A 115,343-nucleotide genomic window follows, 5' to 3' on the forward strand; every position below is an offset into this window, starting at 1 on the left:
GTGGTGAAGTGGAAGTAGGACAAACTGTAAAAGTTGCTTATTATACGCAAGAAAATGAAGAGATGAATTTAAATCAGCGTATGATTGAATACATTAAAGAGATTGCAGAAGTTATTCATACGACAGATGGAAAAGTAATTGGTGCATCTCAAATGTTAGAACGTTTCTTATTCCCGACGCATTCACATGGTACACCACTTGGTAAACTATCTGGTGGTGAAAGAAGACGTTTATATTTATTACGTATTTTAATGGGAGAACCAAACGTACTTTTACTTGATGAACCTACGAACGATCTAGATACACAAACATTAACAGTACTAGAAGATTATTTAGAAGATTTCCCAGGTGTCGTTTTAACTGTATCGCATGACCGTTACTTCTTAGATAAAGTAGTAGATGAACTGTTCATCTTTACTGGCGGAGGCGAAGTGCGTGAGTTTCTAGGTAGTTATACAGATTATTTAGAAATGGAAAAAACGAGAGAACTTATGGAGAAAGCGGAAGTTCAAAAAGAGAAAAAAGTTGTAGAAGAAGCTCCAAAACAACAACGTAAACGTAAACTTTCATACAATGAACAGCGTGAATGGGAAACGATTGAAGATACAATTGCCGAACTTGAAGAGAAAATTGAGTCAATTGGAGAAGAACTTGCGAAAGTTGGATCTGACTTCACAAAGGCACAAGAATTATCTGAAGCACAGCAGAAAACAGAAGAAGAGCTAGAAAAAAAGATGGAAAGATGGAGTGAACTATCAGACATCGTTGAAGGATTAAAATAAAAACAAGCTGCATATATTGAAAAGTAAAGAGAAAAACTTTACACTATTGGTAGAACCTATTTTAGGAGGGAAAAAATGAGAACATCTAATCCAATGTTGAAAAAAGAGGCATTCCGTAAAGAGGGAGCAAGTGCTTCTGCGATGACGATTGGCGGAACAGTAGGCAAAACGTTCATTATGCTTATCTTGCTACTTGCAACGTCTGTCTATTCATACATACAGATGATGCAGGGGACGATGAAGATGCCAGTATTAATTGGTGCTTTAATCGTTGCGGCAATCATCGCATTTGCGTCTATGTTCTTCCCGCGTATTTCACCTTTTGGTGCACCAATCTATGCAGCGGTAGAAGGGGTTGTGTTAGGAAGTATTTCAGCAGTTTATACAATGAAATTTGGCGATTCTATCGTTTTAAATGCTGTATTACTAACAATCTCAATTCTATTTGCAATGTTAGTGTTATATGCAACACGCGTAGTAAAAGTAACGGATAAATTCCGTACAGGCGTGATGGCAGCAACACTTGGAATTATGGTTATGTATTTAGTCGTATTTCTACTAAATATGTTTGGTGTAACTGTTCCATACATTCACCAAGGTGGTACAATCGGTATTATTATTAGTGCAGTTGTTATTGTAGTTGCTGCATTAAACTTATTACTAGATTTCGATTTAATCGAAAATGGTGTACGTAGTCAAGCTCCGAAATATATGGAGTGGTATACTGCGATGGGATTAATGCTTACATTAGTATGGTTATACTTAGAAATTCTTCGTTTCGTTTCGTACTTTACGAAAAATGACTAATAAAAAAATCCTGCATGAAAAATGCAGGATTTTTTTATTTTCAAAGATATATTGAATGTATGGTATAATATGGATGATAGCAACTTGAAGTGAAGGAGATGGAATATGATGAAAGAGAAGAAGGGGATTATGAAAAAACTATTTTCTAAAAGTTTTTTCATAGAACTAGATGAAGCTTTAACGTATCCATCATCAAAAGTTATTACTTCAGCGATTGAAGGATATGCAACTGAATGCAATGAAAGACTAAAATTTGAGAGTAAAGTTAAACCGATTACTTTCTACTTAGAAAATGCAATGTACCGTGCTGAAATAAAGATGGCTCGCGGAGGATATTACATATCTTGTACTGAAGTGTAATAAATTTTGAAACCATACATGTTTGAACTATGTATGGTTTCTTTTTTTGTTTTGTAAGGTCTAAAATAATACTTTTTACTTACGGATATATCATTTTGTGCTTTTTACCATTCAAACATTTCTCCTTACAATGAAGAAAAACATGTGAGGTGGTATAACTTATGATGAATCGAGTTGTATTAATCGGTAGATTGACAAAGGAGCCAGAATTATACTACACAAAACAAGGTGTCGCTTATGCACGAATATGTGTTGCGGTGAATAGAGGATTTCGAAATAGTTTAGGTGAACAACAAGTCGATTTTATTAATTGTGTCGTTTGGCGCAAATCGGCTGAGAATGTAACTGAATATTGTAAGAAGGGATCACTAGTTGGGATTACAGGGCGTATTCAGACTAGTAATTACGATGATGGACAAGGCAAGAGAATATATAGAACTGAAGTTGTGATTGAGAGTATTACCTTTTTGGAGAGAAGGCGGGAGGGGGCATCGTAATAAAAGGTGATTTGAAGTAATAGCTACGGAAAAAATTGTGGAAAGTATTTTAATAAACTTAAAGAAGGAGTACCGCCAGCTTTTTTGAAAAAACAAGTGAAGAGTATACAAAATTTTATAACGTTTTTTGGCTAATCCAGTAACAATCGAGAATCGTAAAACCCATGCCAGGATAGGAATGTATAAAAAGAAGAATCGAGTGATAGAAAATAAAAAAGGGATTCCTTTTGAGAGTAAGGAATCCTCCTTTTTGTTGCTACCAATAACGAAAATTATGTAAATAAGCTATCCATATGGATAGCTTATTATATTTTTTTGCTTAGCGTGTTTTTTTCAAAAATACTGGCGGTACCTTAAGAAATGGATAAAAAATAAAAATCATCGGAAACGAAAGCTTTTAAAATCCCGTTCCTAATTTAAAATGTAAAAACAATGAAATAGTATGGTAGCGGGAAGAAAGTAGTAAAATTAAGCATCCGAGTAGGAGTATAGAGTGATAACATGTTACAATACAGCTAAGAACATGCAATAAAGGAGAGTTTTTTACGTGAAGATTAAAGCAATTGAACCGACGCCAAGTCCAAATACAATGAAAGTTATTTTGAATGAAGTATTACCATCAGGAGCACGTAATAATTATACAAATGAAAATAAAGAACAAGCACCAATGCAAGTGCAAGAAATTTTGAAAATTGAAGGCATTAAAGGTGTATATCATGTAGCCGACTTTTTAGCAGTCGAGCGAAATGCAAAGTATGACTGGAAAGTATTATTACAACAAGTTCGTGCTGTTTTCGGCGAAGAAGTATTGGAAGAAAGTGAAGAACAACAACTTGCTCATTTTGGAGAAGTGAAAGTGTTTGTTCAAATGTTCTTTACAATTCCAATGCAAGTAAAGTTAACAGATGGAACGACGGAAGAACGTGTTGGCTTACCAGATCGTTTCAAAGAATCAATTATGAAAGTACAAATGTCTGCACCAAACGTTGTAAAAGAGCGTAAATGGGTAGAACAAAGTACACGTTACGGTAATTTTGAAGAAATTGGGAAAGAAGTAGTGGAAGAGATTGTTGCTGCTTATTCAGAAGAACGTGTAAATGAAACGGTTAAAGAATTATTAAATCAAGCGGGTGCTGTTGAAGTAACGATTCAAAAGCGTGAGCCATATAAAGTAACAGAAGAGATGATGAAAGATTCTGAATGGAAAAACCGTTTTGCAGCATTAGAACAAATGGATCCTACTGAAGAAGATATTCCAGTGTTGAAGATGGCGTTAGATGATGAAAAAGTTTCAATACGCCGCTTAGCAACAGCGTATTTAGGTATGGTAAAAGGTGATGAAGTATTACCGTTATTATATAAAGCGTTGTTAGATCGTTCTGTAAGTGTTCGCCGTACTGCAGGAGATTGTTTATCAGATGTAGGTGATCCGGCAGCGATGTTCGTTATGATTAAATCTCTGAAAGATCCAAGTAAATTAGTACGCTGGCGTGCAGCGATGTTCTTATTTGAACTTGGAGATGAAAGTGCGATTCCAGCATTAAAAGCAGCGCAAGATGATCCAGAGTTTGAAGTAGCGATGCAAGCACGTCTAGCATTAGAGCGTATTGAAGGCGGAGAAGAAGCAAAAGGTTCTGTATGGAAACAAATGACGGAGTCACGTAAAGGGGAATAATGTATGATTGTTTTCTATGATAGTTGGTGTCCGATGTGTACGGCCGTTGCAGAACGTACGAAAAAATTAGATAAAAAGGGTAAGATGAAATTTGTTTCATTTCGAAATGAAGATGTAGTTGAGAAGTATGAGCTTTCTCAAGAACTACAAAGTAAGATGGAACAAAGACTGTATATTTTTAAAAATAATAAGTGGTATGACGGTATTCAGAGCATAGATGTATTAGCAAAGGCCGTTCCATCTTATTGGTTTGCAGTTCCTTTTATAAAGCTATCTATCGTACTTGGTTTTGGAAGTAAAGTATACGATTATATCGCTAATAATAGAAAACTTGTTCCAGTGGGACATTGCCGCGGTGGGGTTTGTGAAATCCCTACAAAAAAATGAAATCATCGTTATCTTTCTTTTGCACCTATTAATAGAGCGTGATATGATGAATTTGGAATGAAAGTTGAAGGAGAGATTACAAGATGTCAAATGCTTATGAAGAATACATGCGCCAAATGGTAATCCCAATGCGCCAAGAGTTAGTGCGTTCTGGGTTTGAAGAGTTAACTACAGAAGAAGCTGTAACAGAATTTATGGAAAATACATCAGGTACAACTTTAGTAGTTGTAAACTCTGTTTGTGGTTGTGCAGCTGGTTTAGCACGTCCATCAGCAGGTCAAGCGGTTGTTCGTGCTGAAAAACAGCCTGATCATCTTGTAACTGTATTCGCAGGTCAAGATAAAGATGCTACTGCAAAAATGCGTGAATACTTCGGAGAAATTCCTCCATCTTCACCATCTATGGCATTATTAAAAGGAAAAGAAGTTGTTCACTTCATTCACCGTCATGAAATTGAAGGTGCAACTATGGACGAAATTATTACGAACTTAGAACAAGCTTTCGAAAAGAATTGCTAAAGAAGGGGGAGAGTAAATCTCCCTCTTTTCTTTATATAGAGGTGAAACAATGATCGTAACAACAGCAGGAAGAACGAACAAAGAAATGACAGATTATGCAAACGAGGTAGCAGCAGAATTAAATGCTTCTTTCGTTCAACGTAATGACATACCAGTACATAAGCTACATGAGCAGTATGAACAAGATGTGCTTGTCGTAGGGAAGAACCGATTAGCTATTTATCCAAAAGGTACGGAAGAATCGTTTTTCTTTCATCCGAACTCAGCGATGTTTCGTGTGAAAAGGTTAATGCGTGGAGAACACGATCCGTTTGTACAAGCCACGCAATTAGAGAGAGGAATGACAGTGTTAGATTGTACGCTCGGGATGGCATCAGATAGTATTGTAGCTAGTTATGTTGTTGGGGAAAGCGGAAAAGTAACAGGACTTGAAGGCAATGAGTATATGGCTTATATTATGGAAAATGGTTTGAAAACATGGTCTTCATCCGTTTCTGAAATTGATGAAGCAATGCAAAGAATCCAAGTAAAGCAAACGGAGCATTTTTCATTTTTAGCGCAATGTGAAGACAATAGTTACGATGTCGTTTACCTTGATCCGATGTTTGAAGAAACTGTCATAGAATCCGATGGAATTAAAGGATTAAAACACTTCGCTTTGTATCATGATATTACTGACGAAACAATTGCGGAGGCAAAACGAGTGGCGAGAAAACGTGTCGTTTTAAAAGATCATTTTCGTAGTTCTAGATTTGAAAAACACAATTTTTATGTATACAAAAGAAAAAGTGCTAAGTTTCACTTTGGTGTAATTGACCCTTGCTAATTGTTTGAAAAGATGTATAATAAGCAATAATTAATTAAATATACTGTCTGTGATGAAGAGAGTAGTCTTTTTTAGAAGGAAAGCGAGCTAGGGATGGTGTGAGCCTAGTACGGAAGAAAAAGATGAAGCGCACTTCGGAGATGCTTCTTGAATGAATAGTAGAGAAAGCCGAGGCCCCCTGTCCTCGTTATAAACGGGAAAGTGGTTCGTAACGAACAACAAGGGTGGTACCACGGGTTAAAACTCGTCTCTTTTTTAGAGACGAGTTTTTTGTGTTTTAAAAAATAAGGAGGTTGTATCATGGATTATAAAATGCAGTTTGCGGAAAGTTTATCTAATATTTTCACGAATGAATTAACGCAAAAACAAATTTTAGATTTAATTGAAACACCGAAACAAGATGAATTTGGAGATGCAGCGTTCCCATGCTTTTCATTAGCGAAGCAATATAAAAAAGCACCAGCTCTTATCGCAAAGGAAGTTGCTGAGAAATTCAATGATCCGTTTTTTACGAAAATAGAAGCCGTTGGTCCTTATGTAAATGTATTTTTTAATCGTGAAACTGTAAGTGATGATGTATTAAAAACGATTTTAGCAGAGAAAGAAGAGTACGGTCATAATAGCTTTGGATGTGAAAAAACGGTAGTTATCGATTATTCCTCTCCTAATATCGCGAAACCTTTTTCAATGGGGCATTTACGTTCTACAATGATTGGAAATTCATTGAAGCATATCGCCGAAAAATGTGGCTATGAAGTTGTCGGAATCAATTATATTGGAGATTGGGGAACACAGTTTGGAAAGTTAATTACCGCATATAGAAAATGGGGAAATGAAGAAGTAGTGAAAGAGGACCCAATACGTGAGTTATTTAAGTTATATGTTCAGTTTCATGCAGAAGTAAAAGAGAATGAAGAATTAGAAGAAGAAGGACGTGCTTGGTTTAAAAAGCTAGAAGAAGGCGATGAAGAAGCTGTTGAACTTTGGAATTGGTTCCGTCACGAATCATTAAAAGAATTTTCTCGTATTTATGAACTTCTCGGTGTGGAATTTACTAATTTTCAAGGCGAAGCTTTCTATAATGATAAAATGGAAGACTTTATTGGGATTTTAGAAGAGCACGACTTACTGGAAGAATCAGAAGGCGCATTAGTCGTTAATTTAGAAGAAGAAGGTATGCCGCCATGTTTAATTAGAAAGTCAGATGGTGCGACGATTTATGCAACGCGTGACTTAACGGCAGCTTTATATCGTCAAAACACTTATGGGTTTGATAAAGCGCTATATGTTGTTGGTCCAGAACAAAGCTTACATTTCAATCAATTTTTCACCGTATTAAAAAAACTTGGCCATACTTGGGTTGATGGTATGGAACACGTACCGTTTGGCTTCATTTTAAAAGATGGTAAGAAAATGTCGACACGTAAAGGAAGAGTTATTTTACTTGAAGAAGTACTCGAAGAAGCAATCGAACTTGCAAAACAAAATATTGAAGAGAAAAATCCAAACTTAAAACAAAAAGAAGTAGTAGCAAAGCAAGTCGGTGTTGGTGCAGTCATCTTCCACGATTTAAAAAATGAGCGTATGCATAATATCGAATTCTCATTAGAAAATATGCTGAAATTTGAAGGAGAAACAGGACCTTACGTACAGTACACACATGCACGTGCTTGTTCTATTTTAAGAAAAGAAAGTGTAGAATTTGAAACATGTACATTTGCTTTAAAAGACGATCATAGCTGGAGTGTCGTAAAATTACTAAATAAATTCCCGCAAATAATTGGAGCAGCTTTCAATAAAAATGAGCCATCGATTATTTCGAAATATATATTAGATGTAGCACAATCATTCAATAAATATTACGGTAATGTTCGTATATTAGAAGAGAGCAAAGAAAAAGACAGCAGACTCGCATTGGTTTATGCTGTGACGGTTGTATTAAAAGAAGGATTACGTTTACTTGGGGTGGAGGCACCTGAGGAGATGTAACATAGTAGTAAACTGACAAACTGGGTCTAGTATAAACCTGGTTTGTTTTTTTATTGGATATATATTTTTTTTGCAAAATCAATTAAAATCTTTTTAGAGAGGGTGATTCATATTGATTCGAACTTTTATTTTACAAGTTCCTTGTCATAGAAGATTAGATAGGAGTTTTTTTAAACTACAAAAGTACATACCTTTATGTGCGCGTTGTACAGGCATGCTTATTGGTATTTTAATGTTTCCAATTTATTTTTATATGACACCTTCATTTCTTTCGGCAATCATACTATCATTTTTCGCTCAAATTCCGTTACTTATCGATGGGTTCACCCAAAAGTGGAAATGGAGAAGTAGCTCAAATTTGCTAAGAATAACTACTGGTGTATTAAGCGGTAATGGTATGGGATTATTCATTTCCTCTAGTGTTATATGGATATTATCTTAAGATATATAGTAATGGAGGTATTTACATAGATGTTCTGGATTTACTTAATTCTAATTTTTATTTCAGGCGGAAGTGGAATTGGTTTTATGACTCAAAATAACTATACAGAAGCAATAATAGCTTTTGTTATTTGTATACTATTGTTTGGGCTACTGTATTATTATCTTAAAAGAAACAAAAGAAAGAGAAAAGCAGATTGTGACGATTTAGACTGTACGGATTGTTTTGATTGTGATTGTACTTGTTAAATTTTTCTTCCAAATAAAAAGCTAGTGTATTATTAAAAATACACTAGCTTTTTTGCTTTGAAATTTTAAGAAAAGTGTAGGAATACGACTATTCTATAGAGAACTTTAGTTTTGTATATAAAAGGAGGCGTTAGATGTTGGAAACATATGATTGGAACAATAAACTAACATATTTAAAAAACACGAGAGATTTATATTACAACGACGATTATGTAAGCTTTTTAGTAAATACAGTTTGGAAGATTACTAAGCCTGTACATATCGTTGATTACGGTTGTGGATATGGTTATTTAGGGTTAGTATTAATGCCATTACTCCCAGAAGGTTCAAAGTATACAGGTATTGATAGTGGAGAAACATTATTAGCTGAAGCCAGAGAGTTGTTTCGTTTACTTCCGTATGATTCAGAATTTCTTGAAGGAGATGCTACAGAAATTGAACTGAACGATAAATACGATATAGCAATCTGTCATGCTTTCTTATTACATATGACTACTCCAGAAACAATGCTACAAAAAATGATACATTCAGTTAAAAAGGGTGGGAAAATAATCTGTTTTGAACCACATTGGATTTCTAATATGGCTTCTTATTTACTAGATGGGGAGAAACAATCGGAATTTATTCAGCTAGGTGTTTTGCAGAAATTATTTGAAAGTGATACGCAAAGAAATGGTAAAGATGGCAATATAGGCATGAAAATACCGATATATTTAAGTGAATTAGGTGTGAAAAATATTGAATGTAGAGTAAGCGATAAAGTGAACTTTTTAGATTCAAATATGCATCACAATGATAAAAACGATTTGTATCAATCATTAAAAGAAGAGGGGATTGCAGGTGATCCGGGTGATAAGCAACAATTTGTAGAACGTTTAATAGCCAGAGGATTAACATATGATAATGCGCTAGCTCAATATGAAGCTGAACTACGATTTTTAAAAATATTTCATGTGTATTCTTCTTTTGTATACGCTCCCAATATGAAAATTACATTTGGTGACATAGTTTGTTAAAAGGTATGATGTATAAGGATTGTCGTTTAATGTCGATAAGTCGATATTCGACATATAATCGCTGATAAATGTTAAGAATCGGTCGATATAATTTGAAAATCGCCGATAAAATGAAAGAATCGCTGATATATTTGAATTATCGCCGATATAATTTTATGTACTAATTTCAGCTTCTACAAGATTAAAACCGCATGTTACGTTATTCCATATAATTAAACAAAATACAGAGAAAAACAATCATTTTTACTATATTTTGTTATAAATTTGAATAATATTAATTAATACCATCCATTATAAGAGATTTTAGTTGAATACATACTATATGGTGTGTAAAATCTAAGCAAGTAGCAGTTTAAATATAAATTCGAGGTGAATGCATGCTAGATTTTAAGCAATTAGAAACTTGTTTAAAAGACAAGAGGTTTGTAGATGGATTACAAGAAATAAATAATGAAATTGCATATATAAAAGAAACGAATACTTTATCCTATGTGAAGAATTGGCTTGTCAATATTCCTTCGCATAAGGAGTTCGATATATTAATTCGCCTTACTGATGAAGGGCTTATGCACCAATATAGTTCATTCCTCATTCGTTACGCTTATAAAAAATTCCCAAATATGAGAACGCTCTCTTTATATTGTGATGAGTTAATTGATGAGCAGAAAATTCTTGAAGCAGAGCAGTTGTTAAAATCTTCTTTAGAAGAGTTAAGTAAAGAAGAAATAGATGCAGATTTTTTAGCGAAAACATATTTTACGTTAGTACGATGTCTTTTAGAAATGAAACGAAACGAAGAAGCGTTAATGTATATGCAAAAAGCAGAGGAGTACAGTGCGCGCGCAGTGTTTGATAAATGGGGCTACGTTTATATGCATACAGGTGAATGGGAGAAAGCGGAAGAACAATTTATTGCTGGCATGCAGCATGAAGATTGTGAAGAGTTATCTACCTATTTATTATCACAATTGTATGCGAATAAAGGAGAACAAAAACGCGCGATACAGTTAATCGATGATGCAATTGTAAAATTCCCACAAGTACCATATTTTCATTTTGAGAAGATAAAGTATTTATTAGATTTAGAGCAATATGAAGAGATGTTAGCGGTAATAGATAACATAAATACTCAGCTGCCGTATCATGCCTATAATACTTACTTTGTACATTTACGTGCAGAAGCACTGTACAAAATGAATAAATTTGCAGATTTACAAAAACTATTAAAAGAAGAAAAGAGTTTAAAAGAATCTTTATATCATAATTTAGAAAAAAATCCGGATGGAAAAAAGGTTCACTTGCCGATAGTTCCTATTGTACAAAAGGATAATTATTGTGTTCCGACAAGTTTAGAGATGATGTTGCGTATATGGGGAGAGAAACGTACACAAGATGAAATAGCAGAGTTTATTTTTGATATGACAGGTTCGAAGTTTTCAGATACTGTTTCTTATTTAGAAGAATTAGGTTATGAATATCGTTATTTTAAAGGGAATGAAGAGAATTATAAGAGACTGATTGACGAAGGAATTCCTGTTTTATTAAGTATAGATATTGAGCATGCTTCACACGTACAAGTTCTATCTGGATATGATGATACATTGCAAGCTTTCTATGTTCAAGATCCAAACTTTATAGAACCAGTTCTTGTGGAATATAGTAAATTACAAGAAAAATATCGTTATACAGGCTGTTTAGCAATCACGTTTGTTCCGAAAGAAAAGAAGGAGCAACTAGCGTTTCTAAGTGAGGAAGAAAATCGTTACTTTAAATCTATTTTTTCTCTTACGGATCATTTAGATGAACATGACAAAGAGGGGATTAGTAACTTAGTACAATTTTTAAAAGAAACGAGTGATAATCCAAATACGTGGTTATATACGATAAAGCACTTAGATGTTGAAGTAGATAAAGAATTTATTTTATATTGTATCGATAAGTTAATGGAAAAGTTTCCGAACTCGGACTTTGTTAAATTGCATGGTGCACAGTGTTTTATTCGTCTTCAAGAAGTAGAGAAAGCGGAGCAAATGCTGACAAGCGTTGAGAAGAAAAATAATCGTGCTTTATATCATTTAATAAATGGAAGATATGCTTTTGAGCAGGAAAGTTATATAGAAGCGATTTCAAGCTTTCGTTCATCGTTACAATTAGACGCAGATCAGCCTATTGCTTGGAGTTTTCTCGCTTTATCCTATATGTATATTGATCAATCTGAAAAAGCATTGCAATACTCTCAAGTTGCGTTAGAGCGTAGTCCTGAAAGGTTCACTTTAACAAATCACGGTTTAATATTAATAGATTTAGAAAGATATGAAGAAGCATATGAAATCTTTAATGACTTGTTAAAAGAGTATAAATATGAAGCGCATGTATGGTATGAACGAGCGAGATGTGCACATCAACTAGGGAAATTATATTTAGCAATAAAAGGGCTTAAAGTAGCGATTCGTTTGGATAGTAATGCACCTTACATTTATACGAAACTTTCGGAAATATACGAATCTGATTTGAAGGATGAGGAAAGTGCGAAAGAAATTTTATTAAACGGTATTGAGAATTGTGATGATAAAGCACCTCTTTACGTAAAATTAGGTGATTATCATTTTCAAAATGATAGCTTGGAAGAAGCAGAAGTATTGTATAAGCGTGCTTTAGAAGAAAATGATGAGGATGTTTATTCTCACTTCGGACTTACACAAGTTTATATGGCAAGAGAACAATATAAGGAAGCAAAAGAATATATACTTGGTCTTGAGAAGCAAATTGAAAAGAGCCAAGATTTCCTCATGAATGCAGGAATGGTTTTATGGGATGCTGAAATTGAACTTGGTGGAAATGAAGAAGGGTTTAAAGTAGCACTATCTAAGTTAGAAAATGGTATAAAGAAAAGTGATTATAATGTAGCAAGTGCGTTAGATGAATATGTGAATCGAATTAAAGGAACGGAATTTGTACAACGAGGTATAGCATTTTTAAGAACGTTACACAAAGAAAGAAATGAAGTAAGTGAGTACGGTTGTTATGCAGGTATTTTATATGAATCTATTGGACAGTACGGCCAAGCGATGAAAAGATATAATAAGGCGATAGAACAAATGGAAACGGCATTACCGTATTACCGAATTGGTGAAACACTTATGGCATTAGGGCAATTGACGGAAGCAAAACAAGCGTATGAAACATGTTTAGAGCTTGATGGGAATTTCGTAGGTGTACATTTACAGCTTGCGGAAATATACGAAAAAGAAGAAAACCGTTCTAAAGAACAAAGTCATATGGTTCAGGCGATGAAAGAAGAGCCGTTGCATATTAATATGGAATATTTAGCACAGCTTTCAGTAGATATGAATCTTCAGGAAGAATTGCTGACTGAACTAGAACAATTAGTGGACGAAGTACCTGAAATATGGCGTTTAGATGCGATTGCATATGTGTACGGAGCGATGAATGAAATAGATAAAGAACAAGCACAGGTTGAATACGCACTACAATTAGATGGTGAGCATATAGAAGTTCTATATCATTATGCAAAAGTATTAGTGAAAAAAAGAAATGTAAAAGCAATTGAAGTTGCAATGAAAGTAATACAAAAAGATTTTGATAATGAACGTATATTTGATGTTTATGTAAAAGCAGTAGAGCAACATAAAAAATTGTCTAACATACGAGATTTTCTTCATACGTTAAAGGTGAAAAAAGCAGAAAGGAGTACAGCATTCATGTATGCTGCAGCTGCGGTTACGGAAATATGGATTGAACGCCAGCTGCATGAACAGCCAAAACGATCTATCATTACGAGAGCTTTTTATCGTATGAAAAATCGTGCGAAAGAAATTTCAATGGTTACTATGATAATTGATTTATATGAAATCTCTTTAAAGTTAAATCCGAAAAATAGTATGGCAGCACAGCGATTTGCGCTATTTTATGAGAATGTAGAGATGAATAAAGAAGCAATAGAGATTCTGCACACGTCACTAGAAAATAAATGGGATTATGACGTAGCGAAGCAACTTGTAAATCTTTTCGTTGAGTGCGAGGAAGAAGATATGTTAAGAGATGCTTTGGAATTAACGAAACAAATGGTTCGAGAACTACCAGATGATTATGATACTCTTCTTCTGCAAGCACAAGTATTCTTTAAAGCAGGGGAAGAAAGAAAAGCAGAAAAGATTATCTTGCAATTAACAGAGCAAACACCGTTTGTAAGTAGAGCATTTCTTGCTTTAGGAGAAATATATCAAAGTCAAGAAAGGTTTGAAGAGGCAATTCATGTATTAGAAAATGCTTCTATACATCATCCAAATGAAACAGCAATTCTTCTTTCTTTAGCATCTTCATATCATGGTGCCGGCCAAACGATAAAGGCAGAAAAAATAACAAATGAAGTATTAATAATTGACGCGAGTGATTTGTTAGCAAGATATGATCGAGCTTGTTATTTAGCACAGTTAAATAGAAATGAAGAGGCGAAGGAAGAGCTTGAATTTGTCCTTCGTGAGGATGAATCGGGATTCTTTGCTGAACTTATTGAGGATGATGAAAATTTAGCAGCATTGCGAGAATTTGAAAAGTAATTGTATAAGAATAGGGAAAAAAGATAAGGATATATTTTGAATTAGTTGACAATTAGTTGCTAAATGGCATAAAATAACTTTTAACAAAGTATACAAATCTGAAGACGAGAAAGAGTAAAATAGTGAGCTGTTCTCCAGAGAGCCGGTATATTGCTGAAAGCCGGTGTGCAGACGTTATTTGAAAATCATCTCCGAGGAGCCGAGGCTGAAAGTAAGTAAGCCCGGACGGATGTCTACCGTTACAAAGAACACGTATGATAGTACGTTGCTAAGTGCTATTAGTGAAAAAGCTAATAGAATTAGGGTGGTATCGCGGGTAAACCCGTCCCTACTTTATAGGGACGGGTTTTTTGTGTGCTTTAAAATATTCAAAGGAGTGATTGTATATGGAAAAAGTAGATGTAAAAGAATCAGCTGTAGGAAGAGAAATGCGAATTCGCAAACAGTGGAACGAACAAAATATTTTCGAACAATCAATTCAGAATCGAGAAGGCGCACAGTCTTTCGTATTTTATGAAGGACCACCAACGGCGAACGGACTACCGCATGTAGGTCATGCACTTGGACGAACAATTAAAGACTTAGTAGCAAGATATAAAACGATGGCTGGTTATAAAGTGTTAAGAAAAGCAGGATGGGATACACATGGTTTACCTGTAGAATTAGGCGTTGAGAAGCAACTTGGTATTTCTGGTAAACATGAGATCGAAGAATATGGCATTGAACCATTTATTCAAAAGTGTAAAGAGAGTGTTTTCACATATGAGAAGCAGTGGCGCGAATTCACTGAAAGTATTGGTTATTGGGTAGATATGGATGATCCATATGTAACTTTAAAGAATCCATATATCGAAAGTGTATGGCATATTTTGGGGACAATCCATGAAAAAGGATTGTTATATAAAGGACATAGAGTTTCACCATACTGCCCAAGCTGCCAAACCTCATTGAGCTCACATGAGGTTGCACAAGGGTATAAAACAGTAAAAGATTTAAGTGCAACTGTGAAGTTTAAAGTGAAAGATAGTGAAAATGAGTATTTCTTAGGTTGGACAACGACACCTTGGACACTTCCAGCAAACGTTGCGCTTGCTGTCCATCCAAATATGGAATACGTTAAAGCAAAACAAGAAAGTCATGTATACATTGTTGCAAAAGAACGTGTACAAGAAGTATTAAAAGAGAACTATGAAGTATTATCTGTTCATAAAGGCGAAGAATTATTAAACACATCTTATACAGCGCCATTTCCGATGAAAGAAGTTACAAATGGTTACCGCGTTATTGCAGCAGATTTTGTAACGGGAGATAGTGGTACAGGACTTGTTCATATTGCTCCAGCATATGGAGAGGACGATTATAGAGTTGTTCAAAGTGAAGGATTGTCATTCTTGCACGTTGTAGATGAAAAAGGTGAGTATACAGAGGCAGTACCATTTTTGAAAGGGAAATTTGTAAAAGATTGTGACGTGGATATCGTTCGTTATTTAGCGAAGGAAGGTTTACTGTATCATAAAGAAAAATATGAACATAGCTATCCGCATTGCTGGCGTTGTGATTCACCACTACTTTATTATGCAGGAGAAAGTTGGTTAATCCGAACAACTGCAATTAAAGATACATTTTTACAAAATAATGATTCTGTTACTTGGTATCCGGATCATATGAAACATGGACGTTTTGGTAAGTTTTTAGAAAATATGGTAGATTGGAATATTAGCCGAAATAGATATTGGGGAACGCCATTGAATGTATGGGAATGTGAAAGTTGTGATCATCAGTTCGCACCGAAAAGCATTGCCGAATTAAGAAAGCATAGTACGAAAGAAACACCAGAAGATTTGGAATTGCATAAGCCTTATGTAGATGAAGTGCAAGTCTGCTGCGGGAAATGCGGAGGCACAATGAATCGTACACCAGAAGTGATTGATGTTTGGTTTGATAGTGGTTCTATGCCATTTGCACAATATCATTACCCATTTGAAAATAAAGAGTTATTTGAAGAGCAGTTTCCAGCGGATGTTATTGCAGAAGGAATTGATCAAACACGCGGCTGGTTTTATAGTTTATTAGCAGTATCAGCACTATATACAGGAAAAGTACCGTATAAACGAGTGTTATCATTAGGGCATGTTTTAGATGAAGAAGGGCAGAAAATGTCTAAAAGCAAAGGAAATGCACTAGATCCAGTTGATTTAGTAGATAAATTTGGTGCAGATGCGCTAAGATGGGCTTTACTTGTTGATAGTGCCCCGTGGAATGCGAAGCGTTTTTCTGAAAGAACAGTACTGGAAGCGAAATCTAAATTTGTAGATACATTAGTCAATGTGTATAGCTTCTACGTTTTATATGCAAATTTAGATGAGTATAATCCGAAAGAAACGTATGATGTAAAGCTTACGAAATTAGACGAATGGGTATTAACAAGATTGCATAGTACAACGAAAAAAGTGAGAACTGCACTTGATGATTATCAATTTACGAATGCAGCTCGTGAAATTGCAGCACTTGTAGATGAAGTGAGTAACTGGTATGTAAGACGCTCACGTAATCGTTTCTGGGAATCTGGTATGAACGCTGAGAAAGCAGCTGCGTATGAGACACTTCATGAAGTGCTTGTAACAATTAGTAAATTAATTGCACCATTTACACCGTTTGTCGCGGAAGACATTCATCTAAATTTAGAAGGAAGCAGCGTTCATTTAGCCGATTATCCAGTTGTAAATGAATCACTACTTCAACCAAAATTAGAAGCGGAAATGGATGCTGTTTTACAAGTTGTTGAACTTGGAAGAAGTAACCGTAATCAGCATTCTTTAAAAGTAAAACAGCCGCTAGCAGAACTTGTATTACTTGAGCATAACGAGAATGATATGGATTGGGAATCTTATCGTGATATCGTTATGGATGAGTTAAATGTAAAAGCGTTCCATGTTGAACTCGATGAAACAAAATACACATCATATCAATTGAAGCTTAATTTTAAAACAGCGGGGCCAAAATTCGGTAAAAATGTGAATGCAGTGAATGGTTGGCTAAAACAATTATCACAAGAAGAAGTACAAAACTTTGTATCAACAGGAAGAGCAGTTTACGAAGCAACACCAGAAGGAGAAGTAGTTGTAACTGCTGAAGATGTGTTAGTTGAGAAAGTTGCAAAATCAGGATTCTCTAATACGACTAACGGACAATATACAGTTATGTTAGATACGAATGTAACGGAAGAATTGTTACAAGAAGGAGTAGCGCGTGAATTCATTCGTGCGGTTCAAGAATACCGTAAACAGTTGAATTTACCAGTTAATTTACGAGTCGATATTATTCTTGATACAGAAGAAGAACTACAGCGAACGTTAACGAACCATAAAGATTTATTGGAAGAAAACTTACTCGTTAAACAATTTACATTTGGTCACTTAACGAACGAAGATGATGAACTTTCTTTAGGTGAAACAAAACTTAGAATTAAATTAAGTGCAGCTAATTAAAGAAAAAAGGAAGTTGGAATGATTCCAACTTCCTTTTTTGTATGGAGGTAAATTAACTAGCTAATTTCCTCATAATCCATTCGATAGGTCCTCTAGAAAATTTCTTTCTCCATAATACGCTAAACAAAATACTGAAAATGAAAAATACAGTAGCAAATAATAAAACGAAAAGTAGTGTTTGATGTTCCATTCTATTGAATAGAATTAATGTCCCAATCCCGATAAATACATGACTTACATAATGAGTTAATGTTAATTGACCTGTTTGTATAATGGAAGTAACAAACCAATTATTTTCATATTTTTCAGTAATATAGAGGCAAAGTATTAATATAGCAATAGCAGATCCTGTTGCAGATAAAATGTACAATACATTTGGTAAAACGGGTCCTGTATTAAACAAAAATGTAGCAGCTGCTTTGCCAATGTGTGGAATGAAGTAGTACGTGAGCCCTTTTGATAAAAGTTCTATCAGTATGGTGAATGTAATACCGAGCAAGAGCAACCTATCTCTAATCTTTTTATTATGAAGATCTAATCTGCCAATTATCATACCGATTAAGAAGAATGAAAACCATGGGAAAAAAGGGTGATAACCATTAAAGAATAAATTGCGAAGAAAACCGTTAACTGTCCAGAAGTCTACATAGTTTATAAATGGAGTAGGGCCTCCCCAACCTTCGAAAGCATTGAAAGTAAGCTGAAGAGATTGTGCCAAGAGTAGGATAATAATAGATAAGAAGAGTAATGCTTTTTTTCGGACTGTAATGAGTAAGGCAGCAACGAAAAGGTAAACACCATAGTAGTGTAATATATCCCCAGTCCACTCCATTACGTATAAAAGTAATCCTAAAATAAATAAGAATAGTGCCCGTTTCCATATGATCTTTCGGCTATTAGAAATTTTTATTTTTTCATTTCTAGCAACAGAGGATCTAGTCATTAAAGATATTCCAATTCCAGCAAGTATAACAAACAAGGCAGAAGCTCTACCTTCAAAAAGTGACATTAAAGTTATTAAAAATGGGGGACCATTTCCTTCTGCACCTGTTATCACCATAAAATTAACAAGCAGCATACCAAACATCGCCAAGGCCCTAGCAAAGTCTAAGCCGATAATTCGTTTTTTAGTATTCAATTCAATCCCTTCTTTCAAAAATACTGTTTACAGCTTCCATCCATATTTGTCTATAATCTATATCCACATGTAACATCATAAAATTCCCGACATTATCAAGCACTAATGCTAACATATGAGCTTTTGAAACTAGATTTTTATTTTCAATTAATTGCAGCTCATTTGCTTTTGTAAGGAGTGATTCAAACCCTTGTAAATATTCTGTTTGCACAGTTAGTAATCGATCTTTGTACATATCATTTCTTGAAGATAGTAATACATATTCTTGCAACACACGATTAAAATAAGGATCGTTCTGCTGTTCATCAATTATTTTGAATCCAATTTCAATGCATTTCTCAATAAAATTTTCTTTCGTAAACTCTTCTGTATGGAAGAAGGAAGAAAACTGCATCGCAGCACATAATTCTGTGAAAATACATTCGATTAATGCATCTTTAGATTTAAAGTAATAATAAATGGACGGTTTAGCAATTCCGACTTCTTCAGCAATCATAGAATAGGTCGTTTTAGTAATGCCATGTCCGGCAAACAGTCGATAGCTTGCTTCCATAATTGAAGAGAGTGTTTCTTCACTTTTGCTCATAATAAAGCCTCCTACAAAAAGGTTATATAAATCGTATCATTCATAAATATTTTTTTCAACCTACCGTTAGGTAAAAAATATCCTGTTTTTTACAAAGTAATTTAAAAAGGTTAAGAGTTATGGAAATACTTTAGAAATATATTTCTAAAGTATTGTGTTCACTTTACACATAAATATTGAGAAAATTTCACTTACCCTAAATGGAAAGGTAATAGAAGTGTTCATAGAGAATTACTCGTAGATTCAATTTTTATCCATCCGTTTTGCGGGGAATGATTGCCTAGTGGTAATGGGATAAGGTTGAGCTACTTTATTAGGGGGAGTGGTTCTATGTTTAATAAAAAAATGGTGGCAATGGCAATGACCGTGCCGTTAGTAATGGGGACGATTTCTACGGTTTCGGCATTGGAAAAACAACAGCAAGTAAAGTTAGAAGCTTATTCGCCACAGAAAAAAGCAACTGAATATTTAAAAGAAAATGCTGCGCAGTATGGATTGAAAACAGATCTTTCAGACTTGCAATATATTTCTACAACAGAAACATCAGTAGCTTCATATGTTAGGTTCCAACAAGTTGTTAATGGTGCACCTGTATTTTCAAAACAAATAACAGTTACGCTTAACGGAGAGGGAAAGGGAGTACTCGCTGTTTCTGATTATCAGCCTGTTACAGGTGTGAAGGAAGTAACGACAAAAATTAGTGAAAAAGATGCAATACAAAAATCAATGGCGTATGTTGGAGAAGCAAGTGAGCAAAATTTATGGGCTCCTACAGATAAAGAGTTCGGATATATTGTTGAAGAAGGAATTGCTCGTCCAGTATATAAAGTTGTAGTCCATTCTAATAATCCATTTGGTGCATGGGAAACATTTATTGATGCAGAAAATGGAAAGTTAATTAAAAAGGTTGATATAAACCGAAAAGCTGAAGGGTCAGGAAAAGTATTTTTACCTAACCCAGTCGTATCTAGCGGTAGTAAAGTAGGCTTAAAAGATAATAACGATGCAGATTCAACAGCTCTAACGAACCAACTGAAAACTGTTACGTTAAAAGGTTTAGATGGAACAGGATTTTTAATTGGAGAATATGTAACGATTTCTTCAAAAGCGAAAACAAAATCTACGAATTTACAATTTAACTATACACGCGCAAATGATAGCTTTGAAGATGTTATGTCGTACTATCATATCGACACATTGCAACGTTACATTCAAAGTCTAGGTTTTAAAAATATTAATAACCGTTCGATAAAAGTGAATGTTAATGGTACAACTGATGATAACTCATTCTATTCTCCATCAACAAAAGCTTTGACTTTCGGTACTGGCGGTGTTGATGATGCAGAAGATGCTGGTATTATCGCACATGAATATGGGCATTCGATTCAAGATAACCAAGTTCCTGGCTTTGGTAGTTCAGCAGAAGGTGGAGCGATGGGAGAAGGATTTGGGGACTTCTTAGGTGCTACATATGAAGATGCAGTATCGACTACTGGATATGGTAAAGCATGTGTTGGAGAATGGGATGCGACAGCTTATTCTAGTTCAGATCCAACATGCTTACGCCGATTAGATAATAATAAAGTATATCCGAAAGATATAACGAATGAAGTGCATGATGATGGTGAAATTTGGGCTCAAGGCCAATACGAAATGGCACAAGCTTTTGGCCGTGATGTAGCAACAAAAATCATTTTACAATCACACTGGTCATTAACACCAAACTCTAAATTCAGTGATGGAGCGAAAGCGATTAAGCAAGCGGATGCTCTTTTATATGGCGGACAACATGCTGCTGATATTGATCGCATTTGGGCAGCGAGAGGCATTAGTACGAATTAATATAAAAAGTCGTGGCGTTTATAAGCCACGACTTTTTAATTTGCTTACGAACTGGTACTAGTAAATAAAGCTATATCAATGATAGTGTGAATATATCCGTATCCCATTTATTTTTTAGCTTCTTTAAAAACAAAATGCTCTTTAAATTTTCTAGACTCCACTTTTTGACCATTTCTCATGGAGCGGAAAGGGTGTTCTTGCCATGTAATAATTACATCAACCTCATCCGCTTTTGTAGCAACAGGTAAATTAGCGTGTTCAAATCCAGTTTTTCCACTTGCCAAACGACTTTCCTTTAGGGAAAAGAGTTCATATTTCGTTTTCTTATTTGGTTCGTTGCGGAATACTTCGACGTTTACATTATATACTTCATTATTCCCGACATTCTTTACTGAAAAATGATATGTTTGAAATTCATCTTTTTTAGCTTGAAGCATATTCTTGTTTGTTTTTTTCGGTTTATCAATATTCACTTGCCATTGATCAGAGTTTTGAGAGATTGGTAAAGATTTTGGTGAATAGGCATACGTTTCGTTTACTACAATTAAGCAAAACAAAAGGAGAAAGAAACTAATTGCTTTTTGCATAAACACACCTCGCTTTAAAATTTTTATTAATATGCGTAAATGAATTAGTTTTTATGTAAAAATTGGAAAATGTTAAAGGTGTAATTTTGGATTTAATACATAAGAATATGTATTACAAAATTAACTTTTCACACTTTAGAAGAATCTAGGAGTTAGAAAATCAGAATGTTTTAAAAAAGGCTTGCATTTTATAAAGTAAGGAGTTAGAATACTCTGTAAATATAAAAAGTGATGATCAGGAAAAGTACATGGTGCAAAGATCTACAGAGAGCAGCCGGTTGCTGGGAAGGTTGCGATACCGCATGATGGAAAGACACCTGTGAGTGTTGCTTTGAACGTGATTATTAGTAAAAGCAAACGGTACCTACCGTTATCAGGGCTAAGATGGTCAGTATGACAATTTGGGTGGTACCGCGGAAAAAAATCCGTCCCTATTTATAGGGGCGGATTTTTGTATTCTTTGAAAGGGGGTGAGTGACCGTGGATGATGACGATGACAACAATAACGTAAATAAATATAAAATTACTGGAGGGAAAAATAATGGATTCAATAATGAAGCGTTCACTCACAAAAGAATGTACAAAGCAAAGTGGAAAGGTTGTATTACTTCAAGGATGGGTAAAAAAAATTCGGCACCTTGGAAATGTTAGTTTTTTATTATTACGGGACAGAACAGGAGTAATTCAATGTGTATTAGAAAATGAATTGGCCGGATATAAAGTTGATGTAGAAAGTGTTGTCCATGTAATCGGTGAAACAGTCGAGACGTCGAAAACAGAATTGGGTGTTGAAGTACTTGCTCATGAAGTGAAAGTAATAAACGGTGCAGAGCCACTTCCATTTGAAATAAATAAAAAGAAGTTACAAGTTGGCTTAGATCAACTACTTAATGAGCGAGTAATATCATTAAGGCATGAGCGAACCGCAGCGATTTTTAAAGTGAAATCTACACTTGTTCAGAGCTTTAGTGAATTTCTTATAGAGAACGATTTCACACGGATCTTTACGCCGAAAATTGTTTCGCAAGGGGCAGAAGGAGGAGCAAATGTTTTTAAGCTTCCATACTTCCAAAAAGAAGCTTATTTAGCACAATCACCACAGTTTTATAAGCAAATGATGGTGGCAGGTGGGTTAGAACGAGTTTTTGAAATTGCACCTGTATATAGAGCGGAACATCATAATTCTTCCCGTCATTTGAATGAATATATATCGTTAGACGTAGAACTTGGTTTTATTCATGATTTTTATGAAGTGATGCAACTAGAGACGGATGTTTTACGATATATGTTTCAACAAGTAGCGAAAAAATGTGAAATAGAACTACAACTATTACAAATAGAAGTACCTGTTATTACTGAAATACCTAAAATTACATTGTTAGAAGCACAAGAAATTTTGAAAAGTAAGTATCGTAAAGAATCTCCTGTAGGGGATTTAGATACAGAAGGTGAAAAGTTACTAGGGAAATATGTAAAGGAAACATATAATAGTGAATTTGTTTTCATTACACATTATCCGAAAGAAGCGAGACCGATGTATACGATGCAAAATAAAGAGAATCCAGCTATTACTGATTCATTTGACTTATTATATAAAGGGCTAGAAATAACGTCAGGGGCACAGCGAATTCATAATTATGAATTGTTACTCGCTTCGTTTAAAGAAAAAGGATTACATCCAGAGAAATTTCAATCTTATTTAAATACATTCCGATATGGTTGTCCACCACATGGAGGTTTCGGAATTGGGTTAGAAAGGATTGTATATAAACTATTAGAATTAACAAATGTACGAGAGGCTAGTGCTTTTCCAAGAGACTGTACAAGACTTATCCCTTAATAATGAGGAGGAATGTATCCGTTGTGCTATTTTATAGTACAACGGTTTTTTAGTTCCTAAAATTCAGCACTTTCTCACCAGATTTTAATGTAAGCTTAATTGTGCTCTCTTTTTTCACCTTTAATATAAGCCGTAGATACGAAAGATATATAAGGTGAAGGGAGAAATAATACATGCGTATTTTAGTTGTACCATCAGGATTTAAAGAAAGTTTAGGGGCGAAGGAAGCTGCTGATGTAATGAAAGAAGGGATTTTAAAAGTTATGCCACTTGCTACTGTAGAGACTTTACCAATGGTTGATGGTGGGGAAGGTTTTACAGAGACAATTATAAATATTACTGGTGGAAAAATGTATAAAGTACAAGTAATGGGACCTGTTGGAGATGAGATACAATCTTATTTTGGTGTTTTTGAAACGAGAAATGGTGAGCGTACAGCTGTTATTGAAATGGCTGCGGCGGCTGGGCTACGCCTTGTACCGAGAGATTTACGTGATCCAAGAAAAACGACTACTCATGGTGTTGGACAGTTAATAGAATTAGCTTTAAATAAAGGGGTAGATCGTATATTAATAGGGTGTGGTGATTCAGGTACATCTGATGGAGGAGCTGGTATGGCTCAAGCATTAGGTGTAAAGTTTTTAAATAGAGATGGAAAGGAATTGCAAATTCAAGGAGGAACATCTTTATTACAAGTTTCGAAAATAGATACATTACAAGTAGATCCTAGATTAAGGCATGTTCAAATCGATGTTGCTTGTAATTGGTTTAATCAATTATGCGGTGAGCATGGAGTAGCTAGAGTGTTTGGTCCGCAAAAGGGTGCTAACGAAGAACAAGTAATAGAACTAGAAAAAGCATTGGAGCGCTATGCTTCTATTATAAAAAAAGATATAGGTATAGATGTACATCATACACCAGGAAGTGGTGCATCTGGCGGTCTTGGTGCTGGACTACAAGCTTTAATTGGGGCAACACTTCATCCGAGATACGATATTATTATGAAGTATATGGATTTAAATAAACTATTGTTAAAGTGTGATCTTGTATTTACCGCGGAAGGAAGTATAGATTTTCAAACACCACGTGGAAAAATTCCAGCTGAGGTGGCTAAATGTGCAAAAAAATATGGGTTACCAGTAATAGCGTTAGTAGGGACAGTCGGTAAAGGAGCACGTATTAATTATGATTATGGAATTGATGCATATACAAGTATACTACCAATGCCATCTTCTTTGGAAAATGCATTTTCAAATGCAGAGAAATGGCTTCGTGATTGTACAGAGAGTACGATGCGTACAGTGTTAGTCGGTTATCAAATCGCTTCTCGGCTGAATAAAAGTGGGTACGTATCATGATTGAAAAAAATGTAGTGGAATTACATGTGAATAGTACTGATAATCCGAAAACTAAGCCATCTTGGGTTATTCCCGTAGCGCTTATATTAATGGCAGAAATAGTTCTTTTGCTTCCATCATCATTAACGATGGAAGCGAAATGGAGTTTGTTTGGATTTTGCTGTGCAATTATATTATGGACAACAACAACGATAAATTCGGCCTATATTGCACTCGGTTCTGTATTATTTCTAATTATTTCAGGAACAGCAAAGCAAGATCTTTTATTTGATTCGCTAGCTTCGGATGTGATTTGGCTTATGATCGGTTCGTTTATTTTAGGAAGAGCACTTCAAATTACCGGTCTAGCTGAAAAAATGACGTACTTTGTTGTAAATCGCGCTCGTAATATATCAGGCTTATGCTGGATTTTAACGATGATTATTCAAATACTTGCCTTTTTTATTCCATCTACATCGGGACGCGCAGCGGTTGTATTACCTGTTTTTCAAGCTATATCTAAAGAAATTGGAAGTAGAAGAATTACGAAAGCATTAGCAATTTTAATGCCTACTGTTATTTTAGTTTCAACAAGTTCTACAATTATTGGTGCAGGCTCACATTTAATCGCGCTAGATATGTTAAAGGAATTTAATAATAAAAACATTACGTTCGTAAAGTGGTTAATATGGGGATTACCATTTGGAGTCATAATGAGCTTTATGTGTTGTCGCGTAATATTATTTTTATTTTTAGATAAAGAAGAAGTAAAGACGAAACTACAGCCGAAAAAAGTGCAGGTTAAATTATCAAGAAATGAAAAATATACAATAACTATTTTAATAGCGATGGTAACTTTTTGGTTAACAGAGTCGTTACACGGTTTGGAAATTGCTACTGTAACTATAATCGGAGTTTTTTTATTAACTTTACCAAAAGTCGGTGTGATGAAGTGGAAAGAAAGTTTGAAAGGTGTCTCCTGGAACTTAATTTTATTTGTTGGAGCAGCAATTGCATTAGGAAAATCATTAATGGAAAGTGGTGCAGCGCAATGGATTATGCAGAAGTTATTTTCTGTAACAAAATTTATTGATGATCAATCAATTTTCATTGTGCTACTAGTAATTGTTATTCTTTCCGTAACATCACATTTATATATTACATCTCACACTACGAGAGCAGTAATTTTTATTCCGCCACTACTATACTTTGCAACTAGTCTACAATTAAATGAAGTAGCTGTCTTATTTATAGGTATTGTTGGAATGAATTATTGTTTAACCTTTCCGGTCAGTTCTAAGGCACTACTATTATTTCAAGAAAGTGATAGAGAAACTTTTCAACCACAAGATTTATTAAAATTAAGTAGTTATTTAAGCGTTATTTATATATTTGTAATGGTTATATTTTACTATGCATATTGGCAATGGGTTGGATTGTCTCTTTAAAAATCAGGAATATATTTCATTCCTGATTTTTTTCATTAAGGATAAAATATATTGGGTATTTTTTCTTTTGAAGGAAAGTATTACTTGTTATACTAAAATGGTGCAAATATATATTATAGGAGGCTTTTATGGGAGAAAGGATTTTAATCGTTGAGGATGAAGAAAAAATTGCTCGTGTCGTGCAGTTAGAATTAGAATTTGAAGGATATGAAAGTGAAATTGCAAAAACAGGTACAGAGGCAATGGAAAAGTTCAGCAATGGTAACTGGGATTTAATATTACTTGATGTAATGCTTCCAAATATAAGTGGGTTAGAAGTTCTTCGAAGAATACGTTTGAAAAATGCTGTAATACCTATTATTTTATTAACTGCTCGTGACTCAGTTGTTGACAAGGTTAGTGGTTTAGATCAAGGAGCAAGTGACTATATCACAAAGCCTTTTCAAATAGAAGAATTATTAGCGAGAATTCGTGCTTGTTTAAGAATTTCAAATGTAGTAAAAGAAGAGGAAAATAGTAGTTATCAAATTGCAGATTTATATTTAGATGAGAAAACGAGAGAAGTGAAAAGAGGGGATAATCTAGTCGACTTGACACCACGTGAATTTGATTTATTACTCTTTTTAATGAAGCATGAAAATCAAGTGTTAAACCGTGAGCAAATTGTAACGAATGTTTGGGGATTTGATTATTATGGCGATACAAATGTTGTTGATGTATATATTAGATATTTGCGTAAAAAAGTAGATTGTAATGTGGACGTACCACTTATTCACACTGTTAGAGGTGTTGGGTATGTCTTAAAGGGGTAATGTATGAAAATTAAAAATAAAATATATTTATTCTCTACAGTATGGTTACTACTTATTTTATTAATTATTAATAGTTCAATATATTTTTTGTTTTATAAAGTGACTACGAACGGAGAGTTAGAACGATTGAAACGTGAGGCAATACATATCATTGATGGAATGAACGCAGATTCAGCAAAAGAAGTAGATGCAATAAGTCTATTGCAACCATACTTACCTTCAAACGGTATGATTAGAATTATTAATGAAAATTCAAAGGTAATGATTAGGCAAGAAGTAGATAGTACAAAATCAATTCCGGCATTAAATACGAAATTTGAAAGAAAAGAATCCGCTGGAATTTATGAGAAGAACGAGGGTGAATTTGCTTATATAAAAATACCAATCATTTGGAATGATGGGAAAATCGTTTCGTTAGAAATAACAGAACGTTTAGATAGTTTGCAAGAGAATTTAAATATGTTAAAAAATGTATTAGTTATTGCATCACTTTTCGTTTTAATTCCATCTTTTTTTGCGGGAAGAATGTTAAGTAAACTCATTTTAAAACCTGTAAATTCTTTAATACAAACAATGGAGCATATACAAGATAGAGGGATATTCAAAAAAATACCGCTTGAGAATAAATCAAAAGATGAATTGCACATAATGGGAACGACATTTAATAAAATGATTGATTTATTACATCAGAACTTTGAAAAGCAACAACAGTTCGTTTCAGATGCTTCGCATGAATTAAGAACACCGTTAACAGTTATTGAAAGTTATGCGAAATTATTAAAAAGATGGGGAATGAAAAAACAAGATGTTTTAGAAGAATCTGTAGAGGCGATATACTCTGAGGCAGTAAGAATGAAAGGCATGACAAATCAAATGTTACTGCTTGCCAACAGTAGTGCAGAGTGGAAGTTGGAAACGAAAGAATCAGATTTAGTTCGATTATGTAAGATGACTGCGGAACAACTAGAAAAAACATATAATCGAGATTTTCGTGTTATTACAGAGGAAGAAAAGATTATTGTAAATATTGACGAACAAAAAATAAAACAAGTATTAGTAGTTTTATTAGATAACGCAATGAAATACAGTAAAGATTCAATCGATATGATAGTAGGAATACAAAAAGAAAAAGTCTTTTTTTCTATTCAAGATTACGGTATGGGAATTCCTAAGGAAGATATACAGAAAGTGTTTGATCGTTTCTTTCGAGTTGATAAAGCGAGGAGCAGGGAAACAGGGGGTACTGGTTTAGGTTTATCGATTGCCAAACAAATTATTGATGCTCATGAAGGAGATATACAACTTGAAAGTGAAGAAGGAAAATGGACGAAAGTTACAGTAAATTTACCTCATTTTTTATAAAGGGATAGGAGCTTTATAAATGAAAAAGAAATGGAAAATTGCATTGTTCGTTTGCTTTGCGGTTGTAAGTGTAGCGTTTGTATCACAACGTATTGTTTCAAAGCAAGGAGAAAGAATATTATCTGAGAAGCAAATTCAAAGTATTGTATCTGAACAGTATCCTGGGAAAATTAAAAGTATGAAATTAGTAAATAAAGGGGAACAAGATTTTTATAGGGTAAATCTTTCAAATGAACAAGGTTTATATGAAATAATAGTAGATGCCAAAAATGGAGAGGTAAAACGTGCAAAAGAAATAGCATTAAAAAGTAATACAATAACGAAAGAGAAAGCAGAAGAAATGGCGCTACAGGAAGTACAAGGTGTAATTAAACATACTATATTAGAAAAGAGAAATGAGATAGAAGTGTTCGTAATTACGGTAGAAACAAATGATAAGAAAAGTAAGGTAGTTGAGATTGAAAAAACAACTGGTAAAATTCAATTGTCAGAAAAACCGATGACAAAAATTACAGAAGAGCAGGCAAAAGAAATTGCAGTGCAGCAAGTGCCAGGGAATGTAAAGGGAATTAGGCTTGAGCAAAAAAATGAAAAAAATATATATGTAATAGAAATAGAGAAAAGTGCAAGTGAAAATGTAATCGTAGAAATTGAAGAAACTACAGGCGCTTTAATTGGTAGTTCACAAATACCAAAAGTTATAACAGAAGAACAGGCGAAAGAAGTTGCGTTACAAAAAATACAAGGTGGATTTATTGAGAAGGTAAGTATAATTGATATAAATGGTACGGCTACTTACCAAATTATTATAAAAAAACAAACTGAAACTGTTGATGTAAGAGTACATACAATAACAGGAGAAATTTTATCAACTACAGCAGTAAATAACGCTATTCAGCAAAAGGAGCCATCTCAACAACAAGATGACGATGATCAAGAAGAAGGCAATGATAATCAAGATGATGATGACGAAGGATAATCACAAAAATAAACGGATTCTCATCAAATTTTAATGTTTCTCACAGTTTTTTTTCATTTTAACATTTTAGTATGTAAGTAAGAAATGAAGAGGGGGAACATGGAATGAAATTATGGATTGGAATCGTGATGGTGCTTTTCATTGCTGGAGGGACAGCATATGGTGTAAATGCAATGGAACATGAAGAAATACGATATAAAGAGAGAGAAGAAAAAAGTTACGAAAGTAAAGAGTTTAGTCCAGAAATAGCTAAGCAAATTGCAGTTGAAAAGGTAAATGGAGTTGTAGAGGAAATTGATGTAGAACGTATGGATGATAAGGGTGTATATGAAATAGAGGTAGAAACAAACGAAGATGAGGAAGAAATATATATTAAGAAGAAAAACGGGAATATTATAGCGGAAAAGGAATTTGAATTTATTAAAAATGAAGATGAAGATGATGACCAAGGTGAAGACGATATGGAGTATGATGATCTAGATGATTAATAACATCGCCCTATTGTACAAAATTACAACAGAACATTCTTTTCGAAAAAAATCAATATACCCCTTGACAGTTACAAATATAACCGATATACTTCATATTAATTTCAAAAGAAAATATATTCTAAATATTACAATGTGTTGAATAGGAGTAGTAAGGTCATGTATTTGTACAGAGAGCTATGGGTTGGTGTGACATAGTCAAATGACATCCTGAACTCGCCTAGGAGCAGTAAGGTGGAACGGAATTACATTCTTAGTAAATCTTAACGGTTAACCTTCGATATTAGGTTTGTAATCAAACGATTACTACTAAGGTGGATTCATAATGGAATCAATAAGGGTGGTACCGCGTTAAGTAAATGGCTTAGCGTCTCTTTATATAGAGATGCTAGGCCATTTTTTTATTATATGGAAGAAGAAATGGAGGGTTTATTTGAATAGGTTTATAAAATTTATTTATTTATATAAAAAGATTTAATTAGGAGGAAAATGAGATGAAACAGACGGAGCAATGGACTTCGAAATTAGGTTTTATAATGGCGGCAGCCGGATCAGCAATTGGACTTGGTGCGATATGGAAGTTCCCTTATATCGCTGGGAAGAGTGGGGGAGGAGCGTTCTTTTTAATATTTATATTATTTACTGTTTTAATTGGACTACCGCTACTTATAGCTGAATTTATGATTGGACGCAGTACGCAGAAACAAGCAGTTGGAGCATTTAAAAGCATCGCACCAAATACAGGATGGCATTGGATTGGACGCCTTGGTGTTGGAACGTGTTTTATACTACTTTCATTTTATAGTGTTGTAGGTGGATGGGTATTAATTTATTTATTCAGAGGAATAACTGGTCAACTGATTACGCCAGGACAAAATTACGGCACATTATTTACTGAAACAATTGGGAATCCTGCTTGGGCTATTATGGGACATTTCGCTTTTATGTTCATTACGATATGGGTTGTATCAAAGGGTGTACAAAACGGAATTGAAAAAGCAAGTAAATATATGTTGCCAGCATTGTTCGTTTTATTTGTCGCTCTTATTATTCGTTCGTTAACACTTGATGATGCAATGAAAGGTGTGAAGTTTTTCTTACAACCAGATTTCTCAAAGATTACTTCGGAAAGTATTTTGTTCGCAATGGGGCAATCATTCTTTGCAATTAGTATCGGGATTTCAATTATGGTTACGTATAGTTCCTATTTAAATAAAAAAGAAAGTTTACCAAAATCAGCAATAACAATTGTTGGATTAAATTTATTTGTTTCATTATTTGCAGGTCTTGCTATTTTTCCAGCCGTATTTTCATTAGGAATGGAGCCAACAGAAGGACCTGGATTACTATTTATCGTATTACCATCTGTATTTAGTCAAATCCCATTCGGTGGATTTTTCTTAACAGTATTTCTTGCACTATTTACATTTGCGACATTAACATCAGCATTTTCTCTACTAGAAACTGTTGTTTCAGCATTAGCAAATGGTGAACAAGAAAAGAGAACGAAATTATCATGGCTGATCGGTTTCGGCATTTTCTTAGTAGGTATACCATCAGCGTTATCATTTGGAGTATGGAGTGATATTACGATTTTCGGAAAGAATATTTTTGATGCAGTAGACTTCTTATCTAGTAATATATTAATGCCACTTGGAGCACTATTTATTAGTATTTTCGTTTCATTCAAAATGGAGAAGAAGGTACTAGAAGCAGAGTTTTTTGTAGGTGGAAATTATGGAAAGAAAGTATTTACTTGTTGGGCATTTTTACTTCGATTTGTAGCACCACTTGCAATAATTATCGTCTTCTTAAATGTGATAGGAATTATTTAATATTAAATGTTATAATATTCAGTAAAAAAAGGGGTGGTGATCATAAAGGAAAATTTGATAGAAGCAGGGAAATACATGAATATTAGAGGGAAAAAGCTATACGTTGAAACACATGGAAATCCTAAAAATAAGCCAGTCTTATACTTGCATGGTGGACCAGGAGAAAGTTGTTATGATTTTTCATTTCATCAAGCGGAACGTTTAAAAGATTCTCTATATGTAATTATGATAGATCAAAGAGGTGTTTGTCGCTCAGAAGAAATTACTGAAGACGAAGCTTTTGGATTAAATGATTTGATTGAAGACTGTGAGAAATTAAAAAAAGTATTACAAATTGAGAAGTGGTCTATAATTGGACATTCTTTCGGTGGATATGTAGCATTGCTTTATGCGTCGATATATCCAAGTTCAATAGAGAAAATAATATTTGAAGGACCAACTTTTAATTTTGCATTAACAAGTAGGGCTTTGTTACAAAAAACAGGGCATTTATTAAAAAAGTATGGAAAAGAAGAAATAGCAAAAGAATGCTTTGCTTATTCATCTAGCGATGCTAGTTCAGAAGAGTTGTTAGAAGCTTATATAAGATTAAGCGCTGAATTAGAAGAAAAAAGAATGGAGATTTACAATAATAAGGAAGATAGGACAGATGAGAGTTTATACAGTGATGAAGAGTGGGAAATATTTTCAAATCGCTCCAAAATTCACTTTGATAGATTAAAATTAGAGGGAGCATGTCATACATCATTATTATCAAAAATAAAAGATGTACAAAATCTAATGTTATTAATAGTAGGAAAACATGATGTAGTAACGTGTGAAGAACAAATTAAAACATTTAATAAAGATGCCCGAAACGGCAAGTATATCGTATTTGAAGAGAGCGGTCATTCACCTCATTATGAGGAAGCAGATAGATTTGCAGAAACAGTCATACATTTTTTGAAATGAAGAAAAGGGTGCTTCTATAAATGAGAGGCACCCTTTCTAAATTTCTGGATATGTGATTGTGATGCTAGGCCACTTACTTTCCCAATTCTTTTTTATAACTCTGTTTTTGTATATATGTAATCGTTCTTTCGATTTAAGAAAATGAGCTGTTGGTTTCACTTGTAAGGAAAGGACATCTTCAATACCACATGGGGCTGTTAAGATAACGTTGTTTAGTTCATCAAGTGTAACTCCTAAAGCCGTTGCTGTTTCAGGGAATTTAGATATAGCATTAACAGAAGAAGAATATGGTGACATATTATTCACTACATGCATACGAGCTTGATTTTTTACAGACCAAGGGATAGTAGCATCAATATTCATTAATTTCGTTTCTAATGATTGTTCGTATATCTCATCTTGATGTAGACTATTATAATAAATTACATCAACATCAGGCATAGCCGTTTTAGCTTCATAGTCATGTAAAGTATCCCAAATTTTAGAACGAACAAATCCGGCACAAATCCACCAATCAGGTAGCTCTAGTGATTTTGCCATTTGTAATACATTCATCATCCATTCGTCGTTTTCTATTAAGCGAATGATATCTTGTTCTGTTTGTATAGTCATTTGTTATCTCACCTGCTTTTTTTTAGAGAGTAAATTTAATTCATAAGCTTTATAATCCATGTAATCCAGTAAGCACCTGGTATGAATAACAGTTGAGCAAGTAATGTACCAAAAAGTCTAGAAATCATTAGCCAAGCATACATTTTACTCATTGCTTCAGCACCTTCTTCTGATTGAAGAGCTCGCTCTGTTAAAAGAGCAATACGTGGATCTAGTAGCACTGTTAATAAAATAGTAGCAAAACCATTAATAAGACCAGAAGCTGTAGTGGCTTTTGTTGCGAAAGCTGGAATTAAAAAAGAAGCATATAGTGCGGAAAGAACTCCCGCTGTATAAATTGCAGTAGCGAACATGTTAATAAGCATTATACGCTTTGGAATACCGCCGATACGCAGTCTATGAATCATTTCTAACTTTGGAAAGCGGACATATTTTTTTGTGTACTTTAATTTTTGAATGTTATTCGTTTTCATCATTCGAATGAAAGAACCGTCTGTTTCAAAGTTTTGAATGACATATCCAAATAGTTTTGTCAAAGTTGGATACAGTATAATCGCAAGCAATGTACCGATAGAAGCAGATAATAGTACAAGACGTATAATATGCTCTAAATCAATAGAAGGATCTAGTTTTGCTTCGTCCACAATCCCGCCAAGTAAAAAGGCTTGTAGTAAGTTTGACGTTCTTGAAATGAGTAATACGATTCCTACGACGGATAATGCGACAGCAATCTTCTTTAAACGAACCCCCGCTAATCGAATACTATAAGAGCTTGTTTCAACTGCGTGGATTACAATTGTGAAAGCCATTATAAAAATTAACGTAATTGACATTTGTTTCACCAGTTTCTATTAAAATAATTGTAACTTTTTTACTTTATCATATCTATCGTATTTTGTAACTGAAAGTATGTGACATATGGAAATTGATTTTTCGAAAAAATAGATAATGATAGTATAATAGGGAGAAGTGGAAGAGATGTTAGCAGTTATTTATACAGCAAATTAAGTGGAGGAATGAAACATGTATAAAACATTTCTATTTGATTTAGATGGAACTTTAACGGATCCGAAAGAAGGAATTGTAAATTCGGTTTTGTATGCGTTAAAAAAAGTAGGAATTGAAGAAGTACATATAAGTGAGTTAGATTCATTTATAGGTCCTCCTATTCAGCAATCATTCGTAGAGAGATATAATATGAGTGAAGGAGAGGTTGAACGTGCAGTTTTTTACTTCCGTGAGTATTTAAAGCAGCGTGGATTGTTTGAAAATAATGTATACGAGGGGATTCTGAAGCTCTTGCAACAATTAAAAAGTTCAGGGAATCGCATATTTGTAGCAACTTCAAAGCCCACTGTATTTGCGAAACAAGTTATAGAGCATTTTCAATTAACGAATTATTTCGAAGACATCATTGGAAGTAATTTAGATGGTACGAGAATAAAAAAAGAAGAAATAATTGCTCATATTTTACAAAAAAATGAAGAACTAAATAAAGAAGAAATGATAATGATTGGTGATAGAAAGCACGATATAATAGGTGCAAATCAGAATGGAATTGCTTCAATTGGTGTTTTATATGGCTATGGCTGTGAGAAAGAACTGACTGAAGTTAGTGCGACCTACATAGTGAAAGATGTTGAAGAACTGTATCATTTTTGTGTAGAGAAAAATTTAATACAGCAGTAAATATAGATTCTAGCAATCCCTTTATAACGTATGACGATGAATTCGTTTCTGTTTAAAGGGATTTTTCATATGTAATCGAATAATTATAATTAGACATTTTTAGCATAAAAATTTGTATGAATAAGAGGAGGGATGTCAGAATTAAAAGGTTAGTAGAAATTTATCAATAAAATTTAGAATATTCTGTTTAATGGAGGGGTAAAATTGGGGTTAGTTATTATATTATTAGCACTAAGTTTACTTATGTTCGTAGCATACAGAGGTTTTTCTGTTATTTTATTCGCACCGATATTTGCATTATTTGCAGTATTTTTGACAGAACCTAGTTATGTATTACCTTTCTTTTCTAATATCTTTATGGAGAAAATGGTTGGATTTATAAAATTATATTTTCCTGTGTTTTTATTAGGAGCAATATTTGGAAAAGTAGTGGAAATGTCAGGAATTGCAGATTCTATCGCAAAAACAATTATTGAGTTAGTTGGTGAAAAACGTACTATATTAGCGATTGTATTAATGGGGGCTATTTTAACGTATAGTGGTGTTAGTGTGTATGTAGTAGTGTTTGCTGTTTATCCGTTCGCAGCTAAGTTGTTTCGACAAGCTAATATTCCAAAGCGTTTAATCCCTGGAACGATTGTTCTTGGAGCAGTAACGTTTACAATGGATGCGTTACCTGGATCACCACAAATTCAAAATGTAATACCTACAACATTTTTTAAAACGGATATTTATGCTGCACCGATACTTGGGATTGTAGGAGCAATTTTTGTTCTTACAGTAGGTTTACTATATTTAGAGAGTAGACGTAAGAAGGCAAAAGCGGCAGGTGAAGGATACTTTGGTTTTAATGATGGAAATACTGAAATGGCAGCATCTTTGCAAGTAGAACAAAAAAATATGCCATTAACTAATAACATTGAAATCACAAGAGCACAACAACTTATTGCATTTATACCACTTATTTTAGTAGGTGTAATGAATAAAGTGTTTACTATTATGATACCGAAGTGGTATCCAAGCGGTTTTGATTTTTCTGCAATTGGTATGAAAGCATTTGGAAAAGTAGAATTAAGTGCAGTAGTAGGAATTTGGTCTGTAGAATTGGCACTTATTATAGGGATCTTAACAACGTTATTATTATATTGGAAGCGAGTAGTAACAGGTTTCCAAGCTGGATTGAATACAAGTATTGGTGGAGCGCTACTTGCAACGATGAATACAGGAGCTGAGTTTGGATTCGGTGGTGTCATTGCAGCACTTCCAGGTTTCGCAATTATGAGAGATGGCATCTCTGCTACTTTCACAAATCCGTTAGTGAATGGTGCAGTAACGACGAATATTTTAGCTGGAATTACAGGCTCGGCATCAGGAGGAATGGGAATAGTATTAAGTGCAATGGGAGATAAATTTATTGCAGCGGCCAATCAATTTGATATTCCATTAGAAGTTATGCACCGTATCGTATCAATGGCATCAGGAGGAATGGATACACTACCACATAACGGGGCTATTATTACTATTCTTACAGTAACAGGATTAACACATAAACAGTCATATAAAGATATATTTGCTATTACAATTTTGAAAACGGTTGCTGTATTTTTAGTTATCGCATTCTATACTTTAACAGGACTCTATTAAAAAATTTGAATCGTAAAGATTCATCAAATCGATAATTTATGTTATAAAATATTAATTAGGATAAGAAGGGGTGGGGGACTTGCAAGAGGTTTCTGAGTTTCGTATGCCAAAGTCGGTATTATATGGAAGGAATTCGCTTGAAAAACTGGGAGAACAATCAAAAAAGTTAGGGAAAAGAGCTTTTATAGTTACTGATACAATTATGGAGAAATTAGGATATGTTGAAAAGTGTATGCAACAACTAAATAAGAAAGGTATTACTGTTAGTACATATAATAAAGTGGATGCTGAGCCTACAAATATACACGTATTAGAAGCGTTATCTCTTTGTAAAGAGGAAAAGTGCGATTTTATTATCGGTATTGGTGGTGGAAGTTGTATTGATGCTGCGAAAGCGGTAGCGGTTTTATATACAAATGGTGGAGAAGTTGAGGATTATGTCCAAAAGGATATTAAAATAGAAAACAATCCACTACCACTTATTGCAATTCCAACAACTTCTGGTACTGGATCGGAAGTTACAAGTGTAGCAGTAATTACGAATAAAAAAACAGATGTAAAAATGATGATGAAGCATCCTAGTTTTATACCGAAAGTAGCAATTATAGATCCAGTTTTGACAAGTTCGTTACCCCCACAAATTACGGCAGCAACAGGAATAGATGCGTTATGTCATGCGATTGAAGCTTATATTTCTAAATTTTCACAACCACTTACAGATGTACTTGCTCTTTCAGCTATTGAAAGTATTATGAAATATTTACGTATAGCATATGAAGATGGACGTAATATGGAGGCAAGAGAAGCGATGATGATTGCTTCTTTACAAGCTGGAATTGCATTTTCTAATGCATCAGTTACATTAGTTCATGGAATGTCAAGGCCAGTGGGAGCATTATTTCATGTACCGCATGGAATATCAAATGCCATACTATTACCTACAGTGTTAGAGTTTACAAAAACAAGTGCAATGAAAAGGTTAGCAAAAATTGGACGTAGTTTAAATAAGGATTTGTATTCGAATTCTGATGAGGAAGTAGCAGACTACACACTTGGTGAAATAAAAAAACTTTGCTTTGATCTTCGTATTCCAAATTTAAAAGAATACGGAATCGATGAAATTGAATTTGAAAATGCTATTTCTAAAATGGCATCAGATGCAATTGAAAGTGGTAGCCCAGCTAATAACCCACGTGTTCCATCATATGATGAAATCAAAGAGCTGTATCGAGAGTGTTTTAATTATAAGTATAAAGAATTTATAAAAACATCAGATTATTAATTTCAGAATATTCTATAAAAATTTCCTTGGAAATGAAAGTAGAATTATTCTTTATTATTTCCATATTTCCGTTAAAACAAGACTTTATATTCCAAACTTAAAGTCTTGTTTTATTATGTATAATATACACAATAAAACGTTGTTATTAGTTTTATAAAAATAGTTTAGGTAGGTGTTTATATGAAAACGATAGGTCTTATAGGTGGCATGAGTTGGGAATCAACTTCTGAATATTATCGAATTATTAATGAAGAAATAAAAGAGAGATTAGGAGGGCTACATTCAGCAAAATGTTTGATTAATAGTGTGGATTTTGAAGAGATTGAACGATGTCAGTCTAGCGGAGATTGGGATGGTGCTGGAGAAATTCTAGGAAATGCGGCATATTCATTACAAAAGGGAGGAGCAGACTTTATAATCATTTGTACAAATACAATGCATAAGGTAGTTGAAAAAATAAAGGAAAAAATTGATATTCCAGTCTTACATATTGCTGATGCAACTGCAAAAGAAATTAAAAGAAAAGACATTCAAAAGGTTGGTCTGCTTGGAACTAAATATACAATGGAGCAAGATTTCTATAAGTCACGTATTGAAGAGCATGATATAAAAGTAATAGTACCATCAGGAACAAATAGAGAAAAAGTAAACGAAGTAATATATACAGAATTATGTTTAGGAAAAATAGTAGTTCAATCTAGAGAGTATTATAAAAGGGTTATAGAAGAATTAGTACAAGAAGGAGCACAAGGAATTATATTAGGTTGTACGGAAATAGGTTTATTAATAAAGCAAGAAAACGTATCAGTCCCGATATTTGATACGACCCATATACATGCAATTGAAGCAGTCAAGGTAGCTTTAGATAAATAGATTATAATTATATTATGTAAACTTAATTCGTATATCTGGAAAACATTCAGAAAATACTTTATAATGTAAGTGGTTACATTTGGGGGGGAATGCGTATGTTTTCAGTTCAACCAATCGCATTTGTACATAATGAAAGAAAGGAAATAAAAGATGATGAGTGGGGAGAAGTAAGATCCCGTATAACTTTAACTGAAATGTATGCAGAAAAAAGTATACAAGGGATTGAAGATTTTTCTCATATTGAAGTTGTTTTTTATTTTCATAAAGTAACTGACGAGCAAATTCAGTATTTTGCTAGACATCCTAGAAATAATAAGGATTATCCTGAAGTAGGTATTTTTGCACAGCGCGGGAAAAATCGTCCGAATCGCATAGGTGTAACAATTGTAAAGGTGATTAAAAGAGAAGGTAAATCAATTATTGTTGAGGGATTAGATGCTATTGATGGCACTCCTATATTGGATATAAAACCAATAATGAAAGAGTTTATGCCGACAGAAGAAATACACCAGCCTAAATGGGCAACGGATATAATGAGACAGTATTGGAAGGGGAATGTAGTAAAATGAGAATATATGAAGCAACAATTGCAGATTTAGATGGACTGGCATCAGTTTTTAATAACTATCGCATGTTTTATAGACAAGATTCTGATTTAGAAGGGGCAAAAGTATTTTTACGAAATCGAATTGAGAGAAAAGAGTCTGTTATTTTCGTAGCAGTTGAAGACGACGAATATATTGGATTCACGCAACTATATCCATCATTTTCTTCCATTTCAATGAAAGAATTATGGATTTTAAATGATTTATTTGTACAAGCGGCGAAGCGTGGAGCCGGAACAGGTAAAAAATTATTAGAAGCTGCTAAAGAATACGCATTAGAAAATGGAGCAAAAGGTGTAAAATTGCAAACAGAGATTGATAATTTATCAGCACAACGATTATACGCTGAAAATGGCTATTTGAGAGATAATCGTTATTTCCATTACGAATTAACGTTTTAAAAAATTAAGTTGAAAGAGGCATTTTCAAGAAAAAGAATTTCTTTGTAATGAGAAATTCTTTTTTATTTTTGCCTAAATTAAAAAACATGACAAAAATAAAACGATATTTATTTATTGTTAAACAATAAATGTTGTGATAAAATTATGTTGCCATTAAATAAGTGAGGTATTGTAAATGAATCTTAAACGAAGTTCAACAATGTTCTTAAAAGTAATTATTTTTCTTGCTGGAATTTCAGTGCTTGCTTTATGCATATTTTTAGTGCCGGAAATGGCGGATTTCACAGCGAATTTGTATCCTAACATTGCTCCGATAAAATATCTTGTTTTCATTGTAATGTATGGAGCAGCTGTGCCTTTTTACGTTGCTCTTTATCAGGCTTTCAATCTTTTACAGTACATTGATGAGAACACAGCGTTCTCGGAATTATCAGTAAAGGCGTTAAAGAATATAAAGTGCTGTGCAATTACAATCAGTGGTTTGTATGTATTAAGTTTGCCACTTTTTCATTTTATAGCGAAAAAAATGGATCCTCCTATTGGGTTAGTGGGACTCATTATCGTTTTTGCTTCGCTCGTTATCGCCGTTTTTGCTGCTATCCTCCAACGACTTCTACAAGAGGCAATTCACATAAAATCAGAAAATGATTTGACGGTTTGAGGTGGCGGATATGACAATCATTATTAATATTGACGTCATGTTAGCAAAACGAAAAATGAGTGTAACGGAGCTTTCAGAGAAGGTTGGAATTACGATGGCGAATCTTTCTATTTTGAAAAATGCGAAAGCAAAAGCGGTTCGTTTTTCAACATTAGAAGCGATATGTAAAGCTTTGGAGTGTCAGCCAGGGGATATTTTGGAGTATAAAAACGATGAGAATACTCAATAAAAACAGATAACAAATGTAAATAATAGAAGTCAATAAAGAAGGGATAGCCACTAAGCTATTCCTTCTTTACGTTAATTGCTGTTACTAATAAAAAATATAATTTGAATTGCAATGTTTGCGTATCAAAAGGGAACTTGCTACCTTTTGAGGTGATCCGTTTTGTGGAATACAATTATTTGCCAAAAGGCTATTTTAACTATGTTTTAAATTATTTCGGGTGAATCAAAATTTTCATTTGTATTATAGTTGATTTAAAACCCAGTTTGTTGCATCTTCAAAGTTATCTGCAATGTAGTTTGGTTCAATATGTGCCCATTTGTCTCGGTACGTATGCAAAGCATCATACCCAGCGCCTGTTCGGACTAGAATCGTAGTCGCATTTACTTTTGCTCCTGCAACAATATCAGTCCAACGATCACCAACTACAGCACATTGTGTTAAATTAAGTCCATGTTTTTTTGCTGCTTTAAGCAGCATGCCTGTACTTGGTTTACGGCATTCACAACCATCACCGTGTTTATGAGGACATACATAAATATCATCAAAACCGAAGCCTTCTAATTCTTGTACAAAATCGGCTACAGTTGCTATTCCATCTGCGATACCGGGTTGATTTGTGAAAGAGAAAATTTTTATATTTTTAGCTTTTAGTTTTTGCAAGGATGTTTTTGTGAATGGAAATAATGTAAAAGATCCTGGATAATGTATTGTAGTGTCACCACCAATTGTACCGTCACGATCAATGAAAATTGCTTTAATGTTTGTCATAGTTATAGTCCCTTCACTTTATAAAGTAGTTTAAAAATATTTTACAAATCGGTAGCCATTTACTTCATAACCTAATTTTTTGTAAAAAGGATGAGCTTCTACTCTTTTTGTTCCACTAACTAGCCATGTGCCAATGCAATTATGTTTCTTTGCTAATTGCTCGGCATAATCCATCAAAACTTGTCCAATGCCTTTCCGTCGTATGTTAGAATCAACGCTAATAATTGAAATCTCTCCATAACGTGTTACATCTTCTAAATTTTCACGTATACGAAATCCAAGTAATCCAAATATAGCTTCTTCTTCCTCGTAAACATATAAAAAATCAAACGGACTCATTTGTACGAATTGTAGGCGGTTGTTCATATCTTCATAGGAAATAGAGGAACCTTTTAATTCTTTCGTTAAAGAACAAAGTGCGTCTATATCATCTATCATTGCTTCACGAATTTGAAAAGACATATTATCAACTCCAATAAAATGTAATCAAACATTTAATATTCTGTTAAAAAATGTTTTTTCCTGCTATGAAAATAAATATTTTATAATGATATATAGATAGTTATATGTTATTCTTTTCCTTGATTGTATTGGAAATGGAAAGAAGGGGAATGCATGTTAAAAGTAAATATCCGCTCAGCTGGATATGAAATAGGCGAAAAAACAATTCATGATATAGTTTTTTCTATCGAAAAAGGTGAACTAGTTGCTCTTATTGGAGCAAATGGTGCTGGGAAAAGTACGACGATTAAAACGATACTCGGATTACTTGTAAATATGGACGGTGAAATATCATTCGGTGAAAAGAAAAATCCGTATGCATACGTACCAGAACATCCAACATACTATGATTACTTGACGCTCTGGGAACATATTGAATTATTAATGGCAGCTCGTGGAAGTGAAATGGGAAGTTGGGAAGAACGAGCGGAACAATTATTACATACTTTTCGAATGAATAAGCATAAACATGAGTATTTATCAAAGTTTTCAAAAGGCATGAAACAAAAGTCTATGCTAATATTGGCGTTTTTAACTGAGCCAGATTTTTATATCATTGACGAACCTTTTATCGGTTTAGATCCAGTAGCTACGAAAGAGTTTTTAAATTATTTATATAAAGAAAAAGAGCGCGGGGCAGGAATTTTACTTTGTACGCACGTATTAGATACTGCTGAAAAAATTTGTGAAAGATTTTTACTCATTTCACAAGGTACATTAGTCGCAGATGGACATTTAGAATCTATTCAAATATTAGCGGAAATGCCGGGTAGTTCATTATTAGACTGCTTTGATGTAATTGTAAGGCGTGAACAACATGATTGAACAACAATTTTATAAGAGATTACGCCATGAACTCCAGCGGAAATGGAAGTCTATACGTTCGGTAACAGATTGGACAGTCGCATTATATATTATTATTCCAGCACTTATATTTATGGGAATCTATTATCGATCGCTATGGATAAATGAATTATCAACGGAAGAGACGATTTATTTCGGATTAGGATTACTCGCATTTTATCTAGTAACATATCCAAGAGGAGTTCGTTCATTTTTTGAGCAAGCGGATAGTTTATTTTTAATTTCGTATGCAACACATATGCGAAAATTAGTCCAGTATGGCATGATGTACACATTTGTTCGAATAGCGATAACGAATATAATAGTAGTCGTTATTATGTTACCAGTGTTGATGAAAAGTATCGAAGTAACAGAGATACAAGTCCTATTATTTTGGGTATTCTTTACTATATTTCGATTTATGTTGTCGTTGTTAACGAGATTTGTTCATGTACATGTGGGGAAACGATGGGTTTTATGGATTGTAAAAAATGTAGTATTTTCTATGAGCGTGTCCTTTTTTGGAATTAGTTTATTTTTTATTTATAAAAATCCGTTGTATTCAATTCTATTTATCGGTCTAGTAATTTTCTTAAGTAGTGTATTAGTAAAAGAGAAAATGAATTATAAAAAGTTCTTTTTTAAAGAAATCGAGAAAGAAAAGGAGGAAAGCATGCGCTGGACGAGCGGAATTATGCAAGTTGGTGGTCATGCGGCTAAACCGAGTAGTTCGAATAAAAAACCGTGGATGTTTCCGCGCTCTAAAAGACTTTTAGGGAAAAAAGCTGATTCTCGTATTGTCGAATCTTTTTTGAAAGAATTTTTCCGTACAAGTACTGCACGAATATTTTATATTCAAATTGTATGTATCAGTACTGCAAGTATAATTATGACTCCAAGGTGGATTGCAGCTATTGTTCTCGTATTTGCTGTAGTTGCAATTTCTCGCTATGCACGTGATTATTGGAATGAATTTACGAATAAGATGTTTCTTCGTTTATATTGTGATGAAGGGAAATTACTATTGTTAAGATGGAAGGCAGATCGTTATTTACTACTACCAGCAATACTTTTATATGGAATAGTTATACTTTCACAGTTTTATTTATTGCCAGCTGTGGTAGGCAGCGTTGTTTTTATTTTATTAATTGTATGGATTGTATTTGTACCATTAAAAAAGAGCCAGTGACGGCTCTTTTTCTAGTCTGTAACACATTGATAAATAAAATATACTAAAACGAGTATACTTGCGGCGGAATACATGACATCTAAAGTCATCTGATCGCCTCCTTATTGTTGTTGTATTTTTATTGTATGAAATCTTACAATTTCATATTCAAGTGAAAAATATGTGAACGTTAACAAAATTGTAAAGTGCAAAAATTACAATCATTTTGTATAATAGAAGAAACCACCGTTATATAAAAAATAATGAGTGAAAGGGGAGGGAACATAAATGCCAAATTGGTTTAGAAAAACCTTAGTCGCATTAATTACCGTGTTTACATTTGGTTTAGTGACGCCTCCTTCCATATTACTTGATAATGCCAAAGCTGCGGACAAGCCTACGAGCACAGCTGGGCAACAAAGTTTGGAGAGCACGTCCTATACATATGAAGAAACGAATGACAGGTTAACCACCGATACTTTTATTACTTATGCAATGCAAGAAGCAGAGAAGCAGTCGATGCAAAAGTTTGGTACTAAAATTGGTCCAGTAATTGAAGATGAGTTTAAAGATGTAATATTACCGAAAATTGAAGAGGCAATTGCTGAGCTTGCTAGTGATGTACCAGAAGATTCACTACAATCATTAGCGATTTCTCAAAAACCAGCTGGTGGAAATAATGAGAAGATTTTTCACGTCTACGATACGAAATCTGGAAATGATTTATTGCGTTTCCATGTAAGAAGAGATCATCCACCGCAAGATGGTTATTATTTTAATTTCCATTACCACCGTTTTGATGATGGATACTCTGGACATCATGAGTTAGGAAATATTTATTGGAATACGAATGTACCACCGAAATGGTTGTCTTAAAAAGAACAAGAGAAAATCTTGTTCTTTTTTATTTTTATAGAAGGGGCAGACAACTATGTTGTTGAATAACATAGGTTTAGAAAAAAGAAGCAAAGGGAGTATGGGAATGCAAAAATATATTGTTTTTGACTTTGATGGCACATTAGTAGATTCACAAAATATATTTGTACCGATTTATAATCAACTTGCTGAAAAACATGGGTATAAAGCAGTAAAGGAAGACGAAATTGAACATTTACGTAAATTAACGATGCCAGAGAGATGTAAACAACTTAATGTACCACTGTATAAACTACCGATATTAGCGTTGGAATTTTATAAATTATATCAGCCTGCTATAAAAAATCTCGTTTTGTTCCATGGGATGAAAGAAGTATTAGATGAACTACATAAAAAAGGCTACGGAATTGCAGTCATATCATCGAACTCAGAAGAGCATATTCGGGCGTTTTTACACAAGAATGGTATCGAAAATATTCAAGAAGTGTATTGTTCTAAAAATTTGTTTGGTAAAGATAAAATGATAAAAAGATTTTTGAAATCAAAAAAAATAACAGAGAAAGATATGTTATATGTCGGTGATGAACAGCGAGACGTAGCAGCGTGTAAAAAGGCTGGAGTGAACGTAATTTGGGTATCTTGGGGATATGATGTTATTGAAACAGTGAAAAAAGATGCACCAGATTACATGGTTCATAAGCCGATGGAAATTGTGCAAGTAGTACAAGGAGCGTATTCTTAATATGAATACACAGCGAGCAGGCATTCATCATATTGAATTTTGGGTAGCAAATTTAGAGGAATCCATTTCTTTTTATAATAAGTTGTTTTCCATAATTGGGTGGAGAAAGTTAAATGAAATAGCATATAGCACAGGAGAAAGTGAAATATACTTTAAAGAAGTAGATGAGGAAATTGTAAGGACGTTAGGGCCTAGACATATTTGTTATCAAGCTATTCATAGAGAAGTAGTTGAGGAAGTAGCAGATTTTCTTTCTAGTACGAAAGTGAAGGTAATACGTGGTCCAATTGAAATGAATCATTATTCGGAAGGTTACTATACGATTGATTTTTACGATCCGAATGGATTTATTGTAGAAGTTGCCTATACACCAAATGCAGAAATGTAAGGGGAATAGATATGAAGATAATTACAGCATGGCAAAACAATATACAAATAGTAAAAAATGCAGTGGATATTAAAGAAATTTCTAAAGGTTTTTCACCTGATAAGAAATATATAATTACGAGTGCGAATAATGATAAATATTTATTGCGGACAGGCGATATAAAAGAGTATGAAAGAAAGAAAATAGAGTTTCAAATTTTAAATGAAATGCAAAATCGTAGTGTGCAAGCACAAAAACCAATTGAAATAGGTTTGTTGGCAGAAGAAGGTTTATGCTATGGCATCTTTTCGTATTTAGAAGGGGAAGATGCGAAGAAGTTATTGCCTACGTATTCACCAAAAGAACAATATGATATTGGTATAGAGGCAGGGAAAGATTTAGCAAAAATGCATACATATGAAGCTCCTAATAATATACTTCCATGGTATGAAAGAGCAATGAAAAAACATAGTAAATATTTAGAGGCATATAAAACATGTGGAATAAACATAAAAAATGATGATAAAATCATAAAGTTTATTGAAGAAAATGAAATATATTTAAAGAACCGCCCAAATCGATTTCAACACGATGATTTTCACTTAGAAAATATAATTGTACGGGATGGAAAATATGTAGGTGTTGTTGATTTTAATGGCTACGATTGGGGCGATCCACTTCATGATTTTGTGAAAATTGCACTGTTTGCAAGGGACATTAGTATTCCGTATTCAATCGGACAAATAGAAGGATACTTTAATAGAAAAATACCAGAGGAATTCTGGAAATTATACACGGTGTACGTTGGTATGACAGTTTTCTCCTCAGTTGTCTGGACATTACGAGCAGCGCCGCATATGTTAGATGATATGTTAGAGCGCCTTACTATAGTTTTAGAGGATCATAATAACTTTGAGTTATCGAAGCCAATTTGGTTTCAATCAGATAAGATTGATATGAAATAGAAAAGGTAGGTGTGATTCGCACCTACCTTTATTTTTTACCATCAAAATACTTATTTAATTTTCTTAAATGTAAGCGGCTGAGTACTTAATGTAGCTGGTACATGTAACTGAAGGGATGGGAATTCACCACTTACATTCATTTCATAAGCGAATAATAAGCTCATTTTCATTTGGAATAAGTCAACTTTTGCAGAGAAGATGTCGTAATGATGATGCCCTAATTGAATATCCATTTCCATAAATTGTACATATAACGAATCATCTCGTTTGTATACTTGTAATGTTCCGTATGCAGGATGTTCAAAAGTACCAGTATAATCCTCTAACTTGTGCGAAGGTGTAGTCCCTTTAATTTGTTCAGGGAGGGATTCAGTTGCTTCTTTCATCATTTCCTTCATTTTTTTAGTATCTTCTACAGCACGTTTATGCCAATCAATGGATTCTAATTCAAGTAGTTCGTCATAAATTTGATTAGCGAGATAAGTAGGAAGTAATGTTCCTCCAGCATTCGTTAAAATGACAAGGCCTATGTTTTCTGTTGGTATGAATGAAACAAGTGCTGAAAATCCATCGATATTACCGCCATGATGAATCACTTTTTTACCACGATAAGCGCTAATAAACCAACCAAGACCGTAACTATTTAATGGAGATTCAGGGAGTGATAAAACCGGTTGGTCTGGAATTGAATTGTGTGGTGTATACATTTGTTGTAATAATTCAGAGGAGATTAATTCATGATCTCCAAATTTTCCTTCATTTAAGTGGAGAAGTACCCAATTTGCCATATCTTCAATTGTGGAATTAATACACCCAGCAGCGCCAACTGTATCGATGTTACGGAATGGAACTGCTTTTATTTCACCGTCATTTTCAATGTAAGGTAAAGCGTAATCATCTGTAGTTTGTGAATCGTTAACAGAGAAGTTTGTATGTCTCATATTTAAAGGTTCTAAAATATGTTCTGTAGTGTATTGCTCCCACGTTTGATTTGTAATGTTTTCGACAATGTAGCTAATTGTTGCATACATTAAATTGTTATATAGAAATGCAGTTCGGAACGGTGCATCAAGTGGTAAATGTTTTATTTTTTCAACGAGATCTTTTCGAGATAAGGAAGAACTGTACCAAAGAGCCTCATGACGACTCACTCCAGTTCGATGAGAAGCTAAATCCCGTCCTGTAACTTGTGAGCTAGCAAGTAGTTCAGATAAAGTAAAGTTAGGTATATAAGACTGGATAGGGGTATCCCAATTAAACTTTTTTTGCTGTGCTAACAAGCTTAATGAAAGTGTGCCAAATGCTTTCGTTGAGGAACCGATTGCGAATCGAGTATTCGGTGTAACAGCCTCTTTTGTTTCTATATTACGATAGCCGAAACCTTCTGAAATAATAACTTCACCGTCTTTTATAACAGCGACAGCAGCACCAGGAACATTTAAATCCTTCATCATTTTTTCAGCCGTTGTTTGTAAAGAAGTCATAACAGGCGTTTCAATTTTAGACATACTTCTAACCTCCAAATATAAATTTTGTTCTACCGCACTATACTTTCGGTAATAGAAAATGAAAACCTTTTTATATTTGGAAAGTTAATAATTTTGTAAGAATTAGCGCAAGAAATTTTATTAATTAGGATTATTAAATTTATCATTTTTCATGTTATGATAAATTGCATATACGATTGAAAGAAGGTTTTCCTACATATGAAACATGCTGAAAATGAATACTTAAATTTATGCCGCCATGTAATGGAACATGGTACGAAGAAAGAAGACCGTACAGGGACAGGCACTGTATCTGTATTTGGATATCAAATGCGTTTTGATCTAAGTAAAGGTTTTCCTTTATTAACAACAAAGAGAGTACCGTTTCGCCTTGTAGCAAGTGAACTGCTTTGGTTTATGAAAGGTGATACAAATATTCGCTATTTATTGCAGCATAATAATAACATTTGGAATGAATGGGCTTTTAAGAGCTGGGTAGAAAGTGATGAGTATACTGGTCCTGACATGACTGATTTTGGTCTTCGCTCACAACAAGATGAAGAATTTAAAGTACAGTACGACGAGCAAATGGAATTGTTTAAAAAGAACGTTTTAGAAGATGATGAGTTCTCAAATAAATATGGTTATTTAGGAGACGTTTACGGTAAACAGTGGCGTGCTTGGAAAACGACAGCTGGTGAGACACTTGATCAATTAAAAGATGTAATTGAAATGATTAAAAAAACACCAGACTCACGTCGTTTAATCGTTTCTGCCTGGAATCCAGAAGATGTACCAAGTATGGCCTTACCGCCTTGTCATACGCTATTCCAGTTTTATGTAGCAGATGGAAAGCTTTCTTGTCAGTTATATCAAAGAAGTGGTGACATATTCCTTGGAATTCCATTTAACATTGCAAGTTACTCACTACTAACACATTTAATTGCACATGAATGCGGACTTGAAGTGGGAGAATTTGTTCATACAATTGGTGATGCACACATTTATACAAATCATTTTGAACAAGTAGAAAAGCAATTGGCACGTGAACCACGTCCATTCCCGAAACTTACATTAAATCCAGATGTGAAATCTGTTTTCGATTTTGAAATGGAAGATTTAACGATTGAAGGATACGATCCGCATCCAGCAATTAAAGCACCGGTTGCAGTATAATTGTAGAGGAGATGAAAAAATGATTGTTTCATTTATGGTCGCTATGGACGAAAATAGAGTAATTGGTAAAGATAATAATTTACCTTGGCGTTTACCGAGTGAATTACAATACGTGAAGAAAACAACGATGGGTCACCCGCTTATTATGGGAAGAAAGAACTATGAAGCGATTGGTAGACCACTGCCTGGAAGACGTAATATTATTGTAACTCGTAATGAAGGGTATCATGTTGAAGGCTGTGAAGTTGTTCATTCTGTAGAAGAAGTGTTTGAACTATGTAAAAATGAAGAAGAGATTTTTATTTTTGGTGGAGCGCAAATTTACGATCTCTTTTTACCTTATGTAGACAAGTTATATATAACAAAAATCCATCATGCATTTGAAGGAGATACATTCTTCCCAGAAATAGATATGACAAATTGGAAAGAGATTTTTGTAGAAAAAGGTTTAACGGATGAAAAAAACCCGTATACGTATTATTACCATGTATATGAGAAACAACAATAATAAAAAAGATTGATGTGAGAATTCGCATCAATCTTTTTATTTATATTCACCAATATAAGTTTATAGATGAGATTCGATAGTGCTATAATGATAGGTAGCATGTAAAAATGCTAAAATTTTCAAAAGTACTAATATAGAAAGAGGAGGAGAATCGATTGAGAAAGATATGGGGGATTCTTTTTCTTTGCTTAACATTCATGTTAGTTGGATGTGGTAAAGAAGAAAAACCACAAGAAGCGTTTGATACATATGTAAAAGCGTGGAATAAACAAAAATTTGCAGATATGTATGATCAACTATCAAAAAATGCAAAAAAAGATATTTCAAAGAAAGAGTTTACTGAGAAATATGAAAAAATTTATTCTGGTATCGAAGTGAAAGACTTAAAGGTAGAAACAGGGGAAGTAAAAGAAGATAAAAAAGATGAAGGTCCTGTTCCTTTTAAAGTAAGCATGGATACAGTTGGTGGTAAAATTACATTTGGTCATGAAGCAAAAATGGTGAAAGAAAAAGATGGAGATAAAGAATCTTGGAAAATAGATTGGACTCCTGATTTTATTTTCCCAGGCATGACGAAAGATAGTAAAGTGCGTATGCAGACAACACAGCCAAAACGTGGTGAAATATACGATCGTAATGGAAAAGGTCTTGCAACAAATGGGAAAGCTTCTGAAATCGGATTGATTCCTGAAAAGTTAGGCGATACTGCTCCGCAAACGAAAGAAACAGTAGCGAAGTTGTTAAATATGTCTGTAGAAGAAATTGATCAAAAATTAGCTGCTAAATGGGTAAAACCAGGGTATCTCGTACCAATTGGAATTTTGCCTGAAGGGGCAACACAAAATACGTACATTGATTTACCAGGTGTTTCGACAAAACCTGTAAATGTTCGTACATATCCGTTAGGGGAAGCGGCAGCTCATCTGACTGGTTATATTGGAAAGGTAAATGCTGAAGATTTAAAAACGCTACAAAAGAAAGGCTATCAAGCTGATGACCCAGTTGGTAAAGCTGGTTTAGAGCAAGTATTAGAGGAAAAGCTACGCGGTAAAAAAGGTGGCCGTGTCTTTGTAGAAGATGCGCAAGGAAAAGAAATTAAAAACTTGGCAAAAACAGATGCTGTTGATGGAGAAAATGTAACTTTAACTATTGATAGTGTTGTTCAAGAAAAAACGTATAATGAAATGAAGGGCGAAGCTGGTTCAAGTGCAGCAATTAATCCGAAAAGTGGAGAAACAATTGCACTAGTAAGTAGTCCAGCATATGATCCTAATATAATTGCACGAGGGACATCGAAGGCACAACGCGAAGCTTGGAATAATGATCCGAAAAAACCAATGACAAATCGCTTTACACAATTGTCGGTACCAGGTTCTGTATTTAAACCTATTACAGCTGCAATTGGTCTTGAAACGAAAACAATTGATCCAAAAGAAGAGTTGAAAATTGAAGGATTAAAATGGACAAAAGATTCTTCTTGGGGTAATTACTATGTAACGCGTGTGAAAGATGCAAATCCGATTGATCTTGATAAGGCGATGAAATACTCGGATAATATTTACTTCGCACAAGAAGCTTTGAAAATCGGAAAAGACAAGTTTATGAGTGAAGCAAAAAAATTCGGATTCGATGAGAAACTACCAATTGAATATGGATTCCCTGCTTCTAAAATTGCAAATGACGGCATTAAAAATGATATTCAAATGGCAGATACGGGATATGGACAAGGACAAGTATTAATGACTCCTCTTCATTTAGCTTTAACGTATGCGCCAATTGTAAATGATGGAACGATTCCGTCACCGTATATTATTAAAACAGATAAACAACCAAAAGCTTGGAAAGAAAATGTAATTTCTAAAGGAAATCAGGATATATTAAAAACTGCAATGACGAAAGTAATTAATGATCCAGATGGTACAGGGAAAATTGCTAAAATTGATGGTATGACTCTTGCTGGAAAAACAGGTACAGCGGAATTAAAAGTATCAAAAGAGGCCGAAGGAAAAGAACTAGGTTGGTTCGCTGCATTTGATTTAAATTCGCCAGATATGGTCATTACAATGATGATTGAAGATGTAAAAGGTAGAGGCGGAAGTAATATTCCAGCTGAAAAAGTAAAACATGTATTTCAAAAATAATATGTAATAGAAGGCTATCTCTATAGGTTGTAGAGGTAGCCTTTTTATATGAAGGAGTTTGTAATATCTGTATACTAAATTTTAAGGAAACAAAGTAAATCATTAACTTACGAAAAAAAAGTAGCTATTTTTTATTGACATTGATTAAAACTTTTTATATTATACTTACATAAGGTAAGTTATTAACTTTTAAAAAACAAATCTTGAATTAAAGATAAAGAAAAAAAAGGGAGAGAATACAATGACAAAAGTACTATTTATTACAGCAAATCCAAATTCAGCAGAAGGTTCTTTCGGAATGGCAGTAGGGGAAGCTTTCATCGAAGCTTATAAAAACGAACATCCACAAGACGAAGTTGTAACAATTGATTTATTCAACACTACAGTACCAGCAATTGATGCAGATGTATTTGCTGCTTGGGGTAAATTTGCAGCAGGTGAAGGCTTTGAAGCTTTAACTGAAGTTCAACAACAAAAAGTAGCAGCAATGAACACAAACTTAGAAACATTTATGAATGCAGATCGTTATGTATTCGTAACTCCAATGTGGAACTTTAGCTATCCACCAGTAGTAAAAGCATACTTAGATAACGTAGCAATCGCAGGTAAAACATTCAAATATACTGAAAATGGTCCAGTCGGCTTATTAGAAGGTAAAAAAGCACTTCACATTCAAGCAACAGGTGGCGTATATTCTGAAGGAGCATACGCAGCTGTAGACTTCGGTCGTAATCACTTAAAGACTGTATTAGGATTTGTCGGTGTGAATGATACTGAATATATTGCAGTTGAAGGCATGAATGCAAACCCTGAAAAAGCACAAGAAATTAAAGAAGCAGCAATTGCTAATGCTCGTGAATTAGCAAAACGTTTCTAATATAGAATGCTTAAAAAGTCCGAACACTTGCTGTTTGGACTTTTTTTCTTCTTTTTCCTTCGTTTGTCTAGTATAATGAAGGTCGGAATGATAATAGGTGGGGGTTCTGTATGATTCAAACGTTTTTTAAAATCTTTTATTTAATTTTAATCGTAATTGCGATTACACCGAGAATGTGGCGTCTTAAAAGACAAGTAAATACGATGGCGCCAAAAGAAAAAGACAATGCTGTGTATAAAACGACAAATTGGTTTGGTAAGAAAATGGTACGTGTAGCTGGAGGGGCAGTAGAAGTGAAAGGACTTGAAAATGTTCCGAAAGACAAGCCAGTGCTAGTTGTAAGTAATCACCAAAGTAATATGGATATCCCTGTTTTACTAGGTTACTTAAATAAACCAATTGGATTCGTTTCAAAAGCAGAGATTAAAAAGTTCCCAGTTGTACCAACTTGGATGGAACTGATGAATTGTGTATTTATGGATCGTAGCGATCGTCGTCAATCTCTTCAAGCGATTAAAGATGGAATTGAACTATTAAAGAATGGACATTCTATCGTAATTTTCCCTGAAGGAACGAGAAGTAAGGGTGGCGAAGTTGGAGAGTTTAAGGCTGGTAGTTTTCATCTTGCAGTAAAGTCAGGGGTAGCAATTTTACCTGTAACGTTAGATGGTACATATAAGATGTTTGAAGCGAATGGAAATCGTATGAAGCCAGCTCATGCAACAGTAACAATTTCTAAGCCGATTACACCTGAAGATTATGCGAATATGGATATTAAAGAATTAACGAAGCATACACAGGAAGTTATTGCATCACAATTACATAAGTAATAAAAAAGGATTCAGCTTATCGTAAGCTGAATCCTTTTTATTATGCTGTAGGTAAGACATAAAAGAGTACACAGAAGAACATCATCGCACTACCACCTAAAACGAACAGGTGCCATATGGCATGGTTGAAAGGTAGCTTTTCCCAAAGGAAGAATATAGCTCCGACAGAATATAAAATGCCACCTGCTAAAAGTAGTGAAAAACCATGTCCAGTTAGATTTTCATAAAGTGGTTTAATAGCAACGATTATGAGCCATCCCATTATGATATAACATAGCGTTGATGCCTTAATAAAGCGACGTACAAAGAAAATTTTGAAGACGATACCTCCGATTGCTAGTGTCCATATTATAGCAAGCAACGTCCATCCTAATGGGCCACGAAGTGTAATAAGTAGAAAAGGAGTATACGTGCCAGCAATCAATAAGTAAATGGCTGAATGATCTAAAATAGTAAATATTTTTTCTACTTTAGGATGATGAATGCTATGTAGCAATGTTGAAAACAAGTACAGTAAGAACATACTTACACCATAAACAGTAAATGCAACTACGGCTGATGCGGTACCGTGCTTAGAAGCATGAATAATCAATATGATTAAGGCAGGGATGCTTAAAATGGCACCGATACCATGTGTAATTGCATTTGCAATTTCTTCTTTTACAAATTGGGTCATTCGTGTCATTTTTTCAGTCATAATGCAAATCCTTTCTACTATCATAAAATAATATGTCATTTCCCTTACCATATCATACACAAGAGCAATAGAAAATGAAATTTGTATAATTGATTATATTTTTGAATTTTTTTGACAAAAGACAATGGATTTGTTGACGTTTTCAAACTTTTTTGACAAAATAAAATTATGTAATAGTAGGACAAGGAAACTACTAATAAAGGGGATGGGGAAATGTTTTCAAATATTGGCTTTCCAGGGTTAATTTTAATTTTAGTAGCAGTACTCATTTTATTTGGACCTAAAAAATTGCCGGAAATCGGGAAGGCTTTAGGGGAAACGTTAAAAGAGTTTAAAAAATCAACGAAAGAATTGACAGATGACGCATTTCAAGAAAAGGAAAAGAAAGAAAAAATGTAGTGTATTTTCCTTGTAATGGATAAATAAAGTGTGGTGAACGAGATGGAAAATCGGGAAATGAGCGTAGTAGAACATATTGTTGAGCTTCGAAAAAGAGTAATATATACGGTGTTATCCTTTGTATTATTTTTAATTATTGGATTTACTTTTACAAAGGATATTTATTTTTGGCTTGTAAAAGATTTACCAATGAAATTAACTGTTCTCGGTCCAAGTGATGTATTGTGGATTTTTTTCTCGATTGCTACAGTATTTGCTATCGTTTGTACAATTCCTTTTGCTGCTATACAAATTTGGTTATTTGTAAAACCGGGTTTACATCCAAATGAACAAAAGATGACAATAATGTATATACCGGTATTGTCTATATTATTTATTGCAGGTTTATGTTTTGGATACTTTATTGTAATGCCGTTTCTATTTCACTTTTTAACTACGATAGGTAATGAAATGTTTAATACGATGTTTACGACAGAAAAGTATTTTCATTTTGTACTTAATTTAACAGTTCCATTTGCTGTGATTTTTGAATTGCCAGTCGTTGTAATGTTTTTAACTAGTATTGGAATACTTACGGCGGAATTTTTAATAAAAATAAGAAGGTATGCTTACGTAGCATTAATTATCATTGCATCTTGTATATCACCGCCAGACTTTTTATCTCATAGTTTAGTTGCAGTGCCGCTTATTTGTATTTATGAAGTAAGTATTGCGTTATCAAAGGTTGTTAGTAAGAGGAAAAAGAAAAGAGAAGAAATGCAGTCGAAAAGTGCCTCGTTATAAAGGCACTTTTTTATTTATTTGTTATACTATAGCTATAAACGTATACAATATATAGAAGAAAAAAATTATAGAATCTCCAAAATTTAGACAAACTTTGCGCTTTTATAAGCTTATACTAAATGTATTAAACAATTGATGGATAATGAGATTCCCGTCTCAGAGATATTTAGGACGGGAAGGTGAATTAGGTGGAGATGAATAGAGTATAAATCTTCTAGCCATAAGGACTACAGAAATCATATAAGTCTGATTTTACTCCACTTTAAACAACGTGTTACAGCGCAAAGTAGAGGAAGTTCAAAAATCCAATGAAAAAGAGGATTGATATTGTGATTACGAAAAGTTTTTATTTCACTCATTCAACAGGGGATTGCATTAAAATATTCGAAATCCCTGTCCTACAGGCACAGCATCCATTATCGTTTCTAATTCAGTCTCGTCTTCAATTATTTATTGCAAAAATTCAAAAACAAAAACACCCAAGATTTTCGTATTCTTTCCGTGAATATTTACAAAATTGTTTGAAGTGGAATGATTATTTAAATGTATATAAAACAAATACCCTTGAAAAAAATGCATGATACGAAGTACGGACAGGGTTAGTAAACTCTGTCTTTTTCATTTTAGATATGAAAATATAATTAATTTGATGAAATTTCGTTCCAAATTGTTGAAAGCAATGGGAATACTAGTATAATAACAAGGAGAGCGTATTGGAAAGGGAAGAAGTATAGTATGCAAAAAATTAAAATTGTAACAGATTCAACGGCAGATTTATCACAAGACGTAATCGAAAAGTATGACATTCATGTTTTACCATTATCAATCTCTGTAAATGGACAAACATATTTAGATCGCGTTGATTTACAACCTGACGAATTTATTGAAGAAATGATTAAATCAGAGGAATTACCAAAAACATCACAACCAGCTATGGGTACATTTGTAGAAATGTATGACAAGCTAGGGGAAGATGGAAGCGAAGTCCTTTCTATCCATATGACAAGTGGAATGAGCGGTACTGTAGCAACTGCAAATAGCGCTGCATCAATGACTGATACAAAAGTAACAGTTGTTGATTCTCAATTTATTACACATGCTTTAGCATATCAAGTAATTGAAGCTGCAAAAATGGCAAATGACGGACGCTCACTAGAAGAAATTTTAAAACGTGTAGATGAAGTAAGAAAGAATACTCGTTTATATGTAGTAGTGGATACATTAGAAAACTTAGTGAAGGGTGGACGTATCGGTAAAGGAAAAGCGTTTATCGGTTCTCTACTTAATATAAAGCCAATTGCTAGTCTTGAAGACGGTGTTTATAATCCTGTAACGAAAGTTCGTAGCCAAGGCCAAATTGTAAAAACATTAGCTAAGTTATTTGAGCAAGATACGGCTGGAAAAGTCGTAAAAGCTGTTGCAATTCCGCATGCGAAAGCAATTCCTTTAGCTGAAAGTATGAAAGCGGCGGTTGAAAAAGTGAGTGGATTTGCTCAATCAGAAATTTTCTATACAACGCCTATTATTAGTACTCACACAGGTCCGGGCGCAATCGGATTTATGTATTTAGCAGAGTAATAAAAAAGCTACTTGAAAATATATTTCAAGTAGCTTTTTTATGTAAATAGAAAGTAAGAAATAAGAAGAGCCACACAGGCACTACCGCTAATGATATAGCGAGTCTGTAAATATTCATTCATAGAAAACACCCTTTATCCCGCTATTTGCGGACAGTAAAACTCTCTACCTCAAATTTAGCTGGAGCAAAGAGGTTAGGTAGCGGGCTGCCCGTAAAAGCTTGATTGGTGAAGGCAAATAATCAGTGGGGATGAAGAAAAACCACTAATTAAAGTTTCACTATAGGATTTTCTATATTATATGTTGGATATAGAAAATCAGTCATTACGTTACACATGTAAAGTTTCAATTTTTTCGTTTATTTGCTTATTATTTGTTGCGTTACTATAAATAAAAGTTTGACCTAAAAAGAGTACATGCAGTTGTTCCCACGGTAACATGCGCAAATTCCAATTATTTCGAAGTCTAGTTATTGCTTCACGAGGTGTTTCATCGGCGAGTGCAAAAGCTCCGTAATGCATTGGTATAAAATGCGTAGCGTTTAAATCTAAATAAGCTTGCACGGCCTCTTCAGGTGAAACATGAGATACTTTCATAAACCATTCTGGTTCATAAGCGCCAATGGGCATAAGAGCAATATCAATTAAAAAGCGTTCACCAATTTCTTTGAAACCTTGGAAATAGCCACTGTCACCACAAAAATATATGGTTTCCATAGTCGTTTCATTATCAATAATCCATCCACCCCAGTGAGACGTATTCATATCAAATAAGAATCTTCTCGTCCAGTGCTGAGCAGGTACGAAGTGAAAAGAAACTTCGTTAATTATCGTACTTTCCCACCATTTATACTCTTCTACATGTTTAAATTTCTTACGAGTAAATAATTTTTTTAATCCAATAGGTACAAGATATAGAACATCATCATTCAACTGACGAAGAGTTGAAAAATCTAAATGATCATAATGACCATGTGAAATAAGGACAATATCAATTTTAGGTAGTGCTTCTATAGAGAGTCCAGGTTCTGTAAGTCTTGGAACTAGCTTTAATTTATTAGCCCATACTGGATCTGTTAATATATTAAGTCCATTCGTTTGGATAAGAAAAGTGGAATGCCCAATCCATGTGATAGTCGTTTTTTCAACATTACTTTGCAAAAATGCACTTTGTTTAACGGGTGATTGTTCTACTAAGAAAGAAAAATCTTTTTTGTTTTGCTTTCGTTCTTTACGCCAGCGTAAAAAAGAGCGAATTGATTTTTTTGTACTAACATTATCCATATTTTCATAGCGCTTTGCCATGAACATCACCTCATTTAAAATCGTTGTATTTGTATTGTACCGAAATGTTGTTAAGGAATACAGTGTAAAACATGGATTAATGTTTAAGGAATTGTTAAAAAATAGGGAGAGGTATTTACAAAAGTAACAATAAAATTAGTTTTATCACTTTTATTTATAGAAATAATAGTAAAAAAATATATTTTGTCTAGTAATTCGCTTGAAATAAAGAAGTAACATACGTAAATTCGTACGATTTCGTGAACAAATGTAGTAAACAATTTTCTCGTAGTGTTAACTTTTGTTATTATAAACATAACCTATTTAAATTTAGGATAGAGAAAAGAGGTTTATAAATGAAGCGTTATCAAAAAATAATTGGTCTTATGGTTGTATTTTGTCTCTTTGTACTTGCTGGATGTAGTGAATCAGGTTCAAAGCTTCGTAAACCATTAAATTGGGATTTAGAAACCTTCCAATTTACAAATCAAGATGGAAAGAAATTTGGTACAAAAGATTTAAAAGGGAAAGTTTGGGTTGCAGATTTTATGTTCACAAATTGTCAGACAGTTTGTCCACCAATGACTGCAAATATGGCCAAGCTTCAAAAGATGGCAAAAGAAGAGAAATTAGACGTTCAGTTTGTTTCATTTAGTGTAGATCCAGACCTTGATAAGCCAGAAAATCTGAAAGCTTTTATTCAAAAGTTTACAGAGGATACTAGTAACTGGAATTTATTAACGGGGTATTCGTTAGAAGATATTACAAAGTTTTCAAAAGATAATTTCCAATCACTTGTAGATAAGCCGGAGAACGGTCAGGTCATGCATGGTACATCATTTTATTTAATTGATCAAAACGGAAAAGTAATGAAAAAGTATAGTGGCATTAGTAATACGCCATACGAAGACATTATACGTGATATGAAGCGATTAGTGGGTTGAAAATAAGGGTGCATAGCACCCTTATTTTTTTGCATTAGTCTATCGATAAAATGTCATGTTGCTGGGGAAGTTTCGGCGCCCGAATTTCTAATACGCCGTTTTGATAAGAAGCTTTTGCCGCTTTTTTATTAATTGAATACGGCAATTTAATCAATCTTGATGCTTCTGAAATGGAACGTTCTCGGCGATAATAGTTATGGGATGTTTGTTCTTCTTCCTCTTCAAGTATCTCTTCTTTTACAGAGACTTTTAAGTATTCACTTTGTATTTCAATTTGGATTTGTTCTTTTTGTATACCTGGTAGTTCAGCTGTAACAACGAGTTCTTCACCAACTTCATATAAATCTACAGGGAATGTTAATAAACGGTTTCCTTTTTGGAAAAAATGATTTAAATCAGCGATTACATTGCGAAGAGGTGTTTGCTCGAAGAAATCATCAATTTGCTTTAAGTAATTACGAACCGGTGGGCGAGAAGAATCTTTTTTTTCTTCACTCATGGTATTCCCTCCTAGAAATCAATTTGCAATATCATATGACAAAAGCGGAGAAAGGTGAGTGCCTAGTTTTCATGTTTTCATAAAAAATTGTTAAAAATGTGAAATGGAGTGATTTTTTTATAGTTTTTGGTCGCCATATTCAGTTGATTATGCTAGTATAAATAGGGTTGATATAGTAGTATAGAGACAGAATGAAAACTGAAAGAGGGTAAGAAGTATGTGTGGTTTTGTAGGATGTTTATGTGAAAACCCTAGAGAGTTTTCAGAAACAGAAAAACATCAATTTGAAAATATGAACACGATGATTTTCCACCGTGGTCCAGATGACGAAGGATATTTTCGTGATGAACATGTACAATTTGGCTTCCGCCGTTTAAGCATCATTGACTTAGAGGCAGGACATCAGCCGCTAACTTATGAAAATGATCGATATGTAATTATTTTTAATGGTGAAATTTACAACTATGTAGAATTACGTGAAATGTTACTTGAAAAAGGTGCAACGTTTGCAACGCAATCTGATACAGAAGTTATCATTGCATTGTATGCACATATGAAAGAAAAATGTGTAGATTACCTTCGTGGTATGTTTGCATTTATGATTTGGGATCGTGAAGAAAAGAAACTTTTCGGTGCACGTGATCACTTCGGTATTAAACCTTTATACATCGCACAACAAGGTGATACTACATTCTTCGCATCTGAGAAGAAAAGTATTATGCATGTGATGGAAGATAAAGGCGTTAATCCAACGTCACTACAACATTACTTTACGTACCAATATGGTCCAGAGCCAGAAACTTTAACAATTGATGTTAATAAAATCGAGCCTGGTCATTATTTCGTAAAAGAAATCGGTAAAGAGATGGAAATCCATCGCTACTGGAAACCTTATTTCAACGCTTCAAGTGCAACGAAAGAGGAGCATATCCAAGCAATTCGTGATGTGTTATATGATTCAGTAAAAGTGCATATGCGTAGTGATGTACCAGTAGGTTCATTCTTATCTGGTGGTATCGATTCATCTATCATCGCTTCTATCGCAAGAGAAATGAATCCAAATCTTTTAACATTCTCTGTTGGTTTTGAGCAACGTGGTTTCAGTGAAGTTGATGTTGCGAAAGAAACTGCTGAGAAATTAGGCGTTAAAAACCATAATGTATTCATTTCAGCGAAAGAATTTATGGATGAGTTCCCAAAAATCATTTGGCATATGGATGATCCTTTAGCTGATCCAGCAGCTGTACCATTGTACTTCGTTGCGAAAGAAGCACGTAAACATGTAACAGTTGTTCTTTCTGGTGAAGGCGCAGACGAGCTATTTGGTGGTTATAACATTTACCGTGAGCCAAACTCACTAAAAATGTTCTCTTACATCCCTAGTCCAGGTAAGAGCGTTCTAAAAGCATTAAGTGGTGCTCTTAAAGAAGGATTTAAAGGTAAGAGCTTCCTAGAGCGTGGATGTACACCAATTGAAGAGCGTTACTATGGAAATGCTAAAATCTTCCGTGAAGAAGAAAAAGCTGAATTAATGAAGTATTACAATGAAAGTGTTAACTATATGGATATCACGAAACCATTGTATAACGAGATTAAAGATTATGATGATGTAAGTAAAATGCAGTACATTGACATGTTCACATGGTTACGCGGTGACATTTTATTAAAAGCTGATAAAATGACAATGGCAAACTCATTAGAACTTCGTGTACCGTTCTTAGATAAAGAAGTATTCGATGTTGCATCTAAAATTCCAACTGAATTTAAGATTGCTAACGGAACTACGAAAGCTATTTTACGTGAAGCAGCACGCGGAATCGTTCCAGATCACGTATTAGATCGTAAAAAACTTGGATTCCCTGTACCAATTCGTCACTGGTTAAAAGACGAAATGCATGATTGGGCTATAAATATTATAAACGAAAGTAAGACAGAGCATTTAATCGACAAACAGTATGTATTAAACTTACTGGAAGCACATTGTGCAGATAAAGGCGATTATAGCCGTAAAATTTGGACTGTACTTGCGTTTATGGTATGGCACCAAATTTATGTTGAGCATAAATACGATACGAATAAGTTCCATGAAGAAACAAAACGTGCGTATAGCTTAGTTTAATTAGAAAAACCTTAAGATCGCATACGGTCTTAAGGTTTTTTTCATAAATAGGAAGTATTATTGATACAATAATAGTAAAAGGATGGACAACATATGATTACGTTTGAGAAAGTTACTGTAGAAAATGAAAGCGTTGTTAAAGAAATGTTTAAATCGCATAGTTTAGGTGAGAAAAAGGTACAGTACTGTGTGAAAGTTGATGATACATATATTGGTGTAATAGATTATAGTGTACAAGAGGAACGGGCTGTTTTATCACAGCTAATTATTCATTTTGATTACCAAGGTTACGGTTATGGTACAAATACGTATTTTATATTTGAAGAAATGATGAAACAAAGAAATGTGAAAGAAATAAAAGTGCTACAAGAGAAATTAACAGAAAAGGCGAAGTCTTTCATAGAGAGTTTTGGTTTTACTTCAGAAGATGAAGAGTATGTAAAGAAAATATAACGATGATTATTTATGCGATACAATAAATATAAGGCAGGTGGATGTATGACGATGACTTCTGGTCTTGTATTAATTGGAGGGTGCTTTATAGTAGCAGAATTATGTCATATAATCATTCGGAAAAGAATGATTAAGAAAAAAAAGCCGTATGAATTACAATACGTCCCTGTCTTTTTCATTATGTTTTGCATGCTTAGTACATTACAAAATCTAATAAACTTTCCACCACTTGTAAATGTTTTTTTAAAGTTCGGTTTACTTTATAGTGGTGTTGGAATAGCACTTTTATTTATTTTATTTTGCATACGTTATGTTCACTATCAATCGTATATATTTATTTTAAATTGGTTAAAGCAAGATGATAGAAACCGCCTTACATAAGGCGGTTTTTTTATTTGCAATTGTAACAGAATTTGTACATTTCACATAAAATAGGACGAGTAGAAATGCAAACATATTACAAGAAAGGGGCGAGGCAATAAAATGAAACTTGTTATAGACGCGGGGCACGGTGGATATGATTCTGGTGCTGTTGGTAATGGTTTAGTAGAAAAAAACTTAACACTTCAAATTGCTAGACGCGTTCGAGACATTTTAACGGTAAATTATCCAATTACAATTAAAATGACACGTGATAGTGATGTGTTTATTTCTTTATCTGAACGTGCTAATATTGCTAATGCTTTCAGTGCGGATTATTTTATTTCATTTCATATTAATAGCGGCGGGGGTACAGGTTTTGAAAGTTATATTTATAATGCGTTATCCAATAGCAGCACTGCATATGCAAAGCAACAAAAAATGCATACAGCTGTCAATCCTGTATTAACAAAATATGGTCTTCGTGATCGAGGAGCAAAAAAAGAAAATTATGCGGTATTAAGAGAAACCGCAATGGATGCAATTTTAACTGAGACTGCTTTTATTGATACAGCTTTTGATGCAAATTTATTAAAAAATCCACAATTTATTGAAGATCTAAGTCAAGCGTATGCAAATGGAATAGCAGCTATTTTTGGAGTAACTCCAAATCCACAACCTCCTAACCCACAACCGACACCTCAAACGAAGGGAATCGCTTATGTTCTTGGGAAAAATGTAAATTTAAGAAATGGTCCATCAACTTCTTCCTCAGTTATTCGTCAATTAAATTCTCCAGAATCTTACGTTGTATATCAAGAAAGTAATGGATGGCTAGATTTGGGGAATGGACAATGGGTGTATAATGATCCTTCTTACATTAATTTTGTAAAGACAAGCAATAGTGATGGAAGCCCGATTGGGGTTGCATATATACAAGGGATGAATGTAAATTTAAGAAGTGGTCCATCAACTACATCTGCAGTTATCCGCCAATTAAATTCTCCAGAATCTTATTTAGTATATATAAATGAAAATGGTTGGTTAAACCTTTGGGGAAATCAGTGGGTATATAATGACTCAGCGTATATTAAGTATACTCAATATTAGGAATTAAAATGATAGTGCAATATGGATGCGTATCCTTGTTATGTATAACAAGGGTACGCATTTTAATAACAACATTTTTTTTCATACTTATGCACTATGTTTTAAAAAGAAACATTAGAAAAGCGGATAGAATCTAAATAGTATATATTAAAAAAGTTTTCTGATATACATTGACAATGTATGTAAGATACATTAATCTTTAAATGTTAATGATAATCGATTTCATCTAGGGAGGACATATGATACATACTAAAAAACTAATTATGTTCTGCATTATGATACTCATGGTTGTAATTGCAGGATGTAGTAAAGAAGAGAAAAAAGAAAATAATATATCAGCGAAAGAAAAAGATTCATATACGGTAAAGCATGCAATGGGTGAAACGACAGTAAATGGTACACCTAAAAAAGTTGTTGTTTTAACAAATGAAGGCGCAGAGGCTCTCCTAGCTGTGGGCGTAACGCCAGTGGGGACTACGAAACCACGTGCTGGTGATGAATGGTATCCTCATTTAGCGAAAGAGTTAAAAAACACGGAAGTTGTAGGAACTGAACGTGATATTAATTTAGAAGCTGTAATGAAGCTTAAGCCAGATTTAATTATTGGAAATAAAATGCGTCATGAAAAAATATATGATCAGCTAAAAGAAATCGCACCAACTGTTTATGCAGAAACATTACGCGGTGATTGGAAAGAAAACTTTACACTTTATACAAAAGCTGTAAATAAAGAAAAAGAAGGGCAAAAAGCTCTTGATGATTATAAAAACCGCATTGAAGGAATGAAAGAGAAGTTAGGCGATAAATTGAATTCTAAAGTTTCTATTATTCGTTTCGTGCCAGGTGATGTTCGTATTTATCAAAAAAACTCATTCTCGGGCGTTGTTTTAAATGATATTGGATTTAAACGACCACCATTACAAGATAAAGATGATTTTGCGATAAAAGGAATTACAAAAGAGCAGATTCCAAATATGGACGGAGACTACTTATTCTATTTCACGTCTGATAAAGATGCAGATAAGAATAATGAAGGAATTTCGTTAGCGAAGGAATGGACAGAAGATCCACTCTTTAAGCAACTACAGGCTTCTAAAAATAATAAAGTATTCCAAGTAGATGAGGTAATTTGGAATACAGCAGGCGGTATTAAAGCTGCGAACCTTATGTTAGATGATATTGAAAAATATTTCCTTAAATAAATGATAAAATACATCACTTTTACGAAGTGATGTATTTTTAGTTTGTAAAAATACAGAAAATTCCTTCTTTCAGGGTGTCATAAGTTGTACAATAAAATCAATCATGTGATAAAGGAGTGGGGAAGAATGAAAGCTATTCATAAAGATTGGATCTTGTTTAATGGGAGAATGATTAATACGAAAGAAGAACAGCCGATGGTAGCATTAGAAGAGCGAGGCTTCCAATTTGGTGATGGGATTTATGAAGTATTTAGACTATACGATGGCAAGCCTCATTTATTAGATTTACATTTAGAACGATTCTTTAACTCTATGGCAGAAATAAAACTAATTCCACCATTTACGAAGGAAGAATTAGTAGAAGAGTTATATCAAATGATTGAAAAAAATCAATTTCAAGAAGATGGGAATGTATATTTACAAATATCAAGAGGTGCACAACCGCGCAATCATGTATATGAATCAGATTTACAACCGACATATTTTGCAAATCTTGTTTCGTTCCCAAGACCAGTTGCTTCAATGGAGGCAGGGATTAAGGTGACAGTAGAAGAGGACATCAGGTGGAAGTTTTGCCATATAAAATCTTTAAATTTGCTTCCTAATATCATGATCAAAAACAAAATAAATGAACAAGGGTATCAAGAAGCAATATTAGTACGAGATGGTATTGTGACTGAAGGGTGTCATTCCAATTTCTTTATCGTGAAGAATAATAAGTTGATTACACATCCAGCGGATCATTTCATTTTACATGGTATTACACGTCACTATGTAATTACATTAGCGAAAGAGTTACATATCGATGTAGAGGAACGAGAGTTTTCATTACAAGAAGTATATGACGCTGAGGAGTGCTTCTTTACAGCGACGCCACTTGAAATATTCCCAGTCGTTCAAATTGGTGATGAACAGTTCGGGGCTGGTGAAAGAGGACCAATTACGAAAAAACTACAAGCTGCATACGAAGAGAGTATTCGTTTGTTTAAATTGACAAATTAATCATGAAGAAAAAAGCTGGTATTCTTCCGGCTTTTTTTCATGATATAATTCAAGCATAGGACAATTTTTGAAAACGCTGTAAAAAGGGGATTTAATATATGAATTATGAAGATTTTAAAGAAGTAATTCACGGAAGACGAAGTGTTAGAAAGTTTACAGATCAAGAAGTATCTACTAATGATATAAAAGAAATAATTGATTGTGCTCGTTACGCACCAAGTGATACGAATTCACAAACGTGGGAATTCTTAGTTATCATGAATCGAGAGAAGATTAAAGAAATTGAACAAATGACATGGGATGCATTACATAAACTTGCGGCAAAAGCAGCAGAAAATGGAGAAGAGAAAGCAGGGAAATTACTTACACGTTCTTTCGGACCATATGCAACAGCTTTCTCGGAGGCACCAGTATTAATCGTATGTTTGGCAACACCATATGAATCAAAGTTCCGTGAAAAGATATTTGATCCAATTGCTTTTGTTCCAGATTCAGTTTGGGAAGAAGAAGGCATTAAGAGTAGCTGTTTAGCGGCACAAAACTTAATGCTAGCTGCACATGCAAAGGGACTTGGTACTTGTCCAATGACAGGGCCAGTATTGCTAGCTCAAGATGAACTGCGCCAATATTTACAAATTGAGCCTGAAAAACAAATAAATATGGTTATTTCACTCGGATTTCCGAAAGATAAACCGAAGAAACTTCCAAGAAAAGAAGTAGATGAGATTACAACGTTTGTTTTTTAATTGCTGTATAGAAAAGACATTGAATTAACAATGTCTTTTTATTTTTGAGGGTATGTAATTCATATGTTGGGCTAAAATGATAGATAAGAGGGAATTACTATTTATTTCATAAAAAAAATTAATGTTCTATTAAGGAAAGTATGATACATTAATCGTGAGCAGGATTCTATTTGTTCATGAAAGTGTTGAATGTAGTCTCAAAATTTAAAAGTTATTTTTGTATAATAAATTATAATGAAGTTACAGGGGGGATGAATTTTGAAAAAATTCATAATCACTGGATTGTCTGTATTGTTATTAGTTGGTTGCGGTGCTCCACAGGAAAAAGAGGACGCGCAATCAAAACAGGAAGAACAAGTTGTAAACGCAAGTGATGAGAATATGGTTGTATTTCCTGAAGGAGCAATGTCAATTGGAGAAGGGAAAGTAAAAGTTATTACTCCAGATGGTACTTCTGAAAACGGCAATATACCGACTGTATTCATCAAAAAGGATACGTTAATTCAGCAAGTTGAATTAGAACTTTCTAATTTTCAAAGTGATAAAGAAACATTCGTATTTGTAGATCAAATGTATACAGATAAACATCAAGTAACTAGTACAACGCAGACAACAGTGCAGTTAAAAGAAAAAACGCTGGAAACAGGTAGTCATACAATTACTGCAGTTCAGTATGAAAACAATGATCCGAAAGGAAAGGTTATTAGTTTTAATCAAGCAACATTTGAGACAAAACCTGCGTCTTAATAAGAATAAAAAGTACATTACTCAAAAAGTAGTGTGCTTTTTTGTTTGGACTAGAGTGTGCAAGAGTGAATAACTTATTTCATTTTCTAATACGATTAAATAGGAAGTAATCACTTGTTACTACTATGACAGAGAAAGAGGTTGAATACGTGAATCGGTGTATTCGTATCATTTTGATTAGCCTAATGATGGCAGTAATTTGGTTTACGATACAAGAGTTTATGCAAATAACGCTCAATTATCAAATTCATGACTTGTTAATAGGAGCTATTTGTTTTACCATTGTTTATCTATTATATGATAAACTCGGACTAAGGTAAGTTTCAGAAGAAAAATGTAGGTATTTCATTTGAAATGTCGAATAGTACATACGATGTCGTAATAACAAATTTTCTATTGTTTACTGTGAAACAGAAGAAGGAGAGATAGTGGTTATGAAACGAGCTCTTATTAATATTGATTATACATATGATTTTGTAGCGGAAAAGGGTGCTTTAACTTGCGGGAAACCAGGACAGGAAATTGAGAAGGAAATTGTACATATAACGAAGCAATATATTGAAAATGGAGATTACGTTGTCTTTGCTATTGATAAACATGAAGAAAATGATGTATATCATCCAGAATCAAAGTTATTCCCACCTCATAATATAGCTGGTACAAGTGGAAGAGATTTGTTTGGTGAATTACAAGATGTGTACGAAACATATAAAAATGCAGAGAATGTATATTATATGGACAAAACGCGATACAGTGCGTTTGCTGGAACGGATTTAGAGATGAAGCTAAGAGAAAGAGGAATAGAAGAAGTTCATCTTGTAGGTGTTTGTACTGATATTTGTGTTCTTCATACAGCAGTAGATGCTTATAATAAAGGGTTTAAAATTGTTGTTTATGAAAAGGCGGTTGCATCTTTTAATGCACAAGGGCATGAATATGCACTTGGACATTTTAAGTCATGCCTACATGCAGAAGTGAAGTGAAAAAAGAGGCCTTTAAAAAAGGTCTCTTTTATTTGTCCATGTTCATTGAAAACAGCTACAGCAACTCCTGCTAGATTGAGTGGTCTTGATCCGACAACTTTTCTAAGTTCTTCAATATATCCTATTGTATGTAACCTCCGTAAGAAAAAATAAGAGCAAATAAACTATTCGTTATTATGTAAATATATTCCTCTTTATAAGGGGAGAGATGACATATAACTTATTTGTGTTATTTGGTAAAATATACATCAAAAAGGGTCAAACAAAAACTTTGACCTTTTTTGACCAAATGTTATAATAAAGGCAGAAAGAGATAATCTTTCATTCATAAATAATAAGGAGGAAAAAATATGCGTAATTTATTTCCAGAGATAACAAAACGTCAAAATGGCATTTTTGATTTTGGGCCTTCTTTATTAGAAGGGATGACAGATGCTTTCTTTAAGCCACTGAACATGGATACTTTTAAAGTAGATGTTCATGAGCAATCTGGTAAATATACTGTGAAAGCAGATTTACCAGGTTTTCAAAAAGAAAACATTCAAGTTGATTTTGAACAAGATATATTAACGATCCAAGCAACGAATCATAATGAAGTAGAAGAAAAAGACGAGAATGGCACATATATTCGTAAAGAACGTTCTATAGGTTCTGTAACTCGACGCTTTAATTTTAAACAAGTTGAGGAAGAAAATGTTAAAGCAAATTATAAAGATGGCGTATTGACAATTGAATTGCCAAAATTGAAAGAAGAAAAAAGTAGTAAGACAACAATTAATATTGAATAAAAGAGCTGATAAATTCAGCTCTTTTTTTACGTAGTTAATGAATAAATGAGTTGAAATCGTAATGAGATGAATAAAGTTTTAACGTATAAAAAAATTTCACGATTTGCTCCCCCTTAGGTTATTAAAAAGGGTATATTTAAAGGGAAAGGAAAAAGAACACCTAGACATACTGCTTAAGGTGAATTAGTAATAGAGTCAAAATACATAGTAAGGATAGTGGCATTTTAGATTAGGATAATAGATTTTTCTGGAACAAACTTAGGCGATTATGAATTTTTTAATTAGTAAGGAAGTGGTTAAATGAGCTTATTAACGTATACTGAAGAATTTTTTAATTATGTAAGAGAGTTTTTACTTTTAAGATTTTTACTATTTGCTTTAGTTTTAATCATTATTTCTTTTGTAATAAACCGTATTATTGATTGGTTTTTTAGGAAATCAAGCTTTTTTGATGAAGAGGTAGAGCAGACGATTCAAAGTGTAATTCGATCTATTTTTAGATATATCATTATCATCAGTCTTATCATATATTTAATTAGCCAATTTGTAGATATAAAAAGTATTATTGCAGGTGCAGGGATAGCTGGAGTTGTCATCGGTTTTGCTGCACAACAGATGCTAAAAGATGTTATATTAGGCTTTGCAAGATTAGCGGACAAAGAGTTTCGGGTTGGTGATTTTGTAACTTTTAACGGAACAAATTCAGGAACTATTGAAGAGATTAGTATTCGTTTTATGCAAATTCGTGAATGGTCAGGAAAATTACTTACCATCCCGCACGGAGAGATTAGAACGATACAAAATTTTAATAAAGGATGGATGCGTGTAATTGAACGCATCACGGTAAGTTATCAGGAAGATCCAACAAGAGTGAAGGAATTGTTAGAAGAAGTATGTGTTATATGCAATGAAGAATTGAATCAAACTCTTTATAGAGTAGAGGATGAGGCTGTTGAACCATTTAAATACGTCGGTGTTACAGACTTAAATCCTAACTTGAAATATGTTGGCTATGAATTTTGTATTACAGGTTTAATAAAGCCAGAAGATTATTTTGAAACTTCTAGACAAGTAAGATTTGAATTAATGTCTATGTTCCATAAGAATCAAGTGCAAATGCCAGCAGCGAATATGGTTGTTACTACTGAAGGTTTACAGCATATCCATGGTGGACAATCTTTATCGGACAGCTAAAGTAGAATCGTTTGTTAACAAAAATTCTGCTTCCAACATTGGATAGAATAACAATAATAAAATGATTGATATAAAGAAAGGGCTGAAGGAATTCGGTTCTTTTTTTATTTATAGAATTTAGAAATTTCTTAATGTTATAATTGTAGTTGGTGATGAGAATGAACTTTGAAGAAAAAGAGATGCGTCGTTTAGAAGCATTAAAAGAAATTGCTGAATTATTAAATGAAGCAACAAACTTACAGGATATGTTAGAAAAAGTGTTGCATACATTGTTACAAGTAATGAATTTACAAACAGGGTGGATATTCTTTATTGATGAAAGTGGAAAGCACAGCATGCTTGTAGACGAAAATTTACCAGAGGCTCTTACGTGGCAAAAGAAGAAGCCGATGTGTGAAGGAAACTGTTGGTGTGTAGAACGTTTTGTGAATGGGAGATTGGAAAAAGCGACTAATATTATTGAATGTAAGCGAATAGAAGATGCAATTGAATGTAATTGGGGAGAGACAGAAGATGTTACACATCATGCGACAATTCCGCTTAGGTCTGGATCAGAAAAATTTGGTCTACTAAATGTGGCTGCACCTCATAAGACTCATTTTTCTGAGGAAGAGTTAGCGTTATTAGAATCAATTGCATTTCAAATTGGAACGACAATACAACGTATTCAATTAGTTGAGAAAGAACGTAAATATGTAGTGGTAGCGGAAAGAAATCGACTTGCACGTGATTTACATGATTCAGTAAAACAATTGTTATTTTCTATTATGCTAACAGCGAAAGGTACTCTGAATATGACGCAAGATAGAGAATTGCAAGAGATGTTAAGTTATATTGGGGAATTATCACAAGAAGCATTACAAGAGATGACGCTATTAATTTGGCAATTAAGACCTGAAGGATTGGAGAAAGGATTAGCAGAAGCAATTCAAAATTACGGGAAGTTATTAGGAGTTCAAGTGGAAGTTCGAATTGATGGGATGGTTTCAATTGGGGATGAAATAGAAGAAGTTTTATGGCGTATTAGCCAAGAGGCGCTACATAATTGTAAAAAGCATGCTTCGTGTGAAAAGGTACATATTCTTTTGAAAATAGAAAATAACCAGTTACATTTTTACATAGAAGACAATGGAATAGGATTTATACAAGAACAAGTAAGGGAATCAGCACTTGGCCTGAAAAGTATGAAGGAACGTATTCAGTTAATGAAGGGATCGTTTCAAATTATAACAGAGCTGAAAAAGGGTACAAAAATAGAAATTCAATTGCCGATTTGAAGGGGAGAATAAGGTTGAAGATTAAACTGCTACTAGTTGAGGATCATCATATCGTTCGAAGAGGACTTGTATTCTTTTTGAAAACGAGAGAAGAATTTGAAATTATTGGGGAAGCGGAAAATGGCGAAGAGGCATTACATTTCGTGCAAAAAGAAAGACCAGATGTCGTACTAATGGATGTATCGATGCCGAAAATGGATGGAATTGAGGCAACAAAACGTCTAAAGCAATATGATGAGACAATAAAGGTACTTATATTAAGTAGTTTTTCAGAGCAAGATTATGTTATACCAGCACTTGAAGCTGGAGCAGATGGTTATCAATTAAAAGAAGTACAACCTGAGCAACTTGTCGCTTCTATTATTGCAGTACATCAAGGAAATGCGAATTTTCACCCGAAAGTAACACCTGCATTAATGGGGCGTTCTGCAGTAAAGAAGGAAGTAGAAAATCCTTTTTCAATGTTAACGAAAAGAGAGCAAGAGGTACTTCGCGAAATTGCGAAAGGAAGAAGCAACAAGGAGATTGCAGCAGAACTTCATATTACAGAACAAACTGTGAAAACACACGTTTCAAACGTTTTAGCTAAATTGGAAGTGGATGATCGTACGCAAGCCGCATTATACGCAGTGAAACATGGAGAGAATTATTCATAAGCATGAATAATTCTGTTATATCGTATGACAGAATACATAGGAGCAATTAAAATTTATAGTAATCCCTAATATAGGTTTTTCTTCTTTCGATAATTAGGTACAATAAAGTGAAACTCTAATCAGTGGGGGACCATCCCCACTGATGATTAGTTTAACTAATCGGTTTTTACAGGATAAAGCTACGATGGAAGGGGAGGATATGCTATGCCTGGTACAAGAAGTGGGATTGGAAAGATTCAGGCTTCGTTAAATGGTTTATCACCGAAATTGCGAAGTATTGCCGAACATATTTTGAAACATCCACAAGATGTTGTACATAAATCTATTACAGAATTAGCTGAAGTTACGAATAGTTCCGAAGCTACGATATTCCGCTTATGTAAAAACCTTGGTTTGCAAGGTTTTCAAGATTTAAAGATTACATTAGCTCGTGAAATTGTACATACACCGATGCAAAATATTCATGAAGAGGTATCAGCAGAAGATAGTATGGTAACTGTTGCTAAAAAAGTTTTTCATTCGCATATTACAGGACTGCAAGATACTTTACATTTGCTTAATGAAACGGCACTTGAGCAGGCTGTACGAGCCTTACAAGAAGCAAGTCGAATTGAGTTTTATGGAAATGGTGGCTCTGGTATTATTGCAATGGATGCGTATCATAAGTTTATGAGAACGGGTATTTCTTGTATCGCTCATACTGATTCGCATTTTCAAATTATGGGAGCAGGTTTACTCTCAGAAAATTCAGTTGTTATTGGTATTTCTCATTCTGGTAGCAATAAAGGATTACTTGAAGCGTTAGAAGTAGCGAAAGCAAGAGGAGCCAAAATTATTGCGATTACGAGCTATAAGAAATCAGCATTAAGTCAACTTGCTGATATAACGTTATATACATCAACACGTGAGACTGAATTCCGCACAGAAGCAAGTTCATCACGATTAGCACAGTTAAGCTTATTAGATACTTTGTATGTAGGGTTGTCGTTGCAGCGACAAGAGGAAACTCTAAAAAATTTACAAAGTATACGTGAAACGATTTCGATGAAGCGAATATAAAAAAAGCTCTTCAAATGAAGAGCTTTCAGACTGTAGACAAACTATTTTTGGAGAGTTCAAATGCTAAAAATAGTTTGTTTCTTATTTTAGGGATAATTTATCCAATGGAATTTATATGTAGTGCTTTCTATACTATAATTTACTATAAGTGAGGAAGATGTCTTATGAAAATATCTGTTTATGTTGCAAGTGCATTTAGCAAGGAGCATAAAGGCGGAAATAAAGCAGGAGTGGTATTTATTGAGAATACAAATACATTGACCACTACTCAAAAAATCGAAATAGCCAAACAACTGGGTTATGCGGAAACCGCATTTATATCAGAATCTGAAATTGCTGATTATAAATTTGAGTATTTTACTCCAAAAGAAGAAGTTGATTTATGTGGTCATGCCACAATTGGCTCTTTCGCGATACTGATGCATTTAAATAAACTTTTCAGGAATCGCTATACGATTGAAACGAACAGCGGTGTTCTTACTATCACTATAAAAGATGACATCATATTCATGGAACAAAATAAACCGAGATTCTATGATGTTGTATCTCCAAACGAGTTCATCGACTGTTTTGATAGTAAAGATATAGACAATAAATACCCAATTCAAATTGTCTCCACTGGCTTAAAAGATATTTTAATTCCTATAAAAAGCGAAATACAATTACATGCACTGCAACCTAATTTTGAAAAAATTAAAGAAATCAGCAAGTATTATAATGTTGTCGGGATGCATTTATATACTTTTAATGACAATCGAATTATATGCAGAAATTTTGCTCCGCTATACGACATCAATGAAGAAGCAGCGACTGGAACTTCGAACGGTGCATTAGCTTGCTATCTTTATGAACAGCACTATTTGCAAAAAGAAGTCTATGTATTTGAACAAGGTTATTCTTTACACTCGCCTTCCGAAATATTAGTTAAATTAGCAACCAATAGCAAGAATAAAATAGAAAAAGTTTATGTTGGTGGCAAAGGCTATTACTGTGAAACTAAGTGTTTAAATATAGAAAATATTGAGTGAAGAGCTTTTTTATCGATGAGAAGTTTGTTACTTTATTTTCTTTTAGAAATGTATGGCTTACTTATAGTCAGTGATAAACTCTCATTTTTAAAAATTTAAAATAAAGACCGATTTATGTAATAATTCAAATATTGTTCATAATTTCACAAATTGTTTATGAAGTGTCATGTTATGATGAAGATGTAATGATGATTGAACACTTAAATTTGGTACAATAACTAGCCAAAGTAGTGAAGAAAGTAGTTGTGAGATAAACTCATTAAAATGCTAAAACACTAAAGGGGAGATCACATATGAAAGCAGTAGTGGTTAGTAAAAACAGCAAAGCAAACATCGAAGTGATTGAAAAAGAATTACGTCCGTTACACTCAGGTGAAGCGTTAGTAGATGTAGAGTATTGTGGAGTTTGCCACACTGATTTACACGTTGCGAATCATGATTTTGGTAACACTGATGGCCGTATTCTTGGTCATGAGGGTGTAGGTATTGTTACGAAAATAGCTGATGATGTTACTTCACTAAAGATAGGTGACCGTGTAAGTATTGCATGGATGTTCCAATCTTGTGGACGTTGTGAATATTGCGTAACTGGTAGAGAAACATTTTGCCGTGAAGTTAAAAACGCTGGTTATTCAGTGGATGGTGGTATGGCTGAACAATGTATCGTTACAGCTGATTATGCGGTAAAAGTACCAGAAGGATTAGATCCTGCTCAAGCATCATCAATTACTTGTGCTGGTGTAACTACATATAAAGCTATTAAAGTATCAGATATTAAACCTAGTCAACCTATTGTAATCTATGGCTGCGGTGGATTAGGTAACTTAGCTATCCAATATGCTAAAAATGTATTTGGTGCAAAGGTAATCGCAGTAGACATTAATGACGATAAATTAGCCTTAGCGAAAGAAGTTGGTGCTGATACGACTATCAATCCAATTTCTCAAGGTCCTGCTGATAAAATTGTGCAAGAGAAGTTTGGTGGCGCTTATGCTGCGGTAGTAACAGCAGTCTCTAAAGTAGCCTTTAACTCAGCAGTTGATGCAGTACGTGCTTGCGGTAAAGTAGTTGCAGTAGGGCTACCAGTAGAAACAATGGACTTAAACATCCCACGACTTGTACTGGATGGAATTGAAGTAGTTGGTTCTCTAGTTGGTACTCGTAAAGATTTGGAAGAGGCGTTTATGTTTGGGGCAGAAGGAAAAGTAGTGCCGGTTGTTCAAACTTGTTCGCTAGATAAAGTACAAAATGTATTCGAAGAAATGGAACAAGGTAGAATTCAAGGGCGTATGGTAATTGATTTTAAAAAACATAATTGTGATTGCAAATAATTCACTTTAAATATAAAAAACATGAGTCTAGCAAAGGACATGTAAAAAAGTTAGACAGCATAAGAAGATGATCCCTGTATTTAATAGGGATCATCTTCTTTATTTTCTACTAATATCGATGCCAATTAATACTTCATTAATGAGAAATGATTAAAGGTTTACTTTATTTGCAAACGAAAAGGAATCTTTATGTTTAACAAATTTTTTATGATCTGGAACGTTTTGAATTGCTACAATTTGCGAATCTCTTGCTTTCAGTGCATCTTGAATCCCGATGGTCATAAGCTTAATAAATAGAATCGTAATAAAGAATGAAGCGAGAGTATAAAAAATAATCCACCATGAAAGATTCATTTCATTACGATTTAATCCAATAAGACCTGCCCAATCATTAGATAGAGAAACAGGTTTGGGCACTCCGTCATAGAGTTCACGCATTTGTATGCCGCCAATTACAATGTTAAGCAACGCTAAATGGATAACGAGTATGAGTGTTTGGACGATATGTTCCATAAATAATACAAATAAGCGGTCAAGTAATAAGACTCGTAAGTGTTTTTTTATAATATGAAAACGACTAGCCCCCAGTAATTGTGAACTTAAGATGTAATCTTGTTTCATAAATTCATCAACCTCTGAGGATATGTATAAAGAAAGTGTAGGTAGAGCGACGAAAATAAGTACGAGTACTTGATAAAACGTAAATGAAATATTTGGATCTACCCCATCAGCATTTGATGTGATTATAATATTAACGGGCGTGATGAGTATGAATGCGATAAATAGAGTTGGAATGTAATAAAAAACTTCTGAGCATGACTGGAAAAATCTCTTGAGTTTTGGAGCAAATAAACTTAAGAGGATTCCTATACATGTTCCGCATAAAATTCGAAAGAAGCTAATTGCCATGGCTAATAAAATAGTGAATTTTGCTCCTTCTACAATTTGTAAGAAAACAGACTCTCCAAAACGATCAGATCCAAAAGGTGGAATTAACGATGGCGGAAAGGGGGCCTTTCCAAGTAATTCGTTATTGTCATTGTAAAGTAACTGAGGAGGTTTTGGGATGTTATCTTTAAAGAACCAACTATAAATAAAACTAGCTGAAATAAGTATGAATAGATAAGTAAAGCCGATTAAAAAGCGTTTTGATTTCCAAATAGATTTCATAATGATACTCCTTTCAATTGCTTTTTCCATCTATTCATCATGAATGAGACTATTTGGAAAATAGCATAAAATGGTAAAATAATCATAACAAGTATGATAAATGCAGCTGGAGGTGAAACAAACGCCTTATTAAATAAAAATTGAATAATGCCTTCCATATTAAAAACAAATTCTAAAATGAATAAATTAGAAAGTAAGAAAACAAAAATCGTTTTTAAATGGTGGAAGAAGTGGATAGATATATTTTTGAATAAATGAATGCATAGTATATAACTTGATGAAAGGCCTTTTCCATATGCAACCTCTACGTAATGTTTTCCTTGCTCTTCTTTTATGTATAACACCATCATCCGAAACATTTGTAATGTAGGTAAGACAGCTAATGATAAAATAGGGAGTAAATAAGCTCGATTTTCATTAAAGGAAATAATAGTGACAGGAGATTCCCCAAATTTCTGAAGTACCCATATGAAAAATATTTGCAAACAGATCATCATCATCATATCAGGGACAGCTTCTAATATGAACACAATTCGGTTTATCCATTTTTTTATATAATCTTTTGCTAAAAAATAAAAAAATGCCATGCTAGATGATAAAAAGAGAGCAAGAAAAAAGGCTAAAAATAATATAGTAAATGAATATAGGTAAGGTTCTAAAACAGTTGGAAATAATGGTGTTTTTTTGAAATGGCCAAACTTCGGGTCTGATCCTATAATCACTAATGATTCAGGGGAAAAAACTTGTTTTAACATAGTAACGGTCTGATTAAAAAAATAAATTGGTTGAAAGGTAAATCCTTGTTGAGTGATAAATAAATAAGGTAAATTTAATAATAGTAAGAGTGATAAAAGAATTGATGAAAGCTTAATTGTGAATTGAGATATTTTATTTAACATTAAATCCCTCCGACATCTTTTTACAACATTATACAATAAATTTCGTGTTATTGTTTTTATTTTTCTGAAAAATAAAAATACTTTTCGGTTTTATAGTATGCAAGATATATTTACAAGATAAAAAAGTGATAGTAGGGGGCCACGCTCTATGTTTATCAAGATAAAAGACTAGTGAACCTAAAACAATAAATATGAGTAAAATGCACAGAATTCTCATTCTGCGGTTAGTTACTTTTCTTGGCTTGATGGTGATGTTACGTGACCGCTAAAAATGAATATTGCTTTTCAACTTTTTCTTCAAGCAAATAAGTAGAACGTATGGAGGATTATGTATGTGTTGTTAATGAGAGGAAAGAGTGTATTGCGTAACGAATATAACGTAATTTTACCGCATGGAAAAGCTAAATTTAGTATATAAGTGAAATGGAATGAGGGGATTTATTTTTGGTATGAAAAAAATTTTCTTTTTATAACTTGATAAATGAAAAAATATTTTATATACTAATTCATGTAAACGGTTTACTAAATCGTATTTTGCTAGTAATGAAGGGAAGATTCGCATGGAAACAAGGGGGAGAGTAATCGGGATTGATATCGGTACCACAAGTACAAAAACGGTTGTGTTCACAGAAAAAGGAAAAGTCATTGCATCACATGCAATCGATTACCCAATTATTCAACCGAATGTAGGATGGGCTGAGCAAGATCCTGATGTAATATGTGCCGCTGTATACAAAAGTGTAAGCGTTGCCATTGGGAAAGGTAATGTATTACCAGAAGATATTTCTTCAATCGGTATTAGTACAGCTATGCACGCATTAATTGCAGTAGATGAAAATGGTACGCCATTAACGCGTTCTATCATTTGGGCAGATAATCGAAGTACGAAGCAATCAGAAAAATTATTACAACAAATGAATGGGCATGAAATTTATAGACGTACAGGTACACCGATTCATCCGATGTCACCACTTTCTAAATTGTTATGGATGAAAGAAGAGGAACCAGAGTTATATACAAGTGCCTATAAATTCATTTCCATTAAAGAGTATGTGATTTACCAATTATTTTCACGCTACGTAGTTGATTATTCGATTGCTTCTGCTACAGGGTTATTTAATTTAGAAACATTAAACTGGGATGAAGATGTTTTAACTATGTTACATATGTCATCAGAAAAATTATCAACCCCTGTACCAACTACATATATTTTATCAGGTATGAAGCCAGAGTTAGCACAGAAGATGGGGATAAGTGCAGAAACACCAATTGTCATCGGAGCAAGTGATGGGGTTCTTGCAAATGTAGGAGTTGGTGCGATATCACCGGGTGCGGCTGCAATTACGATTGGAACGAGTGGTGCGGTTCGAACAATCTCATCAAATATAAATACAGATGAGAAAGGGAGAACGTTTTGTTACGCATTAACAGATGAGCACTGGGTAATCGGTGGTCCAACGAATAACGGCGGAATATTACTGAGATGGTTACGTGATGAATTTGGTAGTCCAGAGCAAGAAGTAGCAAGAAAGCTTGGCATTGATCCTTATGATTTATTAATTAAATATGCAGAAAGCGTACCAGCTGGAGCGGATGGGCTATTGTTCTTACCTTTCTTATCTGGAGAACGCGCACCTTACTGGAATGCAAATGCTCGTGGTACATTCTTTGGAATCAATCTTCAACATAAGCGAGAACATTTTATACGTGCAGTGATGGAAGGTGTTTGTATGAGTGTATATTCAGTAGCACTCGCAATCAGGGATTGTACAGGGCCACTTACTGAAATACGAGTTTCAGGAGGGTTTGCAAAATCTGCATTTTGGAGACAAATGTTGTCCGATATGATGGGAAAAGAATTGCTTGTACCTGAAAGTCATGAAGCATCTGCGCTTGGGGCAGCGGCAGTTGCTTTATATGCTGTAGGAAAAATTGATTCTCTTGAAGAGGTAAAGGATTGGATTGATATTGTCCATCACCATGTACCGAATAAAGAAAATACGGCTATATATTTAGAAATGTTTTATATGTATGAACGACTTTACAATCGCTTGAAAGAAGAATTTGATTGTATAGCTGCTTTCCAACGTAAACAATAGGGGGATTGGGAGAAATGGTAGTTGGGATCGTACTAGCGGCAGTTGTCATACTACTTTTACTTATTACGGTAGTAAAATGGCATCCATTTGTCGCATTAATTTTAACAGCAATTGGTGTAGGATTAGCAATGGGAATGCCTTTAATTGGAACTTCACCAAAAGATCCAGGGATTATTGATTCTATTAAACTAGGGCTTGGTAATACATTAGGGTTTTTAGCAATAGTTTTAGCACTAGGAACGATGCTTGGAAAAATGATGGCCGAATCTGGTGGTGCTGAACGTATCGCTAACACATTAATTAATCGTTTTGGGAAGAAACGAGTTCACTGGGCGATGATGTTCGTTGCATTTTTAGTAGGGATTCCGGTATTTTTCCAAGTTGGATTTGTACTATTAATTCCGTTAGTATTTACAATTGCGTTAGAAACTGGGGTATCACTTATTACAATTGGTATTCCGCTAGTAGCAGGACTGTCAGTCGTACACGGACTTGTTCCACCGCATCCAGCGGCAATGGCGGCAGTTGGTATTTTTAAAGCAGATGTAGGGAAGACAATTTTATATGCGTTAATTGTCGGACTTCCAACTGCAATTATTTCAGGTCCACTTTACGGGAAATGGATTGGTGCTCGTATACATAAGGAAGTACCATTAGATATAGCGGAGCAATTTGTTGAAAAAGATAATAAAAAAGAGCTTCCTAGCTTTTGGAATACATTGTTTACAATTTTACTTCCAGTATTTCTTATGCTTGGTGCATCAATAGCAGAAGTTGCATTAAATAAAACGAGTCAACTAGCACAAGTATTACACTTTATTGGAGATCCGATTGTGGCTTTATTAATTGCAACCATTTACTCTTTCTTTAGTCTTGGATATGCAAAAGGTTTCTCAAAAGATAAAGTGTTACAATTTACAAATGATTGCCTTGGACCTATTGCAAACATATTGTTAGTGATTGGTGCAGGCGGCGCATTTAATAAAGTATTATTAGATTCTGGAATTGGAACGACAATTGCAGATATGGCGAAAGAATCACATATTTCACCGATATTATTAGGGTGGGGAATTGCGGCACTAATCCGAATTGCAACTGGATCGGCAACTGTTTCTATGATGACAGCAGCTGGTATTGTTGCGCCGATTGCAGCAAGCACACCAGGTGTAAATGTTGAATTATTAGCACTTGCAACTGGTGCAGGGTCATTAATTTTATCACACGTGAATGATTCAGGATTTTGGATGATTAAAGAGTATTTCGGAATGACTGTGAAAGAAACATTATTAACATGGACTGCAATGGAGACTATATTATCTGTAGTAGCACTTGGGCTAATTTCGATATTAAATATATTTGTATAGAATAGGAGATTGATTAATATGAAACTAGGTTTAATTGGATTAGGAAAAATGGGATTTCCATTAGCTGAACACTTATATGAAGACAAGCATGAAGTAGTTGTATACGATGTAAATAAAGAGCTTGTTGAAAAGGCAGGAAAACTAGGAATTACTGCACGTCATACATTAAAAGAAATGATTGCTGAACTAGAAGCTCCTCGTACAATTTGGGTAATGGTGCCTGCAGGAGAAGTTGTAGAGTCAGTACTAAAAGATGTATATCCATTATTAGATGAAGGTGATATCGTTATTGAAGGCGGAAATTCATTCTATAAAGATACGTTACGCCGTGCTGAAGAAGCAAAAAGCTTCGGATTACATTATGTAGATATCGGTACATCAGGCGGTGTAGAAGGAGCTAGATACGGTGCTTGCTTAATGGTTGGTGGAGAAAAAGAAATTTACGACCAATTAGAACCTTTATTTAAAGATTTAGCAGTAGAAAATGGCTATTCTTATGCTGGCCGTGTTGGTAGTGGTCATTTCTTGAAAATGGTTCATAACGGTATTGAGTACGGCATGATGCAAGCAATCGCTGAAGGATTTGAAGTACTAGATAAGAGTGACTTTGATTTCAATTATGAAGATGTTGCAAAAGTATGGGCTAACGGATCAGTTATCCGTGGTTGGTTAATGGACTTAACTGAAAAAGCATTTGCAGAAGATCCGAAACTAGATGGCATTAAAGGTGTAATGAACTCTTCAGGAGAAGGGAAATGGACTGTTGAAACTGCACTTGAACTTCAAGCTGCAGCACCAGTTATCGCTATGTCATTATTTATGCGCTATCGTTCTCAGGAAGATGATACATTCCATGGAAAAGTAGTTTCAGCATTACGTAATCAGTTCGGTGGACATGAAGTTGTGAAAAAATAAGGATGTTTTTAAAAAGAAACTTGTGTATAAGCGCAAGTTTCTTTTTTATAGTTTAAGAAATTACTAATTTAAAAATACCAATCAATCATCGTTTTTTTGTCACAAATGATAGCTTCAACGTTCATTGAATGAACAATATATTCTATATTTTCTTCTTTAGCTAATAATAAGGTTGTAAAGGAATCGTATATACTCATAAACGCATACTCATTATCTTCGCCAGTAATAATTAACTCATTATTGCTAATGTCCCAAATATCTAATGGAGTAGTATTATTTACCTGTAATAATCCGTTTGTATCAAGAATTGGTTCAGAGAAATATAGATTTTTTGCACCTTTAGAACCGAGGAGTTTAAGTAATTTGTGTAATAAAAATATAGACGTATAATCTTCTGTTGGATAATAAAGATCTTTTTTTAAGTTTGAATGTAGCTTTTCAGCTAAATCCTCTCTTTTATATTCTTCTGAAAGGGCACTAATGGAAGTCAACATGGCCATTGCTAGGTCTGCGTATGAATGTAATCCACTACAAGACATCATTTCCTTCCAAGAAACGGATTTCCCATTATAAATGATTTCTTCAGCGCTAAGATAGATGTGCTCATATGGTCTTTTTCTCACAGACTTTTCCCATCCTAAAGGCATTTGGATAAAAGGATGTAGCAATATAGCTGCAGATTTAAAGTTTCTTGGTAGTTGTTCTAAAATTGGTGATTTGTCATCTAGCCAAATGTAATCCAACAAAATATAACCTCCTCTTAGACTTTGAAATGTACGGATTCCCGTATTATGTTTTTTGTATTGATTGTATCAAATATAAAGCGAAGCATGAAATATGTCCCAACATAAAAGTAAGAATAAATAAAATGAAGTTTTCATAAATAGTAAAAGGGTGCTTATGTCATCAGTATAGCTAAGAAATGTTGTTACATATGAGAAGAGCGTGTTAATAAAATATGAGGTGGTTAAATGGGAAATGAGCAAGTGAAGTCTGTAAAGGAAGAAAAAAAGTTATGTCTTTGTATGATCGTTAAAAATGAGTCTAGAATTATGGAAAGATGTTTAAATGCAACAAAATCAATTGTAGACTTTGTTTCTATTTGTGATACTGGATCGACGGATAATACGCCTGAAATTATTGAAAATTGGTGTAAGGAAAATGAGATACCTGGGACGGTTCATCATGAGCCGTTTAAAAACTTTGGTTATAACAGAAGCTTAGCTGTTTCGTTAGCGCAAAAAACATACCCAGAAGCAGATTATTTATTAATATTAGATGCGGATATGATTTTAGAGGTTGATCCGAATTTCGATAAAACGAGCTTAACGGAAGATCATTATCTTACATTACAATATGATGTTCATATTAAATATTGGCTTACACGTCTTTTAAAAGCTTCTTTACCATGGAAATCTGTCGGTGTTACTCATGAGTATTGGGATATAGATCGTTCAAAAGTTGGAGCGAATTACAATACGAGGGTAGCTCGGTTAGAGACTCTTGTCGTGAATGATCCCGGAGATGGCGGGAGCAAAGCTGATAAATTTGAAAGAGATGAGAGGTTGTTGTTACAGGGAATAAACGACCCAGAAACAACGCCAGATTTGCATATAAGATATTTATTTTATTTAGCTCAGACTTATTTTCATTTAAGTCAATTTGAGAATTCAATTAAATGGTATAAAAAACGAGTGGAAGCAGGAGGATGGGTTGAAGAGGTATTCTATTCGTTATTGCGAATAGGATTTTGTTATGAGCAGTTAGCAAATCGTTCAGCAAATAAACAAAATGAAGTGACAGATGCGGATGAAAAAGAAACTGTTAAAGGGCAAGAAGAGCAATATTTAGCGTTAGCTGTTTTTTATTTTCAAAAAGCTTGGGAATATAGACCAACCCGGGCTGAACCATTATACCAACTTGCAAGGTTGTATCGATTACGATCTCAAAACAATATTGCTTTGATGTATGCTCTGCAAGGGAAGGAAATTCCTTTTCCAAAGGATGATCTACTATTTGTAGATTATCATGTGTATGATTACTTATTTGACTATGAAATTTCTATTAGTGCTTTCTATATACCTCATAAAAAACATTTAGGGGCGGTGTCGCAAAAGTATTTGGAATCGATAAAAGAAAAGATTCCATTTCATATAGCAAATATAGTAGAGAATAATGCGAAATTTTATTAAATACATTTTCGATTAAAGGAGTAGTGGAGTAATCATGGAATTAATACGATGGGCGATTGAACTAGGAGAATCGGTGCATGGAAATACGTATGAAGAATTGATGCCACTACTAGACTATTATTATGATCGTGATCATTTAAAAGCGTATTGTATCGCAAATCTTCTTTTAAACATGGATGTATTAGATGAGGACCGGGAAAGAATCGAATTAAGAAGATGCATCGCTGCTTATTATGCTGGATTATATAAAGTAGCAAGAAAACATGCAAATGAGTTGGTACTTAAACATCCGGATGTAGATCTATATAAAAATAATTTAAGATTAATGGAAGTTTATTTGAATAAAGAATATGATTATTGTCTTTTTATATGCCCAAAGACATACGGTAGTTTCATAGATGTTGCGCGAGCTTTAAAGTGGAGGTTGGAGCAGGAGGGAAATACAGTAATTATATCAGAAACAATACTGGAAAATGTAAAGAATACAGTTGTTTTTGGAGCACATACATATGCATATAACCCGAACCTTCTTCCGAAAGATGCAATTGTTTATAATTTAGAACAGCTATACGAAGGAAGTCCATATGCGCACCCCCTTTATTTAATATTATTAAAAGATAGAGTGATTTGGGATTATAGTAAACAAAATATAGAATGGCTTAAACAAAAAGGGGTAGGAAAAGAAATAAAACATGTAGAAATGAACTATGCTCCAACTTTGGAAATAAAAAAAGATGCGTTTGAAGATGAAATTATTGAAGATATTGATATTCTGTTTATAGGTGCTCTTAATCCGAGGCGACAAGCTATTTTTGATCATCTAAAAGCGATTGCCCCGAATTTAAATATAGTTTTTAAAAATAATGCGTGGGGAATTGTTAGAAATGAATTGATTGCTAGAGCTAAAATTATATTAAATATTCATTTTTATTTATCAGGAATTCTTGAAACACCTCGCGTGTCTTATGCAGTCGCAAATAAGAAATTTATTATTTCCGAAAATAGTAATCCAGAAGATGAGGTAGAGTGGCCAGGAATTGTGTTTACTCCGTACGAAAAAATAATTGAAAACGTAATGAAATATATAGAATTACCAGAAGAACGGAAAAGATTAGCGGAAAAAGCATATAATCATTTTGAAGCAAATGAAAGTTTAGGTACATTGAGCATGAGAGATGAAACAAAGTAATTGTACAAAACTCATACGAAAGTATGAGTTCTTTTTTGTTTATCATACTATTTTATGAAACAAGTTAACTCTTTATATTGTGTTTTGTATAGAAATTTCTGATAATATATAAGTAGAACTTGAAAACAAAGGGGAGAAATAATCATGAAACTAGTCGTTATTAACGGTACACCAAGAAAATTTGGTAGAACTCGCGTGGTGGCAAAATATATTGCGGATCAATTTGAAGGGGAATTATATGATTTAGCAATTGAGGAGTTACCTTTATACAATGGAGAAGAGTCGCAACGTGATTTAGAGGCAGTAAAAAAATTAAAAACGTTAGTGAAAGCTGCGGATGGGGTTGTATTATGTACACCAGAATATCATAATGCGATGAGCGGTGCGCTGAAAAACTCTTTAGATTACTTAAGTAGTAGTGAATTTATTCATAAACCAGTTGCGTTGTTAGCGGTTGCTGGTGGCGGTAAAGGTGGAATAAATGCATTAAACAGCATGCGAACGGTCGCTAGAGGTGTTTATGCAAATGCAATTCCAAAACAAGTTGTGCTTGATGGATTACATGTGCAAGATGGTGAACTTGGGGAAGATGCAAAACCATTAATTCATGATGTAGTTAAAGAATTGAAAGCATATATGAGTGTATATAAAGAGGTGAAAAAACAACTAGGAGTGGAATGATATGTCCTCACTTTATCATGATTCTCGCTTGTATTACATTCTAGGAGCCAATAGTCTATCTGCTATTGGTTCCGGAATTGTATGGTTCGAATAAACCTTCTTTTTCATTATTAATTACTTTCCACTTTATTTCTTCTAGGTAAGGAACTCTTTTTTAAAAAACGAAAAACACCTCCTGAATTTGCATACTTAGTATGCAAATTCAGGAGGTGTTTTTATCATGTACCACTATTCGGGTTCACTTCAGTGAGAAATGCTCTTTTTTAGTGTAATCGTCATAAAAAAGAACGGTTGTTGATCTATTTTATGTAGTAATATAAAAAACAAAAAGAAAGAGCATCTAGAAACGAGGTTTGGTAAGATGTTTTTTTGACATTAACCAGTAGATACAGGGTGATTAGGATAAAGAACTAAAAAGTGTAATAGTTAATATTCTAAATAGTCAGGTTCAATGTATTTTTCTGTTTCAGGTGAGCTTTTAATTTCTATAGGATATTTCTTAAAAGCTACAACAGTAATTCTATCTCCTTGGACTAAACTTCTGGATTCATTTATAGAAGAGAAGCCTGTTCGCGTTAAGAAATTATATAGAGAAGGTTTTGTCATCCAAAAACTAGTAATGTTATCTAATGATGCCCACTTTGATTGTAAACGTTCTTCTAATGATGAATTGGCAGGATGTTCTGGTATTGTGTGTCCCTTATATTCATAATTTTTATAGAATACTGATATATTAGAGGTGTATGCAATATGGGTATCAATTATTACAAATCTTTTGCATACTTCATACAATTTTTCTAAAAAAGGAAATACGTCTGAACTGTCTAAATGGTATAAAATACCAGAGCATAAAACGATATCAAATTGACCATATTTTTCAGCACTTAAATTTCTTACATCATCTTGATAAAAGGTTACATTTGCTAAATTTAATGTATCTTTAGCAAATATAGCTTTTTGTATGTTTGATTCTCTTCCTTCAATTCCTACAACGGTTGCTCCTTGCAAAGCAAATTCAATGGCATAATGACCCTCTAAACAAGCTAAATCTAAAATTCGAAGGTTTTTAAAATCACATTGTGTGATATCTTGAATCATTGTCACAATTTTTTTTAATGGAGGATTGGGTTGTCGAATATCCTTTGTATATAGAGTTTCAGTTAATTTAATATCATATGCAGTCCATTCACCATATTTACGAATAATGCGTTCTTTTTCGAAACCAAAATCTTTCATTATACACTTCGCCACCTTTTACATAATATTAGGGTACTATATACTTTTATACGATCAATGTATGTGTGTATAACTTGTATTTAGACGGAGATAAACTTTTTATTTCGCTCAAGTTACATAATTAAAAACCATTCCAGTTCTTGAAGCACTGGAATGGTTTTTAATATAAAACGGAATAATTAATAACGAGAGCAGTTTACTAAAAGCCAATGCCTCTGTATACGCAATAGAGGGCACGATGTACGGTGTCGGAGCGGTTGTTGCAGGAATCTGTATTCCACTCATAATGAAATTTGTCAAAACAGAAGTTTCAATCGTTATGACGATGTTCATTTATGTAATTTCAATTACCGCAATGAGTATTGAACCTTCTGTATTGTTTTTATATGGACTAGCGATTTTTCATGCAATTGGAAATGCGGGGACAAGAGTGGCGAGAAATGTATTGATGATGGAGGAAATTCCAAATGAAGTAATGGGACGTGTAGACAGCTTATTTCGCCTAATTGGTACTGGAATACGAATTGTATTATTAATGTTGTTTACAGCGGGTGTATCTAAAGCCGGAGTAATGCTTCCGTTTTACGTATTAAGCTGCATATTGATCTTCTCATTAGGAATAGCTATTTATTATGTACTATCACAACGTAAAGTAGCGGCGAATGTTTCTAATAAATCAATCGTTTAAAAAAACACTTCTGCCCCCCTTTCTTTTTTTATATAATAAAAAGAAAGGGAGTGCAAACTTATTTATGAACAAATGGATCTTTCTTATCATTTTATTATTACCGCCACTATACATCATTTATATGACGTTTCGAATGAACAAAGTTGCTCGTGAAAAGTTGAGCTATCACTCTCCGTACGTTCTTATACTGGGTGCAAAGTTATTTGGAGATAGACCGTCTTTATCTCTTCAAAATCGTTTGGATGTAGCGTTGGAGTATTTATTTTCCCATCCTGAAGCGAAAGTAATTGTTTCAGGTGGTCAAGGAGAAGATGAAGATATACCGGAAGCTCACAGCATGAGAAACTATTTAATGGTACATGGTATAGATGAGAGTCGTATTTTAATAGAAGATCAATCTACAAATACGTATGAAAACTTAAAGTTTAGTATGGATTTATATAATGTGAAACATGCGGTAGTTGTAAGTAATACGTATCATTTATATCGAACGAAAATAATTGCAAAGCGTTTAGGCATGAAGATGGAGGCACTAGCTGCTGAAACACCAATTCGTTCTAAGAGAAAAATGTATGTTCGCGAATATGCTGCTATTATGAAAACAATATTGTTCGACCGTTAGAGCTCAAATGTGAGCTCTTTTTTAATTTAAAAGCGTATTATTTGAAATGAATGCCATATTCCATCAAAATAAAGGAAACAACATTAAAGGAGTTGTATTTGTGATTCAATTTAATCATGTGTCAAAATCGTATGAAGATGGCACGAAAGCAGTCGATTCATTGCATTTAGAAATTAAAAAGGGAGAATTTTTTGTTCTCATCGGTCCGAGTGGTTGCGGGAAAACAACGACAATGAAGATGATTAATCGTTTAATCGAAACGACTGAAGGATCGATTTTAATCGATGGAAAAGATATTCAACAATATAATATAAACGAATTACGTTGGGATATAGGATACGTGTTGCAACAGATTGCTTTGTTTCCTCATATGACAATCGCTGAAAATATTGCGGTTGTTCCTGAAATGAGGCAATGGAGCAAAAAGGAAATAAAAGCACGCGTCGATGACTTGTTACATATGGTTGGATTAGATTCGGATATATATCGAGATCGTATGCCTGATGAATTATCAGGAGGACAAAAACAACGTGTCGGTGTCGTGCGAGCATTAGCTGCAAACCCGAAAATCGTTCTTATGGATGAACCATTTAGTGCGTTAGATCCATTAAGTAGGGAACAGCTTCAGAAGGATATTGTACAGTTGCAAAAAAAGATTCAAAAAACAATCGTATTTGTAACACATGATATGCAAGAAGCATTATCACTTGGAGATCGCATTTGTATTATGAAAGAAGGAAAAGTTGTTCAACTAGATACACCAGAAGGAATTATACATAATCCGAAAAATGAATTTGTAGAGGAGTTTATTGGAAATCGCGGACGAACTTGGTATCAGGGGAAAAGTGTAGCAGATGTATTACCGCTTGATCAAAGTGTGCAATTAGAAGGGCAGGCGCTATCATTACATTCTTCTTTACAAGAAGCGTTAGTTCGTGTGCGTGATGAGGAGGTCGTTCCAGTTGAAAAAAACGGTCAATATATTGGAGCGTTAACAAGTCGTCATATTGTCAATTACATTGTTGAACAAATGAAGGAAAGAGGCTAAACAGTGACTAATTTTATACAAACGTTCCAAGAACGAAAAATAGAATTACTAACTGCATTAAGTGAGCATTTACAAATATCGCTTATTTCATTATTTTTTGCAGTAATTATAGCGGTGCCACTTGGCATCTTATTAACAAGAAAAGAACGAATGGCTGAATTTATAATAGGAACTTCTGCAGTAATGCAAACAGTGCCATCACTTGCATTACTCGGACTATTAATTCCATTAGTAGGAATCGGAAAACTTCCAGCGATTATCGCATTAGTTGTGTATGCACTATTACCTATTTTACGAAATACATATACAGGAATAAGGGAATTAGATGAATCTCTAATAGAAGCCGCGAAAGCTATGGGGATGAATAGTTGGAGAAGATTGTGGAAGGTAGAACTTCCTCTTGCATTGCCTATCATTATGGCCGGTATTCGTACAGCGATGGTATTAATTGTTGGAACGGCTACATTAGCAGCTCTCATTGGTGCTGGTGGGCTCGGTAAGCTTATATTATTAGGTATAGATCGAAATGATCATGCACTTATCATTTTAGGGGCCGTGCCAGCCGCGTTACTCGCTTTATTCTTTGATATAGTACTTCGCATACTTGAACGACCGAAACGCTCTTCTAAGCGTGTTATATTGACGATATGTATTGTTTGCATAATGATTGCTTCTCCATTTCTTTGGAGTACAGAAAAGAAAGATATTGTTATTGCGGGCAAACTTGGATCAGAACCTGAAATTTTAATTCAAATGTATAAGCAGCTTATTGAACAAGATACAGATTTACACGTACAATTAAAACCAGGTCTTGGGAAAACAGCATTTGTATTTGAAGCGTTGAAATCAGGAGAAGTAGATATATACCCAGAATTTTCAGGAACAGCTTTATCTACTTTCGTGAAAGAAGAACCAAAGAGTACAAATCGTGATGAAGTATATGAGCAGGCTCGCATTGGAATGGAAAAGAAATATAATATGATTATGTTGAAGCCAATGGAGTATAACAATACATATGCACTAGCTATGCCGAAAAAAATAGCAGATCAAAAGAATATAAATACAATTTCTGATTTAGGGAATGTTGCGCAGGAAGCTAAAGTAGGATTTACATTGGAATTTGCTGATCGTGAAGATGGTTATAAAGGAATGCAAAAATTATATAACTATAAGTTCTCGAATGTTAAAACGATGGAGCCGAAGCTGCGTTATAGCGCAATTGAATCTGGAGATGTTAACGTAATTGATGCATATTCAACAGATAGTGAATTGGAGCAATACGGACTGAAAGTGCTGAAAGATGATAAAGGGTTATTCCCACCTTATCAAGGAGCACCATTATTAAGAAAAGAAACGTTACAGAAATATCCTGAACTTGAAAAGGTATTAAATAAATTATCTGGAAAGATTACAGATGAAGAAATGCGAAAAATGAATTATGAAGTTAACGTAAATGGTAAAAGTAGTGAAGAAGTCGCAAAACAATTTTTACAAAAAGAGAAGTTACTTCGTTAAATTTACAAGAAATATACAAATTTATATGTTTGAAATGACCGTTCATTACAAAATGAGCGGTTTTTTTGTGCATACTTATACATTTTTTCAAAAAAGTATTCCATTTTTGCTCATTTTCTTTTAGAATAAGTAATGTTTTCCTGAAAAAATATAAGAGAAACGTCTATTAGAGAAAAAGGTGACTTTAATAGTTGAACGAACATAACACCTAGAATGACAGATGGGGTGGTACAAATAGAAAAGAAGTTAGGATTTTTTCCATTAATCGCATTAGTAGTTGGAACAATGGTTGGTGGCGGTGTTTTTAGTTTACCGCATGATTTAGCAGTAGGAGCAAACAGTGGTGCAATAATAATTGGCTGGTGTATTACAGCGATGGGAATGATTCCACTTGCGCTCGTATATCAAACGTTAGCAAGACAAAAACCGGAACTTGAAGGTGGAATTTATAGTTATGCACGTGCTGGTTTCGGTGAATATATTGGGTTTAATAGTGCTTGGGGATATTGGCTAGCAGGAATCTTAGGTAATGTCGCAACAATTATGTTACTGTTTAGTACATTAGGTTATTTCTTTCCAATTTTCAAAGGAGGAAATAATGTTGCGTCTATCGTTGGGGCATCACTTTTATTATGGACACTTCATTTTTTAATTTTATTTGGAATCCGTGAAGCTTCTATTATGAATGTGATCGCAACAATAGGGAAGTTAGTTCCAATCGTTTTATTTATTGTTGTAATGGTAACAGCCTTTCGCTGGGACACATTTACACATGATTTTTGGGGAGAAGGAACGATCTCACTTTCCGCTATACTTGGCCAAGTGAAAAATACAATGCTTGTAACACTTTGGGTTTTCATTGGAGTTGAAGGAGCGGTTGTATTATCTGGAAGAGCGAAGAATAGTCGAGATGTTGGTAAGGCAACAGTATTGGGACTTATTTTAGTAATGTCCATTTATATTTTAATTTCTGTCCTGTCAATGGGAGCTATGACAAGAGGCGAACTTTCTGTGTTAGAAACTCCGTCCATGGGACATGTATTAGAGCACGTTGTTGGTCCATGGGGTGCAGTTGCGATTAACATCGGATTAGTTGCTTCACTTGTCGGTACATTAATTGGCTGGTTTTTACTTGTTTCTGAAATTTCTCATGTAGCAGGAAAAGATGGCGTATTTCCGAAAGTCTTTACGAAAACAAATAAGAAGCAAACACCGCACATGGCATTATGGATTTCAAATGGTGTTGCCCAAATTATATTTATCATCGTTTTGTTTTCGGAATCAACATATCAAATTATGTATTTCATTGCATCAACATCAATTTTATTACCATATTTATTATCAGCGTTATTCCAATTTAAATTAGTCATTACAAACGAACTAAAAGACGCTAAATTAAAAAACGGAGCGTTAGCTTTAATTGCTTCTATTTACTCTGTATGGCTTCTTTATGCAGCTGGTTTAAAGAATTTACTACTCGTTTCAATTGTGTATGGAATTGGAATTATTGTTTACACGTTTGCAAGAAAAGAACAAGGGAACCGTTGCTTTGTAGGTGCAGAGAAGTATGTGATGTGGGCAATTATTGTTGCGGCTATCACATCAATATATATGTTATTAACTGGAAATATAAAAATGTAAAAAGTCCTTTTCATTTAAAGGGCTTTTTTCTTTGTTTAGAGAATATTTACTACATAAGATATTCAGGAGGGATGAGAATGGAAGAAAAAGAACAGTTGTCTAGAATAATTGATTTAGCTAGTGAGTTAAGGAAAGTATTAGTGCAAGAATCTTTTTTTAATCATCATCCTGAACTAAGAGGAGTCATTGAAAATTTAGCAAGTTCTGTTGAAAATTTGGCCGAATTACAAATAAGTAAAGATGAAAACGCTGAAGATCGATTACGTTACGTACTTGCGAAAATGAAAATTGCTCATAATGCAATTTTACAAGAGAAAAAAGCATTTCCTTCTCATTAATATAAGTTTTTATTTTGAACCTGGCGGATAACGTCAGGTTTTTTATTTCTAGTTTTTCGTTTCTTTCATACACTAAGAATAGTATGAAAAAAGAAGGTGACTAAGGTGAAATTACATAAAGCTCTTCAGCCAAGTTTTATAAAACGAATGTACTATATGAGATTTTTAGGGAAATTTACAAAAGCTGAGAAAGAGAAGAGTGGAGAGAATTTCTTTGTACACTGCTTATCGCCAATACCATTCACTTTACAGGAACAATTTACAAATGAACCATATGTATTTGAAGGGTTATGTAGCAATAAAAAGAATGAAAAAATCTTTTCGGAATTAAAGAAGAGGAAATTAGAAAAGCAATTAGTAATGTTTCGTCTTTATTATGAAAGAGGAAATGTATACGTGGAGTTAATATGTACAGAAGAACCGAAAGAAATAGCAAGCAGCTATAAAATGATTCCGGCACCTAAAGTTACAAATCATAAAAAAAGAGAATCTTTAGAGCGAAAACTTAGCAACGGTTATTTATCATTTCTTATGCCAAAATTTCCGAAAGACTTTGAGCCTCCCGAATTATTGTGGCACGATGGAAGACTGTACGGAAACATATCCCTAAAGTCATCAATTAGCTCAATCGCCTATTTTGAACAGAAACGTGAATGTAAATATATAAACTGCAGTGACTGGACGAAGTATGTAGAAATAGCGGTAGAAGATCAATTATATTTTGTAAGTGATTATGTATATGAGCAATTAAAAAAACGAATGCATGAAGAAGGTAAGCTAGTTGAAGTAGAGGATATAAAAATACAAAAAGATGAATGGGAATGGGATGAGCGTGAATCGTCCTTTTTACAGTATGTACAAAGTATGGTGCATAATAAAGGGTTATATTTGGATGAAACGGATATTTATAATTTCCATATAAGTGTAAAAACAAATATGTTAACGATTCTTGGTGGTATACCGGGCGTTGGGAAATCACGTTTTGTGCAAACTTATGCAGAAGCATTAGGGTTACAGTATGGGGAAGAGTTGGTTTGGATTCCAATTTCGCCATCGTATCAAGAACCACATGATTTACTTGGTTACCTTCATCCAAACGGTACTTTTATTGAATCTGAAGCGAAGTTAGTTAGGACGTTAATGAAGGCGAAAGAAAATCCAAATCAACTGTATATAATCGTTTTTGATGAAATGAACATGTCTCATATTGAGCATTGGTTTACTCCGTTTCTATCTGTTCTTGAACTTGAAACAAAAAATCGTATTTTAAACTTGTATGAGGGTGTACAGGACATAGAGAATTCAATTCCATCAACAGTTGAAATTGGAGAAAATATTATATTTGTAGGTACTGTAAATTTTGATGAAACAACGAAAGAGCTCTCTGATCGATTATTAGACCGAACGAACCTAATAACGTTACAGAAAATTCCGTTTTGTGAGATGGGCATGGAACAGGGGAAAGTCGTATTACATCCACCTTTGAAAGTAACGGCGGGAGAATTTCGGATAAATTGGATGAGAAATAAAGCGATGATTGAAGTGTTTTCTGAAGAAGAATTAGAGCTATTAGATAAGTTGCATGTCGTATTGTCATCACATGACGCGTCTAAGGGAATTTCTTTCCGATGTGCAAATGCAATTGCGACTTATTTGCAAAACATACCGTTTCAAAATAACCATACCTATATGATTAGTAGAGAAGAGGGGTTTGATTTACAAATAAAGCAGCGTGTATTGACGAAAATCAGAGGGACCGAAATGATGGTTGGGCCTTTACTTTCTGAAGAAGCAAAAAGGGGGGCGACCTTAGTACCTCTTTTGCAATCTACACTTGCAAACAGAGTATCTACATTTGAACACTCTTTAGCATATATACGAGAAAAACGTAGAGAACTGGAGTTGTATGGATATGCAAAATGAAGGGCGTTATGAAACAAAAATCGTTGATACGAATGAAACGCTCCCTTTTGTATTAAAGTTAATCATTGGAAATGAGGGGAAAGGAGATTATATTTTATTAAATCGTCTTTGTACATCTACTACAGCATTAGTTCAATGTATTTATAAAGTACAAGAATTAAAACCAATAAGATTGCAGTACAATTATGAAATCCCAATGAATATTACTTTTATATGGAATAAAGTATATGAGGGACAGAAAAATATAAAAGAGGCTCAATATGAAATAAATGAAAAAAAACAAAGAGTATTAATATATGAACACGGGAAAACAGAATTCTTTTATCCATGGCGCTGTGGTCTATACCATTTTGAAGTGCGTATAGAAGATACAACGTATTATGGCGCATTTCAAATCGTACCGAAAAACTTTTTTGATGATCAATTTGAAATGATTCAAGACTATGTGAAGTCAATTTTAAATGAGTTGATTTTGGATAGAGGTTACTATAAAAAAACCTTCTCTGCACTTAGCGATATTGAGGATTCGTCTTATTTAGTGTTACTTAGAAAGTTACCGCAAAAAATGAAAATGATAAAGCAAATCTTTAAGAAAATAGAATCAAGCTCAAAATTTATAAATGAATATAAATGGGAAGGAAAAGAGCGAAAGCCAACAAGAAAAGGAACTATAGTGGCAGAACGAAAACCTTATGCCAAACATTATAATCGTAAGTTTATGGAACAAAAAAATAGTAAGGAAAATGCATTTCTTAAATATAAAGCGATGCAATTTTATCATTATTTAATTGAAGCTAAAAGTTTTTTACGTCAAACAATTGAAATATTAGAAAGAGAAAAAAAGAAAAAATCAGAAGAGTTTCAAGCTGTAAAAACGATTATACAAACAATTGAGCGTAATGGATCAGTAACCGATAGAGAGAAGCAAAAATATAAAAATATACATTTACTAAAAGAAGCCGATTTACGAAAGAGCTCAATGAAAATACAAGAATATAAGATATTGGCGCATATTGTGCATGAAAATGTACAATACTTTCAAATGTTAATGCACTCTTCATTTTGGAGGGAAGTTACTGAAACAAGTAACATGAACTTACATGATTTACCGATACCACATCAACAATTACTACATCATTTAGAAGTACTCCCGCAATATACGGATCAATCTCCATCATTATTATTTGTTTATAAGCCAACGTTTTTAGTGTATGAATATTACGCTTTTTTTATCGTTATTTCACTTTTAGAGCAAATTGGTTTTGAGGCTAGAAACTCCATCCGTGAACAAATACAAGAACATTTTTATGTAGATGGATTACAAGATGGAACGACAGTAGTTTTAGAACGAGATGATATAAAGGTGCATGTCGCATTTAATGACTTAATTGAAACACATCCTCTTATTGCATTAAGTAAAGGTAGTAATTTTTACAATGGTGAGGATACGAAGAAGCCAGATATTCGCTTAGACTGTTATGTAAAAGAAGATGGGAAATACGTATATAAATCTTCTATTATTATTGAAGTGAAGTATAGTCCAATGTACAATATTTTTCAGCACGTCGGAAATACGAAAGCAACTGAGCAAATGTATAAGTACTGGTCTATAAAGTATGTAGAAGAACAGGATGGAAAGCGAGTCTATTATCGAAGGTCAATTTATGAAGTCATTTGTGTATATCCAGGAAGCCATATGCATAGTAAAAAAATTGAGTCTGGATGCGGTGTTTTCTTGCAGTTATATCCATATAAGACGAAACAAGGGGAAGAGAAATTAGCTGGAAAACATGGGATGGTACAAATTTTTGAAAAATGGCTAAAAAGCATTAAGAAGTAAAAGAAATCCTTTTTCATAAAGGATTTCTTTAGATTAAGAAGAATTATATGCTGTATGGAAAGAAACGTAGTGTAATTTAGATTTGAAAAGTGCTACAAATGTGTTATTAAAAGGAATGTGAGCGCGGGATAAAAGTCGATTAAATTGGAATCTAATTCATTTTGCAGAATATAATAAGTCATAAATATTTTTAGTTGCATACGAAGATTTGTTCTTATATGATAGATAGTGAAAGCGTTATCAAAAAAACAGAGCGGCGATGGGAAAGGCGGTTAAATATGTTCCAGCGTGTTCAAACAAAGGAAGAACATTTTGGGTTCGAGCAACTATGGGGAGATTTTTGTGAAGAAAGAAACTTAATGTTCGTAGAACGTAATTTAAATCCATCACGATTTTTATTAATAGAAGATGAACATCCTATTGGTACAGTAGAATGTATTAAGTATACGGTACCTGAACAATCGAATTCTGAGTTTTTCTATCCGTTTTCTAAAAATGATTTAGTAAAAGATTTGAAGAATGTATATGAAATAGGCAAGTTAAGTATTTCGAAAACGTCTCGTGGAAGAGGACATTTCAAAAGGCTAACAGCTATTTTATTTATACATGCGTTAGAAACAAAAGCTGAATGGTACATTGCAGCAGTAACAAAAAGAATGTATATGTATTTACTTACACTTGGTTTTCCAATTGAACCAATAGATAATCCTTTTCAGTTTCATGATACTTTACAAGGTGTACCAGTAAGAATTCATGCTCGAAAAGGGGTTACGCATTTGTATTCTTTAAAAGAATTTCGTGATGTGATTCAAGGGAATGCTCATGCACAGGCATTAATTACAGAATACAGTAAAAATATTATGTTAACGAAATAAAGCGAAGTGAATATGTATAATAAAGAGAATAATATTTGTATAGGATATAACTCTTCATTAAAAAAGACCCTTATTATTTTAATAAGGGTCTAAAAATTATAATCCAAATATACTAAAAATCATTTTGCGGCGCTTCGGTTTCTTTTCTCGTTCATATGTTGGTTTTGAATCCGGAGTAATATAAATGGGTTCTTCTTTCGTTAGGGCAGCTTCTAACTTTTGAATTCGCTCTAACATTTCCTCCATTTCACGACGGTGTTGTAAAAGTTGGTACGTGACGACATCATTTGCCTTATCTTGCATTTGTTCTTCCATTCGATCAAGTCTTCTCGTAATAGTGTTTAATTGATTAGCTAATTGCTCAAAATCATTCGATGATATGTTTTGAACAATTGTATTAACTTGAGTTTTTAATTCCTCAACTTCATTTGAGGAAGCCTTTTGAGTAGATTGAGAATTTTGAGATTGCTCTATTTGAAATCGATGGTGTTCTAACATTTGATCGACATCCTCTTGTGTGAAAATAAAGTGGCCATATTTGTTTTTCTCTATCGTAAGATTTAATTGTTGCGCGATCCGGACAACAGCCTTTGGGCTAACACCTAATTTCTTTGCGATAAATGGTGTTTTATATTCCAAAATAATCCCTCCTATATATATCCTGTTGAATGATTTCGAGCTATGAAGTAAGTTCCCTTCTAGTGCGACAAAAGAAGTGTGGAATCGGCAAAGAAAGTGTTTTTTCACGAAATTGAGTTGAGGAGAATAGTTCTTTTAAATAAAAATGTCTTATCGTAACATTTGGAATAATTTGACGAGTGTAAATGAATTAGATTATCATAATGATAAATATCTTTTTTATGTATGCATATAATATATAAAAAGGTGGTTGCTAATGTAGAATTTTGTTAGAGTATTAGAATGCTTACTTCACTTGAATAAAATTAAGTAGGAGGTGGCTTCCTTGCTTACAAAGTAAGTAAGGAAAAGTATTTGGACATATATAGTATAAGTATAGTGATTGTTTTAATTGCCTTAACGGCATTTTTCGTTGCAGCAGAATTTGCAATTGTTAAAGTGAGAAGTTCACGAATTGACTATTTAATTGCAGAAGGAAATAATCGTGCAACATCGGTCAAAACAGTCATTACAAACTTAGACGAATATTTATCTGCTTGTCAGTTAGGAATTACTGTTACAGCTTTAGGAATTGGGTGGTTTGGTAAACCTGCGTTAAAGCAAATGTTTGATACGCTTTTTGCAAATTGGAATATCTCTACTCAACTAGCAGACATTTTTGCTGTAACTTTAGTATTTTTGTTAATTACTTTTTTACATGTTGTAATAGGGGAATTGGCCCCAAAAACATTTGCAATTCAAAAATCTGAACAAGTGAGTTTGCTTGTTTCTAAGCCGTTAATTTTCTTTTATCGTATTGCATTCCCATTCATTTGGCTATTAAATGGTTCAGCTCGAATCATTACGAAGCTGCTAGGGCTGAAACCGCCGAAGGGGCATGATGAGGTTCATTCAGAAGAAGAATTACGGTTGTTAGTTTCAGAAAGTTATAAAAATGGTGAGATTAATCAATCTGAATATAAATATGTAAATAAAATTTTTGAATTTGATGATCGGATTGCAAAAGAAATAATGGTACCTCGAACTGAAATGAATATTATAAGTAAAGAAATGCCTGCTGAAGAAGCTTTGCAAAAAATGTCTCGCGAAAAATATACAAGATATCCAGTTGTTGATGGCGACAAAGACCACGTAATAGGTTTTGTGAATTTTAAAGATATTTTTACTGAGTTTGTACAACATAAAGCTGTTAATAAGAAGACAGTAGAGCAATATGTGAGACCAATTATTTTAGTTATCGATTCTATTCCAATTCATGATTTGTTTTTGAAAATGCAAAAAGAAAGAACACATATTGCTATATTGATAGATGAATATGGTGGAACATCTGGACTTGTTACTGTTGAAGATATTCTGGAAGAAATTGTTGGAGATATTCAGGATGAGTTTGATACGGATGAGCAGCCAGAAATTCAACAAGTTAGTGAAACGAAGACGATACTAGAGGGAAAAGTACTTGTTAGTGAAGTGAATACGTTATTTGGTTTAGGGATTGATGATGATGGTGTTGATACAATCGGTGGTTGGATTTTAACGAAGAATATAGAGATTGCTGAAGAGGATTCCATTGAAATTGAAAATTATAAGTTTTGTGTGAAAGAATTAGATGGACATTATATAAAAAGATTAGAAGTTACAAAGATAGTAGAATCGATTGTTATTTTAGAAGATGAAAAACAAATTTCGTTACAAGAGCAAATTAGCTCGTAAACTCTGCTATATAGCAGAGTTTTTTTGAGCATAATGTTTTTTGAGGGATAAGGGCTATGATACAATGACATAAGTCAAACCTTTCACTAGGTGAAGTATTGTTGTATACATATATTTGGAAGGAGAAGAATTATGAAAAAGCATTTATATATAAATGGAGATTGGAAATCTGTAAACACGTATAAACCATTATACGCACCATATTCTGAAGAAACATTAGCGGAAATTGCACAAGGCACGGAAGAAGATGTAAAAGAGGCTGTTACCGCTGCAAAAAATGCAATGACAAAAATGAATAAATTATCTGCATATGATCGTGCGACTATTTTAGAGAAAGTTGCACAAAAAATGGATGAAAGAAGAGAAGAATTTGCAGAGATTATTGCAAAAGAAGCTGCAAAACCAATACGTGCTGCAAGGGGAGAAGTAGATCGTACTGTTCAAACATACAAATTTGCAGCTGAAGAAGCGAAGCGTATATATGGTGAGACATTGCCATTAGACGCCGCACCTGGTGCAGATGGGCGTATTGCATATACAATCCGAAAGCCGATTGGGGTTATAGGGGCTATTACACCATTTAATTTCCCATTAAATTTAGTAGCGCATAAAGTTGGACCAGCAATCGCTGCCGGAAATACAGTTGTATTAAAGCCAGCTGATCAAACGCCATTATCATCTTATGCATTAGTTGAGTTATTTGAAGAGGCAGGATTGCCAAATGGAGCTTTAAATATCATTTCTGGCCCTGGCTCCACGGTTGGTGAGGCAATCGTCAAAAATGATTACGTTGCTTCTATTACTTTTACCGGAAGTCCAAAAGTTGGAATCGGAATAAAACAAAAGGCTGGGCTAAAACGAGTTACGTTAGAACTAGGCTCAAATGCTGCTGTTATTATTGATGAAGATGTAGAGTTAACAGATGAAATAATTGAACGTGTAAAATGGGGAGCATTTGTTAATAATGGGCAAGTTTGTATTTCAGTACAACGTGTTTTTGTACATGAAACGAAAATACATGAATTTCTCTCAAAGCTAAAGAAAGCGATGGAATCAGTTGTTGTTGGTGATCCATTGCTTGAGGAAACAGATGTATCAGCTTTAATTTCAAAAAAAGATGTAGAGCGAATTGATATGTGGGTTCAAGAAGCAATTAAGGAAGGAGCAACTGTTTTATGTGGTGGTAAGAAGCAGGATGCAAGAATTTTTGAACCGACTGTATTAACAAATGTTCCAGATCATGTATCTGTGCAGTGCCAAGAAGTATTCGGTCCACTCATGACAGTAAATACATTTAAAGAATTTGATGAAGCGATTGAGCAAGTAAATAATTCGCGTTACGGCTTACAGGCAGGAGTATTTACAAATAATTTATTTAAAGCAATGCGTGCAATTGATGAGCTAGAGGTTGGTGGTGTCATGATTAATGATATTCCAACGTTCAGAGTAGATCATATGCCTTATGGTGGTGTGAAAGAAAGTGGCATGGGACGCGAAGGAATTAAATATGCAATAGAAGAAATGACAGAAATGAAATTAGTATGTATTAAAAAATAAAGTGGAAAAACTTAAAACTTGCACTAAAAAACGAGTAGGAAATGTTTACGATTCCATACTCGTTTTTTACGCTTCTAGTAACTATTTAATTAAGTGTAACTTTTACTTCATTTCTTGTTTGAAAATAGTATCTTCTACATAAATTTGTTCTTTATCTATAGCAGTAGCATGAGTTAATACTAAACCGATTGGTGTTTTTGTATCTTTATTTTGAACAATTGTAAAAGGAACATTTTTTTCGTTTGCTAATTTAATGTATTTTGATAAATGTGGGTAAGCAATGCCACCATTTAGGAGGAGTTGTAATGATTGAGAAGAGCGCATGCTACCCGCCACTTCAGAGTATACATTACTTTGCATTACTTGACCGATTGTTAAAGCGATTTCCACACGCTCACGTAATGTAGTTAAATACATATTACGTTCTTCTGGTTTGTTTTGCTTTTGGCCGTAAATGCCTTCTTGGAGATAATCTTCCACATTTTTATTTACCATATTTTTCACACCTTTCATTTTCTATTGTACGCAAGAATTAAAAATGATGCAAAAAAAAGTCGTTTTGACTACGGAAATAATGAAAATATGTGAAGGAAAAAGGGGATTTGTATACAATTAGTTAAATAAGAAAGAAAAAATAATTTTATCAACAGAAATTAACAAAATGTGACAAAAATCTATTAACGAATCGTATTTTTTGTGTTAATATTCAAAATATAAAGGGTATTCGTCGTATGGAAATGGAGGGAATGGAGGTTTTTCCAATCGATAAGGATATTAAAGAAATATTTTGTTCACACTTGAAAAACAATAGGCACCAATTCGTAGAGAACTGGAAAAACAAAATGATAATTTCCGAAAAAGATCCATTTAAACTAGAAGTAGTTCAAAATGGAGAGGATTTACTAGAGTTAATTATCGAACTTATTATGGAAGATAAAGATATAAATTATCTTCAACCGTTATGTGAGAAAATTGCTATTGAACGTGCTGGAGCAGATGCGAATATTGGAGATTTTGTTTATAACGCAAACGTGGGAAGAAATGAACTTTTCGAAGCGATGTGTGAATTAGATGTTAGCGCTCGTGAATTGAAACCAATTATGGCAAAAATACATACTTGTTTTGACAAATTAATTTATTATACCGTTTTAAAATACTCGGAAATTATATCGAAGAATTTAGAGGAAAAACAGCAATATATTAATGAAACACATAAAGAAAGGCTGACGATTTTAGGGCAAATGTCAGCTAGTTTTGTACATGAATTTCGTAATCCGCTTACTTCCATTATGGGGTTTGTTAAATTATTAAAGGCGGATCATCCGAGTTTATCGTATTTAGATATTATTTCGCATGAATTAGATCAATTAAATTTTCGTATTTCGCAATTTTTACTCGTATCGAAAAAAGAAATGTGGAATGAATCGGAACGGTTTTGGCTTAATGACTTGTTTCAAGACATTATACAATTCTTATATCCGAGTTTGGTCAATGCGAATGTTTTGATTGAAAAGAATTTACCGTATCCAATTCCGCTTGTTGGTTATCGGAGTGAAGTGAGACAAGTATTTTTAAACATATTAATGAATTCAATTGATGCTCTTGAATCAATGAAAGAAGAACGAAAAATTATCATTGATGTATTTGAAGAAGATCAAGCTATTCGAATTGTGATAAAAAATAATGGACCAATGATTCCAGCTGAAAATGTAGAAACGATTTTTGAACCATTTGTAACTACTAAAAAGTTAGGAACTGGTATTGGATTATTTGTATGTAAACAAATTGTGGAAAAACATAATGGATCCATTATGTGTCGATCAGATAACGATTGGACAGAATTTCAAATTGCATTTCAAAAATAAACAGTCTACACCAAATGAATGGTGTAGACTGTTTTAATTTGTGAGTATAACGGCTTCTAATTTAGGATCTTTAGTTGAATAACCTACTATTGAAATTGTATAAATAACATTTGGTTCAACATTGAATTTTGGTATAGTCAATAAAACGTTTTTATTATCTGCGAGTGAAATTTCAATATCTGCTGTACCAGGGCTAACTTGCAAAAAATCTGTTATTTGTTTAAAGAGTACATTTTCAAATAAATGATCTCCATCTTTTAAATCTACGTTTACAACAGGGGTATCTGGAGAGAAATGTGCAAACCGTATTTTGGCTTGACCAGCTGGTAAATGTGTATTATCAAGTATAGGCTGTAATTGTAGGTGATTATCACTATTTATTGCAGCAAGAGTATAAGTATGATTTCCCATTATTGGTACCAACGCTGAAAAGATTGGAGTTTCATTTCCGACAGGAACAATATCTATACGGTATTTACCTTGCACTAATGATAAATAAGGGCTGAATTGCTTAAATGAAATATTTTTAATAACCTTTTGTCCGTTTACTAAAATGTCAACCGCTGGTATATTTGGATCGGCATGAAAAATTCTTATATGTGACGGTAAAGCAGCTTCTTGTGAGTCTCTTGTTTCATACGCCTGTACAAGTTTTGATAGTGCATCGTAATATTTCATATATAATTCTATATATTTTTTAGGATTACGAAACTGATAGTAACGTGCGAGTTGTTCGTATTGTGTAACTTCTTGTCCATATTTTTCGATTTCAGATTGAGACATGAACATTCCTCCTTTGTCATCATTAAAACTATATGCGAAGCAAGAAAGCGGTTATGCAAAAAAAATGATTTTATAAAGGGAAAATTAAAAATTGACAACAAATATGTTTTCATAAAGAGGTGCTGGTGCTTACGAGAATTTCGCAGAGTAAAGCAGTACATATGACTGTACGAAAGTAAAATAAATGCCAAATTGAAAGTGCATTTCAATTAACATATTGAATACATGTCCAAAAATCGCTAGAAAACTAGGGATTTTTTTAATTATAGGCAAATACACATACAAAGTGATAATTGTCCTACATAAATTATAAAGGAAAGATACTTTGAATCTGAGGAAAGGAGTGCCACTTCGGGATAGGGATATCCCGATAGTAATTGTGAATGAAGTTATGAAAAGGTTTTGTGTTATAGGCTGTAGGATGAATTTGTAAACTTCATTTTTCTATTTATTTTAGCAATTGACAGTATTAACCCATAAGAGAGCGTCATGACGAACTGATTAGTGTGGTTAATCGGTTCTTTTTTTATAGTTTAAAACTGAAAAGTTTACATAATGAATAGGAATCTGAATTGATTAGTAAGGTGGGTGTCGAAATTTGTTTTAAAATATGCAATTTAAAGTAGGATAATAGGAAGGAGTTTAACGGGAGTTCCGTCGAAGTGTACAGAATGTCGGCATTTAAGGGCAGCTGGCATTATGCTATAAAAACATTTGGTGATGTAGTCATTTCATATAAAAAGGAGGGTTATTTGGGCGTATAGAAAAGGGTTGGTCTTCGGTTTTTTAGTTCTGAATTTTCTGTTTTATAAAAATTTTAAGCACTCATTTGTATATTTTATAATAGTTTTTTGATAAATTCACTGCTTTTGCAGAGGATTCTTTTTTATGAAAGAAACGTCAATTTTCTTCATATATATATACAAATTGGAGAAATGGGGGAGCGCTATGCGCGATTACTTAATTAAACCACTTGTTGGTCAGCCGTATCCAATGATTTCACATGGAAAAGGTGTTTATTTGTATGATCAAAATGGCAATAAATATTTTGATGGTTCGTCAGGAGCAATTACGGCAGGTATTGGGCATGGCGTAAAGGAGATTGCAGACGTTATTAAAAAGCAAGCTGAGGAGATTGCTTTCGTTTATAGATCACAGTTTACGAGTGAACCAGCTGAAAAATTAGCGAAGAAGTTAAGTGATTTAAGTGTAGGAGATTTGAACTGGAGTTTTTTTGTAAATAGTGGCACGGAAGCGAATGAAACAGCTATGAAAATTGCAATTCAGCATTTTCAAGAGCGAGGTATTCAAGGGAAACATAAAATTTTATCAAGATGGATGAGTTATCACGGTATTACGATGGGTGCTTTATCGATGTCTGGGCATCCACTACGTAGACAACGTTTCGTATCTATTTTGGAAGATTATCCGACTATACCAGCTCCATATTGTTTCAGATGTCCTGTTCAAAAAGTATATCCAACTTGTCAGCTGGCATGTGCGACTGAACTAGAAAGATCAATTGAAAGAATTGGTGCAGAGCATATTGCTGCTTTTATTGCTGAGCCGATTATCGGAGCAGCTGGAGGCGCGGTTGTTCCGCCGAAGGACTATTATAAAGTCATTAAAGAGATTTGCGACCATTACGATATTTTATTTATTGCGGATGAAGTAATGACTGGGCTTGGTCGTACTGGAGCATGGTTTGCGATGGAGCATTGGGGCGTAGAGCCGGATATTATGACACTTGGTAAAGGGTTAGGAGCGGGATATACACCGATGGCAGCGACAGTTGTAAGTGATCGTGTTATGGAACCAATATTACGTGGATCACGTTCAGTAATGAGCGGTCATACGTTAAGTGCAAATCCATTGTCTGCAGCAACGGCTTTAGCTGTTATTGAATATATGGAGAAATATAATCTTCCTGAAAAAACAGCAGAAAAGGGAGAGTATTTAATAAAAGGCTTACAGAAAGTTCAGCAACAATCGACAATCATTGCTGATGTGCGCGGAAAAGGGTTGCTAATCGGAGTAGAATTGCAACCGTTTACAAAAGCGTCAGAGCTTATTTCAGTTGCAGCTAAAAATGGTCTACTTTTATACCAAGCAGTTTCAGGGCAAGCAGGAAAAGAAGATAGTGCACTGCTTGTAGCACCGCCAATGACAACTACATATTCCGAGTTAGATGAATTACTTTCAATTTTCTCTAAAAGTGTGGAAGAAATGATGCAAAAAGGAGGGCATAGTATCGCATGACAACTATTACAAATACATTCGGTAAATTAAAAGAAATTGAGGAAGTAATTTCTTTGTTCCATGATGATATGACATTGATGTTTGGGGGATTTGGAGGGATTGGATCCCCTCCATCTTTAATACAGGCAATTTTAGAAAAAGGCGTTACAAATTTAAATTTAATTGGAAATGACACTGGATTTCCTGATGTAGGTATCGGTCGTCTTGTTACAAATGAAAGAGTTAAATCAATAATTACTTCTCACATTGGCTCCAATCCAAATGCAGGAAGGCAACTAAACGAGGGAAGATTACAAATTGAGTTTTCTCCGCAGGGAACATTAGCAGAGCGTATTCGCGCTGGTGGCGTTGGTCTTGGTGGTGTTTTAGTTGATGTTGGTGTTGATACGATTGTGGAAGAGGGAAAACGAACAGTTGAAATGAATGGTAAGACCTACTTAGTTGAAACAGCATTAACTGCTGAAGTTTCAATTGTATATGCGAAAAAGGCAGATCCGTTTGGTAATCTTTTATTTGACAAAAGTGCACGAAATATGAATCCCCATGTAGCTATGGCTGGGGATATAACAATTGTAGAAGCAGAAGAAATAGTCCCGCTTGGAAGTTTAGATCCAGAGGAAATTGTCGTTCCAGGTGTTTTCGTAAATTATATTGTACCGTCGGAAGGAGTGAACTGGAAATGGGTATGGGCGTAGAAGTGAGGGATAAGATTGCTAGGCGTGCGGCGAAAGAAATACAAAATGGTATGATTGTAAATTTAGGTATTGGCATACCATCGCTTGTACCAAATCATTTGCCTGACGATATAAATGTTATGTTTCATGCGGAAAATGGAATCGTCGGCATGGGACCAACGCCAAGTAAAGGGAATGAAGATGAAAATTTGTGTAATGCAGCAGGTTTACCAACTTCTCTTATAACAGGAGCGAGTTATTTCGATAGCTGCACAGCGTTTGGGATGATTCGAAAAGGTTTGCTAGACATAACGATTCTTGGTTCATTACAAGTAAGTGAAAATGGTGATTTAGCAAACTGGATTGTACCTGGAAAACGTGTTCCAGGTATTGGTGGAGCAATGGATTTAGCACAAAAAGCGAAGCGGGTCGTTGTTGTAATGAATCATGTTGATAAGTACGGAAATGCAAAAATTGTTTCAGAGTGTACATTGCCATTAACTTCAAAGAAATGTGTAGATTTAATTATTACTGATATGGCAGTCATGGAGGTAACTCCGAGTGGACTTATATTACAAGAATTAATGAGCCCATACACAGTAGAAGATGTAAAACGACATACAGAAGCTGATTTTCAAATTAGTTCTAACTTACTAGTAATTGAATGAAGGGAGATGTAATATATGGAGCAATTAAAAAAGCAAGTTTGTGATTATATTGAGAGCCATGAAGAGGAAAGTGTGAAATTTTTAAAACGATTAATTCAAGAAAAGAGCGTATCTGGTGATGAAAGCGGTGCGCAGGCAATTGTGATTGAAAAATTACGTGAATTAGGTTTAGAGCTCGATATATGGGAGCCTTCTTTTTCTAAAATGAAAGATCATCCTTATTTTGTATCACCCCGTACAAGTTTTTCAGATAGCCCAAATATTGTAGCAACTTTAAAAGGAAGTGGCGACGGGAAATCTATGATATTGAATGGGCATATTGATGTAGTTCCAGAAGGGGATGTGAATCAGTGGGAACATCATCCTTATAGCGGTGAGAAAATCGGAAATCGTATATATGGCCGTGGAACAACGGATATGAAGGGCGGAAATGTCGCACTTATGCTTGCGATGGAAGCGATTATTGAATCTAACATTGAATTAAAAGGAGACATCTATTTTCAAAGTGTAATAGAAGAGGAAAGTGGCGGAGCAGGGACATTGGCAACTATATTACGAGGATATAAGGCAGATGGTGTCATTATTCCGGAGCCTACTAATATGAAGTTTTTCCCGAAACAACAAGGTTCCATGTGGTTTCGTCTACGTGTAAAAGGGAAAGCTGCACACGGTGGAACGCGCTATGAAGGGGTTAGTGCAATTGAAAAAAGTATGTTTGTTATAGAACATGTAAGAAAGCTAGAGGAGAAAAGAAATAGTCGAATTACAGATCCGTTATTTAAAGAAATTCCGATTCCAATTCCAATTAACATTGGGAAAATTGAAGGAGGGAGTTGGCCAAGTTCTGTTCCCGATGAATTAATTTTAGAAGGAAGATGCGGTGTTGCGCCGAATGAGACTATAGAGGCGGCAAAAGAAGAGTTTGAGAATTGGATTGCTGAATTAAATGATGTGGACAATTGGTTTGTTGAAAATCCAGTAGAAGTAGAATGGTTTGGAGCGAGATGGGTTCCTGGTGAACTAGAAGAGAATCATGAACTCATTACGACACTTCATCACAACTTTGTTGAAATCGAAGGGAACGAACCAATTATTGAAGCATCTCCGTGGGGGACTGATGGAGGTTTATTTACACAAATTGCAAACGTACCAACAATAGTATTTGGTCCAGGAGAGACGAAAGTAGCACACTATCCAAACGAATATATAGAAGTTGATAAAATGATAGCTGCCGCAAAAATTATTGCATGTACATTACTAGATTGGTGTGAGGTGAAAAAATGAAATACTATGAATCTTTTAGAGAACAGACGAATTGTTATACAGTAGAAGGTGTTTTAGATTATTTTAATAAGCGTATTCGGGTAGATCACTATACAGGAAATGTTGAAAGTATTATACAGACCATTGACGAACTAGCAGAGAAACATTCTTTCACTAAATGTATTATTAAAGGAAAGGGAGAGCATGTTTCAACATGGCTCTCTTTCGGTTTTTTGTTGGAAGCAACGATACCTCATTATTTTCAAGGGCACGATGCATACTTTTTTGTGAAATATAATAATGATGAAAGACGAAATAGTATGCATTGGACTGAGGAAGATACTATATTAAGCGGTGTAAAAGGAAAAGAAATAAAAGAAAAAGTAGTTCCAGAGAAATTTTTGCTGAGAAAAGCGACTGAAGAAGATGCAGAAGAATTAGCAACTGTATTCGGAAAAGTATTTGAAGTGTATCCGACACCTTTAAATGAAGCGAGTTATGTATTACAGACGATGAAAGAAGACGATACAATTTACTACGTGTATGAATTTGAGGGGAAAATTATTAGTACAGCATCTGCAGAAATGAACATAAAGGAAGGGAATGCAGAATTAACGAATTGTGCTACTTTACCTGAATACCGTAAACATGGATTTATGAAAAGTTTACTAATTAAATTAGAGGAAGAACTTCAAGAAAGATCTATTTTCTGCTCCTATACAATTGCTCGATCGCTTTCTTTCGGAATGAATGCTGCCTTTCATCAATTAGGCTATACGTATACAGGAAGACTGGCGAATAATTGCTACATTTTCGATAAGTTGGAAGATATGAATATATGGGTGAAAGATCTATCTAGCTATTCGAAAGCAGTAAAACTTCCGCCTCAAAATTTGGCTGTAAAGCAAAACAGTTAGGTGGAGCTGGGTGTTTGAAAAAGCCGTACTAATTAGAGTTTCGAGTTATCTAATGAAAATATGAAATTGATTAAAATTATAGAACGGAATCGTCATGCTTACAATCGCACATAGGTGTGCCGAAAATTCGGCATGTAATTGCTGGATTTTCGGCAAGAGGGGGGATGACATTGCTAGCAGTTTCGACACAAGAAGTCATTGAAGCGATTTTGGGCAGTATTGATGAGGCTATACACGCTGTAGATGAAAATGGAATTACAATATTTTATAATTCTGTAGCTGCAAAACACGATGGATCGAAGATTGAAAAAGTGTTAGGGAAACATCTGTTAGAAGCGTTCCCGTCTTTATCAAGGGAAACGAGTACATTGATGAAAGTACTAGATACAAAAAAACCTATCGTACATCAGGTACAACATTATCAAAATTTAAATGGTGAAGATGTTTGTACAGTAAATACGACGTTACCTATTTTTATAGATGGGAATATTGCTGGGGCTGTTGAAATTGCAAAGGATTACTCTACAATTCAAAAGCTTACTGACACAATTGTTGACTTACAGTCGAAAATAAAGCGATCATCTAGAAAAAAAGTGATTAAAAAGCACGCTGCATTTGAGACGATAGTGACAAATGATACGCGGTTTAAACAGACGAAAGAGTTAGCACAAAAAGTAGCACCAACAGACGCGAATGTTTTAATATATGGTGAAACAGGAACAGGAAAAGAACTGTTCGTACAAGCAATTCATGAAGCTTCTAAAAGAAAAAACAAGCCATTTATTGCACAAAACTGTGCAGCTTTACCAGAGTCGCTATTAGAAAGTTTATTGTTTGGAACGACAAAAGGAAGCTATACGGGAGCGATTGAAAGAGCTGGGCTATTTGAACTTGTTGATGGTGGTACATTATTTTTAGATGAACTGAATTCAATGCCTCTTGATTTGCAGGCAAAAATGTTACGAGTGTTAGAAGATGGAGTCATTAGAAGAATTGGTGATAATAAGACGAGAAAAGTAGATGTTCGTGTTATTACCGCGATGAACCAGCCTCCAGAAATATGTTTACGAGAGAATAAAATTCGCACTGATTTATATTATCGCTTAAACGTATTTTCATTATATATCCCACCGCTTCGTGAAAGAACTGAGGATGTACTATTATTAGCATCTTATTTTTTGAAAGAATATAATAAAAGTTATAAAAAAGGTGTACTTCAAATTGATGAGGAAGCGAAAGATAGACTGCAAGCTTATCAGTGGCCTGGAAATGTACGGGAGTTAAAACATACGATTGAACATGCGGTTATTATTGCAGAAGGGAATACATTAACAGCCAATTGTTTACCACGTACATTTCGGAAAGAGAAGTTTTCGAAGAAGAAGGGTATAATGCCACTTAGAGAAGCACTTCATCAAACAGAAAAAGAATTAATAGATCAAGCGTTGATTGAAACGGAAGGGAATATATTACAAGCCGCAAAAATGTTGGGTATCCCTCGTCAAACGCTTCAATATAAACTGAGCAAGTACGACAAAACCGCCGAATAATCGGCGGTTTTTGTGTGTTTGCACGAATAAAAGAGCGTTTACATATATAAAAAGTAATGAATATGATGTTAAGTATTGATTTCATACAACGCTTAAAAATATTTTTTCGCTTATGTAATAGGGTTCTCCGCACATTTACTTATCAACAATGTAAAGTTGGCATAACTATTGCTTATATAAAGGATGAGCGTATAAAAAGGGGGAATAGCAATGTTACATGATGTATACAAACCAAATCGTCACTGGAAGGATATCGAATTATGGAAAGATGTTACTGAAGAGCAATGGAATGATTGGGTTTGGCAATTAACGAATACGATCAAAACGTTAGATGACTTAAGAAAAGTAATTAACTTAACACCTGAAGAAGAAGAGGGCGTTAAAATTTCAACGAAAACGATCCCGTTAAACATTACACCGTACTATGCTTGGCTAATGAATCCTGATGATCCACGCTGTCCGATTCGGATGCAATCAGTACCGATTTCGGAAGAGTTATATAAAACAAAATATGATTTAGAAGATCCGCTTCACGAAGATGAAGATTCACCAGTTCCAGGGCTAACACATCGTTATCCGGACCGTGTACTATTCTTAGTAACAAATCAATGTTCTATGTATTGTCGTTACTGTACACGTCGTCGTTTTAGTGGACAAATTGGAATGGGTGTACCGAAGAAACAATTAGATGATGCAATTGCTTATATTCGTGAAACGCCACAAGTACGAGATGTATTAATCTCCGGTGGTGACGGACTTCTAATTAACGATAAAATTTTAGAATATGTATTAAAAAATTTACGAGAGATTCCGCATGTTGAGATTATTCGTATCGGAACGAGAGCACCAGTAGTATTCCCACAACGTATTACAGAAAACTTATGTAACATTATTAAAAAATACCATCCAGTATGGTTAAATACACATTTCAATACATCTATTGAAATTACTGAAGAATCGAAAAAGGCATGTGAAATGTTAGCGAATGCTGGTGTTCCAGTCGGAAACCAAGCAGTAATTTTAGCTGGTATTAACGACAGCGTTCCAATTATGAAAAAACTTATGCATGACTTAGTAAAAATCCGTGTACGTCCATACTACATTTATCAATGTGACTTATCTGAAGGTATCGGTCACTTCCGTGCACCAGTATCTAAAGGTCTTGAAATTATTGAAGGTTTACGTGGACACACATCTGGTTATGCTGTTCCGACATTCGTTGTTGATGCGCCAGGCGGAGGCGGTAAAATTGCACTTCAACCAAACTATTTAATCTCACAAAGTGCAGATAAAGTTGTACTTCGTAACTTTGAAGGTGTTATTACGACGTATCCAGAGCCAGAGAGCTATATTCCAGGAAGAGCGGAAGGATACTTTAAAGAGATTTATCCGAACTACGAAGAAAAACGTTCAGATGTTGGTATCGCAGGTCTTATGAGCGATAAGAAATTTAACCTCGTTCCAGACGACTTACAGCGTATGAACCGTCGTAAAGACTACGAAGATAATGATACTCATGCATCTTTAAAAGATAAACGTGATAAGCGCGATCAATTAAAAGATAAAAAATATCAAGCACAAATGGCTAAGTTAGAAGAAAACGACAAAAAAACTGAGGGTGATGCAGTATGAATTGTATGTGGTGTGACAGTACAGAAGCGAAAGAAAGCTTGAATACTGTATATTGGGAATTACCAGATGGTACGAAAGCCATTGAAATCCAAGAGACACCATGTATTTCTTGTTCCTCGTGCGGGATGGACTATCAATCAGACCATACAGTAAAAGAAATTGAAGATCAATTATTCTTAATTTACACGAAAGATTTACCAAAACAACTAACATATGAAGAATTAATGGGAAGACCGCGTCTATTAAAAAGAAATTATTTCGACTTTTAACCAGCTTTTATGCTGGTTTTTTTCTTTTTTGCCTTGTATAATGTACCCAAGTTAGAAAGGTAGGGAATATTTTTGAAAAAGACATTTTACCATTATATGATGAAGCATCGTGCAGCTTTATTTAGAAATGAAATTTCAGATTTAGCAGAGGCGATGTATGATGATTTAAGTTTTCCGAAGCAATCTGAAGACTATGATGAAATTAGTTCATACTTAGAGTTGAGCGGAATGCTAGAAAGTATGTCTATATTTGATGAAGCCTGGGATTTATACATACAAGATAGATAAAAACTATTTGAAAACATACAGAATACATTACTTTATTTAAAGTGAAGTATTCTGTATGTTTTTTTATTATGAAATTTGTTGATTTAAAGCTAGTCTAGTTACTAGCTTTTGTTTGAGTGTAATGTAAATTTTATAAGATTATAATTTTTATTGAAAAAATTTATGAATATAAGCTTCTGTGATAAGCGTTTTTATGTAGGTTGCATATACTGATATCAAAATCACGACGTCAAAAAAAGGAGAGATAGAGATGGCAAGAAAAAAACAACCTAAATACAACGTAGGGGACATAGTCGTGATTACGCTATATGGAACCGTTGGGAAAATCACAAATATGAAGGTTTTAGATGGAGTTTATGTATACGAAGTCAATAATCACGATGGATTTTACGTAGAGCAAACGCTGCAGCACGTTACAGAGCAAGATATGAAAAAGGGCGATACGGAGTGGATTGAATTAAATTATAATTTCACGTTTGGTGATCTTGTGCAAGTAACTGGATATGATAAAGATGTTTTCCGTATTGTTGGTTTTCGTACAGAAGTATGGAGATATAAGAATGACGCATGGGAAGATACAATTTATGAATTGTCACGGATTACGGATGGTGAATGGTTAGAAGCGGATGAATCAGATTTAACGTTACTCGCCAATGCTCAAACGGCAAATGCAATTTTGAAGAAAATGAAACAAGATAAAGCCGGTATGAATAAATTAGATTTAGGAAAGT

The 115,343-nt window shown here is 34.0% G+C and carries 110 protein-coding genes, 2 pseudogenes and 4 other annotated features (2 of these 116 running past the window's edge); of the genes and pseudogenes, 93 read left to right on the forward strand and 19 right to left on the reverse strand.

Translation table 11 applies throughout. The features are described from left to right. From ACS2QP_RS05200 to ileS, 14 genes are all read left to right on the forward strand, one after another. Positions 1-782: the 3' portion of an ABC-F family ATP-binding cassette domain-containing protein gene (locus ACS2QP_RS05200; RefSeq protein ID WP_326263441.1), read on the forward strand. Its footprint begins 1,114 nt before the window's first position; only the last 782 of its 1,896 coding nucleotides appear in the window; the start codon falls outside the window, past its left edge; the stop codon is at positions 780-782. Positions 783-857: 75 nt separating this feature from the next. Next, on the forward strand, positions 858-1,589 hold the full coding sequence (locus ACS2QP_RS05205) for a Bax inhibitor-1/YccA family protein (RefSeq protein WP_001260655.1): 732 nt from the start codon (positions 858-860) through the stop codon (positions 1,587-1,589). A 105-nt stretch (positions 1,590-1,694) separates the two neighbouring features. Continuing rightward, positions 1,695-1,949, forward strand: coding sequence for a DUF4318 domain-containing protein (locus ACS2QP_RS05210; RefSeq protein ID WP_000975138.1), 255 nt, complete (start codon positions 1,695-1,697; stop codon positions 1,947-1,949). 161 nt (positions 1,950-2,110) lie between these two features. Continuing rightward, complete coding sequence (locus ACS2QP_RS05215; protein ID WP_098390433.1) at positions 2,111-2,446, forward strand: single-stranded DNA-binding protein; 336 nt, start codon at positions 2,111-2,113, stop codon at positions 2,444-2,446. 547 nt (positions 2,447-2,993) lie between these two features. Next, positions 2,994-4,121: a conserved virulence factor C family protein gene (locus ACS2QP_RS05220; RefSeq protein ID WP_438882184.1), complete on the forward strand. Its 1,128-nt coding sequence runs from the start codon at positions 2,994-2,996 to the stop codon at positions 4,119-4,121. 3 nt (positions 4,122-4,124) lie between these two features. Continuing rightward, positions 4,125-4,508 (forward strand): thiol-disulfide oxidoreductase DCC family protein, encoded by a 384-nt coding sequence (locus tag ACS2QP_RS05225; protein ID WP_000634884.1) that lies wholly within the window; start codon positions 4,125-4,127, stop codon positions 4,506-4,508. Between the two features lie 83 nt (positions 4,509-4,591). Further along, on the forward strand, positions 4,592-5,026 hold the full coding sequence (locus tag ACS2QP_RS05230) for a BrxA/BrxB family bacilliredoxin (protein ID WP_000063706.1): 435 nt from the start codon (positions 4,592-4,594) through the stop codon (positions 5,024-5,026). Between the two features lie 49 nt (positions 5,027-5,075). Continuing rightward, positions 5,076-5,852, forward strand: a complete 777-nt coding sequence (locus ACS2QP_RS05235) for a class I SAM-dependent methyltransferase (protein WP_438882185.1) — start codon at positions 5,076-5,078, stop codon at positions 5,850-5,852. Positions 5,853-5,892: 40 nt separating this feature from the next. Then, positions 5,893-6,107: a binding site (T-box leader), on the forward strand. A 45-nt stretch (positions 6,108-6,152) separates the two neighbouring features. Continuing rightward, the gene (gene argS, locus ACS2QP_RS05240) at positions 6,153-7,841 is read left to right on the forward strand and encodes an arginine--tRNA ligase (RefSeq protein ID WP_438882186.1); all 1,689 of its coding nucleotides are present in this window, start codon (positions 6,153-6,155) and stop codon (positions 7,839-7,841) included. Positions 7,842-7,953: 112 nt separating this feature from the next. Next, the gene (locus tag ACS2QP_RS05245; RefSeq protein WP_438882187.1) at positions 7,954-8,283 is read left to right on the forward strand and encodes a DUF2085 domain-containing protein; all 330 of its coding nucleotides are present in this window, start codon (positions 7,954-7,956) and stop codon (positions 8,281-8,283) included. Between the two features lie 29 nt (positions 8,284-8,312). Continuing rightward, the gene (locus ACS2QP_RS05250; protein ID WP_000498606.1) at positions 8,313-8,531 is read left to right on the forward strand and encodes a hypothetical protein; all 219 of its coding nucleotides are present in this window, start codon (positions 8,313-8,315) and stop codon (positions 8,529-8,531) included. A 137-nt stretch (positions 8,532-8,668) separates the two neighbouring features. After that, positions 8,669-9,547: a class I SAM-dependent methyltransferase gene (locus tag ACS2QP_RS05255; RefSeq protein ID WP_153582329.1), complete on the forward strand. Its 879-nt coding sequence runs from the start codon at positions 8,669-8,671 to the stop codon at positions 9,545-9,547. 377 nt (positions 9,548-9,924) lie between these two features. Continuing rightward, positions 9,925-14,127 carry a tetratricopeptide repeat protein gene (locus ACS2QP_RS05260; protein WP_438882188.1) on the forward strand — a complete coding sequence of 1,401 codons (4,203 nt, stop codon included), beginning with the start codon at positions 9,925-9,927 and terminating at the stop codon, positions 14,125-14,127. 92 nt (positions 14,128-14,219) lie between these two features. Continuing rightward, positions 14,220-14,460: a binding site (T-box leader), on the forward strand. A 53-nt stretch (positions 14,461-14,513) separates the two neighbouring features. Then, positions 14,514-17,615: an isoleucine--tRNA ligase gene (gene ileS, locus ACS2QP_RS05265; RefSeq protein ID WP_438882189.1), complete on the forward strand. Its 3,102-nt coding sequence runs from the start codon at positions 14,514-14,516 to the stop codon at positions 17,613-17,615. Between the two features lie 52 nt (positions 17,616-17,667). On the opposite strand, the gene ACS2QP_RS05270 is transcribed toward ileS, so the two are convergent. Together ACS2QP_RS05270 and ACS2QP_RS05275 are read right to left on the reverse strand one after the other, a co-directional pair. After that, on the reverse strand, positions 17,668-18,753 hold the full coding sequence (locus ACS2QP_RS05270; protein WP_001093114.1) for a DUF418 domain-containing protein: 1,086 nt from the start codon (positions 18,751-18,753) through the stop codon (positions 17,668-17,670). A 1-nt stretch (position 18,754) separates the two neighbouring features. Continuing rightward, positions 18,755-19,339 carry a TetR/AcrR family transcriptional regulator gene (locus tag ACS2QP_RS05275; RefSeq protein WP_000045218.1) on the reverse strand — a complete coding sequence of 195 codons (585 nt, stop codon included), beginning with the start codon at positions 19,337-19,339 and terminating at the stop codon, positions 18,755-18,757. A gap of 330 nt (positions 19,340-19,669) precedes the next feature. Here ACS2QP_RS05275 and ACS2QP_RS05280 point away from each other — a divergent pair, with 330 nt between their 5' ends. Next, positions 19,670-21,181, forward strand: coding sequence for a M36 family metallopeptidase (locus tag ACS2QP_RS05280; RefSeq protein WP_000482273.1), 1,512 nt, complete (start codon positions 19,670-19,672; stop codon positions 21,179-21,181). 107 nt (positions 21,182-21,288) lie between these two features. Here ACS2QP_RS05280 and ACS2QP_RS05285 read toward each other — a convergent pair whose 3' ends face one another. Then, the gene (locus ACS2QP_RS05285; protein ID WP_001167906.1) at positions 21,289-21,768 is read right to left on the reverse strand and encodes a hypothetical protein; all 480 of its coding nucleotides are present in this window, start codon (positions 21,766-21,768) and stop codon (positions 21,289-21,291) included. 222 nt (positions 21,769-21,990) lie between these two features. Next, positions 21,991-22,204 (forward strand) — a binding site (T-box leader). Positions 22,205-22,309: 105 nt separating this feature from the next. Between ACS2QP_RS05285 and aspS the strand changes: the two genes are divergently transcribed. The 9 genes from aspS to ACS2QP_RS05330 all read left to right on the forward strand — a co-directional run bounded on the left by aspS (position 22,310) and on the right by ACS2QP_RS05330 (position 32,820). Next, positions 22,310-23,608, forward strand: coding sequence for an aspartate--tRNA(Asn) ligase (gene aspS / locus ACS2QP_RS05290; protein ID WP_048538763.1), 1,299 nt, complete (start codon positions 22,310-22,312; stop codon positions 23,606-23,608). Between the two features lie 173 nt (positions 23,609-23,781). Then, positions 23,782-24,966 (forward strand): glycerate kinase family protein, encoded by a 1,185-nt coding sequence (locus ACS2QP_RS05295; protein ID WP_061457143.1) that lies wholly within the window; start codon positions 23,782-23,784, stop codon positions 24,964-24,966. Continuing rightward, complete coding sequence (locus ACS2QP_RS05300; protein WP_438882190.1) at positions 24,963-26,393, forward strand: SLC13 family permease; 1,431 nt, start codon at positions 24,963-24,965, stop codon at positions 26,391-26,393. Before ACS2QP_RS05295 ends, ACS2QP_RS05300 begins: the two co-directional genes overlap by 4 nt. A gap of 128 nt (positions 26,394-26,521) precedes the next feature. Then, positions 26,522-27,205, forward strand: a complete 684-nt coding sequence (locus tag ACS2QP_RS05305) for a response regulator transcription factor (protein ID WP_000504581.1) — start codon at positions 26,522-26,524, stop codon at positions 27,203-27,205. Positions 27,206-27,208: 3 nt separating this feature from the next. Beyond that, positions 27,209-28,567 carry an ATP-binding protein gene (locus ACS2QP_RS05310; RefSeq protein WP_438882191.1) on the forward strand — a complete coding sequence of 453 codons (1,359 nt, stop codon included), beginning with the start codon at positions 27,209-27,211 and terminating at the stop codon, positions 28,565-28,567. Positions 28,568-28,586: 19 nt separating this feature from the next. Then, the gene (locus ACS2QP_RS05315; RefSeq protein ID WP_000731146.1) at positions 28,587-29,546 is read left to right on the forward strand and encodes a PepSY domain-containing protein; all 960 of its coding nucleotides are present in this window, start codon (positions 28,587-28,589) and stop codon (positions 29,544-29,546) included. Positions 29,547-29,650: 104 nt separating this feature from the next. Then, a complete protein-coding gene (locus ACS2QP_RS05320; RefSeq protein WP_000780494.1) occupies positions 29,651-30,034 on the forward strand; it encodes a PepSY domain-containing protein in 384 nt (127 codons plus the stop codon). Between the two features lie 129 nt (positions 30,035-30,163). Next, positions 30,164-30,412 (forward strand) — a binding site (T-box leader). Positions 30,413-30,528: 116 nt separating this feature from the next. Next, positions 30,529-31,869 (forward strand): sodium-dependent transporter, encoded by a 1,341-nt coding sequence (locus ACS2QP_RS05325; protein ID WP_000814537.1) that lies wholly within the window; start codon positions 30,529-30,531, stop codon positions 31,867-31,869. A gap of 75 nt (positions 31,870-31,944) precedes the next feature. After that, complete coding sequence (locus ACS2QP_RS05330) at positions 31,945-32,820, forward strand: alpha/beta fold hydrolase (protein WP_438882192.1); 876 nt, start codon at positions 31,945-31,947, stop codon at positions 32,818-32,820. A 36-nt stretch (positions 32,821-32,856) separates the two neighbouring features. Here the strand turns inward: ACS2QP_RS05330 and ACS2QP_RS05335 are convergent, their stop codons facing one another. Further along, positions 32,857-33,432 carry a nucleotidyltransferase family protein gene (locus ACS2QP_RS05335; protein WP_438882193.1) on the reverse strand — a complete coding sequence of 192 codons (576 nt, stop codon included), beginning with the start codon at positions 33,430-33,432 and terminating at the stop codon, positions 32,857-32,859. A gap of 35 nt (positions 33,433-33,467) precedes the next feature. Further along, entirely contained in the window at positions 33,468-34,265 is a 798-nt protein-coding gene (locus ACS2QP_RS05340) for a lipid II flippase Amj family protein (protein ID WP_000028911.1), read from the reverse strand. Positions 34,266-34,455: 190 nt separating this feature from the next. Here ACS2QP_RS05340 and ACS2QP_RS05345 point away from each other — a divergent pair, with 190 nt between their 5' ends. From ACS2QP_RS05345 to ACS2QP_RS05380, 8 genes are all read left to right on the forward strand, one after another. After that, positions 34,456-35,121 carry an HAD family hydrolase gene (locus tag ACS2QP_RS05345; RefSeq protein ID WP_000278485.1) on the forward strand — a complete coding sequence of 222 codons (666 nt, stop codon included), beginning with the start codon at positions 34,456-34,458 and terminating at the stop codon, positions 35,119-35,121. 204 nt (positions 35,122-35,325) lie between these two features. Further along, the gene (locus tag ACS2QP_RS05350) at positions 35,326-36,765 is read left to right on the forward strand and encodes a GntP family permease (protein WP_438882194.1); all 1,440 of its coding nucleotides are present in this window, start codon (positions 35,326-35,328) and stop codon (positions 36,763-36,765) included. A gap of 79 nt (positions 36,766-36,844) precedes the next feature. Further along, positions 36,845-38,047 (forward strand): iron-containing alcohol dehydrogenase, encoded by a 1,203-nt coding sequence (locus ACS2QP_RS05355; protein WP_065211744.1) that lies wholly within the window; start codon positions 36,845-36,847, stop codon positions 38,045-38,047. A gap of 180 nt (positions 38,048-38,227) precedes the next feature. Next, complete coding sequence (locus ACS2QP_RS05360) at positions 38,228-38,920, forward strand: aspartate/glutamate racemase family protein (RefSeq protein ID WP_000848563.1); 693 nt, start codon at positions 38,228-38,230, stop codon at positions 38,918-38,920. Positions 38,921-39,015: 95 nt separating this feature from the next. Beyond that, on the forward strand, positions 39,016-39,489 hold the full coding sequence (locus ACS2QP_RS05365) for an SAM-dependent methyltransferase (RefSeq protein WP_000493258.1): 474 nt from the start codon (positions 39,016-39,018) through the stop codon (positions 39,487-39,489). Continuing rightward, positions 39,486-39,926, forward strand: a complete 441-nt coding sequence (locus ACS2QP_RS05370; protein ID WP_001223868.1) for a GNAT family N-acetyltransferase — start codon at positions 39,486-39,488, stop codon at positions 39,924-39,926. The genes ACS2QP_RS05365 and ACS2QP_RS05370 overlap by 4 nt, the downstream gene beginning before the upstream one ends. Positions 39,927-40,101: 175 nt before the next feature. Beyond that, positions 40,102-40,587 (forward strand): DUF2975 domain-containing protein, encoded by a 486-nt coding sequence (locus ACS2QP_RS05375; RefSeq protein WP_001050140.1) that lies wholly within the window; start codon positions 40,102-40,104, stop codon positions 40,585-40,587. A 10-nt stretch (positions 40,588-40,597) separates the two neighbouring features. Next, the gene (locus tag ACS2QP_RS05380; protein ID WP_000152532.1) at positions 40,598-40,816 is read left to right on the forward strand and encodes a helix-turn-helix domain-containing protein; all 219 of its coding nucleotides are present in this window, start codon (positions 40,598-40,600) and stop codon (positions 40,814-40,816) included. A 240-nt stretch (positions 40,817-41,056) separates the two neighbouring features. Here ACS2QP_RS05380 and ACS2QP_RS05385 read toward each other — a convergent pair whose 3' ends face one another. Together ACS2QP_RS05385 and ACS2QP_RS05390 are read right to left on the reverse strand one after the other, a co-directional pair. Then, positions 41,057-41,584, reverse strand: a complete 528-nt coding sequence (locus ACS2QP_RS05385) for an HAD-IIIA family hydrolase (RefSeq protein WP_000181785.1) — start codon at positions 41,582-41,584, stop codon at positions 41,057-41,059. A 30-nt stretch (positions 41,585-41,614) separates the two neighbouring features. Then, positions 41,615-42,046 (reverse strand): GNAT family N-acetyltransferase, encoded by a 432-nt coding sequence (locus ACS2QP_RS05390; RefSeq protein WP_016124523.1) that lies wholly within the window; start codon positions 42,044-42,046, stop codon positions 41,615-41,617. 153 nt (positions 42,047-42,199) lie between these two features. Between ACS2QP_RS05390 and ACS2QP_RS05395 the strand changes: the two genes are divergently transcribed. The 6 genes from ACS2QP_RS05395 (at position 42,200) to ACS2QP_RS05420 (ending at position 47,046) form a co-directional block, all read left to right on the forward strand. Continuing rightward, on the forward strand, positions 42,200-42,910 hold the full coding sequence (locus ACS2QP_RS05395) for an ABC transporter ATP-binding protein (RefSeq protein ID WP_000921912.1): 711 nt from the start codon (positions 42,200-42,202) through the stop codon (positions 42,908-42,910). Continuing rightward, positions 42,903-44,117 (forward strand): ABC transporter permease, encoded by a 1,215-nt coding sequence (locus ACS2QP_RS05400; RefSeq protein ID WP_438882195.1) that lies wholly within the window; start codon positions 42,903-42,905, stop codon positions 44,115-44,117. The genes ACS2QP_RS05395 and ACS2QP_RS05400 overlap by 8 nt, the downstream gene beginning before the upstream one ends. 267 nt (positions 44,118-44,384) lie before the next feature. Continuing rightward, positions 44,385-44,972, forward strand: coding sequence for a YpjP family protein (locus tag ACS2QP_RS05405; RefSeq protein ID WP_001134421.1), 588 nt, complete (start codon positions 44,385-44,387; stop codon positions 44,970-44,972). Between the two features lie 106 nt (positions 44,973-45,078). After that, entirely contained in the window at positions 45,079-45,714 is a 636-nt protein-coding gene (locus tag ACS2QP_RS05410; RefSeq protein WP_025687389.1) for an HAD family hydrolase, read from the forward strand. A gap of 1 nt (position 45,715) precedes the next feature. Beyond that, positions 45,716-46,102, forward strand: a complete 387-nt coding sequence (locus ACS2QP_RS05415; RefSeq protein ID WP_016124526.1) for a VOC family protein — start codon at positions 45,716-45,718, stop codon at positions 46,100-46,102. 11 nt (positions 46,103-46,113) lie between these two features. Continuing rightward, on the forward strand, positions 46,114-47,046 hold the full coding sequence (locus ACS2QP_RS05420) for an aminoglycoside phosphotransferase family protein (protein WP_000692086.1): 933 nt from the start codon (positions 46,114-46,116) through the stop codon (positions 47,044-47,046). Positions 47,047-47,096: 50 nt separating this feature from the next. On the opposite strand, the gene ACS2QP_RS05425 is transcribed toward ACS2QP_RS05420, so the two are convergent. Beyond that, complete coding sequence (locus ACS2QP_RS05425; protein WP_000034322.1) at positions 47,097-48,554, reverse strand: serine hydrolase; 1,458 nt, start codon at positions 48,552-48,554, stop codon at positions 47,097-47,099. 198 nt (positions 48,555-48,752) lie between these two features. Here ACS2QP_RS05425 and ACS2QP_RS05430 point away from each other — a divergent pair, with 198 nt between their 5' ends. From ACS2QP_RS05430 to ACS2QP_RS05450, 5 genes are all read left to right on the forward strand, one after another. Beyond that, on the forward strand, positions 48,753-49,709 hold the full coding sequence (locus ACS2QP_RS05430) for a thymidylate synthase (RefSeq protein ID WP_000679609.1): 957 nt from the start codon (positions 48,753-48,755) through the stop codon (positions 49,707-49,709). A gap of 19 nt (positions 49,710-49,728) precedes the next feature. Then, positions 49,729-50,217 (forward strand): dihydrofolate reductase, encoded by a 489-nt coding sequence (locus ACS2QP_RS05435; protein WP_000637205.1) that lies wholly within the window; start codon positions 49,729-49,731, stop codon positions 50,215-50,217. A 155-nt stretch (positions 50,218-50,372) separates the two neighbouring features. Continuing rightward, positions 50,373-52,358, forward strand: a complete 1,986-nt coding sequence (pbpC, locus tag ACS2QP_RS05440) for a penicillin-binding protein 3 (RefSeq protein ID WP_001227248.1) — start codon at positions 50,373-50,375, stop codon at positions 52,356-52,358. Positions 52,359-52,599: 241 nt separating this feature from the next. Next, positions 52,600-53,235: an FMN-dependent NADH-azoreductase gene (locus ACS2QP_RS05445; protein ID WP_000170025.1), complete on the forward strand. Its 636-nt coding sequence runs from the start codon at positions 52,600-52,602 to the stop codon at positions 53,233-53,235. 110 nt (positions 53,236-53,345) lie between these two features. Then, positions 53,346-54,065, forward strand: coding sequence for a lysophospholipid acyltransferase family protein (locus ACS2QP_RS05450; protein ID WP_000616577.1), 720 nt, complete (start codon positions 53,346-53,348; stop codon positions 54,063-54,065). A 40-nt stretch (positions 54,066-54,105) separates the two neighbouring features. Here ACS2QP_RS05450 and trhA read toward each other — a convergent pair whose 3' ends face one another. Beyond that, positions 54,106-54,762, reverse strand: a complete 657-nt coding sequence (trhA, locus tag ACS2QP_RS05455; protein WP_000136889.1) for a PAQR family membrane homeostasis protein TrhA — start codon at positions 54,760-54,762, stop codon at positions 54,106-54,108. A 213-nt stretch (positions 54,763-54,975) separates the two neighbouring features. On the opposite strand from trhA, the gene ACS2QP_RS05460 reads away from it, so the two are divergent. The 4 genes from ACS2QP_RS05460 (at position 54,976) to ACS2QP_RS05475 (ending at position 57,522) form a co-directional block, all read left to right on the forward strand. Next, positions 54,976-55,161 carry a twin-arginine translocase TatA/TatE family subunit gene (locus ACS2QP_RS05460; RefSeq protein ID WP_000492443.1) on the forward strand — a complete coding sequence of 62 codons (186 nt, stop codon included), beginning with the start codon at positions 54,976-54,978 and terminating at the stop codon, positions 55,159-55,161. A 42-nt stretch (positions 55,162-55,203) separates the two neighbouring features. Then, positions 55,204-55,944 carry a twin-arginine translocase subunit TatC gene (gene tatC, locus ACS2QP_RS05465; protein ID WP_000431523.1) on the forward strand — a complete coding sequence of 247 codons (741 nt, stop codon included), beginning with the start codon at positions 55,204-55,206 and terminating at the stop codon, positions 55,942-55,944. A gap of 329 nt (positions 55,945-56,273) precedes the next feature. Then, positions 56,274-56,525, forward strand: a complete 252-nt coding sequence (locus ACS2QP_RS05470) for a DUF2535 family protein (RefSeq protein ID WP_000629012.1) — start codon at positions 56,274-56,276, stop codon at positions 56,523-56,525. A gap of 154 nt (positions 56,526-56,679) precedes the next feature. Then, positions 56,680-57,522, forward strand: coding sequence for a DegV family protein (locus ACS2QP_RS05475; RefSeq protein ID WP_001169470.1), 843 nt, complete (start codon positions 56,680-56,682; stop codon positions 57,520-57,522). A gap of 329 nt (positions 57,523-57,851) precedes the next feature. On the opposite strand, the gene ACS2QP_RS05480 is transcribed toward ACS2QP_RS05475, so the two are convergent. Next, on the reverse strand, positions 57,852-58,826 hold the full coding sequence (locus tag ACS2QP_RS05480; RefSeq protein WP_001129630.1) for an MBL fold metallo-hydrolase: 975 nt from the start codon (positions 58,824-58,826) through the stop codon (positions 57,852-57,854). A gap of 335 nt (positions 58,827-59,161) precedes the next feature. Here ACS2QP_RS05480 and ACS2QP_RS05485 point away from each other — a divergent pair, with 335 nt between their 5' ends. Further along, on the forward strand, positions 59,162-59,749 hold the full coding sequence (locus tag ACS2QP_RS05485) for an SCO family protein (RefSeq protein WP_000833331.1): 588 nt from the start codon (positions 59,162-59,164) through the stop codon (positions 59,747-59,749). 34 nt (positions 59,750-59,783) lie between these two features. Here the strand turns inward: ACS2QP_RS05485 and ACS2QP_RS05490 are convergent, their stop codons facing one another. Next, complete coding sequence (locus tag ACS2QP_RS05490; protein ID WP_001288085.1) at positions 59,784-60,248, reverse strand: Hsp20/alpha crystallin family protein; 465 nt, start codon at positions 60,246-60,248, stop codon at positions 59,784-59,786. Between the two features lie 217 nt (positions 60,249-60,465). Here ACS2QP_RS05490 and asnB point away from each other — a divergent pair, with 217 nt between their 5' ends. The 10 genes from asnB to ACS2QP_RS05540 all read left to right on the forward strand — a co-directional run bounded on the left by asnB (position 60,466) and on the right by ACS2QP_RS05540 (position 68,970). Next, positions 60,466-62,367, forward strand: coding sequence for an asparagine synthase (glutamine-hydrolyzing) (asnB, locus tag ACS2QP_RS05495; protein WP_000333816.1), 1,902 nt, complete (start codon positions 60,466-60,468; stop codon positions 62,365-62,367). A 93-nt stretch (positions 62,368-62,460) separates the two neighbouring features. Further along, complete coding sequence (locus ACS2QP_RS05500; protein WP_438882196.1) at positions 62,461-62,820, forward strand: GNAT family N-acetyltransferase; 360 nt, start codon at positions 62,461-62,463, stop codon at positions 62,818-62,820. 51 nt (positions 62,821-62,871) lie between these two features. Then, positions 62,872-63,201, forward strand: coding sequence for a hypothetical protein (locus tag ACS2QP_RS05505; protein ID WP_000200455.1), 330 nt, complete (start codon positions 62,872-62,874; stop codon positions 63,199-63,201). A 102-nt stretch (positions 63,202-63,303) separates the two neighbouring features. Then, positions 63,304-64,290 (forward strand): N-acetylmuramoyl-L-alanine amidase, encoded by a 987-nt coding sequence (locus ACS2QP_RS05510; RefSeq protein ID WP_438882197.1) that lies wholly within the window; start codon positions 63,304-63,306, stop codon positions 64,288-64,290. A gap of 239 nt (positions 64,291-64,529) precedes the next feature. Further along, on the forward strand, positions 64,530-65,492 hold the full coding sequence (locus ACS2QP_RS05515; protein WP_438882198.1) for an ABC transporter substrate-binding protein: 963 nt from the start codon (positions 64,530-64,532) through the stop codon (positions 65,490-65,492). A 126-nt stretch (positions 65,493-65,618) separates the two neighbouring features. Continuing rightward, on the forward strand, positions 65,619-66,494 hold the full coding sequence (dat, locus tag ACS2QP_RS05520) for a D-amino-acid transaminase (RefSeq protein ID WP_438882199.1): 876 nt from the start codon (positions 65,619-65,621) through the stop codon (positions 66,492-66,494). Positions 66,495-66,592: 98 nt separating this feature from the next. After that, positions 66,593-67,240, forward strand: coding sequence for a nitroreductase family protein (locus tag ACS2QP_RS05525; protein ID WP_001105284.1), 648 nt, complete (start codon positions 66,593-66,595; stop codon positions 67,238-67,240). Between the two features lie 258 nt (positions 67,241-67,498). Next, positions 67,499-67,987 (forward strand): hypothetical protein, encoded by a 489-nt coding sequence (locus ACS2QP_RS05530; RefSeq protein WP_000713496.1) that lies wholly within the window; start codon positions 67,499-67,501, stop codon positions 67,985-67,987. 125 nt (positions 67,988-68,112) lie between these two features. Further along, entirely contained in the window at positions 68,113-68,307 is a 195-nt protein-coding gene (locus ACS2QP_RS05535; RefSeq protein WP_017674122.1) for a hypothetical protein, read from the forward strand. Positions 68,308-68,421: 114 nt separating this feature from the next. Continuing rightward, positions 68,422-68,970 carry a cysteine hydrolase family protein gene (locus ACS2QP_RS05540; protein ID WP_000816763.1) on the forward strand — a complete coding sequence of 183 codons (549 nt, stop codon included), beginning with the start codon at positions 68,422-68,424 and terminating at the stop codon, positions 68,968-68,970. 29 nt (positions 68,971-68,999) lie between these two features. Here ACS2QP_RS05540 and ACS2QP_RS05545 read toward each other — a convergent pair. After that, a pseudogene (locus ACS2QP_RS05545) lies at positions 69,000-69,095 on the reverse strand (DNA mismatch repair protein MutT); the annotation flags it as partial. Between the two features lie 225 nt (positions 69,096-69,320). Between ACS2QP_RS05545 and ACS2QP_RS05550 the strand changes: the two are divergent. From ACS2QP_RS05550 to adhP, 7 genes are all read left to right on the forward strand, one after another. Then, complete coding sequence (locus ACS2QP_RS05550) at positions 69,321-69,758, forward strand: Hsp20/alpha crystallin family protein (RefSeq protein ID WP_016122429.1); 438 nt, start codon at positions 69,321-69,323, stop codon at positions 69,756-69,758. 300 nt (positions 69,759-70,058) lie between these two features. Further along, on the forward strand, positions 70,059-70,952 hold the full coding sequence (locus tag ACS2QP_RS05555; RefSeq protein ID WP_000055427.1) for a mechanosensitive ion channel family protein: 894 nt from the start codon (positions 70,059-70,061) through the stop codon (positions 70,950-70,952). A 179-nt stretch (positions 70,953-71,131) separates the two neighbouring features. Next, positions 71,132-72,229: a two-component system sensor histidine kinase CasK gene (gene casK, locus ACS2QP_RS05560; protein WP_170879395.1), complete on the forward strand. Its 1,098-nt coding sequence runs from the start codon at positions 71,132-71,134 to the stop codon at positions 72,227-72,229. A gap of 14 nt (positions 72,230-72,243) precedes the next feature. After that, positions 72,244-72,885, forward strand: coding sequence for a two-component system response regulator CasR (gene casR, locus ACS2QP_RS05565; protein WP_000694629.1), 642 nt, complete (start codon positions 72,244-72,246; stop codon positions 72,883-72,885). Between the two features lie 204 nt (positions 72,886-73,089). Further along, on the forward strand, positions 73,090-73,944 hold the full coding sequence (locus tag ACS2QP_RS05570; RefSeq protein ID WP_001119646.1) for a MurR/RpiR family transcriptional regulator: 855 nt from the start codon (positions 73,090-73,092) through the stop codon (positions 73,942-73,944). 164 nt (positions 73,945-74,108) lie between these two features. Beyond that, positions 74,109-74,972 carry a PhzF family phenazine biosynthesis protein gene (locus ACS2QP_RS05575; protein ID WP_000704345.1) on the forward strand — a complete coding sequence of 288 codons (864 nt, stop codon included), beginning with the start codon at positions 74,109-74,111 and terminating at the stop codon, positions 74,970-74,972. Between the two features lie 293 nt (positions 74,973-75,265). Next, positions 75,266-76,303, forward strand: a complete 1,038-nt coding sequence (gene adhP / locus ACS2QP_RS05580; protein ID WP_438882200.1) for an alcohol dehydrogenase AdhP — start codon at positions 75,266-75,268, stop codon at positions 76,301-76,303. Positions 76,304-76,453: 150 nt separating this feature from the next. Here the strand turns inward: adhP and ACS2QP_RS05585 are convergent, their stop codons facing one another. Together ACS2QP_RS05585 and ACS2QP_RS05590 are read right to left on the reverse strand one after the other, a co-directional pair. Next, positions 76,454-77,473, reverse strand: a complete 1,020-nt coding sequence (locus ACS2QP_RS05585; protein ID WP_000836566.1) for an ABC transporter permease — start codon at positions 77,471-77,473, stop codon at positions 76,454-76,456. Further along, entirely contained in the window at positions 77,470-78,372 is a 903-nt protein-coding gene (locus ACS2QP_RS05590) for an ABC transporter permease subunit (RefSeq protein WP_000932683.1), read from the reverse strand. Before ACS2QP_RS05590 ends, ACS2QP_RS05585 begins: the two co-directional genes overlap by 4 nt. Before the next feature lie 560 nt (positions 78,373-78,932). Here ACS2QP_RS05590 and gntK point away from each other — a divergent pair. From gntK to gnd, 3 genes are read left to right on the forward strand one after another with little or no spacing between them, the layout of a single operon-like run. Beyond that, positions 78,933-80,471, forward strand: a complete 1,539-nt coding sequence (gntK, locus tag ACS2QP_RS05595) for a gluconokinase (RefSeq protein WP_375035530.1) — start codon at positions 78,933-78,935, stop codon at positions 80,469-80,471. 14 nt (positions 80,472-80,485) lie between these two features. Continuing rightward, on the forward strand, positions 80,486-81,835 hold the full coding sequence (locus tag ACS2QP_RS05600; RefSeq protein ID WP_000260208.1) for a GntP family permease: 1,350 nt from the start codon (positions 80,486-80,488) through the stop codon (positions 81,833-81,835). An 18-nt stretch (positions 81,836-81,853) separates the two neighbouring features. After that, entirely contained in the window at positions 81,854-82,750 is an 897-nt protein-coding gene (gene gnd / locus ACS2QP_RS05605; RefSeq protein ID WP_000765995.1) for a phosphogluconate dehydrogenase (NAD(+)-dependent, decarboxylating), read from the forward strand. 68 nt (positions 82,751-82,818) lie between these two features. Here gnd and ACS2QP_RS05610 read toward each other — a convergent pair whose 3' ends face one another. Next, entirely contained in the window at positions 82,819-83,496 is a 678-nt protein-coding gene (locus tag ACS2QP_RS05610) for a DUF2711 domain-containing protein (protein ID WP_438882201.1), read from the reverse strand. Positions 83,497-83,721: 225 nt separating this feature from the next. Between ACS2QP_RS05610 and ACS2QP_RS05615 the strand changes: the two genes are divergently transcribed. The 3 genes from ACS2QP_RS05615 (at position 83,722) to ACS2QP_RS05625 (ending at position 86,812) form a co-directional block, all read left to right on the forward strand. After that, positions 83,722-84,942, forward strand: coding sequence for a glycosyltransferase (locus ACS2QP_RS05615; RefSeq protein WP_000526219.1), 1,221 nt, complete (start codon positions 83,722-83,724; stop codon positions 84,940-84,942). A 34-nt stretch (positions 84,943-84,976) separates the two neighbouring features. After that, positions 84,977-86,131 carry a hypothetical protein gene (locus tag ACS2QP_RS05620; protein ID WP_000420431.1) on the forward strand — a complete coding sequence of 385 codons (1,155 nt, stop codon included), beginning with the start codon at positions 84,977-84,979 and terminating at the stop codon, positions 86,129-86,131. A 144-nt stretch (positions 86,132-86,275) separates the two neighbouring features. Beyond that, positions 86,276-86,812, forward strand: a complete 537-nt coding sequence (locus tag ACS2QP_RS05625; RefSeq protein ID WP_000780355.1) for an NADPH-dependent FMN reductase — start codon at positions 86,276-86,278, stop codon at positions 86,810-86,812. A gap of 426 nt (positions 86,813-87,238) precedes the next feature. Here ACS2QP_RS05625 and ACS2QP_RS05630 read toward each other — a convergent pair whose 3' ends face one another. Beyond that, complete coding sequence (locus ACS2QP_RS05630; RefSeq protein WP_000651190.1) at positions 87,239-88,048, reverse strand: class I SAM-dependent methyltransferase; 810 nt, start codon at positions 88,046-88,048, stop codon at positions 87,239-87,241. Positions 88,049-88,238: 190 nt separating this feature from the next. Between ACS2QP_RS05630 and ACS2QP_RS05635 the strand changes: the two are divergent. The 9 genes and pseudogenes from ACS2QP_RS05635 to ACS2QP_RS05675 form a co-directional block, all read left to right on the forward strand. Further along, positions 88,239-88,736 (forward strand): annotated as a pseudogene (locus ACS2QP_RS05635) (MFS transporter); the annotation flags it as partial. A 64-nt stretch (positions 88,737-88,800) separates the two neighbouring features. Further along, on the forward strand, positions 88,801-89,358 hold the full coding sequence (locus ACS2QP_RS05640; protein ID WP_001045713.1) for a YdcF family protein: 558 nt from the start codon (positions 88,801-88,803) through the stop codon (positions 89,356-89,358). 100 nt (positions 89,359-89,458) lie between these two features. Beyond that, the gene (locus ACS2QP_RS05645) at positions 89,459-90,406 is read left to right on the forward strand and encodes an ABC transporter ATP-binding protein (protein WP_438882202.1); all 948 of its coding nucleotides are present in this window, start codon (positions 89,459-89,461) and stop codon (positions 90,404-90,406) included. Between the two features lie 3 nt (positions 90,407-90,409). Beyond that, the gene (locus ACS2QP_RS05650) at positions 90,410-91,921 is read left to right on the forward strand and encodes an ABC transporter permease/substrate-binding protein (RefSeq protein WP_000181014.1); all 1,512 of its coding nucleotides are present in this window, start codon (positions 90,410-90,412) and stop codon (positions 91,919-91,921) included. Between the two features lie 213 nt (positions 91,922-92,134). After that, positions 92,135-93,562, forward strand: a complete 1,428-nt coding sequence (locus ACS2QP_RS05655) for a basic amino acid/polyamine antiporter (RefSeq protein WP_000129444.1) — start codon at positions 92,135-92,137, stop codon at positions 93,560-93,562. 77 nt (positions 93,563-93,639) lie between these two features. Continuing rightward, positions 93,640-93,900: a hypothetical protein gene (locus ACS2QP_RS05660; protein WP_000391445.1), complete on the forward strand. Its 261-nt coding sequence runs from the start codon at positions 93,640-93,642 to the stop codon at positions 93,898-93,900. A 105-nt stretch (positions 93,901-94,005) separates the two neighbouring features. After that, positions 94,006-95,823: an AAA family ATPase gene (locus ACS2QP_RS05665; RefSeq protein ID WP_438882203.1), complete on the forward strand. Its 1,818-nt coding sequence runs from the start codon at positions 94,006-94,008 to the stop codon at positions 95,821-95,823. After that, complete coding sequence (locus ACS2QP_RS05670) at positions 95,813-97,663, forward strand: hypothetical protein (RefSeq protein WP_001178729.1); 1,851 nt, start codon at positions 95,813-95,815, stop codon at positions 97,661-97,663. Before ACS2QP_RS05665 ends, ACS2QP_RS05670 begins: the two co-directional genes overlap by 11 nt. A 278-nt stretch (positions 97,664-97,941) precedes the next feature. Then, a complete protein-coding gene (locus tag ACS2QP_RS05675) occupies positions 97,942-98,538 on the forward strand; it encodes a hypothetical protein (RefSeq protein WP_000487796.1) in 597 nt (198 codons plus the stop codon). 96 nt (positions 98,539-98,634) lie between these two features. Here the strand turns inward: ACS2QP_RS05675 and racA are convergent, their stop codons facing one another. Then, positions 98,635-99,177: a chromosome-anchoring protein RacA gene (gene racA / locus ACS2QP_RS05680; protein WP_000456023.1), complete on the reverse strand. Its 543-nt coding sequence runs from the start codon at positions 99,175-99,177 to the stop codon at positions 98,635-98,637. Between the two features lie 354 nt (positions 99,178-99,531). On the opposite strand from racA, the gene ACS2QP_RS05685 reads away from it, so the two are divergent. Together ACS2QP_RS05685 and ACS2QP_RS05690 are read left to right on the forward strand one after the other, a co-directional pair. Next, positions 99,532-100,887, forward strand: a complete 1,356-nt coding sequence (locus ACS2QP_RS05685) for a hemolysin family protein (RefSeq protein ID WP_002178010.1) — start codon at positions 99,532-99,534, stop codon at positions 100,885-100,887. A gap of 132 nt (positions 100,888-101,019) precedes the next feature. Then, on the forward strand, positions 101,020-102,444 hold the full coding sequence (locus ACS2QP_RS05690; protein WP_438882204.1) for an aldehyde dehydrogenase family protein: 1,425 nt from the start codon (positions 101,020-101,022) through the stop codon (positions 102,442-102,444). A gap of 102 nt (positions 102,445-102,546) precedes the next feature. On the opposite strand, the gene ACS2QP_RS05695 is transcribed toward ACS2QP_RS05690, so the two are convergent. Then, positions 102,547-102,939, reverse strand: a complete 393-nt coding sequence (locus ACS2QP_RS05695) for a YueI family protein (protein WP_000247558.1) — start codon at positions 102,937-102,939, stop codon at positions 102,547-102,549. A gap of 236 nt (positions 102,940-103,175) precedes the next feature. Here ACS2QP_RS05695 and ACS2QP_RS05700 point away from each other — a divergent pair, with 236 nt between their 5' ends. After that, positions 103,176-104,309: a BA2291 family sporulation histidine kinase gene (locus ACS2QP_RS05700; protein WP_438882206.1), complete on the forward strand. Its 1,134-nt coding sequence runs from the start codon at positions 103,176-103,178 to the stop codon at positions 104,307-104,309. Between the two features lie 33 nt (positions 104,310-104,342). Here the strand turns inward: ACS2QP_RS05700 and ACS2QP_RS05705 are convergent, their stop codons facing one another. Beyond that, a complete protein-coding gene (locus tag ACS2QP_RS05705; protein ID WP_000083284.1) occupies positions 104,343-105,092 on the reverse strand; it encodes a DUF4397 domain-containing protein in 750 nt (249 codons plus the stop codon). Between the two features lie 948 nt (positions 105,093-106,040). On the opposite strand from ACS2QP_RS05705, the gene ACS2QP_RS05710 reads away from it, so the two are divergent. The 10 genes from ACS2QP_RS05710 to ACS2QP_RS05755 form a co-directional block, all read left to right on the forward strand. Next, positions 106,041-107,351: an aspartate aminotransferase family protein gene (locus tag ACS2QP_RS05710; RefSeq protein WP_042866874.1), complete on the forward strand. Its 1,311-nt coding sequence runs from the start codon at positions 106,041-106,043 to the stop codon at positions 107,349-107,351. After that, positions 107,348-108,046 carry an acetate CoA-transferase subunit alpha gene (gene atoD, locus ACS2QP_RS05715; protein WP_326264715.1) on the forward strand — a complete coding sequence of 233 codons (699 nt, stop codon included), beginning with the start codon at positions 107,348-107,350 and terminating at the stop codon, positions 108,044-108,046. The genes ACS2QP_RS05710 and atoD overlap by 4 nt, the downstream gene beginning before the upstream one ends. Next, positions 108,031-108,693: a CoA transferase subunit B gene (locus ACS2QP_RS05720; RefSeq protein WP_000525278.1), complete on the forward strand. Its 663-nt coding sequence runs from the start codon at positions 108,031-108,033 to the stop codon at positions 108,691-108,693. Before atoD ends, ACS2QP_RS05720 begins: the two co-directional genes overlap by 16 nt. 15 nt (positions 108,694-108,708) lie before the next feature. Beyond that, positions 108,709-109,977 carry a peptidase gene (locus tag ACS2QP_RS05725; RefSeq protein ID WP_000436698.1) on the forward strand — a complete coding sequence of 423 codons (1,269 nt, stop codon included), beginning with the start codon at positions 108,709-108,711 and terminating at the stop codon, positions 109,975-109,977. After that, positions 109,974-110,873: a putative beta-lysine N-acetyltransferase gene (gene ablB, locus ACS2QP_RS05730; RefSeq protein ID WP_086385972.1), complete on the forward strand. Its 900-nt coding sequence runs from the start codon at positions 109,974-109,976 to the stop codon at positions 110,871-110,873. The genes ACS2QP_RS05725 and ablB overlap by 4 nt, the downstream gene beginning before the upstream one ends. Before the next feature lie 164 nt (positions 110,874-111,037). Continuing rightward, positions 111,038-112,423 carry an arginine utilization transcriptional regulator RocR gene (gene rocR, locus ACS2QP_RS05735; RefSeq protein WP_011110073.1) on the forward strand — a complete coding sequence of 462 codons (1,386 nt, stop codon included), beginning with the start codon at positions 111,038-111,040 and terminating at the stop codon, positions 112,421-112,423. Positions 112,424-112,633: 210 nt separating this feature from the next. Next, entirely contained in the window at positions 112,634-114,055 is a 1,422-nt protein-coding gene (gene ablA, locus ACS2QP_RS05740; protein WP_000902142.1) for a lysine 2,3-aminomutase, read from the forward strand. Beyond that, positions 114,052-114,324, forward strand: a complete 273-nt coding sequence (locus ACS2QP_RS05745) for a YokU family protein (protein ID WP_000995763.1) — start codon at positions 114,052-114,054, stop codon at positions 114,322-114,324. The genes ablA and ACS2QP_RS05745 overlap by 4 nt, the downstream gene beginning before the upstream one ends. Positions 114,325-114,396: 72 nt before the next feature. After that, the gene (locus ACS2QP_RS05750) at positions 114,397-114,612 is read left to right on the forward strand and encodes a YozE family protein (RefSeq protein ID WP_000750717.1); all 216 of its coding nucleotides are present in this window, start codon (positions 114,397-114,399) and stop codon (positions 114,610-114,612) included. A 250-nt stretch (positions 114,613-114,862) separates the two neighbouring features. Next, a protein-coding gene (locus ACS2QP_RS05755) for a hypothetical protein (RefSeq protein WP_000101499.1) crosses the window boundary here: on the forward strand, positions 114,863-115,343 show its 5' portion. The gene runs 182 nt beyond the window's last position; 481 of the gene's 663 nt are visible here — the first part of the coding sequence; it begins with the start codon at positions 114,863-114,865; its stop codon lies off the right edge, out of view.

The sequence above is a fragment of the Bacillus cereus group sp. Bce019 genome, assembly GCF_051781745.1.
GTDB lineage: Bacteria > Bacillota > Bacilli > Bacillales > Bacillaceae_G > Bacillus_A > Bacillus_A cereus.

Coding starts and splice junctions, on each gene's coding strand:
- ACS2QP_RS05420 (WP_000692086.1), top strand. CDS start 46,114: ATGAAGATAATTACAGCATGGCAAAACAATATACAAATAGTAAAAAAT.
- ACS2QP_RS05300 (WP_438882190.1), top strand. CDS start 24,963: ATGATTGAAAAAAATGTAGTGGAATTACATGTGAATAGTACTGATAAT.
- tatC (WP_000431523.1), top strand. CDS start 55,204: ATGGAAAATCGGGAAATGAGCGTAGTAGAACATATTGTTGAGCTTCGA.
- ACS2QP_RS05385 (WP_000181785.1), bottom strand. CDS start 41,584: ATGACAAACATTAAAGCAATTTTCATTGATCGTGACGGTACAATTGGT.
- ileS (WP_438882189.1), top strand. CDS start 14,514: ATGGAAAAAGTAGATGTAAAAGAATCAGCTGTAGGAAGAGAAATGCGA.
- ACS2QP_RS05250 (WP_000498606.1), top strand. CDS start 8,313: ATGTTCTGGATTTACTTAATTCTAATTTTTATTTCAGGCGGAAGTGGA.
- ACS2QP_RS05705 (WP_000083284.1), bottom strand. CDS start 105,092: ATGTCTCAATCTGAAATCGAAAAATATGGACAAGAAGTTACACAATAC.
- ACS2QP_RS05410 (WP_025687389.1), top strand. CDS start 45,079: ATGCAAAAATATATTGTTTTTGACTTTGATGGCACATTAGTAGATTCA.
- ACS2QP_RS05600 (WP_000260208.1), top strand. CDS start 80,486: ATGGTAGTTGGGATCGTACTAGCGGCAGTTGTCATACTACTTTTACTT.
- ACS2QP_RS05260 (WP_438882188.1), top strand. CDS start 9,925: ATGCTAGATTTTAAGCAATTAGAAACTTGTTTAAAAGACAAGAGGTTT.
- dat (WP_438882199.1), top strand. CDS start 65,619: ATGAAAGCTATTCATAAAGATTGGATCTTGTTTAATGGGAGAATGATT.
- ACS2QP_RS05390 (WP_016124523.1), bottom strand. CDS start 42,046: ATGTCTTTTCAAATTCGTGAAGCAATGATAGATGATATAGACGCACTT.
- ACS2QP_RS05710 (WP_042866874.1), top strand. CDS start 106,041: ATGCGCGATTACTTAATTAAACCACTTGTTGGTCAGCCGTATCCAATG.
- ACS2QP_RS05725 (WP_000436698.1), top strand. CDS start 108,709: ATGGAGCAATTAAAAAAGCAAGTTTGTGATTATATTGAGAGCCATGAA.
- ACS2QP_RS05700 (WP_438882206.1), top strand. CDS start 103,176: ATGGAAATGGAGGGAATGGAGGTTTTTCCAATCGATAAGGATATTAAA.
- ACS2QP_RS05630 (WP_000651190.1), bottom strand. CDS start 88,048: ATGAAAGATTTTGGTTTCGAAAAAGAACGCATTATTCGTAAATATGGT.
- adhP (WP_438882200.1), top strand. CDS start 75,266: ATGAAAGCAGTAGTGGTTAGTAAAAACAGCAAAGCAAACATCGAAGTG.
- ACS2QP_RS05315 (WP_000731146.1), top strand. CDS start 28,587: ATGAAAAAGAAATGGAAAATTGCATTGTTCGTTTGCTTTGCGGTTGTA.
- ACS2QP_RS05405 (WP_001134421.1), top strand. CDS start 44,385: ATGCCAAATTGGTTTAGAAAAACCTTAGTCGCATTAATTACCGTGTTT.
- ACS2QP_RS05450 (WP_000616577.1), top strand. CDS start 53,346: ATGATTCAAACGTTTTTTAAAATCTTTTATTTAATTTTAATCGTAATT.
- ACS2QP_RS05380 (WP_000152532.1), top strand. CDS start 40,598: ATGACAATCATTATTAATATTGACGTCATGTTAGCAAAACGAAAAATG.
- ACS2QP_RS05335 (WP_438882193.1), bottom strand. CDS start 33,432: ATGACTATACAAACAGAACAAGATATCATTCGCTTAATAGAAAACGAC.
- ACS2QP_RS05425 (WP_000034322.1), bottom strand. CDS start 48,554: ATGTCTAAAATTGAAACGCCTGTTATGACTTCTTTACAAACAACGGCT.
- ACS2QP_RS05540 (WP_000816763.1), top strand. CDS start 68,422: ATGAAACGAGCTCTTATTAATATTGATTATACATATGATTTTGTAGCG.
- ACS2QP_RS05360 (WP_000848563.1), top strand. CDS start 38,228: ATGAAAACGATAGGTCTTATAGGTGGCATGAGTTGGGAATCAACTTCT.
- ACS2QP_RS05675 (WP_000487796.1), top strand. CDS start 97,942: ATGTTCCAGCGTGTTCAAACAAAGGAAGAACATTTTGGGTTCGAGCAA.
- ablA (WP_000902142.1), top strand. CDS start 112,634: ATGTTACATGATGTATACAAACCAAATCGTCACTGGAAGGATATCGAA.
- rocR (WP_011110073.1), top strand. CDS start 111,038: ATGACATTGCTAGCAGTTTCGACACAAGAAGTCATTGAAGCGATTTTG.
- ACS2QP_RS05480 (WP_001129630.1), bottom strand. CDS start 58,826: ATGGCAAAGCGCTATGAAAATATGGATAATGTTAGTACAAAAAAATCA.
- ACS2QP_RS05345 (WP_000278485.1), top strand. CDS start 34,456: ATGTATAAAACATTTCTATTTGATTTAGATGGAACTTTAACGGATCCG.
- ACS2QP_RS05720 (WP_000525278.1), top strand. CDS start 108,031: ATGGGTATGGGCGTAGAAGTGAGGGATAAGATTGCTAGGCGTGCGGCG.
- ACS2QP_RS05570 (WP_001119646.1), top strand. CDS start 73,090: ATGCCTGGTACAAGAAGTGGGATTGGAAAGATTCAGGCTTCGTTAAAT.
- aspS (WP_048538763.1), top strand. CDS start 22,310: ATGGATTCAATAATGAAGCGTTCACTCACAAAAGAATGTACAAAGCAA.
- gntK (WP_375035530.1), top strand. CDS start 78,933: ATGGAAACAAGGGGGAGAGTAATCGGGATTGATATCGGTACCACAAGT.
- ACS2QP_RS05525 (WP_001105284.1), top strand. CDS start 66,593: ATGAATTATGAAGATTTTAAAGAAGTAATTCACGGAAGACGAAGTGTT.
- ACS2QP_RS05445 (WP_000170025.1), top strand. CDS start 52,600: ATGACAAAAGTACTATTTATTACAGCAAATCCAAATTCAGCAGAAGGT.
- ACS2QP_RS05435 (WP_000637205.1), top strand. CDS start 49,729: ATGATTGTTTCATTTATGGTCGCTATGGACGAAAATAGAGTAATTGGT.
- ACS2QP_RS05585 (WP_000836566.1), bottom strand. CDS start 77,473: ATGAAATCTATTTGGAAATCAAAACGCTTTTTAATCGGCTTTACTTAT.
- ACS2QP_RS05370 (WP_001223868.1), top strand. CDS start 39,486: ATGAGAATATATGAAGCAACAATTGCAGATTTAGATGGACTGGCATCA.
- ACS2QP_RS05460 (WP_000492443.1), top strand. CDS start 54,976: ATGTTTTCAAATATTGGCTTTCCAGGGTTAATTTTAATTTTAGTAGCA.
- ACS2QP_RS05215 (WP_098390433.1), top strand. CDS start 2,111: ATGATGAATCGAGTTGTATTAATCGGTAGATTGACAAAGGAGCCAGAA.
- ACS2QP_RS05510 (WP_438882197.1), top strand. CDS start 63,304: ATGAAACTTGTTATAGACGCGGGGCACGGTGGATATGATTCTGGTGCT.
- ACS2QP_RS05285 (WP_001167906.1), bottom strand. CDS start 21,768: ATGCAAAAAGCAATTAGTTTCTTTCTCCTTTTGTTTTGCTTAATTGTA.
- ACS2QP_RS05280 (WP_000482273.1), top strand. CDS start 19,670: ATGTTTAATAAAAAAATGGTGGCAATGGCAATGACCGTGCCGTTAGTA.
- ACS2QP_RS05475 (WP_001169470.1), top strand. CDS start 56,680: ATGCAAAAAATTAAAATTGTAACAGATTCAACGGCAGATTTATCACAA.
- ACS2QP_RS05660 (WP_000391445.1), top strand. CDS start 93,640: ATGGAAGAAAAAGAACAGTTGTCTAGAATAATTGATTTAGCTAGTGAG.
- argS (WP_438882186.1), top strand. CDS start 6,153: ATGGATTATAAAATGCAGTTTGCGGAAAGTTTATCTAATATTTTCACG.
- ACS2QP_RS05625 (WP_000780355.1), top strand. CDS start 86,276: ATGAAACTAGTCGTTATTAACGGTACACCAAGAAAATTTGGTAGAACT.
- ACS2QP_RS05415 (WP_016124526.1), top strand. CDS start 45,716: ATGAATACACAGCGAGCAGGCATTCATCATATTGAATTTTGGGTAGCA.
- ACS2QP_RS05295 (WP_061457143.1), top strand. CDS start 23,782: ATGCGTATTTTAGTTGTACCATCAGGATTTAAAGAAAGTTTAGGGGCG.
- ACS2QP_RS05745 (WP_000995763.1), top strand. CDS start 114,052: ATGAATTGTATGTGGTGTGACAGTACAGAAGCGAAAGAAAGCTTGAAT.
- ACS2QP_RS05320 (WP_000780494.1), top strand. CDS start 29,651: ATGAAATTATGGATTGGAATCGTGATGGTGCTTTTCATTGCTGGAGGG.
- ACS2QP_RS05695 (WP_000247558.1), bottom strand. CDS start 102,939: ATGGTAAATAAAAATGTGGAAGATTATCTCCAAGAAGGCATTTACGGC.
- ACS2QP_RS05340 (WP_000028911.1), bottom strand. CDS start 34,265: ATGTCAATTACGTTAATTTTTATAATGGCTTTCACAATTGTAATCCAC.
- casK (WP_170879395.1), top strand. CDS start 71,132: ATGCGTCGTTTAGAAGCATTAAAAGAAATTGCTGAATTATTAAATGAA.
- ACS2QP_RS05400 (WP_438882195.1), top strand. CDS start 42,903: ATGATTGAACAACAATTTTATAAGAGATTACGCCATGAACTCCAGCGG.
- ACS2QP_RS05365 (WP_000493258.1), top strand. CDS start 39,016: ATGTTTTCAGTTCAACCAATCGCATTTGTACATAATGAAAGAAAGGAA.
- ACS2QP_RS05615 (WP_000526219.1), top strand. CDS start 83,722: ATGGGAAATGAGCAAGTGAAGTCTGTAAAGGAAGAAAAAAAGTTATGT.
- ACS2QP_RS05375 (WP_001050140.1), top strand. CDS start 40,102: ATGAATCTTAAACGAAGTTCAACAATGTTCTTAAAAGTAATTATTTTT.
- ACS2QP_RS05235 (WP_438882185.1), top strand. CDS start 5,076: ATGATCGTAACAACAGCAGGAAGAACGAACAAAGAAATGACAGATTAT.
- ACS2QP_RS05225 (WP_000634884.1), top strand. CDS start 4,125: ATGATTGTTTTCTATGATAGTTGGTGTCCGATGTGTACGGCCGTTGCA.
- gnd (WP_000765995.1), top strand. CDS start 81,854: ATGAAACTAGGTTTAATTGGATTAGGAAAAATGGGATTTCCATTAGCT.
- ACS2QP_RS05325 (WP_000814537.1), top strand. CDS start 30,529: ATGAAACAGACGGAGCAATGGACTTCGAAATTAGGTTTTATAATGGCG.
- trhA (WP_000136889.1), bottom strand. CDS start 54,762: ATGACTGAAAAAATGACACGAATGACCCAATTTGTAAAAGAAGAAATT.
- ablB (WP_086385972.1), top strand. CDS start 109,974: ATGAAATACTATGAATCTTTTAGAGAACAGACGAATTGTTATACAGTA.
- ACS2QP_RS05330 (WP_438882192.1), top strand. CDS start 31,945: ATGAATATTAGAGGGAAAAAGCTATACGTTGAAACACATGGAAATCCT.
- ACS2QP_RS05505 (WP_000200455.1), top strand. CDS start 62,872: ATGACTTCTGGTCTTGTATTAATTGGAGGGTGCTTTATAGTAGCAGAA.
- ACS2QP_RS05490 (WP_001288085.1), bottom strand. CDS start 60,248: ATGAGTGAAGAAAAAAAAGATTCTTCTCGCCCACCGGTTCGTAATTAC.
- ACS2QP_RS05430 (WP_000679609.1), top strand. CDS start 48,753: ATGAAACATGCTGAAAATGAATACTTAAATTTATGCCGCCATGTAATG.
- asnB (WP_000333816.1), top strand. CDS start 60,466: ATGTGTGGTTTTGTAGGATGTTTATGTGAAAACCCTAGAGAGTTTTCA.
- ACS2QP_RS05670 (WP_001178729.1), top strand. CDS start 95,813: ATGCAAAATGAAGGGCGTTATGAAACAAAAATCGTTGATACGAATGAA.
- ACS2QP_RS05305 (WP_000504581.1), top strand. CDS start 26,522: ATGGGAGAAAGGATTTTAATCGTTGAGGATGAAGAAAAAATTGCTCGT.
- ACS2QP_RS05205 (WP_001260655.1), top strand. CDS start 858: ATGAGAACATCTAATCCAATGTTGAAAAAAGAGGCATTCCGTAAAGAG.
- ACS2QP_RS05575 (WP_000704345.1), top strand. CDS start 74,109: ATGAAAATATCTGTTTATGTTGCAAGTGCATTTAGCAAGGAGCATAAA.
- ACS2QP_RS05555 (WP_000055427.1), top strand. CDS start 70,059: ATGAGCTTATTAACGTATACTGAAGAATTTTTTAATTATGTAAGAGAG.
- ACS2QP_RS05515 (WP_438882198.1), top strand. CDS start 64,530: ATGATACATACTAAAAAACTAATTATGTTCTGCATTATGATACTCATG.
- atoD (WP_326264715.1), top strand. CDS start 107,348: ATGACAACTATTACAAATACATTCGGTAAATTAAAAGAAATTGAGGAA.
- ACS2QP_RS05655 (WP_000129444.1), top strand. CDS start 92,135: ATGACAGATGGGGTGGTACAAATAGAAAAGAAGTTAGGATTTTTTCCA.
- ACS2QP_RS05550 (WP_016122429.1), top strand. CDS start 69,321: ATGCGTAATTTATTTCCAGAGATAACAAAACGTCAAAATGGCATTTTT.
- ACS2QP_RS05620 (WP_000420431.1), top strand. CDS start 84,977: ATGGAATTAATACGATGGGCGATTGAACTAGGAGAATCGGTGCATGGA.
- ACS2QP_RS05485 (WP_000833331.1), top strand. CDS start 59,162: ATGAAGCGTTATCAAAAAATAATTGGTCTTATGGTTGTATTTTGTCTC.
- ACS2QP_RS05275 (WP_000045218.1), bottom strand. CDS start 19,339: ATGAGCAAAAGTGAAGAAACACTCTCTTCAATTATGGAAGCAAGCTAT.
- ACS2QP_RS05535 (WP_017674122.1), top strand. CDS start 68,113: ATGACAGAGAAAGAGGTTGAATACGTGAATCGGTGTATTCGTATCATT.
- ACS2QP_RS05230 (WP_000063706.1), top strand. CDS start 4,592: ATGTCAAATGCTTATGAAGAATACATGCGCCAAATGGTAATCCCAATG.
- ACS2QP_RS05690 (WP_438882204.1), top strand. CDS start 101,020: ATGAAAAAGCATTTATATATAAATGGAGATTGGAAATCTGTAAACACG.
- ACS2QP_RS05640 (WP_001045713.1), top strand. CDS start 88,801: ATGAACAAATGGATCTTTCTTATCATTTTATTATTACCGCCACTATAC.
- ACS2QP_RS05500 (WP_438882196.1), top strand. CDS start 62,461: ATGATTACGTTTGAGAAAGTTACTGTAGAAAATGAAAGCGTTGTTAAA.
- ACS2QP_RS05590 (WP_000932683.1), bottom strand. CDS start 78,372: ATGTTAAATAAAATATCTCAATTCACAATTAAGCTTTCATCAATTCTT.
- ACS2QP_RS05395 (WP_000921912.1), top strand. CDS start 42,200: ATGTTAAAAGTAAATATCCGCTCAGCTGGATATGAAATAGGCGAAAAA.
- ACS2QP_RS05310 (WP_438882191.1), top strand. CDS start 27,209: ATGAAAATTAAAAATAAAATATATTTATTCTCTACAGTATGGTTACTA.
- ACS2QP_RS05210 (WP_000975138.1), top strand. CDS start 1,695: ATGATGAAAGAGAAGAAGGGGATTATGAAAAAACTATTTTCTAAAAGT.